We start from the raw sequence: 115,343 nt of genomic DNA on the forward strand, positions 1-115,343 counted from the left end.
GTTCCAGCGCGGAACACATTTCAGCATACCCAAGCAGTATTGAGCATGGGCCGAAGATGTTGTGGCCTTGTAGGATTTTCGCTGGACTGGCTTTGATTTCGACAGATGGCGGTACGTTAGGAGAACCATTGTTGAACTTGATAGCGACACCAGTAAAGCTAGTTGGTATCGAGTCGTAAGGGATGTATTCACCACTCACTGATGAGATTGTCATATCAGCATTGCGCTGTAACGTCCTAACCCCTGTTGTTATACCCAGTTCAGAAGATACTTTTCTAACGTCTAGTTCAAAGTGATACGCTTGATTTGCAGACGAGCGATTCTCAAGCTGAAAGCAATATTCAGCCTTAAAAGGAATCATAACTCGTAATAAATCTAGCACTCTAAAAACCTGTCAAGAAGTATATTGGGACATTTTTATGTACCATACACAAAAGAAAAATTACTAGCAAGCAGATGTGGTAGAAAAGTGAGTGTATGATAAAACTAAAATGTACCAAGTGAGTAAAATTATGATTGGTGATGTACTAAAGGAAGCTAGAGCAAACACTAATCTGTCCCAATACGATATGGCAGATAAACTAGGTGTAACCAAGCAGACCTACATGAAGTGGGAGAACGGGATAACCGAACCTAAAGCAACGCAGGTCAGCCAACTAGCGAAGATATTGAAGATTACAGAAGCAGAGATTTGTCGAGGTAAGCTAAACACTCGCTATAGTCTGGAAGATTTCATTTACAGGCTTAACTCAGAGAGGCCATCACCTGAGATGCAGATTCTTAAATTATGGGAAACTGTTGAAGATCATGAAAAGTTCTTTAAGAGCCTAAAGCCAAAGACAGAACAACAGTACTACGAAATGCAAGCAGATGAAGAGTACGTGAATAAGATAAGAGTCTAAATATTGGACTAGAGTAGACTATTAAAGGGAGTCTACTCCCCGTTTTGGCGATAGACGTCACACGGACAATGAAACAGTTTCATATTAAAAATAATGTTCTTCATGCCTCGCCGCCCGCTGCTCCGGCGTCCTCGGGACGAGAACATCCGGATTCAGCACGCTGGCGAGCGCCTATCACCTTCCTCCTCCTCCTTCGCTCAGCCTCGCTTCGTCGTTCGTCGTTCGTCGTCGGCGATAGAAAGAAATGCTTAGCAGGGCGCGAAGTGAATTTCACGAGAGATATAAGGGCAAGGAACGCGGGAAAAGTTCTGGTGAAAGCTGGGAGACCGCAACGCTTTTGCATCGGCTTTGAGTTATGAGGATATGCAGTAGCATACGTCCAGTTGGTGTTGGGGCTAACGTTCGGCCTAGCCCCTTCGGGTCGGTTTCAGTGAGTATGTCATTTTTTGACATACCAACTCGATGCGGTATGTCATGTGCTCGTTAAGTTCGACATTATGCAAATTATGTTACGGGCTTCCACTTCAAAGCGATTCTCTCGCCTAGCATGTACGCAGCGAGCTGCGACAATGAGCAAGTTCTTCGCCCACCCTTTGCGCGCGTCAGGCCAAAGGCAAACCCTCAACATAATTCAGACCCATAATGCGCACTTAGATTGTAGGCGCAAAGTTGCAATGTCCGGTTTGAGCGATTTTAAAATGTCCTCCTAAAACTAACAACATTGTTTGCTTTCGAGGCTTGTCGGCCTTTGATTAGATGCTAACAATGAGAGAATATCTTAATGAGTACGGCAAGCCCGTCGCGTTCTACTGCGATAAGCATTCGATTTTTCGCGTGAATCAGGAAAAGCAAAAACAACTAGCCATGTTTTAAGAGATGTACTGCCGAGTAACTCAAAAGCCGAGCATCAGGTATGAAGCTCGGCTTTTTCGAGGAGCCAGGTTGGATATGCCCTGACACAAGAAATGTAACCAAATCACTTCGATGAGTAAAACGTTAATAATGAGCTTTAGACGTAACTCAAGATAATCTGCCAATTATTACCAAATCGATTCAATTCTTCACGACTCAACTCACACTAGCCCATTTGATCAACTTTGATCAATTCACTCCCGTTCTCAAAACAGCATTGTTTTATTAATCATTTCGGACACTCGTTAAATTTTCAATGTGTAGCAACTCGAATCTCTAATTATAAAGGGACTAATTAAGAGTAAGTACTTACAGTGTAACTAAGTTCATTCCTCAACATTTTATGCTACGCCAATTGCCTACTACAAATTTAACCTGAAATTAAATTACAAGCTAGAAGTTACGCCGTATGAATTCAGCAAGATAAACCAATGTAAGCAATTGATAAGAAGGGAAATATATAACTACAGACCTGATCAGTGGCCAACTAACCCCCTTTTGGAAGATTGAGGTAAACATAATTTGGTAAAAGTTTTACTTGTTTTTTAATGCCAAAAAAAAGCAGAACCTTTTGGTTCTGCTTTGATTCATTAGGTGCTGTCGAGAAAGTAGATACTTACTCTGCACTTTGAGCTTTGTGCTCTGCCCTTATCTTTTCTGCGATGATTTTTATCGCTTGAGCAGTACTCATCCCTTCAGCCATTAGCTTCTGGATTTCTTCTACTGCTCTTTGTTGTTCTTGATGAGATAGCGGTGGGAGATCGTCAAACATAAAAAATCGGCTCCTTTGTTTAGGAGCCGACTATAACGAGATGCTTAATAGGTGGCAAGAAAATTGATGGATGCCCCCATCGCGTTTTCATTTGTATATCTGGCGGAGATATCCACTTCAAATAAATTAAGGGGCGAAAGGCCAATACCGGCTGTAATTGTATCATCCACATCTCGTGCCATGTTTTTCATGTAACCACCACGAATCTGCAGTTGTCTTAAAACATCAATTTCAAAACCCGCTCTCAACATTTGGCTATTATCATCAAATGATGAAAACTTTTTCTCTTCATTAAGATCGTAGTCGACTGATAAGGTAAAGTAATCAGCAACGATCCCTGCCCCCACAGTATAAAGAGGTCTCATACTGTAGCCATAGGATTGAATGCTAGTACCATTAAAATCATAAGCTTTAGTTTGGATATCTCGTCCAATAAGATTCTTTGCAGCCATACCAATTCGAAATGGGCCATAAAACCACAAAGCACCAGCGTCTAAATTGAAAATTGTTTCGCCGGTTTCGTTTTCTCTCACATCTCCAAGATCAAAATTGGCAAATGTTGAAGCAAAAGAGTGGGTATAAACTCGTTGAAGTTTTGGTGTGACACCAAAAGCCATATGTTGGTAAAGAAAGGTTTGATATTTGGCCAGTGAAACCCCTACTTCAGTTACTGATACAGAAACTGCCTGTACATAACTTTTATTGGGATCCAGTCCAGCATCAACAGTCGGTGTTACAAATGATTCAGTGTACAACTTTCCATAAATACTCGCTGAAAGAAATCTATTTGGAATACCAAAGGCAACGGCACCACCTAGTTCGAAATCGAGCTGATCTCCGTCTATCGCAGTTAAAGCAGCGCCAATATCAGGACTACCAGCTGCAATTAGTTTTCCTAAATTGTCTACTTGATCCACAAGATCGTGCGGATCATTATAAGTGATACCAAAGCTAGGAATAAGCATGCCAGCATCATCATTACGTCGGTAGACAGCAGCAAGAGCTGGGTTAAAAAAGGGCGCTGTGAGATAAGTGGCGGAAACTGTACCTACTCCACCCATAGCGTCGCTTCGTGCTTCGATTGAATAATTAGCGGCATTTGCTGTGCCACAAAAAAGTATCGTTGCGTATAAATATCTATTGTTTAATTTCATCCGAAGACAACCCTTAGATTCCTTTTCTAGTAATATCGGCAGGATTAAAGATTTTTCAAGTTTTTATTCTTGTGTAATGTCATATGTACGACTGATGGTTTGTGATTGCTCTACCAGAATTTGTCCCTGCCAACGCTTGGTGTTCATACTTACAGCTAGAACGTAGCGTTCGTTGGGGATACCATCGAGCTCTAAACTGGTAGGATAATCAGATTCGTAGGTTTGGTTCCAAACTCGTTGGTACTGCCCATCAACAAAATCATAGAGACCAACATTCATCTCAGGAAGTGGACAATAAGGGTTGTTTAACGCCACCTTTTCCACCGTCCAATTTTCTTTTGAAGACCAACGTACGTATTGTGGCGCTATAGGTTCACCAAGTATGACCCAACCACTCCAAACATCTTGGTCTGACGGTTGTATAACAAGCTGATACAAACCCGCGTCGAGTTTACCACTGAGGTTATATCGTTTTTGATATTGTCTTTCATCAGCTTTTTTTGTGACAACGTCACCAGAAACTTGAGTGAAGACACTGTCAGAAGAAACACTTCGGTCGACCCATTTGCGCATCGCAAGGCTTTTAACCTCTGAAGTGGTTCTAATATCAATGACCAAACTATATATGTCTCTGCCTGGGCTTTGATTCGTGTGACGTATCACTTTTACGCCTGATAGCCAGTTTGGCAACGTATTTCTCGTCAATGATTTGCCACAATCCCGATTCAACGACTGCATTAAGAGACTGTTGAGATGATCTTTGATCCGTTCTTTAGGTTGCGATTGCCAAACCTCGACAAGAGAGTTGAACATTCTTGGAAGATCATCATCAAGAAGATGCTGGTGTGCTTGAGTTAGCGGGGTATTCGCTTCAAACCAGTCTATCGCATAGACTGGTTGAGTGATTGTTAATGTTAAGATTGGAACCAAAAGTGACTTACGCATTAACCTTTCATCTTATAGCCAACACCGCGAAGCGTTTCAATTTCGAGCCCTGCTAGTTTTTGTCTTAACTGCAATACATGCGTATCAACTGTTCGCGTAGTTGGAAAATGGTTATATCCCCACACATGATCAAGTAACTCGTCACGTGTAAACACACGACCTAAGTTACTTGCTAAGAACAGTAATAGGTCAAATTCTGTTCTTGTCAGCGTTATCTGCTCCCCTTTGAAAAATACTTCACGTGTAGACTTATCAATAATTAGATTTTCAGTTTCAACTTTGTCAGTATTCCCCTGCTCAGAAGATTCTGGAGAACGTAGCTGCGCGCGAATACGTGCAAAAAGCTCAGCTTCTGCAAAAGGTTTGGTTAGATAATCATTTGCTCCCGAATCTAGGCCAGCAACCTTGTCTTTGACCGTCACAAGCGCTGTTAATAGAATCACAGGGATATTCTTCAATTTTTTCCAACTAGGCAAATGTGTAACGGAATCGCCATCTGGTAGCTGGCGATCCAAAATAACCAAATCGGCTTGTTGCCATAGCGCTTCCACTTCAGAAATACGCTCAGCGTGCAAACACTCGTATCCTGCCTGTTCTAGGCTAACGAGAAGGCCATCTGCCAAGTTCTTATCATCTTCAACGAGAAGCAACGTCTGTTTCACAAGGTATCTCCAAAATAAACGTAGTCGGTGGCCCGATAAGCTTCATTTTTCCGCCCATTCGCCCCACCATAGATTCAACAATTGTTAAGCCAAGTCCCAAGCCACTTTTGCTTACAAATGGCTTTCGTAAATTTGACCAGTCTCGGCTGGTGAGTTTGCCATTATCGGTGACTCGGATTGTTAATTTACTGTCACCCGTTTGTACGTCCAATGTCACGGGGGCGACGCCGTATTTGACTGCGTTGCGGATCAAATTGTCGACACAAGTACCTAACCAATAAACGTTAATTTTTGCAGAAACATCTTGGTTGATCTTGAACGCCACGCCTTCAGGAAATTCATCTTCGATTTTAAACAGCAGCCACTCTTCAACTGATGGGATCCAATCGGTAGCAAGCTGTTGATTATCCGACTGTAAATAATCTTTGCTCGCTTCAGCTAACTGCCTAAGTCTTCTTGTATCTTCACATAATCGTCGAAACTCATCATAAACTGTTTCTGGTAAGTGCTCAAACTCTCTGCGAAAACCTTCAACCGTGAGTGATAGGCTCGCAATTGGTGTGCGCAATTCGTGCGTTAGTATTTGCAAAACAAGCATTCTGCTACGCATCTCTTGCCGTTTGCTGTTCCAGCGATAAACCGCCCAACCAGCAACGAGCATAATGTTGGCAATCACTAGGACGATCATGGAGAAGCGTAAGATTTGCGAATGATCTTCAACGTCCCAACATATATTGCCTCGCTGAACGAAACAGCTCGCGCTGTCTGAACGAATGCTTAATGACAGTCCAGCTTTTTCAACGTTGTTTGACCAAACGCTTTTATCAAACACATGATAGTAGTCGCCTCGTCTCAACCAAAGCTGTTCTCTATCCATGAACATTATTGAGCCAGCAATTAACGAGCTAATGGTTTCATCATCCATTTGTTGAAGCGTCGTTAACAACTCATCTCCCACTTCATCTGTTCGCTCTTTGATGTGCATGAATTTCTTTAATGTTTCATGTTCTTCTGGAAACTTTTGAATATAGCGAGCGGCGTAAGTCCCACCACCCGGGTGGATCAATGCTGAACGAGAAAACCAGCGAGTATTAAGCTTCACCCCTTTACAAACTGAACGAGTGAAAACTAACGGTTCCGTGATCAATGGGCTAAGTGGTAGCTTGCCATTACAGGTTTTGGACAGTTGATACAGTTGTTGTATGTCTTTCAGTGGGTAGTTTGCCGTTTGCGGCAGCATTGAGTCGGGCGAAAGAAGTTTGGTCGGGAATGACGACTGTAAATCGCGGATATCGTATGTTTTGCTTGCGGAAGCATAATCAAATAACTCCGTGAAAAAATCAATGCGCTCCGGCAAAGAGTCTGCCAGAGCACTAGGCACTAGGTTCACAGAAAGCAGCAATGATAAGCAGAGTTTTTTAATCAAAACATTGTACGACGTCGTTATTATTGGCCCCAATATACAACATATTCATGAAAGTTTACATTTGTGGGATTCGGTATTTGATTGGTTCGATTAGAAAAACAACAAAAAAGGCCAGCTTTTCAGCTGGCCTTCGTCTTTAACGTAAATTATAACGCTTTTGAAATCGCATCCACGCTATCTTTAGCATCGCCAAAGAGCATTGATGTGTTTTCTTTGAAGAACAATGGGTTCTGAACTCCAGCATAGCCAGTATTCATTGAACGTTTGAAAACAATGACGTTTTTCGCATGCCAAACTTCCAATACTGGCATGCCAGCGATTGGGCTGTTTGGATCTTCTAGCGCAGCTGGGTTAACGGTGTCATTCGCACCAATAACCAACACAGTATCCGTGTCTGAGAAGTCGTCGTTGATCTCATCCATTTCCAAAACGATGTCATAAGGCACTTTTGCTTCGGCGAGCAGCACGTTCATGTGACCCGGTAAACGACCCGCTACTGGGTGAATACCGAAACGAACATTCACACCTTGCGCACGCAGTTTTTCTGTGATCTCGTGAACTGGGTATTGAGCTTGTGCTACTGCCATGCCATATCCTGGAGTGATGATGACTGATTTGGAGTTTTTCAGCATATCCGCGACATCTTCTGCGTTGATTTCGCGATGCTCACCATACTCTTCATCACCAGAAATCACGACTTCCTGGCCAAAGCCACCGGCGATAACACTGATAAACGAGCGGTTCATCGCTTTACACATGATGTATGAAAGTATTGCACCTGAAGAACCAACGAGAGCACCTGTCACGATCAACAGATCGTTTGCTAGCATGAAACCTGCCGCGGCTGCTGCCCAACCTGAATAAGAGTTCAGCATAGAGACCACTACGGGCATGTCCGCACCGCCGATCGACGCCACCAAGTGATAACCAAATGCGAAAGCAATCAGTGTCATCACGATTAAGGCAAACATACTGCCGTCGGCGTTAACAAAGTGAATCATAAGCAGAGTTGAAATAACGATAGCTGCGAGATTCATCTTGTGTTTATGAGGCAAGTTAAGTGGCGATGAGGAAATGATACCGCGTAACTTTCCGAACGCGACAATCGATCCCGTAAAGGTTACCGCACCAATGAATACGCCCAAAAATACTTCAACTAAGTGAATGACGTGTTCTGCGTGCATTCCCGCTGGGTCAAGAGAGACTGGCGCCGGTGGTTCAAGATAGCTGTTGTAACCAACCAAAACAGCCGCCATACCCACAAAACTGTGTAGAATGGCCACTAACTCTGGCATTTCTGTCATTTCAACTTTCTTAGCGTAGTGGATACCAATACCACCACCAATTACCATGGCCACAATGACCCAAGCAAACCCTTCGGCAGTAGGACTGAAGATGGTTGCAAGTAGCGCAATTGCCATACCGGCAATGCCGTAGTAGTTCCCTGATCTTGCTGATTCTTGCTTAGATAGACCAGCAAGGCTCAGAATAAAAAATAGTGCAGCAACGATATAGGCCGCCTGTACTAATCCTGCAGACATTGGTTACTCCCTATTATTTATCTTTGCGGAACATTTCGAGCATGCGTTTGGTTACTGTAAAGCCACCAAAAATATTAATGCTCGCGATCAACACAGCAATGAACGCCAAAAACGTTACTGCCCCATTTCCTTGGCCAATCTGTAACAATGCACCGACAACGATGATTCCTGAAATTGCATTGGTTACCGACATGAGTGGAGTGTGAAGTGCGTGTGTGACATTCCATACCACGTAGTAGCCCACAACACATGCCAAAACGAACACCGTAAAATGTGCGAGGAACGCGGCTGGCGCAACGGATGCAATCCATGCAAATGCACCGACAGCCACTGCAAGTCCGGCCAGTTTTTTCACTGGAGAAACGGGTTCTTGTACTTTTGGTGCTGGCTTTTCAACCGCTTTTGGTTTGGCTTGAGGCTGTGCAGAAACTTGAATTGGTGGCGCAGGCCAGGTGATTTCACCATCTTTAACCACAGTGACACCACGTAGTACAACATCTTCGAAATCGATATTGATGTTGCCATCTTTTTCTTTACACAACAGTTTGAAAAGGTTGACTAAGTTTGTTGCATAAAGTTGTGAAGATTGAGTGGGCAAACGACCAACCATGTCGGTGTAACCGATCACTTTTACGCCGTTAGCTGTCGTGATAACTTGGTTTGCGACTGTGTATTCGCAGTTACCACCGTTAGCGGCAGCAAGGTCAACAATCACACTACCCGCTTTCATGCTATCGACCATTTCCTTGGTAATCAGCTTAGGCGCGGGCTTACCAGGAATCAGTGCGGTTGTGATAATGATGTCAACATCTTTCGCCTGTGCAGCATACAGCTCCGCAGCTTTTTTGTTGAAGTCATCAGACATCTCTTTCGCATAACCGTCACCAGAACCAGCAGCTTCCTGGTAATCAACAGAAAGGAACTCTGCCCCCATGGATTCCACTTGTTCTTTAACTTCTGGACGTACGTCAAAAGCACGAACAATCGCACCTAGGCTACCAGCAGCACCGATAGCAGCCAAACCAGCAACACCCGCACCGGCGACAAACACTTTCGCTGGTGGTACCTTACCAGCTGCAGTAATCTGCCCTGTAAAGAAACGCCCAAACTCATGCGCCGCTTCAACAACCGCTCGATAACCGGCGATGTTTGCCATAGAGGACAATGCATCCAGTGCCTGAGCACGTGAGATACGTGGCACGGCATCCATCGCAAGCACATTGATGTTCTTACTAGAGAGTTGTTCCATCAACTGAGGGTTTTGAGCTGGCCAAATAAAGCTAACCAAGGTCGCGCCTTCTTTGATCAACGCGATCTCGTCAATGCTTTTCTCTTCATCGATAATTGGCGCATTGACTTTAAGGATCAGCTCAGAATTCCAAGCTTCTTCTTTAGAAACCATTTTCGCACCAGCTGACTCATACGCTGAATCATCAAAGCTGGCTAACGCCCCCGCTTGGGTTTCGACAACAACATCAAACCCCAATTTAATTAGCTGCTCTACCGAACTTGGCGAAGCAGCGACTCGCGTTTCTCCCGCGAGTAGTTCTCTTGGTACACCAATTTGCATAGCTATTCCTTGACTATTGGCCTTGTTAATCATCTTTTTGTATCTAACGCAGGATGCGACTTCAAGTGTTTTGTAGTTAAAATACAAATTTTCATTACATATAACCCTATGTAATGAAGGAACTCTACGCACCCCACGAAATAAAACAACGACATATCAACAAGACAGAGGTCCAACCAGACCTATAATTATTGGTTATTTTACAACCACATAGATTAAATTTTTGCGTAACAAACAAAAAGAGCCACCAGCATAAACACTAATGGCTCTTGTGATGATGACAGGAATCAAAACCCGAGAAACTTTTAGCTAAATATCTCGCCTCTCATCTGGTCAATGAACATTTGCGCCTTTTTGACCATCAACTCGTTTGCATCTGCTTCAGAGGCCAGAACATCCGATCGGATGAATCGATGACTTTTTAGTTCGCCCTTTACCTCTTTTGTAATTCTACCAGCGACGCGGTATTGACCGCCTTCTTGTAAGCTCTCGGCATAGATAAGAAAGCCTTTATGCTCAATTGGCTCAACTTCTTTCTTTGCTTCACTGTGTTTTGAAGACCCAAACAGGCGTGAAAATAACCCCATTATTCCTCACTCGTGTGGTTTGTTGAATTTCAATATCGGTTTTTCAAACCATTCAAGCGGCGCATTGTCATCGTAATTCACATGAGAGAAAACCACAGGAACATCGTCTGAACGATGTTGCCTTCTATCTTCTACGATCATGCTTTCGGCATTTTTAACGGCAACTTCACTGTTGTGTTTGAACTGAACCAACCTCTCTTCAGGCAGTGCAGATAAAAAATCGATATCAAAGCGGATATAAACAGGTTTGAGTTGCACAAGCGCTAAACACGCTAAATCGGCCAATTGTTCCGACGTGTACTGACTCACATACTCATCCTGAGCGAGAACCTGACCAACCAGAGTTTCCATGTAATTATGAACATCGACACTGATTTGCATTAAAGCATCTCCTTGTTTTTATTATGCTCGGTACATCAACAGTATACGCAGCGACTTTTCGAAACCAAGCTTTGTCATTCACTTTTACTGTCATTATCAATAAATCACTACTTAAGTTTAGCAAAAGGCTTGGAAAATCCAGAAATAATCGTATTCTACTAGGTTCTTCATACCCATTCGTTAGTGTTATAGGAAGTCAGCGGTTAATGACGTCTCCGGTAGTTAGTAGTGCTCAGTTTAAAATCTTCTTTCCCGTTGGTTTACTCGGGATTGTGGCAATGGGGATGGATAACATCATCGTCATGACACAGGCAAACTGGGGGTTAGCTGCAAACTTGCCTTATATCCTGCTTGGGACCGTTTTTTTACTCTGTAGTGTATTCAAACAAGGCCGTATTGCGATGATCGCAATGGCAATGATCATTACCTATTTTGTTATTCAAAACCGCCTGCAAATTCCGTTAAGCAGTGGGAGTGTGTTGCTCGAGCTCTCTTTACTTGCCTTCCTATTACCCGTGGCTTGTTTTGTCGTCTATCTGTTTAACGCCTCAGGCATGCACAGCAAATCAATTGCCACTTACGGATTGGTCCTTGGCGTGTTGACAGTTTGGTCTTTCATCTTCCTTAGCTACTTTCAAGAAGCCGGTTTTGAGCATTGGAATAATGGATTGCTCTTCTCTGTCGCTGCAATTTCAAAATTGCCTCTTTTGCTGGTGGCCTATTGCACTGCCATCGTTTTGGCTACAGCGATTTTGGTGCTGAAGCACAATCGCCCTATCGAAGTGTCGATTTATACGTGTTTACTCTTAGCTTCTACCACCTTTACGTTTTTTGATGTGAAGTTCATCTCCAGTACCATGTTCACCTTGGCTGGAATTTTGCTGATTATGCATGTGGTCCAGGCCAGTCATGAGCTGGCATTTATTGATGTGCTGACACAGTTACCAAGCCGCCGCGCGTTAGAAATGGACGTTAAACACTTAGGTCGACGTTTTTCTATCGCCATGATCGATGTGGATCATTTTAAGAAATTTAACGACACCTATGGACATGACACTGGCGATGACGTTTTGAAACTCGTTGGCTCTCGCTTGCTCTTAATTAAGGGTGGAGCAAAGGTTTATCGTTATGGCGGAGAAGAATTTACCGTGGTGTTTAAAGGGAAAACCTCGAAAGAAGTACAAGGTTACCTAGACGACATTCGAGAAGATATTGCGTACTACGATCTCGTTTTGAGGAATGACACAACACGCCCAAATAAAGCGAGTGAAGGAAAAAAACGTCGTGGCACTCAAGAGAATAAAATGAACACGGTCAATGTAACGGTCAGTATTGGTGTATCAGACAGCCGCTCTTCGAAAGATCCAGATATCATTCGTAGCTTAGCAGACGAAGCCTTATATAAAGCGAAGAAAGCAGGTAGAAACCAAGTCATGACGAAGGTTGAGTAAAAACCGATTGTCTGGCTATTTCCCTTGCCAAATAGTTGGGCTTGATGGCGTCAATCTTGGTTAAAGAAAAGCACTAAACTCCCGCCTTTCAGGGCACTGCCATAATTGAGGCTTAAGCCGATACCAACATTGTCTACCCACTGCGTTTTGAAAGGCGGTGTCATTAACCATCCGACACTCGCTTCATAATAGTGACGCGTACCCAACGACTCGGAAGTATCGCCTCCAACATCAACCCGATTAAAACTCGTGTAAACAGATTGAACTGCACGTCCCCACTTTTCGAAGTCATAAAACATTTTGACACCGTTAACCCAATACCAACCTTCTGGGTTACCAACCTGCCCTCTGTTTGCTTCGCCCCAACCTTGGCCATAAAAATAATGCGCCGAGCTCCAGTAATACCACTTTCCCCAAGGCTTCATTTGTAAATATTTGGCTTGAACATTAGGCTCAGCGACCAAAGCCCAAGCATCGGTATTAACCAAATAACCATCGATGACACTTTTATAATCCGCCAATGCATCGCTGCGATAGGTATAGTCACTACGGTAATACATTAAATGCGCCCCAATGGAGGCATCAAAAGTCCAGTTTTCGCTCAGTTGTCGTGAGTTTGTGTACTCAAGAAACGCGCCAAGCACATACTCGCGATGGCTATCGGACACCCCAGCATCTGCGATGGAAACGTCTTGTTCAATACCTAGAGCAGATAAACGACCTTGCAGACTGTGTTTTACTTGGCTGTCGGGATCCTCATACAAGGCAAACTCAAAGGGGAGCGTTGATACACCAATTTTTTTGCGCAAATTGACAGAATCGGCACTTCCCAGCTCTTCATTATCGAGATTTAGCCATTCATTCGGGTCAAAGTCGTGAAAGCCAACAGTAAAAACATCACTGTCAGTGAGAACAATGGCCGTTGCAAAGTTTCGTTCCAGCTCTTTTTGGATTAGGTCGTTGAGCTCTTGGGCAGACAATGCAAAAGAAGGTGCCAAGATTATGGCAAACACTGAGGTACTAAAGGCAGAAGGAAAACGTAGCATAATTAAGATGCTCTGAAAGTCACGTAACGGTTTTTGCCTTCTAACTTGGCTTGATAAAGCGCTTTATCAGCGAACTGATAAATTGTCTGCAGTTCTTCCCTACCATTAGGGATAAAAGTGTAGACACCTTGTGACAAGGTAACAATGTCAGATACAGCAGAAAACGCATGTGGGTAACTGAGGTCCGCAACCGCTTTATGAATTCTTTCCGCCGCTTTAACGGCTTGCTCAGCGTCACTACCACCAAGTAACACGACAAACTCTTCACCGCCGTAGCGACCAACACAGTCAGCATTACGTTGAAACAGACTCTTAATTGTATTTGCCGTGGCCTGAAGACATTTGTCCCCTTCAATATGGCCATAGTTGTCGTTAAACAATTTGAAGTTATCGATATCCAAAAGGATGACACTGATTGGTAAACGGTGCCGCCCGTACCAGCCTAACATTTGCCCCAACTGCTCATCGATATAACGGCGATTATAAATCTTCGTTAGGCCATCTTCGTTTGCCTGCTGTTGCAATAACGCATTTAACTCAGCCAGTTTCGCGGTTTTCTTTTTAAGCTCTCGACGCATGTGCGCAATGCGCTGCATCGCGATCAGCTTAGAGCTGAGCACCAATTTATCGACTGGCTTGATTAAGTAGTCGTCCCCCCCGGCTTCTATTGCTTTTGCGATCACTTCAGGTTCTTCATGACTACTGAGGAATATAATGGGTACCCATTCTTCAAACTGAGTACGAATCGCTTTGGAAACATCAAAGCCATCCATTTCTGGCATACTGATATCAAGCAAAACCAGCTCAGGGTCGAACTCTTCGTACAAACGCAATGCATCTCTGCCACTCGAAACTGCCTCGACAATATGCCCAAGTTGTTTCAAGCGAATGGCGAGTTGCATTCTATCGAGTTGCACGTCATCGACCAGCATAATGCGCATGGATGAGCCAGTTGATATCATCGTTTCCTCTATCGGACTTCACATCTGTTACTAAAGGTATATCATATCAACTTGCTGGTTTCATCCAGCTTATACCGTAATACGTTGACTTTTTTGAAGATCACCTTACTATTCCGCTTTTTTAAATGAGAGACGTGTCATGTCAGAAGCAAATACTCCAGAAAAACAACCCATCGACCTAGCAACGATTTCACCTGAATTACGTCAGGTTATCGAGTTTGATCAGGTTCCAGAAGCAATGTTTGAGATGGTAACGTCTATCCATGAAGTTTCTGAAGAAGCCGTCCGTGAAGCTTGGGATTCACTGCCTGCAAGCGCACAAAACGTTCTAGACAATTTTGAACAATTTCACGCACTGATCTCTGTAAGCCAAGCATTCGCTGGCGTTAACGTGATGGAAGAGTTCCCTACAATGAATCTTCCAGAAGGCATGAGTGAAGAAGAGAAAGATGCTTACCGCGCTCAACTGCTAGACCACGTACTCTTTAATTGTGTTAAAGATATGGTCAAACAACTTAAGAAAGCACGCCGCGACCCTATTCTGAAACGCGATTTCCGCGACGTGTTCGCTAAGTAATGTAAAAAGCTGCTCACATGAGCAGCTTTTTTATCTTATTCTAACTGCCCCAACCACTCTTTAAGCACAGCATTCAAAGCTTGCTTCTGAGGCTTTGAAAGATTCTTTAATAGCGCATGTTGAATCGCGACATGCTCTTCTATCAGCTTATTCACTGTCGCCAAACCATGCTCTGTAAGCTCAACTGTAACGCTGCGTCGATCTTCCTTGCTGTGTTGGCGTAAAATCAGACCTTTTTGCTCAAGCTTATCTAAGCGGTTGGTCATAGCCCCAGAGGTCAGCATCAAAGACCCCAATAGCTCCGATGGCGTCAAACGATATGGCGCGCCACTTCTACGCAGAGTTGCAACCACGTCAAACTCGCCCATCTTGAGATCGTAACGTTTGTGCACCTCACCCACTGCACTTTCCAAGTATTTGGTGATACGGAATATGCGCCCCATGATAGCCATAGGTTCGGTATCTAACTCAGGGCGCTCTCTGTCCCACTGCTCTACTACACGATCAATTGCATCCATCATCTTATCTCAATCATTAGCTTGCGAGATATCTTAATATAAAGATACTTTACTTTCATCAAAAATAGGCATACATTGAACTCAATTATCTCAATATAAAGATATTTAATATGAACATACTTATCGCTATGATACCTGCCTTTTTTTGGGGAACGACCTACGCTGCGACACAAGCAACGTTGGCTGACTGGCCACCGTTGTTACTTGGTGCATTAAGAGCGTTACCCGCAGGGTTACTTTTACTATTGGTTAAACCCATGTTGCCGAATCGTCGCCAAGTCGTCACCTTGATTAAGCTTGGAACCATCAACATTGCGGCCTTTTTTGCACTTATTTTCGTGATGGCGTTGACGCTACCATCTGCAATCTCTGGTGTAGGCATGATATCAGTGCCTGTTTTCGCGATGCTTTTTCATTGGGTTGTCGCCAAACAAGCGCCGAGTAAAGTTCAAGCTTTATGCGGTTTCGGATTGATTAGTTTTGCTTGGTTCTTGTTTGATCCTAGCCACTTGGCCCTCAATCCCATCGGATTGTTGGCCATGTTGTCTGCGATTTTCTGCATTATTATTGGCAGTCGTATAACCAAATCACTCGGAACAGAGATGCACTGGTGGCTTATCCTAACCTGGCAGTTGATCTTTGGTGGCATCGTATTGTCGCTTGCATCGTTCGCTCAGTTCGTTGCTGAGCCCACTCCGTACTATCAAGCATGGGAACAGCTAGACGGCCAAAATTTGATTGGCCTCGGTTGGATAATTTTAATGAATACAGCGCTAGGATACGGCTTATACGTTTGGCTATTACAACGCATGTCTGTGGTCGATTTTACATTCGGCGGGATTGCAAATCCTGTTGCCGGTATCGTATGTGGGGTTCTACTGGTTGGTGAGTCTTATACTTTACATCAGTTTTCCCTGATGGCCGGGATGATATTAATGTCACTTCTGCCGCAAATTGTTGGGTTGCTTTCTTCTAAAAAGCGTCAGAAGCGACAAGAGGTGACATTGTCACTAAGCGATTCATAACACCAATAAACTAATGCGTGAGTGCGATATCTCTTTGGGTCACACTCACCCCTTTGATCTGTGCAAACACACGGTCACCCTGTTTCAGATTGAGATCGTCCAACGCCCACGGGGTAATGGTCGCCCATAGAAAACAATCCTGTGTTAACGCCAGTTTAACCGCAATGCTCTCTTTATCTTCCGCTGGGTGTCTTTTCTCAATGCGCTCGACCTTGGCCTCAATGATATTACGAATAGAGGTTTTTTTCGGTTGAACGAGCGTAATGGACACATCATTCGCTCGCACCTGCAGACGAATATCACTGCCAAGGGGCGCATCAATCTTTTGCACCCACAGCGACGCTGATGACGAAAGCATGACACGTGTCAAAGCGTATTGAGGGTGCTGCTCTGCAATGTTGGCATTAAACAAAGTGCTTTGTTCGGAGAACGATTGCCACGGGCGCATTGCTTGCGAAGACCACACTTCAGACAACAAACCGGAAGCGACAATCTGACCTCGATCCAACACCGTGAGGTGATCCGCTAATTGCAAAATCTCTTGCAGACTATGGGTGACATACACAATGGGAATTTCGAAACTTTCTGAGAGCTTTTCAAGAAAAGGAAGCACCTCTTTTTTCCGCGGCATATCAAGCGAGGCCAGCGGCTCATCCATCAATAGGATCCTTGGTGATGATAACAGCGCGCGGCCAATCGCAACGCGTTGTTTTTCACCGCCAGACAGAGAAGCAGGATAGCGTTTTAGTAACGGTTGTAGCGCGAGGAGCGTCACCACTTTGCCAAACATCTCTGCGTCGTACTGTTTGATGCCATACTTCAAATTACCTTCAACATGATAGTGAGGAAATAAGCGAGAATCTTGGAATACATAACCAATATTCCGTTGGTGTACGGGGACATTAATGCCTAAAGCAGAATCAAACAGTACTTCCGAGTTAAGTGCTATACGCCCTTGTTCGGGCTGAGTTAGTCCGCTGATCACATTGATAATTGACGTTTTACCTGCACCAGAACGACCAAAAATCGCACTAACACCTTTAGCCGGAAGTTGTAATTCGATGTCGAAAACAACGTGGCCCAAAGTTTGTTTGAACGCAACTTGAAGCCCCTTCATCACTTCGCTCCCAATCGTTGTTTGGCTTTTCTGTTCAGCCATTCTGACACCAGTAAAGTCGACAGCGCGATAGCAATTGAAATGGCACACAGCCTTGCCGCTTGCGCTTCTGCACCCGGTGTCTCAATAAAATTAAACATGGCAAGAGGCAAAGTTTGAGTTGCGCCGGGAATATTGGAAACAAAACTGATGGTCGCCCCAAACTCTCCGAGACTGCGCGCAAACGCCAACATCGATCCCGAAATGATCCCGGGCAGCATCAGAGGTAATGTGATGGTGAGAAAGACTTTTGTTGGTGATGCACCAAGCGTCGCCGCTGCTTGTTCTAGTTTGCTGTCGACACTTTCTAAACTGATTCGAATAGAACGTACCATCAAAGGTAGCGCAACGACCCAACACGCCAATACCGCCCCTTTCCAGTTAAAGGCAAAAGAAATCCCAAACATCTCATATAACCAGCGCCCCAGCACGCCTTGGCGCCCCATAGCGATAAGCAACAAATAACCAATCACAACCGGAGGAAGAACCAAAGGAAGATGTATTGCGCTATCAAGTAGGGTTTTGCCCGGAAAGCATTTTCGCGCCAATAGCCAAGCGAAAAACACGCCAAATGGCAGTAACCAGATCACCGTATAAAAACCCACTTTTAGGCTAAGTATTAGCGCTTGGTATTCGAGTTCGCTCACGGTTTCTCCAACGTTGTAAAGCCATGCTTTTGAAATATGGCAGTGGCTTCTTGGCCCATAAGATAATTGAAAAACGCCTTAGCGGATTCGGATTGACTGATCAATCCAGCAGGATAAGTAATGGGATCATAAAGCGCTTGTTCAGGCGTCACTAGTATCTTCACTTTCTGCGACATTCGCGCATCGGTTTGGTAAACGACGCCAAGCTTTGCTTCATCTCGCTCTACTAACGCCAGGGCCAAACGAACGTTTTTACTCGGCGCCACATGGCTCGACACTACATTCCACACATCGGCATTTTGCAACATTTGCTTGGCGTACATACCAGCAGGTACGGAGTTGGTATCTCCTAGGGCGAGCCAATTGCCTGTGAGTAGTCTCTGCCACTGTGCTTTGGATGAAACATCAAGAGTTATACTGTTGTTTTTATTGGTAATAACAACCAAATTATTGGACAGCAAATTAGTGACACTGTCGCTTTTGATAACCCCATGTTGAACTAGATAGTCCATCCATTGGCTATTGGCAGAGATAAAAATGTCGCCCGGTGCACCGCTGAGCAACTGCCTTGAGAGGGATGAGGAGCCACCGTAAATTGCCTGTACTTTTTGATGACTCTGACGTTCGTAACTCTCAATGACATCATTGATGGCATTCGTCAGTGACGATGCGGCATAAACGCGCGTTGTTTGTTGAGCACTTACCACAGGCGCTAGCAGTAGCAGCAGTAAACTCAGCCATTTTTTCATCATACTTCGCTCTCTATATGCCCAATAGACTCAGATCCAAATGTTCTTCAATGGCATCAGCGATCCGGTCTATCGCCTGCTCCTTTAGTTGTTCGTGATTCTGTGCCTTGATTTGCACACCATTGACCCACTCACAAATCAGCTCTAATGCGGCTTCAGAGTCTAAGAAACCATGTAAATAACTGCCCATGATCTGCCCGCATTCGCTTAGGGCGCCTTCAAGTTGGCCATCATCTTTGGTGATCGGTTGATGTTCATTCACTTGCGAGCGCCCAACGTGAATCTCATAGCCTGTCACGTTAACGTGTTTTCCGTTTAGTGATAACTGCCCTTTAGTGTTAATCAAACACTTATCTTGGGTTAGTTCTGTGCGTGTTTTTAAGAGGCCTAGCCCGACACTTTCACCGGGTTCACCTTCAACGCCAAACGGATCGCTAATCGACTCCCCTAACATTTGGTAGCCACCACAGATCCCTAGCACTTTACCACCGAAGCGCAAATGTCTCAGAATATCCTTGTCCCATCCTTGTTCTCGAAGGTATTTAAGGTCATCGCGCACTGATTTGGAACCAGGCAAAATGATCAAATCTGCGCGCTCTAATCGCTCTCCTTTGCCTACGTAACGCAAGTCAATTTGGGGATGCAGTCTGAGCACATCGAAATCCGTATGGTTGCTAATCCTCGTCAGCACCGGAACCACGACTTTTAGCTTAACCTCACCCGACAACTCTTGTTGTGAGGTAATCGCATCTTCGGCCTCGAGGTTCAACCCATGAAGAAATGGTAGAACGCCAATGACGGGCTTACCTGTTTTCTCTTCGAGCCAATCAAGGCCCGATTCAAGCAACTTAATGTCACCGCGAAAACGGTTGATAACGAATCCCTTCACTCGCGCTTGTTCAGATGGCGAGAGCAATGCCAATGTGCCATAAAGGTGGGCGAAAACGCCTCCACGATCGATATCAGCGACGATAATCACTGGGACATCGGCTTCTTCTGCAAAACCCATGTTGGCAATGTCATTCTGACGCAAATTGATTTCGGCAGGGCTGCCGGCTCCTTCGATCATGATGGCTTGATATTCATCTATTAAACGAGCGAAGGAGTCCATTACCGTATCCATCGCCACTTTTTTGTAATTGTGGAAGCCATAGGCATCCATATTGGTTAATGCCTTACCTTGCAAAATGATCTGAGCACCAGTATCGCTGTTGGGTTTGATCAAAACAGGATTCATGTGAACGCTCGGTTCAATGCGACATGCTTGCGCTTGAACCGCCTGTGCTCGACCTATTTCACCACCTTCTTTCGTCACCGCACTATTGAGGGCCATATTTTGTGGTTTGAAAGGAGCAACGTTTACGCCTTTACGAGCCAATACGCGGCAGAGACCTGCCACCAATACGCTTTTTCCCGCATCAGAGGTAGTGCCTTGCACCATGAGCGTGGTTACTTTTGCTTCCATTTTTTATCGTCGCTATTCAAGGGAGGCCTATTTTAGCCTTTTTTGACACTTTAGAAAATGAATCCAATATGAATCAAGCGCTAAGCAACCATTCAAATCCGCTTTGTTCTAATACCCCTATCGAAACAAACTCGGTTAAACATAGGAAAAGAACATGAACAAAACACTTATTATCGCAATCGCTGCTTTGACTACCACACCAGCCATCGCGCTCGCCAACAACTCTTCAACAGCACAAGGTATCAGTTTTGATGGCCCGGTGAATGTATCGGTCGTATCCGAACTACTGAAAGATTCAAATATGTTTACGGAGAAAGATGTCGTCGTTGAAGGCACTTTGGTCCGCCAGCTCAATAAAGATACCTATATTTTCACCGATGGCAGCGCCGAGATTCAAGTAGAGCTCGATGACGATATTCGTTTTACGCAAACCATTAACAGCAATACGCGCCTGCGCTTATTTGGTGAGTTTGAAGGCGGCAATACCCCAGAAATTGAAGTCGATAGTTTGACGCTGCTTTAACATACGAAATAGCCAGAGTGGTACGAGTACAATAGCTTTTCGCTTAATACACTCATTTACGTCATATTATTTTAAGTTTGGCCTGCTATTTGCAGGCTTTTTTTGTAAAATACGGGCGTTAATTTTTTGGCTTTGGAGATCTCATGCTAGGTAAAGCTCTCAAAACAACCTTGTTGGGTGTATGTACTTTGCTCCCAATAACAGCAAGTGCAAACAACTTCAACTACAACATGTTTGAGGTGCGAATGGGGTCAAGCCCAGGCACTTTCGGTGCGGAGTTCAACACTTACTTCACGGAAAATACACACTTTATCGGACGCTTCGACAGTGAATTTAGTGGGGACTGGGATCTTGCTGGTGGTATTGGTTTTAATGGTCCTATGGGGCAGTTTGCCGATATTTACGGCCAAATGCTGGTTCACAACATTAAAAACAAATCGAGCGATAAAATTGGTGATGAATGGAAAACCGAAGTCAATATTGGTGCTCGTGTTTGGTTGATGCAAAATGTCGAAGTTCATGGACGATTGGGGCAATTGATCTCCAATGACAGCAGCAACTCTATTGTAGGTATCGGCGCCCGATTCCATTCAACTCAACAACTTTCTATTGGGGCAGACCTTCGTAATAACGGCACTTATGGGCATCAGATCCTAATGTCGGTCAACTTTATGTTCTAACTCCCTAGCTTCTTGTTTCTTCTAGTCTCTTTTTAGAAGCCACACACAACAAGCGTTGAACAAAAACAAAGGGCCAAATTGGCCCTTTGTTCGTAGTACTTATCGTGTTCGCTTTTCGTTACTTCGTTGTCGGCTTATCTTGCACGTATTTCTGTGAAACATCGACAATTGCAACGTCTTTGAAGAAGCTACGCCCTAACAATACAGGGAAAGTTAAATGCGTTCTGTCAGTTAGCGTGAACTCGGTTTTTTCTTTGAGATCGCCAATTTGAATCCAAGCTAGCACGACAGCGCGCTTTTGCGTTCCTTCCGCACTGGATTGGCGAATGTGAACCCAGCGCTCAACAGGCAACGCTATTTCGTTACTGTTGATGCCATCATGCTCGATTTTGAACTTAACCCAATCTTTGCCATCACGTTCAAACTCAACCAAGTCAACCGCACTAATGGATGAAGTTGTTGCTCCAGTATCAATTCGAGACTTAAACACCTCATTTAACCCCGGAACATATACCCACTCTTCTTCACCAAGGATCAACTTTCCATCGGATGTTTTGTGGGCTTTAAGCTCGAGCACTGGTCGCTCTGGCTTGGGTTGAGGTTTTGTCTGCTTTACTGGTTCTTCTTTAATTTCCGACTTATTTTCTGCTGAAGAATCTACCGTTGCGGGTGTCACTGCACAAGCAGTTAAGCCGCCGCTAAGTAGTAATGGCAAAATAAGTTTCAAATTCTTCATCCAATCACCTGCATTAACGTTGTGAGACTTTGACTATCGCGTCTGCCACGTATGGAATGTGAGCTTCGGTAAGACCAGCGATGTTAATTCGCCCGTCTCCTACACCATAAATTCCATATTCATCTCGTAGCGTTCCCATTTGCTCAGGTGTAAAGCCTAGCACAGTAAACATACCCTTGTGGCTTTCAATGAAGTCGAATTGTGACGTATTGTGTTGATTTCTCAATTCATTACATAAAGTTTGACGCAGGTTTAACAAACGTTGCTGCATTTCACACAATTCTTGCTTCCAAGTGGTTGTAAGTTCAACATTTTGTAGAATTGTTTTGACCAATGCAGCACCGTGATCAGGCGGCATGGTGTAAGTTGAGCGCGCTAGTGTCAGCAACTTACCTTTCGCGTTAGATGACTCTTTTGCGTTTTTGCCAATCACAATTGCCGCACCAGTACGTTCACGATAAAGGCCAAAATTTTTCGAACATGAAGTGGTAATCAGCATCTCTTCAACACGGTCAGCCATGAACTGCAGACCTTTTGCGTCTTCTTCCAGGCCATCACCAAAGCCTTGGTAGGCAATATCAACAAATGGTGTGAAACCATTCTTCACTGCCAAATCAGTGATGGCTTGCCAAGCAGCAAAATCGATGTCCGCACCCGTTGGGTTGTGACAACAACCATGAAGCAGTACGACATCCTTTGGACCGGCAGTAGCAAGATCATCTAACATCTGACCGATGTCGACTTGCTTGGTTTCTGGGCTGAAGTAGCGGTAATAACGCACTTTCAACCCTGCTGCTTCCATCACAGGCTTATGGTTCACATAACTAGGATTAGAGATCCAAACGGTGGTGTCTGGCTGCGCTACTTTCATCAAATCTCCAAGCATACGCAGTGCGCCACTGGCTCCCGGTGTTTGAATCGCACTCACTCGGTCAAGTACGGAAGTGCCCGCAAGCAATAAATTCACCATCGATTGGTTAAACTCTTCACATCCTGCAAGGCCGACGTACGACTTGGTTGTCTGTGTATCAGCAACGATTTTTTGCGCTTGGGACACCGCACGCATGATTGGCGTTTCGCCTTTGTTGTTTTTGTATACGCCAATGCCAAGGTCTACTTTTTGGTCACGGGGATCGTTACGAAAAGCAACGGTAAGAGAAAGAATAGGATCTAAAGCTGGTGTTGGTAATTGAGAGAACATGAAAGTCACAACCCTTTGAAATTCAAGTTACGGAGTTATCTCCAGATAGTGCGATAAAACTTAACATCAAAGCGTCTAACTTCGAAACATATTTTTTCTGACGACGGTAATTAAAGAATAAAACGCTAACAGCAAGCGCACCTTTGTCACCTAGGCACTCACCGGTAGCGTTTTATTCCGTGTCGAACTCTTTCCCTGCAGAAGGCATTTCTAAAAACGGAATTTCGACATTTCCTGACTCAACCCTTTGGCTTCATCAGCAAGTTGACGCGACACATCATCCACCTGAGTCACTTTTTCATTGACGGAAACCGAAGCATCCGCGATCGAGGTAATACTGCTGCTGATGTCTTCTGTGACCGCTCGTTGCTCCTCAGTTGCCGCCGCAATTTGGATGTTCATCTCGTTCATTTCTTCTAACATTGAGACAAGCTGTTCGATCATCTCGGTGTTTGTTTTACAGGTTGAAACCCCACGCGAGACGGTTTTGTTGGCATTATCGATACAGTGCGACACGCTATTTGTTTCACGTTGTAATGCATCGATTTTTTGACGGATTTCTTCTGTCGAAGATTGAGTCCGACCAGCCAACGAACGCACTTCATCAGCGACGACGGCAAAACCTCGCCCTTGTTCACCCGCTCTCGCCGCTTCAATTGCTGCATTCAGAGCCAGCAAGTTGGTTTGCTCAGCAATACCCTGAATCACATCGAGCACCTCTGCAATAGAAGCACTTTCATTTCTTAATCGACCAATGGCTTCGACGGCTACCTGCATCTCATCATGCAATTTACCGATCTCTTCACCCAAGTTGTTGCCAACCTGTACGCCTTTCACGCCTTGCTCGTTCGCCCCTTTAACATAATCGGCGGCGCGATTAGCAAACTGTGCCACTTCTGCGATCGACGCACTCATTTCGTTGACTGCGGTAGCTACCGAATCGGTTTTCGTATTTTGCTCGGCAACGGCTTTACGCGTTGCTTGCATATTGTTAGTTATGTTGAGGGAGTTGTCGCTCAACGTATCCGTTGCAGTGGAAAACTGGCCGATCATTTGCTGTAGGTGCGAGAACAAATGGTTGAGTGACGCGGAGAGCTCAGTGACCTCGTCTTTGCCTTGGACATCAAGTCGTTCAGTTAAGTCGTTATTACCACAAATGCGCTCAACCTTTTCACACGCAAGGCGAATGGGCCGAGAGATGCTGTTACCTAACACATATGAAAGTAACACTGAAACGACAATGATCCCGACGATACTCATTAAAACGGTGTTTCTCACCGAGTCTTCCAGTTGCGTTAAATCCATGAGTGCTTCGTCATAGTCAATTTCCGTCAATATTGCCCATTTCAAACCGGCAACCGTAACCGGACTATACGCAGACATGACTTGCACCCCGCGGTAGTCGTTGATGATCTCAAATCCCGCTCTGCCCATTAACGCGTTACGTGCAGCATTGCTGTCGATTTCTTGTCGGCCGATGGTTGAGCCTTTGCTGGCAATCTGTGCCAGAAGTTGCGACGAGACACCCGCCGATTTCATCACAGCCAAATAATCGTCAGGCGCTTCCAACAGAAAGCGAGACTGGCTACGCATTTTTTTGTCCGGGCCAATGAGATAGCTTTCACCACTCTCACCCAAACCCGATGCAGCCCAATTTCCCTTGAAGGTCATGATGTTGTTGATTACATCCACTGGCATTTGGAAAATCAGCACACCCAAGCGCGAATTACCTTCCATTATTGGCGTAGCGATAAATGAGGCGGCCGCTTCATACGAGGGATAATACGGTTTGAAGTCATCAAGATAGTATTGACCTTTGCTCAAAGCCGTCGCTTTTCTGTAGGCTTCTGCAATGCCCGTGTTCGAATAAGGCCCTTGCTTTAGATTGGTGGCAAAATCCAACTCTTTAAAGACGGTATAAACCACATTGCCCTCGTTCTCGACGAAAAAGATGTCGTAATAACCAAAAGCTTCCAAAAAGTGTTTGATGGATGGGTGATATTTAGCGTGAATTTGATCGTAAGTAGTGCCTAGCGTATCACTGAGATATTGGTGTTTTTCGCCAAGGGGATTCGGATTGACCGCAATGTATCGAGCTTGAAGCGCTTTGCCCACCTCACCAATTTGTTCAAGCATACTGATTTCATTGGCAGCTGCCCCCTCATTAAGCTCTCGGTACTTTTGCCCAAACTGGTTGCTGTAGTAATTACGCAAAGCATTGACGTCTTGCGATGTGATCTGTTGAGAAGGATACGTTTGAAACGCTTGAGTAAAGGCTTTCATTGCGTCTTTAGTCGCAATGTCATCCGCTAAGGTTTCGACTTGATAGTGAATTTGTTCAAAGTAGCTTTCAATTTCACTTTTCTTAATTTCGCGTACGGAAACCAATTGTTGCGACGCTCTTGTGATAAGTGCTTGTTCAGAAAGGGCTGCAGATTTTAAACCAACTATGGCACCAGTAAAAATGACGCCCAGTGCGCACAACGCTGTTGAGACCAAGATAATCTTATTAGCAATTTTCATATTCAAACCTGACCGCAACAGCGGCTCCTGAGTAAATGCATCCCCAAAGAGCCAACTGAGCGAAAATGTTTGAATTAATATACGTAGAGTGTAGTCAGCGATATAAGTGAGCGCGAATAGAAATTAAAGTCATAACGAATTCCCACCCTCAAGAGTCAGCCTAAACCGCAGAGGTGGTTGAATCTTAACACTTAGTTGACTGGTTAGACCTAACTTACAGCTTGAAGCAATGAATGATTTGATTCGCGCTTCCCCGCCATTCCAAGCTTGGATCCGCTTTGTCTTGCTCAAACTTGCCGTCTATCAATGTGTCGATGTATGGCAGTATTTGTCGTTGAGCTTCGTCAAGCTCATCAAGGGTGTATCCCGTCCAAACCCAGATATCTTTCTCCGGGCATTCCTGTTTGACGCGCTTTACCAAACACAAAATATCGGCCACATTTGCTGGATGCAATGGATCCCCGCCAGAGAGTGATAAGCCACGGCGTTTGATACGAGTGTCATTAAGATCCGCGATGATTTTATCTTCCGCTTCTTGCGTAAACGGCACACCAGAATCTAAACGCTGCGTCGATTGATTGTAGCAACCACGACATTGATGAACACAGCCTGAAACAAACAGCGTGCATCGCGTACCTGGTCCATTAACCACATCGACGGGATAATACTGGTGATAATTCATATTGACCTCTGGAAAAAATGAACCAACCGGATGGGGTTGGCTCATTGAATAACGGATGAAACCTAATGCGTTATTTACAGGTGTTTTACGCGACGTTTCACTTCTTCTTGTTTACCAAAGTTAAATGGGCGCGCATCTGGACTGCCTAAGTAACCGCAAACGCGACGAGTGACCGATACCTTGGATGAGTCATGGTTGCCACATTTCGGACAGGTAAACCCTTTACTCGTACAATCAAACTCTCCGGTATAACCACACTCATAGCATTCATCAATCGGTGTATTGGTACCGTAGTAAGGCACTTTGCTGTAACTGTAATCCCACACATTTTCTAACGCTTCGACGTTCTTTTGCATGTTAGGGAATTCACCATAACAGATAAAACCACCGCTCGAAATTTCAGGGTACGGCATCTCAAAGTCGATCTTGTCGTATGGGTTTACTTTCTTTTCAACATCCAAATGGAAGCTGTTGGTGTAGTAACCTTTGTCTGTCACGCCTTCAATCACACCAAATTCTTTGGTGTCGATTCGGCAGAAGCGGCTACAGAGGTTCTCACTTGGCGTGCCGTACAAGCTAAAGCCATAACCCGTTTCTTCCGTCCACGCTTCGACAGCGTTCTTCATGTGTTTAACAATGTTCAACGCTTTTTCACGCAGTTCGTTGTCATCATAAACATGAGTTTGATTACCAAACAGCGCGTTAATGGTTTCATGAATACCGATGTAACCTAACGAAATGGACGAACGCCCATGTTTGAAGATGTCTGCGATAGGTTGATCGGCTTTCAGACGCACACCACAAGCCCCTTCCATGTACAGAATTGGTGCTACACGAGCTTTAACATTCTCTAAACGGCTAATGCGCGTTTCGAGCGCTCGACGAGCTAGCTTCAGTTTTTCATCCAATAGCGCATAGAACTTCTCTTCATCGCCATCTGCTTTTAGTGCAATTCTTGGCAAGTTAAGGCTTACCACACCAAGGTTGTTACGACCTTCGTGAATCAGTTCGCCATTCTCCTCGTAGGTGCCTAGGAAGCTACGGCAGCCCATCGGCGTTTTGAATGATCCGGTGATCTCAACCACTTTGTCGTAGTTCAAGATATCTGGGTACATACGCTTAGAAGCACACTCTAACGCCAGTTGTTTGATGTCGTAGTTTGGATCGGTTGGTTTATGATTCAGACCATCTTTAATGGCGAATACCAGTTTCGGGAACACCGCTGTTTTGCGGTTTTTGCCTAGACCCGCAATACGGTTTTTCAAAATGGATTGTTGAATCAATTTCGATGCCCAACTTGTACCCAAACCAAAACCAAACGTCACAAACGGTGTTTGCCCATTTGCAGTGTGCAGCGTATTCACTTCGTACTCCAAAGATTGGAATGCGTCGTAACACTCTTTCTCAGTTCGTGCGATGGCAAAACCTTCTGGATTATGGATATCCCACTCTTGGGCAATTTTTAAGTGCTTTTCGTAACTCGCGTTAACATACGGCTCAAGGATCTCATCAATGCGATTGATGGTGGTACCACCATAAATGTGGCTCGCCACTTGCGCAATAATTTGCGCAGTCACCGCAGTTGCGGTTGAAATTGACTTAGGCGTGTCAATTTCCGCATTACCCATTTTAAAACCATGAGTCAGCATGCCTTTCAGGTCAATCAGCATGCAGTTAAACATTGGGAAAAACGGCGCGTAATCGAGATCGTGATAGTGAATATCACCTTCATCATGCGCTTGAACCACATCACGTGGCAAAATGTGCGTTTTCGCGTAGTGTTTAGCTACAATGCCCGCAAGCAAATCACGTTGAGTCGGGATCACTTTGCCATCTTTATTGGCATTTTCGTTGATTAAGTCAACGTTGCTTTCTTCGATTAAGCCTTCGATTTCGCGTGTTAAAGTGCTTTGTTTCTCACGTGCAATATCGCGGTCATGACGATATTCAATGTACGCACGAGCTAAAGACTTGTATGGACCTTGCATCAACTCGTTTTCAACACGGGTTTGGATTTCGTGGATATGAACTTCATCGTGATCTTTTAGCTGTAGCTCAACTGCCAGCGCCACATTGAGCGCATAAATAGCAATTTCTTTATCAACGTTTTCCGCGGCGGCTTCAACTGCTGCCTGAATGCGATCCCTGCTAAACGGAGCCCTTGAGCCATCACGCTTGATTACGATTGGTTTCACTTTATTCTCCTTACCCTAAGCATACTCACAGAGTTATCCACAAACACACTATATAGGGTTATTTTTTATCCGACTGGCACTATATGTTGTGGCGTATTAAACGAAAAGCACTAGGCAAAAGTATTGATTTCGATCAACAAAATAAGATGATGGATTAAGATCAAATCGATCTTATTGGCTGAGATCTCAGATATAAAGAAAACCATGAAAATTGCAAAAATGTGGCGATTTCTACTTGAAATTTTTGAAGGTCTTGTATGATAAAGGCTGCCTAAAAACACAGGGAATATTTACTTATGCTGAAGCACGCGCTTGGTCTCTTTTTCACCGGCTTGGTTTATTTACTCTTGCCAACGCCCCTTTTGGCCGCTCAACCAATCATCTTCACCAGTTGGAACATGGAATGGCTTTCGTCCACAGCTTCAGCACGAGTCAAAGAAAGTCACCGTAATAACGAGGATTTTGCCAAATTGGCAATGTACTTCCAAAAAACCAACAGCGATGTTTTGGCCTTTCAGGAGGTCAACGACTTGGCCGCGATTAAAAAAGTCGTCGGAACCAACTATCAGATCCTGTTTTCGGATCGCTCTAATCCGCGCTATCAGCGTTTTCAATTCGATGACATCAATCAATACACAGGATTTGCCATCAAGAAAGGCATTCCTTTTCGCGACGTCGGTGACATCCAACTCAACAAAGGCAACAGTAAGCTGCGCTTTGCCTCATACGTCATTATTGGTAACGCCTCAAATGAGGTGCATGTGTTAAACGTTCACCTCAAGGCGGGGTGTAGCGGAGCGTATAAAGGCAATGATGCTTGTCGAACACTCCGACTTGAAAGCCAAGCACTTGGCCAATGGATTAGCCAAAGGCATAACAACAAGCAAACCTATCTTGTGCTTGGAGACTTCAACCATAACCTTGCTTATCGTAATGACTGGCTGATGAATGAACTCACCAGTGCCGGAAAAATTCATTTGTTGACGGAAGACACCAAAGCAAACTGCAAGGTTCGCTCCAAAAAACACCCCAATAAGGTTCATTCTTTTCGTTCACTCATTGACCACATCATCGTCAGCGAAGGTTTAAGTGCCTCACAAGGAGAGCAGAGGTTGTTTACCAGCAACGATGTGTTGAAGTATCAATTGAGCGATCACTGCCCGGTCTCAACCACAGTGACCTTACCTTAACGCATCGTCATGATAAGCAAGAGAAAGAAATAGAGAAAAATTTAGAGTTAAAGAAATTAGAGATAAAGAAATTAAAAATATAGATACGAGCCCCTACGTCGGGGCTCTTGTTAATTGATTACTTAGGTCTGTTGTACTTCAATGGTTAGATTTGTTCGCACGCCAATACCTAGACGAAGCGTTTTTTCATTGCCGCGTAATAGAGCACTGGAATCACAATCAAGGTAAGAATCGTCGAGACGAAGATACCAAAGATTAAGCTGATTGCCAGACCATTAAAAATGGGGTCATCAAGGATAAACACTGCTCCAATCATCGCAGCCAATGCGGTAAGCATAATCGGTTTTGCCCTAACCGCTGCCGATTGCATTACCGCTTCTGCAAACTCAACCCCTTCTTCCACTTGCTGGTTAATAAAATCCACCAGCAAAATGGAATTTCGCACGATAATCCCTGCAAGTGCAATCATGCCGATCATCGAGGTTGCGGTAAATTGCGCGCCCAACAAAGCATGCCCTGGCATCACACCAATAATGGTCAGTGGAATGGGGGCCATGATGATCAATGGCACTAAATAGGATTTAAACTGCGCCACCACCAGCAAGTAGATAAGCACCATGCCCACTGCGTAAGCGATCCCCATATCACGGAACGTTTCATAAGTGATGGTCCACTCGCCATCCCACATGATGGAAATCCCCTGCAGACCATCTGGCTGATGAATGAAGTATTGCTCTAGCGGCATGCGCTCAGACAAGGTTCCTGATAAAGCCGCCATACCGTAGAGTGGACTGTCCGTTTCCCCAGTCATATCCGCCACCACCATGACCATAGGCACAAGGTTTTTGTGCACAATATAGTCTTCCATCTTAGTTTGACGAATGCTCACGAGCTCAGACAATGGGTATCGGTTGCCCGTTTGACTGACGACCTGCATGTTTAACACTTGCTCCAGGCGCACTTTCGCACTTTCATTTGCTTGAATCATCACGGGGATTGGATACTTGCTGTGTTCAGCGTGCAAATAAGTTACTGGCTTACCACCCACTGCCGTCGCCAAAGCATCAACGATGTCACTGTAGGGCACCATTAGATTGGCTGATTTACTTCGGTCGATCACCACTTGCCATTTTTGGTGAATCTCAGGCAAGTACATATCGACATCGACGATATCTTGCATTTCTCTGAAAATGTCTCTAACTTGGCGCGCTGCCGCTGCGCGCAATTCGGCGGTAGGCGCATACACCTCAGCCAAAATTGGCGACCAAACGGGAGGCCCCGGCGGCACTTCCACTACTTTGACTTTGCCGCCAAATTGGCTGGCAATCTGGTTAAGCATCGGGCGTACTGAACTGGCAATCTCGTGGCTGTCTCTCTCTCGCTCACGACGATCCAACAAATTCACTTGGATATCCCCCTGATGAGCTTGATTGCGTAAGAAGTAGTGGCGAACCAAACCGTTAAAGTTGATTGGCGCAGCGCTACCGACGTAAATCTGATAGTCGCTCACCTCTGGCACTTCGTTAAGCGATTGTGCCATTTCAAAAAGCACTCTCTGAGTCTTTTCAAGTGAACTCCCTTCTGGCATATCGAGCACCACTTGGAACTCAGACTTATTGTCAAAAGGCAGCATTTTCAACACCACCGCCTGCATCACTGGCAACGCCACCGATGCAGCAATCAGCCCAACAATACCGAGTAATAACAAGAAGCGATTGCGCCCTTGCGCTCTGGCGGTAATAAACGGCGACATGATTTTATGGAAGATAGAATCGGCTTTGTGTGACTCTTCGTGGTGTCCTGACTTCAGCAACTTACCCGACAGCCAAGGAGAAACCACAAAAGCCACGGCTAACGAAATGAGCATCCCCATTGAAGCATTAATCGGAATTGGGCTCATGTAGGGCCCCATTAGGCCAGAAACGAACGCCATCGGCAGCAACGCAGCGATAACTGTTAGTGTTGCCAGTATCGTTGGCCCACCCACTTCGTCCACTGCTACAGGGATTAGCTCTGCCAGTTTTTTCTTACCCATCGACATATGACGGTGAATATTTTCAACCACCACAATGGCGTCATCCACAAGAATGCCGATGGAGAAGATCAGGGCAAATAAAGAGACGCGATTGAGTGTAAATCCCCAAGCCCAAGAGGCAAAGAGTGTGATCATTAAGGTCACAACGATGGCAATACCCACAACCAGAGCCTCACGCCACCCCATCGTCAGCAGTACCAACAACACCACGGCCGTAGTTGCAAAAGCGAGTTTGCCTATCAGCGTGTTGCTTTTATCCGCTGCGGTTTTTCCGTAATCACGTGTGATGGCGATATCAACGTCATGCGGAATCAACTGATTTTTTAAGACCTCTAGGCGATCTTCTATCGTTTGCGCGACATCAACCGCATTCTCACCGCCCTTTTTCGCGATCGCCAAAGTCACGGCTGGGTAAAGGCCCTGCTTATCACTGGTCCACACATTTTGCGTTGGCGTGTTTACCCCAAGTTCAACATCAGCAATATCCGAGAAATAGACTGGCGCACCATTCGCCACACCCACCACCAGTTGCTTGATCTGGTCAACATGAGTGAGAAACTCACCAATCTGTAACGGTACTTGCTGATTATCATGAGTTAAACTCAACATCGATGAACGGCGATTCGCTGATGGCAACACTTGGTTTAGTTGACTAATACTAATGCCGTAAGCGTTCATTTTTACAGGGTCTAGACGCACATCCACAATAGTGGAATGCGCGCCCACAGTGTAGATATCGCGAGTTCCCTCTATTCTTTTCAGCTCTGTTTCAAGCCCGTGGGCAATTTGCGTGAGTTGTTGGCCAGTATAATGTCCTGATTTATCAGACAAGGTCACAGTGACAATGGGCACATCCTCGATGCCGCGAGGTTTGATCACGGGTTCGCCGACACCAACGCCTTGTGGCATCCAGTCTTTGTTTGAATAGAGTTTGTTGTAGATGCGCACAACGGCATCATTACGCGTGACCCCAACATCAAAGATCGCCACGATCATCGCACCATCAGGCTGAGAAAAGGAGTAGATCTTATCGATGCCTTGAATTTCAGAGATCACCTGCTCTGCAGGCGTCGTCACCAAACTGGCCACTTCTTGAGGAGATGCGCCCGGAAACGGGATATACACGTCAGCAAAAGTCACATCTATTTGTGGTTCTTCCTCTTTGGGTGTAACGATTACAGCAAATAACCCCATCAATAGCCCCACCAAAGCGAGCAAAGGTGTCATGGCTGAATGTTGAAAGGCCGCGGCAATGCGACCCGAAATTCCGAGTCGTGTATCCATACTATTCACCTTTGACGTTGATGAGATCCGTGGTAATTCGATCACCGATTTCTAGGCCGGAAAGCACTTCATAGCTATCCTCAAACTCTTGTCCTAAACGAATCGGATTCAAGATGGGTTTATTGTTGTCATCAAGCCGATAGACCACACTCAGTTCTGCGCGACGGATCACCGCTTGCTTAGGCACTAACAAGAGGGCTCTTTGCCCATAAGTAAAACGAGTTTTAACCCAAGAGCCAGGAACGAAATTTGCCTGATTTTCCGGTAGATTTAAGCGAATTGGAAAGCTATGAGAAGCCGAGTCTGCGTATTGGAAAAGATTGAAAGAGCGCGGTGAAACCTGTTCACCAGCCCCGTTATCAATCACAAACTGAGTCGGTTCTTTAACATAAGCGCGATAATTCTGCGGGATCTGCGTTTCGACACGCAGTTGTTGTAACGAGAACCCACTGAGTAAAGGCATCCCCGGAGCCACTGTTTCACCTAACTCAACTAAACGCTTAGTCACGACGCCATCATAAGGTGCAGTGACACTTGTGTAACCGAGAGATTCTTTCGCTTGCGCAACGGCGGCTTCTGCAGATTTGACCGCAGCCGCACTACTTCTGGCGCGAGATTCCGCTGCATCCATTTGATCTTGGGAGATGGCACCTTTTGGCATCAACTGGCGAAAGCGCTTTACTTGAGCTTGAGCTTCCGAATTTTGCGCTTTGGCACTCGACAACTGAGCTAAAGCAGAATCAAGCGCCGCCGACTGCTGCACCGCACTGATTTCCAGCAACACCGTACCTTGCTTGACGAAGTCGTTTACATCCACATTCAACGCCACGACTGTACCCGACGTTTGCGCTGCCACAGTACCTTGATTGACGGGCTGGACAACGCCATCAAAGACAACGAATTGCTCGACAGTCTTCAGTTCTGTAATGTAGGTTTCGGCGTGCACCATAGCAGGCACAGCAGAAAGCAATCCGATTGCGAGTGCTGAGTGTTTAAACCATTGCATAGATAATCTCCCTTGATCTTTACGCCAGCATAGTCTTGTTATGCAAGTTCTGTTTTGACTTCTCGCGCATTTTTGAAACAAATCAGTAAGTTGGTAACACCTAATCCGACCATCATGGCGGCAAAGAAAAGCACAATTTGAATGTTACCAAGCCCCAAACTTGCCACAGCAGGGCCAGGGCAAATTCCAGCCAAGCCCCAACCAATACCAAAGATCGTTGCGCCCGCGACCAAACGTTTATCGATGGTTTGCTGACTGGCTAAGCAAAATGTTTCGGCATTGAGCGGTTTCTGTTGTTTTCGTATTAGCAAGAAGTAACCTGGCATGAACACCGCCAATGCACCGCCCATCACAAACATGAGGCTTGGGTCCCAATGACCTGCGATATCGAGAAAACCAATCACTTTATTGGGGTCCGTCATGCCTGAAATCGCCATCCCCAAACCAAACAAAATACCCGCCATCAACGACGTCAATCGAAAGACAAAATTATTCATTTTATTCATGCCCTAGCTTAAGAAATCCAGTGAAGTCGAACAAAAACCGTCATGGCAGCTACCGCCATAAAAATCGCCGTTGCGACGATAGAGCGTTTTGATAAACGGCCAATGCCACAGATCCCGTGACCACTAGTGCATCCATTTCCTAAACGTGTGCCGATGCCCACTAACAACCCAGCTGCAGCGATTAATACGCCTGATGTGGGTAACGCGACCGATGCGCTCGCCGCACCGAAAGTCACGGCCAAAACACCACCACTCACCATGCCGATAACGAACATCAAACGCCACGCAAAATCTCTCGATTTAGGGGTGAGTAATCCCGTCAAAATACCGCTAATCCCTGCCACTTTGCCGTTGACCAACAACATGGTTAAGGCAGAAATGCCAAGTAAAATGCCTCCTGCCAACGACTCCCAAGGTACTACAAACGTCATATCTTCCTCGCAAAATTAGGAACAAAAAATAAACTGTAAACTGCCGATCAGCTTTTCAATTCGGGGATCAGCTAAAGAATAAAAAACTTGCTGAGACGCTTTGCGCGCTTTAACTAAACCATGTTTCCGTAAGACGGTGAGATGCTGTGAAAACGCGGATTGGCTCAAGGTTGAGCTTTGTTGAAGCTCACCAACACCGATTTCACCTTTTGTTAGCTGGCACAACACCATCAATCGCTCAGGATGCGCGACTATTTTTAACAGCTCAGAAACGCTTTCCGCGCTCTCTCTCATCTGCTCTAAATCAATTACTTTGTCATTGCTCATCACAACCACCTCCCCTGCATTGGTTTAAATCTTACGCAAACACAAACATTAGTCAACTCTAATTTAGATATATTGTATTTAGATTTATTTTTATTAGACATTTCTAATTTACGTGTGTATGGTATGCCTATCAACAACGAGGAGTGCTTGTTATGACGATTGAAAACGGAGTTCGCATTTTGGCCGGTAGCATGGTGTTGCTATCTCTAGTTCTTACCCAATACGTTCACGAAAATTTTGTTTGGTTGACCGTATTTGTAGGCCTGAATTTGATTCAAAGTGCCTTTACGGGCTTTTGCCCAGCCGTCTTTTTCCTTAAAAAGCTCGGCCTTAAGTAATTCGTTTTATTTGACCGAGTTGTCAGAGTTGTTTGCCTTTTCGCTCTACAATTCGGTCCAATCCTAAAATCAGAGGTTGAATATTATGACTAAAATCGTGATCGTTGGTGGCGTCGCAGGTGGTGCTTCAGCAGCAGCTAGAGCACGTCGTTTGAGTGAAGATGCACAGATAATCATGTTTGAACGTGGTCCTTTTGTCTCTTTTGCGAATTGCGGCTTGCCTTACCACATTGGTGGCGATATCAAAGAACGCAGCAAGCTACTTCTGCAAACACCAGAGAGCTTTCTCGCACGATTTAATGTTGACGTACGTGTCATGAACGAGATTACTGCGATCAATCGTCACGAAAAAACGGTCACCGTCAAAAACTTAATCGATGGTAGCGAATACGCTGAAAGTTATGATTTCCTATTATTGAGCCCCGGAGCAGGGCCTGTTGTGCCACCGATTCCTGGTATCGATAACCCTCTTACCCATTCTTTGCGTAACATCCCTGATATGGATCGCATCATTCAAACGATTCAAACCAATAATGTCGAGCATGCTACGGTGGTTGGGGGTGGATTTATCGGCTTAGAAATGATGGAGGCCTTCCATCAATTAGGCATTAAGACCACGTTACTCGAATTGGCGGATCAAGTGATGACACCAGTTGATCGCGAGATGGCCGGTTTTGCGCATGCTGAAATTCGCGCCAAAGGCATCGATTTACGTTTAGGTACTGCTTTAACCAGCGTTGAATACATCGCCAATGATCATGTTGCGAGCGAAAATGCGGGTGAAGATATCCAACATCAGCATATCTCTGGCCATCTAGCGCTGAGCCTGAGTACAGGGGATACGTTAAACACTGATGTTCTGATTATGGCAATTGGTGTCCGTCCAGAAACCAAACTGGCTCAGCACGCAGGCCTGCAAATTGGTGAGCTCGGCGGCATCTACACCAACGACATGATGCAAACCAGTGATCCTTCAATCTATGCCGTTGGCGATGCAGTAGAAGAAAAAGACTTTGTGACTGGAAAACAAACACTTGTTCCCCTAGCTGGCCCGGCAAACCGTCAAGGTCGAATGGCAGCTGACAACATGCTTGGCCGCAGTGAGCGCTACCAAGGCACTCAAGGCACCGCGATTTGTAAGATCTTCGATTTGGCCGTTGCGTCCACCGGTAAAAACGAGAAACAACTCAAACGAGATGGTGTCGAGTACGAAAAAGTCTACGTCCATACCGCAAGCCACGCGAGTTACTATCCAGGCGCTGAAATCGTGTCATTTAAAATGTTGTTTGATCCGAAAACTGGCAAAATTTTTGGCGCTCAAGCCGTCGGAAAAGACGGTGTCGACAAACGTATCGATGTCATGGCCGTCGCTCAACGTGCGGGTATGACGGTTGAGCAACTTCAACATCTTGAACTGACCTATGCGCCTCCTTACGGCAGTGCAAAAGATGTCATCAACCAAGCGGCATTTGTCGCCAACAACTTAATCAAAGGCGACGCAAAGGCGATTCATTTTGATGAGATTGAACACCTGAACGACGACCAATTACTGCTCGATGTGCGCAACCCTGGAGAGCTGCAAGCAGGCGGTTATTTGCCTGGCGCAATGAATATTCCGGTGGACCAACTTCGCCAACGAATGGATGAATTACCAAAAGACAAAGAGATCATCATCTACTGCCAAGTTGGCTTGCGCGGTAACGTCGCCTATCGACAACTGGTGAATAACGGCTATAAAGCCCGCAATTTACTGGGTGGTTATCGAACTTATATGTTCGCTAAATGTTAATTTCATTAGTGCATTAAATAAGGGAAGCATCGCTTCCCTTATTTTTTATTACATTCTTAGTAAGCTCAAAAAATATAACGAAATTTGGTACTTTCGTACGATTGCTATCACTACTTATGTCGACTCTAATACCATCAATAGCCACCAGCATTTAATCGAAGATTTAACACTCCATAAAAAACAATAAGATAGATATCACCACTTTATTTTTTACAAAAAATTGCACTGCGTTCTGTTTATCGCTCTATAATTTTGGAGAAGCGCTTCCAATGATTAGTAGTTTATTTTACAGCTCACAGAGCTAAAAACCACGCTACCATTTTTGGATGGTAAGAGAGTCAATTATGAGACAACGTCAGAACATTAATATTAGAAATGCTCTGCTGTTAGGTATTTTATTTTTAATTTCTATACCTGTCGTAATAGCCGGTGAGAACAATAATCTTACCAAGCAACAACAATATCAATTTTTATATCAAACCACCTTTGGACCAACACCACAAACTCAGCAACAGCTAGATTCTTTGGGCATTACAGCATGGCTTGAATATCAATTTTCACTGCCATTTACCTCACATCAAACCCTGTACTTAACGCCATTCCCGAAAGGAGAACAGGCCAATCGTGAAAACGCTTGGTATCAAATTTCGATACAAGCGGAAGATCAATTACGTCAACGCATGGCTTTTGCTTTAAGCCAAATTGTTGTGGTATCCCGTTATGGCGGGCAATTTGGTTCAAGAGCTCAAGCACTTAGCCAGTATTATGACCAACTGGGTGAGCATGCATTTGGTAATTATCGAGAGTTATTAAAAGAGATCGCCATTAGTCCAGTCATGGGTAGCTATCTATCAATGATGGGCAGTAAAAAAGAAAATGCCTCTACCGGTGCTCTGCCCGACGAAAATTTCGCTCGCGAACTCATGCAATTGTTCACTCTTGGCTTGTATCAGATCAATATGGACGGTTCATTCAAAACCACCAACGGTAAGCGACTCGCCACCTATCATCAGCACGATATTCAGGAGTTGGCGCGCTCGCTGACTGGCTGGTCGAGGTCGGACTACAGTTACCTGCTGCCAATGAAGGCCAATGCACGTACGCACGATAGTGGTGAAAAGTTGTTTTTAGGTCACACCATTCCTTCAGGCATGCAACCAGAAGCTGAACTTGATTTAGTGCTGGATATTATCTTTCAGCACCCTAACGTAGCTCCCTTTATATCGAGACTTTTGATTCAGCGGTTTACCACTTCAAACCCGAGTCCCGAGTACATCGAGCGCGTTGCCAATGTGTTTGCCAATAATGGTGCTGGGGTTCGTGGGGATCTCAAAGCGGTGCTTTCCGCCATCCTGACCGATCCGCAAGCCCAAGCCGGCGTGAGCAAAATCAAAGAGCCGATTTTAGTGTTAACACAATTTCACCGTGCCTTTGACCTCACCCCTACCAGCGACAGGCTTATTAATGCGGTAACCTTTTTGAATGTAGCCAATCAAGGTGGCTTACGTGCGCCTTCCGTATTCAACTTTTATTCGCCAGACTTCGCACCTCAAGGAGAGTTTGAGCAAAATGGCTTAGTCGCGCCAGAGTTTGAGCTTCTAGATTGGAACGTCTACACCCAAGTCGTGAACTACATGTACTACGCCATTAAGAGTAACAACGATCCAACCATGAGCATGAACCTAGCTCCTTATTATGAGCGTTTGGATCAGCATCAAGCTTTAGTCGATCTTATTAATGAGCGTTTATTTGGTGATGCAATGTCAGATGCCCTAGAAAGCCTATTGCTGAACACGCTAAATGACTATCCAGAAAGCTATGTCGCCAAGACCAAACTTTCACAGATTCTATTCCTCGCCCTATCGAGCGAAGAATTCTTTATCCAAAAGTGAGGATAAGAAAATGAAACTTTCACGCAGACATTTTTTACACGCTTCAGCAACGCTTAGTTTTGCTGGCACTTTTGGCTTTTCACTCCCGGCTCATGCTGGGTCGGATTTCAAAGCATTGGTTTGTATCTACCTTGCTGGTGGCAATGATGCGATTAATACCGTATTAGCGAAAGACAACGAGCACTACCTGCAATATAAAAATGTTCGTGGCAACCTTGCGCTAAGCCAATCACAGATCATTCCTCTGTCGCTCAAAGCGCAAGACAACCAAGGCAAACCCGTCACATTGGGATTGCATCCTGCGATGAGTAAGCTTGCTAGCGTGTTTAACCAAGGTGACGCCAATGTGGTGCTTAATTCCGGGATCTTGTGTCAACCCACAACAAAGCAGCAAATTCTCGATGGCACCGCCATGCTGCCAGAGCAACTGTTTTCCCACAATTCGCAATCTGATGAGTGGATGCGAGGTGCCGCCAACTCAGGCATAAACCTGGGTTGGGCAGGCCGATTATTGGACGCGCTGTCTTGCCAAAGCAGTGTGACACCGCTTTACAGTGTACACGGGGATTCGTTGTGGCTACGCGCCTCTGAATATCAGCAAGTGGTGCTTCGTAAAGATCGTGCTGTAGAGTTAAATGGCCTCGCCGATTCTGGGCTTAGCGATCTTTATGACGAGATGCTGGCTTTTGAGAGTGAGTCACCGTTCCAACGTCAGTTCCGACGTATGGTCAATCACTCACGAGCGGTGAGCCATACTTTAAGCCAAACGCTCGACTCAGTGCCCGATAACCCGATGTTTACTTCGTCTGATCTCGGTAAGCAGCTCAATACTGTGTTTAAGCTTATCAGCCAACATCAAGCATTGGGACAAAGTCGCCAAATCTACTTTGTAAAACAGACTGGCTACGATGTGCACGACACTCAATTGACTCAACACCCAGCTCTACTGGAAGACCTTAGCGACAATATGTACGCTTTGCACCAGGCATTGGGGGAACATCAAATGAGTGACAGCGTCACCACATTTACTATGTCAGATTTTGGGCGTCGCATGGCGAGCAATGGTAACGGAACCGATCATGGTTGGGGAGGACACCAAATCATTATGGGGAAAGGTGTACTCAGTGAAAATGCCATTGGCCACTGGCCAACGTTGAAAATTGATGGCGAGGATGATTATTCGAAAGGTCGCTTAATTCCGCGCATCGCTGCCGATCAGGTACATGGGACGTTGGCAAAATGGATGGGGGTTCACGATGAGCAACTGATGCGTTATGTCCTTCCTAATCTCGCTAATTTTCCAGACGGTGATCTCGGTTTTTTATAAAGCACGACCATTTATAGAGAATAAAAATAGGGAATCAAAATGGTTCCCTATTTATTTTTAATCAGAGAGTTACTTATCTCTGCGAGCGTTACATAGCTCAATCGCGTTTTTCAATAGATCTAGTGCACTCTTGTCGCACTCAGGCAAGACAGCATCACTTTCACTGATTGCCTCGACGCGTTGACCCCATTTCACTAAGCCAGCACCCCACGTCAAACCCGCACCAAATGCCGCTAACAAAATGTTGTCACCCGCTTTGATGTAACCTTGTTCTACCGCTTCACACAATGCGATAGGGACAGTGGCCGCAGAGGTGTTGCCATATTTCTGAATGTTCACAAACGCTTTGCTTTGATCAATACCAGAAAGGTCACACAAGGTTTGAATAATACGGATGTTCGCTTGGTGTGGGATCACCACATTAATGTCATCTTTGCTCATCCCTGCGTGTGCAAGAACATGAGCCGCAGCGCTTCCCATGCCTTTTACCGCACGTTTGAAGATTTCCTTACCGACAAAGTTGAAATCCCAGTAACCGTTGTCTGCAGCAAAACGATCCATAGAAGTACCAAACTTAGGCACAGAAAGAATGTCACGGCCTTGTGCATCACAACCAATTTTGGCGTTTTGCAAGCCAACCGCTTCTTCAGTGCGAGACAGCACCACGGCACCAGCACCATCGCCAAACAATACCGCGGTATCGCGCATTGCCCAGTCAATGTAAAACGACAGTCTTTCTGCACCAATAATCAATGCATGACGGTATGCGCCAGATTGGATTAAACGCGTGCCTGTTTCCAAACCGTACACGAAGCCTGTACATGCCGCGTTAAGATCAAACGCCGCGGCCGCTTCAATTTCAAGGTTCTTTTGCACCATTGATGCAATGTTAGGGATCAGAGAATCTGGCGAGCAAGTCGCAACAATAATTAAATCGATATCTTGAGCCGTAATGCCTGCACGCGCCAACGCCTGTTTTGCTGCTACGGTGGCTAAGTCAGAAGTATTTACATGACTGATACGGCGATTTTCAATACCAGTACGAGTTCGGATCCACTCGTCCGACGTATCAAGGAAGGTACTCAGATCGTCATTTGACAAGACAGCTGGTGGCAAACATTTCCCCCAACCGGTAATTTCCGCGTAATAATTTGTCATCTTAGACCTATTTATTGTTGTTTTGGAATTTAATAACCTGACATCAGGTCATGTGGTATCGGCAAGTATACGCTTTATCGAAGGAGCTGGTAAGTCCAGTTTTGATTCCCTCATTGAACTTGGCACTTGTCACCCATATATATACCTAAACAACTTGCTGTGGCCAGTCAGTGGCAAAAATGGCGCTATGTGCATGGTGAAACGCCTTGCTCTGAAACGAGCCATAGCGACCAATACTGCCTTCACTTCAAGTCAGCAGGATATAAAAAGTTAAATCAGTAAAGGAAGTAAAGTATGTCCACCTTTCATTCACGTTGCCCATCATGTGGTGGTATGAACCGTTTACCCGTCGAGCGTGTATCAGATAATCCGAACTGTGGTAAATGCAAAGCCGATCTCCTCGACGGCGCGCCTATCGAAGGGACCAACGACAATTTCACCCATTTGCTTCAAAGCGATCAACCTGTCGTGGTCGATTTCTGGGCACCATGGTGCAATCCTTGTGTGGGTTTCGCTCCTGTTTTCCAAGATGTCGCTGCAGAGCGTAAAGGCAAAGTCCGTTTCATTAAGATCAACACCGAAATCGAACAACAACTCGCAGCACAATTCCAAATTCGCAGCATTCCAACCGTGATGGTTTTCAAAAACGGTCAACGTGTGGATGTGATTAACGGTGCCCTCCCTAAAAGCCAGTTCGATCAATGGCTAAATCAAGCGTTAATTAAGTAATCGCAATGCCAGGCGAGCGCTGTTTTCGCCTGGCATGCATTCACCCTATCGATATCTTTCACCTAAACATTCAGTCAGCACATCAATAAAATTTCACATCCCTGACGACAAATATCTCTGATTTTACATGTCTGTTTTTTAGTCGCATAGTCGCGCCACTTTCATTAACAATCATGTGAAATTTGGAGATGACAACGCGTGAACCAACACAGTGACAAATCATTCGGTATTGCTATACCAATCATTGCTTTAACGCTCTACTCTATTGCGTCTGGGTATTTGATGAGTTTGATCCCACTGGTCACGAGTGAATATCAGCTTCCTGTTTCATTAGCCAGTTGGCTCGCTAGTGCGTTTTACGCTGGCCTATTATTGGGTTCTGTGTTTTTTGAGCCTTTGGTTCAACGCATCGGCCACAAGTTTGCCTTTGTGAGCTGCCTAGTTATCTTTATTGCCACGATCGTTGTTTTGCCTTTCTTTGCTTCTAGCCCTGTTTGGCTGGCGGCCCGCTTTATTGCAGGCATTGCCGTAGCGGGTATCTTCGTTGTCGTGGAATCATGGCTGCTAGATGGCGACGAGCGCTCGCGTGCCAAACGCTTGAGCTTTTATATGATCTCTCTCTACGGTGGTACGGCGTTTGGGCAAATCGGTATCACCTTCCTTGGTACCCAAGGTTTACTGCCTTTTGCTACTGTTTGCGTGACATTGTCACTGGCCGTCATTACGTTGATCTGTTTTAGAACCACTCAACCAAATAGCGCCGTGTCGGAAAGCCTGTCGTTTAAACAGATCATCAACCTTAACCATGCTGCGGTGATTGGTTGTATTGTTTCCGGCCTCACTTTGGGCGCTATTTACGGTTTGATGCCGCTAGAGCTGGCAAATCGTGATATCTCTCATAGCGAGATCGGCAGCCTAATGGCGCTGGTTATCCTCGGCGGAATGGTGGTTCAACCTACGGTGACATTACTCAGCAAGTGGACGGGTAAAACGCTGCTGATGGCGTTTTATTGCTTAGTGGGTGTCTTTACCATCGGTATGACTTTGCTTACCAACTCAACGATTGTCCTCGCGGTGTCGCTGTTTATTTTGGGCATGGCGGTGTTTGCTTTGTATCCTGTTGCGATTACGCTTGGCTGCCAACAGTTGGACAACAAGTTCATTGTTTCCGCCACTCAAGTGATGCTGTTCAGTTACAGCGTTGGTTCAGTGGTGGGCCCTGCTCTGGCGGGTAGATTCATGACTCAGCCTCATGGCTTGCTTGGCTACCTTTTTGCCATTCTAGTGCCCACAACGATCTACATGCTGTTTGCCGCACTGAAAACACGCAAAGTGGTGTCTCTCGGCGAATAACGCGTTTACTGCTGATTTTTACGAAAGTGAGTTGGCGATATACCAAAGTATTTCTTAAACCTGTGGGTGAAGTTGTAAGGGTCTTTATATCCCAAACGATGAGAAATCATGGTTATCGTCCACTCTTTGTAACGTAAGAGATCGGCTGCCTTTTCCATTCTCAGTTGTATAAGCCGCGTGCGCGGAGAAACACCAAATAATTGCTTAGTCAGGCGATTAAACTGCTCCTCGCTGATAAAACAGCGTGACGCCATATCCGCAACGCTCCATGGCAAATGCAGCTGACTCTCCACCTCATTGAATAGTGTTTGCACTCGTGAGAGAGAGGTTGAAATCGTAGGTTCAATAACCAGCAACATACGTGCAGCCTCACTAACCAACATTCTGCGATAGCTCGGCCTTCCACCTATCTCGCCGTACAACAAACACATTAACGACCAGATTAACTCCGTTTCATGAAAACTGACCACCGTTTGTCCCATACGCTCTATGTGTTGCCACTTTTCCGTTGGTTTAGGTAGCAGCCAAATCATATCCCAATGGCCTAATCGGGGGTTCATTTCAAAACGAAACGGTGTATGGGCAGGCAGAATCGTTAAGCTGTAAGGGGCGATTTCCCACACTCGATCTTTGGTGATCAACACGCCGCCCCCTTTCAAGGTAAAAAGCAAGGTATGCACGCCAACGCCATAACGCTCAACGTAGTAGCCATCTCTTAGCTCTGCGATACCCGCCATAAAAATCTCGGCGCTTTGCCATTCAGGAATTTCGGTCTGTGTCAGAAAGCGCTCTTTGCATCGATCGGCCAGATAAACCTCATCAATCCACTCTTGCTTGGGCAAATAGCCATCAATGACGGATTCGCACAGGTTTTGTGATTTTTCAAACATGTTAACTCCTCAGCAATCCCGTTATATTCCCACCGCAACAGAGGAGAGAAAATGAACGCACTTCACTCAGAGACAAATAATCCAAAAACCTTACCAGAAGGTCTATTGAAAACCATTACCAAGCTGGGTTTCCCCGTTGCCATTCAAAGTGCATTGGTGGCTATCTTGGCTTTAGCCGATGTGCTTATGGTAAGCGACTTTGGTAAAGAAGCAACTGCCGCTGTGGGAATTGCCTCAAAATGGCACTTTATCGCCATCATGATTATGGCGGGTTTAGCGTCAGCCAATGGCACGCTAGTGGCGCAGTATTGGGGCAAAGATGATGCACGAAGTGCAAAAGCGGTGTCTCTCATTGCGCTAAACTTTGGCTTAAAAGTCCTGATCCCGGTGACACTGCTGATCACATTAGGTTCGCAGTTCATTATGATGCTGCAAACCAATGACCAAACTGTTATTGGTCTTGGATCCGTGTATCTGTGGTATGCGTTCCCAGTGCTGTTGTTAACCCACATCGTGATTGTGATTGAATCAAGCATGCGCTCATCCGGCGACACCGTCACCCCACTTATCATCGGTTCATTGACTATTGTGGTTAACATTGCGTTGAACTATTGGTTGATTAAGGGTGGGTTTGGTGTACCCGCGATGGGCGTAGCAGGTGCAGCATTAGCGACCTCGATTTCACGTGCAATCCAAGTCTTTTTGATGCTGACTTTGATGAAATCAAAGCAACATTGGTTGTTAACAACCGAAGCCTCCTCGGAAAGACCTTCTTTATGGCTTTCCTATCGACGATTAGCCCTTCCTGTCACGTTAGGCGCAGTGTTGTGGGGCATTGGTACCATGTCCTACCAAATTATCTTTGGCCACATGGGAACGACTGAACTGGCCGTGTTTAGCATGTTGGGGCCGTTTGAATCTCTTTGCTATGCGATTTTCTTCGGATTGTCCGTTGCCTGCTCTGTGCTGATTGGCCAATCCTTAGGGCGAAATGAGTTCGAACGCGCTCAAGCCATGGCGGCGTACTTTATCAAAGTGGTGTTTATTGTTGGTTTATCCGTTGGTGCGTTCATGCTGTTGAATCGCGAATGGATTCTTGCTGGCCTCAATTTGAATACTGAGGAGTTACGCCCACTTGCTGCACCGGCTGTAATTATCCTCTGCTGCGGCATTTGGATTCGTATGCTGAACATGACCATCATCAACGGCATCATCCGCGCGGGCGGCGACAACGTCTTCTGTTTGAGAATGGACTTTATCGCCATGTGGATGACAGGTATTCCCCTATGCGCTTTTGCTGCGTTCATCGCAGGCATGGAGTTTAAAGTGGTTTACTCACTGATGTTAGCGGAAGAAGTGGTCAAGCTGGCGCTTTGTTATCGTCGCTACACACAGAAATTCTGGATCAAGAACCTGACTGTGGTGACGACTTGCTAGCCAACCGTTTGTGTCGATTTGAACTCTCCGGTGCCGGCTTCTCTGGCACCGCCTTTTTTTCATGCAGTAAGTGCCTCACGGCCAGTATGGGGTGAACGAGTAACATACGTGGGCCTGCGTAACGCATCACCAAACGCATCTGTTCTTTTTGCGCTTTCTTATAACAGTGAATGGGACACTTATTGCAGGTTGGCTTATTTTCACCATAGGGGCATCTATCCAAGCGCACCTCAGCGTACTCCATCAACGCGTGGCATTCATCGCACAGCCCTTCGCTTTGGTGATGATCTTTGCAATAAATCTTGATCATCGCAGAGACTGTTTTAAATTCTGTCGCCAGGGCGCCCATCAGCATGTTTGAAGTCATCGTACTTCCAATTCTTATCAATAACATTGTCAATTTTAGGTCTGTCCGAGAATTGTTTTCATTTATCTAAATCAAACTCGCTTGTACTTTTCAGCACAAATGATTATTCTCTGCCACCTTTAACGGGGGCAAACATGAACCGCAAAAAGAAAATCAATCAAATCTTAAAATCTAAGCAGAAAAAGCAAAACGCCAAACTGCACAAAAGCAACAAGCCTCGCTATATTTCCAAAGCAGAGCGCGCCAAGCTAGACGAGAGCGAAAAGTTAGACGCAATGGAAAATGGCGCTGATGCAGAGAACTCAGCCGAGGCTGAAACGCTTAACGCAACAGAATAGCAAAACCGCTCAAATTGAGCGGTTTTTCTTTCGTTCTCTTTTTCGTTCGTCCTTTCATTTCAGAGTAACTTTGAACAGGTTTACACCTTAAAGTAACGCAGTTGGTCATTTAAAATTTCAGCTGCGGCGGCCATCGACTGGCTTTCTTGAGCAAGCAACTGAGATGATTGCATCACTTCATTGGCAGCTAAGTGAATACTGGTGACATTTTCCGTCATTTCATTCGCGACCAAGCCTTGTTGCTCAGAGGCTGCTGCAATTTGCGCCACCATATCATTGGATTTCACCAACTCTTCAACCATTAGAGACAACTGCTTTTGTGTTTCAATCGTAATTGTCACACTTTGCTCAACTTTGCTGTTACTGCGCTCCATCGCTTTGACTGTGCGTGCGGTACGTTCGGTCAACTGATCGATGGTTTGCTGTACTTCCGTGGTGGATTGCTGAGTCCGTGAGGCCAAGTTACGCACTTCATCCGCCACCACCGCAAACCCACGCCCTTGCTCACCAGCACGCGCCGCTTCAATCGCTGCGTTGAGCGCGAGCAAATTTGTCTGCTCAGAGACCTCACGAATTACGCTAACAACGGCACTGATCTCTTGTACGCCAAGTTTCAGCTCCGTCACCAGTTGATCGGCGGCAGAAATTTCCTGAGAGACGTGCGAGATCGTCTCTGCCGTTTTGCTCATCGATTCCCCACTCTGTTCTGCATGCGTCGTCACCACACCCGTCGTATGCGCGGTGTTTTCCGCGTTGTTGGCGACATCAGATATCGTGGTGCTCATCTCTGTCATCGCCGCGGAAAGCAGTTCTAACTGAGCATGCTGACTGCCAACACTGGTTGCCGCTTCTTCACTTGCCTGAGCAATATTTTGTGCCATCGACGCCGATTGTGCGGAAGCTTCATGAGCGGCGATTAAGGTGTACTGCAGTTTCTCCAGCATTCGATCGATTTCATTACTCATCACACCAAGTTCGTCTTTGCGTTTTGCATTCAAACGAACACGAAGATCGCCATCAGCAATTTTATTGGTGTTCTCAATCAATCGATTAAGAGGCAGGACGATGTTGGAAGAAATTACATACCCCATCGCGAGTAGAACCACCGCCATCAAACCCGCCACCAGTGCCGCCTTAGCCATTTGTAGGTAAAACGCTTCATGAATATCGGCAACCAAAATACCCGAGCCAATGATCCAGTTCCATTCAGGCACCAGCGTGACATAAGAGATTTTTTCTTTTAGCTCACCTTGAGGACTTTTCCATTGATAGTCGAGAAAACCTCGCCCTTGCGTGGATGTGACGCTTGCCATCTCTCGCCAATGAAATTTACCCGCGCCATCTTTAAAATCCCGAGCACTCTTCCCATTGAGTTCTGGTTTAACAGGGTGCACAACAACCTGAAGTTGCGGTGTGGTGATCCAAAAATAATTATCCCCATCGTAGCGCAACTGATTCACCGCCTCTTTCGCTTGCGCCTGCGCTTCATCCAAACCAATTTCTTTGGATAAAGTGCGATAATGCTCTATCAGACTCGCTACCGTTTCGACTTGAGCGCTGAGTTTGCTTTCCCGTTCAGCGAGGGATGTTTTTCGCTGTTCATTGAGGTTATAGAGTGAAGTGACCGCGATTAACAACGCCGCGAGTAAGACAAGCGATAGAAGTTTGTACTTAACAGACAAATTACTTAATTTCATTTAAGCATCCATTTTTATAAATAAAGCCAACTGAGTCATGTTTTTCTGAAACGCTGATTCTTACCTGTTTAATTGAATAGACAAAGGATGCATATCACGATTTTAACCACATGTTATCTATGGGTTTCATAAAGTCAGTTTCAATCACGTTCTTATGCAAATTAGTAATCAAAACCGTTAGCTTTAATGGCAATTTGCAGCACAAATCACTAAACAAAAAGAAAAATACGGGCCACATGTTACAAAAAGTAAACACGCAACTCAGTGATTGTATAAAACATCGCGCGAACACAAATTCACCATTGTTAACTCTATCTGTTTAATCTCTCAATTATCCATTAACAGCTTCCTTACCTGACCTTTACGAACGCCCGATTTTCCGTGAGTTAACACCGAGAAATTGCATTCCAAATTTGCATAAAAGTGTTATGTGAACCGCGTTTACTATTTTTTTTGTATAACGCGCGAGAATGACATCACCAATATTTCGTTAAGGATAAACAATATGTTGTATTTGGAATTCCTGTTCCTTTTGCTGATGCTATACATCGGCTCTCGATACGGCGGTATCGGTCTCGGGGTCGTTTCCGGCATCGGTTTGGTGATTGAAGTTTTTGTTTTCAAAATGCCTCCAACGTCCCCGCCTGTCACGGTAATGCTGATCATTTTGGCGGTCGTGACCTGTGCGTCTATTTTGGAAGCGGCGGGCGGCTTGAAGTACATGCTGCAAGTGGCTGAAAGAATGCTGCGCAAAAACCCGAAACGCGTTACCCTCATTGCTCCTTTTGTCACCTACACCATGACATTCATGTTGGGTACTGGCCACGCGGTTTACTCAATCATGCCAATCATCGGTGACGTTGCACTGAAAAATGGTATTCGACCTGAGCGCCCGATGGCAGCCGCATCCGTTGCGTCACAAATCGCGATTACGGCCTCGCCAATCTCAGCGGCTGTGGTTTACTACCTTGCACAGCTTTCTGATATCAATCATGAGATTACGCTCCTTTCTATTCTGCTTGTGACTGTGCCAGCAACACTGTTTGGTACTTTGTTGATGTCACTCTACAGCATGAAACGCGGCAAGGAGTTGGAAGATGATCCTGAATATCAAGCACGTTTGAAAGATCCTGTTTGGCGCGAGAAGATCCTCAACACCACCGCGACGTCGTTGGATGAGCATCTACCTGCAGCAGCACGTAACTCGGTTCTACTGTTCATTTTGTCGATTTTGACCATTGTGGTTATCGCGATGATTCCTGAAGTTCGTATCATCGGCGAAGGCACTAAACCCATCAGTATGGCCGTGGTCATTCAAATGATGATGCTCTGTTTCGGCGGTATCATTTTGTTGGCAACCAAGACCGACCCGCGCAGCGTGCCAAATGGCGTTGTATTCAAATCGGGCATGGTTGCGGCAATTGCCATCTTCGGTATTGCGTGGATGTCTGACACCTACTTCCAATACGCGATGCCGCAATTCAAATCTGGCATTGTGGAGATGGTAAACAACTACCCATGGACATTCGCACTGGCGCTGTTCATTGTATCGGTCGTGGTGAACTCTCAAGCCGCTGTAGCGCGCATGATGCTTCCCGTCGGTCTTGGTCTGGGTTTGGAACCAGCCTTGCTGGTTGGCTTAATGCCTGCCCTATACGGCTACTTCTTTATTCCAAACTACCCGTCAGATATCGCGACTGTGAACTTTGATAACACGGGCACCACCAAAATTGGTAAGTGGTATTTCAACCACTCCTTTATGTCGGTTGGTTTGATTGGCGTGATTGGCGCGTGCTGTTTAGGCTATCTGCTAGGACAGATGATCATCGGTTAACCACCGTGTTGTAACCTATAACCCATAACGACAAAGAGCGGATATCAAGCCTGAAATGATACCGCTCTTTTTTTATTTCAGCTAAACAGTGAGACGTCAGCTAGGAACGTGAATCGGCGCTTTTGTCGGCGACCGCATTAGTTTGTTGAGTAAGATGCTCGCTTTCGCTTACGTGCTCTCTCTTCGCCTTATTGAGTTTAGATTCAGTGCTTTTCAGTTTGTGACTCAAAAACTTCAACCAAGTTTGCGTCTGCTTTGTGGAACGTAAAGCATCCGCTTTTTTTGCTTGAGCGTACGCCTGATCAATTCTTTCGAGTCGATAGAGCGCATTTATCTTTAGCAACTGCGCGTCGTACTGACGCTGTGGATTGTCCATTTCAGCCAAAGAAATCAGCACTTGTTGATAGCGCTGCAGCTGATTTTCCAATATCGCCACTTCCCACTGGTACTGACTCTCTTGTTTTGCTAGCCGTTGCCAAAATTTGAGCGCTTGCTGCCAATCTTTTGCCGCTTGCCAATACTGGGCTTGCAACTTAATGAGCTTAGGATCTTGTTGTGAGTTCTCGATTCTGGCCAAGGTTTGTGCTGCTTTTTGATAGATACCTTGCGCTGCATACAAATAGGCCAATGATTTCGTTTCCGCCTCGTTGAGTTCAAGCCCTTGTAACTCGATGAGTGTCAGCATATCGAGCGCGGATTTCTCCTGCCCTAGGTTTAAGTAAGCGTTGTAGGCTTGTAGCCACCAGTTTTTATTCGACGGCTCAAGAGCGATGAGCTGCTTGGCCAACGGAATCACGGACTTCCATTGCTCTAACTGAACATGAGCGGCAAGCGCTAGCGAGAGAATCGTTGTATCTGGTTTTTTCTCAACCCGCTGAAACCCTTTTGTCGCAGCAATGGTCTCACGCCAGTTTTCAACACTGTATTGAGCTTGTGCGAGATAACGCCAAATTTCCGCAGCACTCTCGTTTTCAGGCACCTGTTTGAGCAGTTTGTTGAGCTGAGGAATCGCCTTTTTATAATCACCTTGCGTCAGATAGAGTTGCGTCAACATGCGTCGCGTGACCCACTCTTCTTCAAACGTGAATAATTCGAACGATAGCGCTTTCTCTAACGAAGCAATCGAACGCGTGAATTGCTCCGCTTGCCAATAGTAGATCCCCAACAATTTTGACAGCGCTGCGACATCATCCGGTCGAGAGACCTCTGCACTATTGAGCTTAGCGATGGCATCCGCGAGCGCATTATTGTCTGCAAGCTGTTGTGCATTTTGCATCACACGAGCGGTGTACTGGCTGACATTGGTGCCAGAGGCCGCCAGAGCACCGGGTTGCCATAACCATTGGGTGAGCAGTAATGTCAGTATCCGTTTTTTCATCACTGTGCCATCTTAAATTCTATCTTAGTGGTATAGCCGTAAATGGTTTGAGCTTGTCCATCCACAATCTGTGGCTGGTAGCGCCAACGCTTAATTGCATCCATCGCATTTCTCTCAAAAAAACGCACTGGCTGCGCTTCCACCACTTCAATGTTTTTGGTTCGCCCTGTTTCATCAATATCAAATTTGAGTATGACATAGCCTTCAATACGGCGTTTTTTCGCCTTAGCCGGATACACCGCCTCTACCCGGCTCAATGGCATCAACTGTTTGGTGGTATTGGTGGCGTTTTTCGTCGGTGCACTGACCGTCGCAGGGATAGAAACGGCCAAACCACTAACATTAAAGCGCATGTCAATATTAGGCGTCGCAACCTGTGTCGACGTCACTTGCATCGGCGTTTGCGCCATTTTCGGTGTTTCCGGTTGTGGCAGCTCAGGGATCTCGGGCGGCGGCGGTACACTACGCTGCCGTCTCGTGACTTCGGTATCCTGCTCTACCATCACCATGTTGAAACTCAGTGAAGGCGTCTGATTGATCGCTTGCTTTTTGCCGCTATTAACGAGCAACGCCATGGCGGAAAACAAGGCAAAGACCAGCGCTAACGCCACGGGAAATGCGATCGCAAGACGCATCATTACGATTTCTCCGCCGCTAACGCGATGTTTTTCACCCCAGCCGCTTTGGCTGCGTCCATCACTTTCACGACGACGCCATTGTAGGCGTATTCATCCGCTTGAATCACTAGAGAAGCGTCAGGCTGCTCGAGCAACAGGCGTTCAATGCTCGCTTGTACGCGCTCGACGTCCACCATACGTTTATCGATATAGATATCGTTGGCGGCGGTGATCGCAACGAAAATACCCGCATCTTTCTGCGCCGAAACATTAGACGCTTGAGGGCGATTCACTTCAACACCAGACTCACGCACAAATGAACTCGTGACAATAAAGAAAATCAGCATGATAAACACAATATCGAGCATTGAAGTTAGGTCAATTTGTGCTTCGTCGCTTTTACTTTGACGTCTGCCTAATCTCATGCGTCACTCCTCAAAGACTGCTCTAGTTTCACTTCTCGGTTTTGGCACAGTTTTACCAAGCGAGCGTGAACAAACATACCTACTAACGCTGCCACCATGCCCGCCATCGTTGGCAAGGTGGCCAATGAAATACCAGAAGCCATGAGCTTCGGGTTGCTGCTGCCTTGTGTGGCCATCACATCAAACACGGAGATCATGCCTGTCACGGTGCCAAGTAAGCCTAGCATCGGGCAAATGGCCACCAATACTTTGATAAAGGCCAAGTGTTTGAATAACTGTTGATGCGCATCATCTAACCAGGCTTCTCTTTGCGAACGCGCAAACCATGAAAGGTGATCGTGCCGCATTTGCCATTTTTGCAATGTTTCTGCACGTAAACGAGGGTACGCACAGTAGATAAACAGCAATTTTTCGATGGTCAGCAGCCAAAAGGTCACCGCGACCGCCGCTAACCACCAGAGCACTTCTCCGCCTTGTTGCATAAAGGAATAGAGCGCATTCCACCACGAGGATGAAGTCAGTAGTTCTGGCCAAATGTCGGAATGAAGGTCCATGATGATCACGCCGCGTTGCCGACTTTATCCATCGCGGACGTGACGGAAGGTAGCTGCTGCTCTGCTTGTTGTGCCACCAAACCAATGCCTTGCTTTTCGAGGATGCTGCGAATTTCTTCCGCCCAACCGCTGAGCACGTTATGTGCTAGCAATAACGGCATCGCCGCCACTAAGCCGAGCACGGTGGTGACCAAAGCCATCGAGATGCCGCTGGCCATGACTTTGGGATCCCCGTTACCAAATTGGGTGATGACTTGAAAGGTTTCGATCATACCAATCACGGTACCAAGCAGCCCCAACATCGGTGCCAACGCTGCCAACAGTTTGAGCATCGAAAGCCCTTTTTCCAGCCCGGTTTGCTCATCCACTATGGTCTCTAACAAGCGCAGCTCTAGAGCTTCGACACTGCGTGGCTTGTCTTTGTCATACACCGCCAGAACACGGCCTAGCGGATTGTTACCTAACTGGTTCGGCTGTTTGAGTTGAAGACGAATTTTGCTCTTGGTGGTCAGCAGCAAAATACCACGATACAAGGCAATAATGAGCCCCACCGCAAGCAAGGCAAAGATCACTTTGCCAACCACGCCACCCGCAGCGAAGCGATCGGCAAGGCTTGGCGAATGTGCGTATTGCTCGAGCAGCCCCCCGCGAGTGGGATCAATCAACACAGGTACCATTGAAATCGCGTGCTGTGAACGAAGCGTGTCGAGTGTCGGCGTGCCTTCAGGCAGTTTGGCATAAGGAATCGCGAAACCTTTGTCGCTCTTCCAGTTGACGTAACCTTGCGGTGCAAGCAAAGCGAAATTCCCTAACGCTATAACGTCAGTGGGTTCAACCGCACCTTCAGTATTGATAAGGTTAACTTGAAGCGCTCGCATTTCACCGCTTGCCACAATTTGTTGCTGCATCACATGCCAAAGCGTTTTAAGTTGTGCGATATCGGGCAGCGATTGTGCCACGACAATTTGATCGACCGTTCCAACTTGCTCTGTTTGTCCAATCGCGGTGACTGCGTCATTGAGATCGGCTTTTAGTTCTTTCGCATGCTGTCGAACAACACCAAATAACTCGCCAAGCGAACCCGTTTCGACACGAAGCTCTTCCTCTAAGTGTGACAAGGTCACTTCGTTATCACTGAACTGGCTAGAAAGCTGCGCGTTTTTCTCTTCCAACGTCGATTTTTGCTGTTCGAGTTGGCGCTTTAACTCAGCCAATTGCTGCTCTTGGCTGAGAAACGCATTTTCACGCTGTTGGTTTTCTGCCTGTTGTTGGCGGCTTTCTTGCGTTGCTTTTGGCACTAGTTGTGTTTGAGCAAATGATGGGAGGCTCAACGAAACGAGTAAAGCGAGTGAGAGTAATCGACATTTGTTCATTTACTTAGCCTCCGCTGTCGCTAAAGCAACGGGCATATTCAACATCGCGGGCGCGACTTTTTGAGCGGCAATGTCAAACGCACGATTGATATCCGTGCTAGGAATGGTCGTTAGCGATAACCAGTGACGTTGGGTTTGATCCCAATACCAGAACTGATTGGCATTGAGAGTGCGAGCAATAAGCGACACGCGCCCCAGATGCAGTTGCTCCACCTCTATCTGCTTACCATCGGCGAGCGTAATAGGAGCTTGGTAGGCAGACAACTTGCTGCCGTAATCCAGTTCAATTTGATACGCCTCTAGAATGCGGCGAAACTTCTCTGCATCCGCCACATCAGCGCGAACCATCATCTGTTCCAGTTTTTCAATACGCTCTTGGCGTTGCTGCCATTTGATCGGCATGTCTTGATTGATGTCTGTTTTGAGCGTGTCCAGCATGTCATACATTAGCGGTACAATGCCCTGACGAGTCACTTGAATGTCTTGAATCTGTTTTGCTAGGCTGCTCTTTTCTTGTTCTTGATTGGCAATCATGCTGGTCAAGTGACGCTGATAGAGCTCTAGGTTACGAACTTCTTCCTTTAGGATTTCAATCTCTGCTTGCAGTAACTGACTTTTATCGGCGCTCGCGTTAATGACGCTTTGGCTCTTACTGGCCGCGGTATGAGTACGATTTTGAATTTTCTGTGCTTGTTCAAGGTCGTTACTCATCGCGCCAGAACTTACGACCCAAAGAAGTAACGCAGCACCTGCTTTATATCCAGACATAGACGTTTTTGTTACCTAAAGTGACTACCAAAACAATAAATGATATTTATTCGTATTATCAATGCGCCGCATTGTAACGGAATTTTCTCGCAATACCAAATCGTATGAATAGTAAATCTGTGTTTATTTTGCCATCGCCTGAGCATGGTCGGCTGATCGGCTTTAGCAGCGTGAGTGACGCGAAAACAGTGCCGCGCTAATCCTGGAAAAGCAGTATCAAAAAACAGCCGCTACAAACCTGACCTAAAAGTGGCTTGTCCCTATTTTAAGGCAAAAGTAACTCATCTTCGATTGGGATATATCTGTCCACGACCGCTTGGAGGTTTTGCGCTGTTAAGCCCGGCACGCCATAAACCGTGACCTTTTTTCCAAACTTTTGCTGAATGCGCTCAACAAGGATTTCGAAATCGCCGTCGCCAGATAATAAAATGACCTCATCCACCATTGGCGCATACTCAAAAGCGTCCAACGCGAGGCCCACATCCCAATCCCCTTTTGCACTGCCATCCCAGCGTTGAATAAAAGGCTTCAGTTTTACGTCAAAACCAATACCCCGCAAAATATGGTGAAACTGACGTTGACCCGGATCCTTACTTGAAATCGCATAAGCATGAGCGACCACAACTTGTTTATCCTGAGTAGCCGACTGCCAAAAACGGTTGTAATCGAAATGTTTGCGGTACTTTTCTTTGCAGGTGTAATAAATATTTTGAACGTCGACAAAAATCGCCACTTTACTGGTCATAACACGCATTTACTCTCTAAAAAATGTAGCCCTAACCCTATTCGATAGCCGGTGAAAAAGCGAGGCGAAAAACGAAATTAATCCATTTAGCTATGCTTACGTATAGTAAGTAAAACATCTTACGAGGGAGCGGTATGCGTTATTGGTCGATCGTCTTCATTTTATTCAGTGCTCTGGCTCATTCGTATCCGGCTGATTCCGAAAAATGGCAGCACAGGAGCATTCTGTTTTTCGCACCGTCTCATGATCAGTATGTTCAACAATTTTTGCTGGAAACACTGATGGAGGAGTGCGCCTTGCAAGAGCGCGACATCGTTACCTTGGTCATCAAAGAAGATGGCAGCACTGTCCCCACTTGGGCACAAGACGCCTTTGATTTCGGTGTACTCAATGCGTTTTATGATATCCCGAAAGGTCAACACACGGGGGTATTGGTCGGCAAAGATGGACGGGAGAAGTTGCGTTGGGGCGAAAAGACAGATTGGACCTTGTTGAAAAAGGTGATTGACCAAATGCCTCTTCGCCAGCAAGAAATGCAGCGGAACCCAAGCCGCTGTGCAATATAAATGGGGTTAAAACCACTTGAGTTTGTCGTGCAGCGAAGTCACGCTGCCAACCACGATCAAAGCGGGACTGATTGCTTGAGTTGCCAATTCAGGGAGTTGTGTTAGGCTGCCCGTCAATACACGCTGTTCGCGACGGGTGCCATTTTCAATAATCGCGCACGACGTTGACGCATCCAAACCGTTTTCAAGCAGTTTCTCCGCGATATAACGGCACTGCTTTAACCCCATATAAAACACCAAAGTGTTGTTGGCTTGCGCCAATGATGGCCACTCTATCTCTTTGCCATCTTTTTGGATGTGCCCAGTAATAAACTGCACACTTTGCGCGTGATCTCTGTGGGTAAGCGGAATGCCAGCATAAGCCGTTGCCCCCGCTGCCGCCGTGATGCCCGGTACCACTTCAAAACGCACACCATGTTCCGCTAACTCTTCAAGCTCTTCCCCACCACGGCCGAAGATGAACGAGTCGCCCCCTTTCAAGCGAACCACGCGTTTTCCTTCCAATGCTTTTGTCACCAAAATTTGGTTGATCTCTTCTTGCGGAACACAATGAAAATCGAGTTTTTTGCCTACGTAGATCATTTCCGCCTTTTCGTTGGCTAACGCGAGAATTTCCGGTGAAACCAAACGGTCGTATACCACCACTTCCGCTTGTTGAATCACTCGGTAACCCTTGACCGTGAGCAAATCCGGATCGCCAGGGCCCGCGCCGACAAGAGAAACAAAACCTTGATTTTGCAATGAGGATAAAGAAGTTAGCGTCATGGTTGAGCCTATTGAATAAATTTGATGATAAAGAGTACCACTCAGCGCCTCTCTGTGAGGGAAATGTTTACTTTTTATCAGCAAAACGAGTGAATGATGGTTGCTGTGTTCGAGATTTTCGCAGTGCTGAATCAGGTGAATCGTCGCCCTGAGGGAACACCTCAGGGCGAAATAGATTATTTGATGCTCAGTGCAGGTTCTGCATTGATTTCAGTTTGCTTTTCAGTCACATCAATTGCTGGGGCTGTTTTCGCATGAGTCAGGTACAGAGGAATACAAGTGAACAGCAAGCCACCTACGATGTTACCAAGAATGGTTGGGATCAGGTTGAAGTTCAACCAAGTCGCGATACCAAAATCCGCACCCAGCATCATACCTAGCGGGAACAGGAACATGTTCACCACCGCGTGCTCGAAAACCAACGCAAAGAAGATAAAGATAGGTAGCCACATTGCCGCAATTTTACCTGCAACAGTACGTGCAGAAAGGTTGCCAATCACGCCTAGACACACCATCAAGTTACACAGAATACCGCGCACAAAACAGGTGATCCAACCATCAGCACCAAGGTTTTCAAAACCGACTGTACGAGCAGTCGCTGCCTTGATAAAGGTTTGACCGACAGCATTTGGCTCAACACTGAAGTTCATGGTTAGCGACAGCGCAATTAAACCCGCAACAAGCAGTGAACCAATCAAGTTACCCAGACCAACAAGGCCCCAACAACGTAAAATACGGCCCCAAGTAATACCCGGACGGTTTTCAAATTTCGCTAACGGTGCAAGGCCAAAAACACCTGTCACCAAGTCGTAACCCATCAGGCTCAGGATACAGAAACCCACAGGGAACACTAACGCGCCCACAATGCCAATGCCTGTTTGCGTAATGGCTGTAATCGCCACCACAACCGCCAACGACAGAATGATGCCTGCCATCATACCGCGTAAAACCAAATCGCGGGTCGAGGTTTTTACTTTCGCTTCACCAACATCAATCATGGTTTGTACGAATTCTGCAGGTCTTAAGTCAGACATAATGCGTCCCTTTATAAAAGTTAAAATTAAAAGTGAAAGATTGAATAGAGAAAGGCTTCCTGTTCTATATCGTCTTTTCCCTACAAAAATCCGTTAAGGGAACAAGAAACCTTTGTACTATTGAATCTCGTATCAGCTTACCTAACGCCTAGCTAAGCCGAGATTTCGACAATGCCGTTATTGACGCGTGCTTGATACGCTTTGATGTTAAAGCGTTCATCTTCCATACACGCACCGGTTGCCAAGTTAAAGCGCTGCTTTTTCAGTGGACTCGCTACCCAAAGTTCACCTTTGTGCTCAGCAATCAAACCACGAGACAGCACGTTTGAGCGTGCGAATGGGTCCATGTTACTGATCGCAAACACCTGCTCTTCTTCACTTGGTCTGAACAGCGCAATTTGCTGCCCATTGACCAAGGCACAAACGCCGGTACCAGGAATAATGTCGTTAATGTCGCATACTTGTTCAAAAGCCATGTTTGCTTCTCCTATTATTCCGTTACCGCTACGTGCAAGATGTCACCTTTCAACTCTGGGTGTTTCTCTGCAAACGTTGCTGGGCGATGTTGTTGACGCTCTGAAACAAACACGACGTTTTCATCACGCTTGTCTGAGTTAATAAAGTGCGCAAAGCGTGTTAGCTGAGCTTCGTCGTTAATGGTTTCATTCCATTCACAGCGATACGCTTCCACCAATTTCGCGATGTCCGCTTCCAACTGTGCATTGATGCCTAATTTGTCTTCAACAATCACTTGGCGTAGGTAGTCCACACCACCTTCCATGTTGCCTAGCCACACAGAGGTGCGTTGCAGTGGCGCAGAAGTGCGGATGTAGAACATCATGAAACGGTCGATGTATTTGATCAGCGTTTCTTGGTCTAGATCGCTAGCCAGCAAATCGGCGTGACGAGGCTTCATACCGCCATTGCCACACACGTACATGTTCCAGCCTGCATCTGTGGCGATAATACCGAGGTCTTTACCCTGTGCTTCAGCACATTCACGCGTACAGCCTGATACGCCAAATTTCATCTTGTGCGGAGTGCGGATGCCTTTGTAACGGTTCTCAATAAACACGCCAAGACCGACTGAATCTTGAACACCGTAACGACACCAGGTTGAACCAACACAGGTCTTCGCCATACGCAGTGCTTTGGCATACGCTTGACCAGTTTCATAGCCAGCGGCAATCAGTTTTTTCCAGATAGCTGGAAGGTCATCTTTTTGCGCACCAAACAGACCAATACGTTGTGCACCCGTTACTTTGGTGTAGAGATTGTATTCCGCCGCCACTTCAGCCAACACTTTTAGTGCCTGTGGCGTCACTTCACCACCCGCCATACGTGGGATCACCGAATATGTGCCGTCTTTTTGCATGTTGCCAAGGAAGTTATCGTTGGTGTCGTGCAGCTTCACTAACTGAGGCTTCAGGATGTGCTCACCCCAGCATGACGCCAAAATTGACCCCACCGCCGGCTTACACACTTCACAGCCATAGCCTTTGCCATGTTTTGCCAACAGTTCATCAAAGGTTTTGATCTCTTCGATGCGAATGAGGTGGAACAGCTCTTGGCGAGAGTATGCGAAGTGCTCACAGATATCGCTTTTCACTTCAACGCCCGCTTTTGCAAGCTCAGCGTTTAGTACTGACGTGACCAGCGGAATACAACCGCCACAGCCAGTGCCTGCACCGGTCACTGCTTTGATGTCGCCGATGGTGTGATGGCCGTCAGCCACCGCTTGCGCGATTTTGCCTTTAGTCACATCGAAACACGAACAGATCACCGCAGAATCTGGCAATGAATCTGCGCCGAGTTTTGGCTTCTCGGCACCAGCGTGCGCTGGCAGGATCAAAGTATCTGGATGCTGTGGTAGCTCAATTTCATTCAACATCAGTTGCAGTAAGTCACCGTAATCCGACGTGTCACCTACCATTACTGCGCCAAGTAGTTTCTTGTTGTCTGCTGAAACGATCAAACGTTTGTAGACTTCAAGCTCTTCGTTTTGATAAACGTAGCTCTTACAACCAGGTGTACGACCATTCGCATCGCCAATCGACCCTACTTTGACACCCAGCAGTTTGAGCTTGGCAGACATATCCGCCCCTTCAAACTTGCTGTCAACGTTGCCTAGCAGGTGATCCACGGCAACGGTGGCCATTTTATAGCCCGGCGCAACCAGTCCATAGAACATCTTATTCCATGACGCACATTCACCAATGGCGTAGATATTGCTGTCTGTGGTTTGGCAGTGGTCGTTAATTTCAATACCGCCACGAGGTGCGATACCCAGACCCATTTGGCGAGCCAATTTGTCTTGAGGACGGATACCCGCAGAGAACACGATGAAGTCAGTCTCAAGCTCAGTGTCATCGGCAAAGCGCATCACATTGCGTGCTTGTTCGCCTTCTGCTGCGATTTCCAAGGTGTTTTTGCTGGTATGAACTTTCACGCCCATACGTTCGATTTTTTGACGAAGTTGATCACCACCCGCTTGATCAAGCTGTTCAGCCATCAGTTTAGAGGCAAACTCGACAACGTGTGTTTCCATTCCGAGTGCTTTCAGCGCACCAGCCGCTTCCAAACCAAGCAAACCGCCGCCAATCACCACACCACTTTTACTCTTCTTCGCACATGCTTCGATGGCTTTAAGATCTTCGATGGTACGGTAAACAAAGCAATCTTTGCTCTCATTACCTTTGATTGGTGGAACAAATGGGAAAGAACCTGTTGCAAGAATCAGCTTATCGTATTGAATTTCACGGCCCGAACTCGAATACACCGTTTGTTTTTCACGGTTAATATTGATCGCGCGCTCACCTAACAACACTTTGATCGCGTGCTTTTCATAAAAGCCGGTTTTCACCAATAAGAGTTCATCTGCAGTGTGATGTGAGAAATAAGAAGAGAGATGGACGCGATCGTACGCGACGCGTGGCTCTTCACAAAATACGGTGATGTCGTATTGAGAAACATCCGTTTTATCAACCAGATCTTCGATATAACGGTGGCCGACCATCCCGTTACCAACAATCACTAGCTTCAACTTGCTCATAATACTTCCTAAGGGTTAGGTTCTTATCTGAGCGCATTGTTAATTATGAAAGAAAATGAAAATATGATGTAAATCAATTACGAAATTAAACTACTCTAAAGGGGTAGACACTTTAGGGTTAGATGAATAAACCCTTGAAAATGTAGGGTCGGACGCTTTTTATACCAAAATGTACAACGATATTTAGAAAAGAAGATCGTATTAAAGCAAATTTTGTGTAATATTTTTTCACACTTTATCCCATCTTATTGGCCGCCAATGATCAAAAGCGAACAATTGATACGATCGACATCACGATACTAATGTAACAATTTGTTTCAAGTGTTCTATTTTTCACACCGAGTTGAAGCGAATCACCTTTTAATAATCATTTTGTTAATATCTCTAAAGCTTTGATTCAGGTCATAAATACAACGATTATTCGAGCTGTATCATATGCACTGGTGTATTCATAAGCACCTTTCCACGACTTGCTCTATCACACATTCTAAGAGAAATAATAATCAAAATGACCACCCAATCTACGCTCAACAAACGCTATTCAGAACGTGCCAATTTGATCTCAACCACCAACCCAGACAGCATCATTACTTACGCTAACGACGAGTTTTGTGATATTGCCGGGTTCTCACAGCAGGAGTTAGTTGGCAATCCTCATAACATGGTCCGTCACCCTGATATGCCAAAGCAAGCTTTTGCTCAGTTGTGGCAATACTTACGCTCTGGAAAAAGCTGGATGGGGTTAGTGAAAAACCAATGCAGTGATGACAAACATTACTGGGTTTCAGCATTCGTTACACCGATCAAAAGTGCAGATGGCGACATCATTGAATTTCAATCCGTCCGTTCTAAACCAAGCGCAGAACAAGTGGAACGAGCACAGGCGCTTTACGATCAGCTACGAGCGAATAAACATCGTGCAAAACCAAGGCTCACTTTCCACCACCTTTCTACGCTTGGTTCCTTTGCGACTGCGGGCTTAATTTTTGCTGGCACACTCACCGCTTCTAACGTCTTGCTCACTCTAAGCGGGGGTTGTGCTTTACTGTTGGGGGCTAACGCTCTCTACCAAGCGAAACGATTTGGCAATCTTCAAACCCTAGCTCACGACGCCTATCATAATCCCCTCATGGAGAAGCCTTATACCAATCACTTTGACGATTACTCACAAATCGAGTTGGCGTTAATGATGAAAAAGGCGGAACTGCGCGCGGTGACGGCTCGTGCCACTGAAACTTCCGGCGGAATTCTGATCTCAGCAGAAGAGGAGTTTGCCACCATTCAGTCCATCGGTGCCAGCTTGGATCAACAATGCCATGAAACGCAGCAAGTGGCCGCCGCCGTTGAGGAACTGACTCATTCAATCAATGAGGTCGCGAATGCGGCGTCTGCCGCGTCCATGCTCACGGAAGAAGCTAATGAGGCGTCTCAAACGGGCTTGGAGAGCATTGGAACCACCATACGAGTGGTGGATGCCATGGCCAAAGAACTGGAACACTCTAAAGCCGTGATTGAGCAGTTATCGAACCATACACAGAAAATCGACAGTATTTTAGAAGTGATCACCACCATCTCTGAACAGACTAATTTGCTGGCATTAAATGCTGCGATTGAAGCCGCACGCGCTGGAGAGGCAGGCCGTGGCTTTGCCGTAGTCGCCGATGAAGTCCGAAATTTGGCCTCTAAAACGGGCAGCAGTGCCAATGAGATCCATGCAATGATCAATCAGCTTCAAACAACGGCCAAACAGGCAGTGGAAGCGATGAATACGGGGTTTGATTTGTCTCAGGATTGTAAGAAACAAGCCGATGCAACAGGCGATGTTCTTTCCGTTATTCGTGATAAGTTGGACGCGGTAACAGACAGCAGTCATCAAATCGCCACTGCAGTAGAGCAACAAGCCAGCGTAACGCAAGAGATCAATCGCAACATCGTCAACATTAAGCAGCTCGCCGACGATACGTCTCAGTCGTCCCACAGCTCTGTGCAACGCACTAGCCACTTAGTGGACAGCATTGAAGACTTACAGCGTTTAATGAAACAGTTTGTCTAACCTTTTTGGTGCAAGAGCAAACAAGGCAGCGTAACGCTGCCTTGTTTATTGGTTCTAGTGGCGATTTAAAACTGCCCCGCCACCGAGAAGAAGAACTGATCTTTACCCAGTTCCGAATCAAAGCCATGAGCATATCCTAAGGTGATCGGTAGCACGAGATTGTATCCCAGACGCGTTTCAACCGTGACTGACAAACCCGCTCCACTCAGCTGATTTCGACTTGTTTGTTCACTCCAAGCCGTCCCTGAGTCGGCGAACACCGAAGCTGAAATATCACCCAAACCAATTGGGTAAAGCCCCCAGTTGCGCTCAACGCGTGCTAACCACGTGGTTGCCGTGAGTCGCTGTGTGAAATAACGATCGCCTCGTTGAACGTTTTCATCATAACCTCTTAGAGACTGTGACTCGCGGCCAAACAGAGCATGTTCGTCACTTTGATCAGAGCCACCCAAACGGAAAGGCTTGGCTTTTTCGTCCGCATAGCCACCCGCAAGGCGAAGTGACAGCGTGCTTCTTCCCGGCAAATCGAATGTCATTTGCCACTGCGCCTGAAATTTCTCCCCTCGGTAGTCACTGCTTAACCAGTCGTTAGTTTCCACAACCGCATCGAGGTAATGCCCCCAACCTACTCCTGGCACATTAAGATAGCTTTCGCGATTATCAAAAGTAACGGCCAAACCCACCAAGCTTTCTTCTTGATCTCGATACGGAGTGATCGCACCAAAAGATGGCGCTTTTGCTTCTGAGTCTTTATCCCAATAAACACCTGCGGCAACACTGAGTTGGTCTTCAAAAGCCGTAAAGATGTGATTGCGTTGGAGCAACGCACTGTCACTTTGTTCTATTCGATAGGTCTCTGCCGAACCTTGCTTGAACGTGGTGAAATCGTGTGTACGCGATGCTTGAACGAGCCAACGCGAATCATACAAATAGCCCAGATTGAACTGTGCAAGATCGTTTTCAAAATCCCATGACAAACCCAATTGATATTGATGACGACTTAATGCATCAGCACCGTTAATGATGAAACCAGCTAATTTTTGATTCTCATCTTGTGCAGCAATCGGCAACCACGTTCTTGGGCGCAAGCTGGACCAAGGAGAGTAGTCACTGATCTCGCTTTTTTCCGCTACCTGCTCAACAGGATCGGCATAATGATATTGGCCATCTTTGTCGGCAACCGTGAAAGTGGTCACTGCAACCCTGTCTGATTTTTCTTTCAAGGTATAGCCGTCGGCATCATACGATTGATAAACAAAACCTGAATCACGGTGAGTTTGTGGTGTAAATGCGCCACCAACTTCACGAGTCAACTGCTTTATTTCGCCAGATTCTATGTCGAGCGAGTAGATGTTAAACACCCCATCATAGTCGGCACTAAACAGCACTTCACCTTCTGGGGTAAACGCCGGTGAATTTTCGACAGCACGGGATTGCGTTAGCGGAGTCCATTGCAACGCGGTTAAGTCAAATTTTTCAAGGTTCCAACCTTCACTCGATCGTTTAACACTCGCCACGATAAAACGACCATCATGAGACACTGCAAATCCACCCAATACGTCACCAATCGTGCCTTGCCAAATTTGCTGACCGCTTTCTGCTTGTCGTGCAGTCATTAACCACAGTTCACTGAGACCATTCACCTTACGTGTAGCTAAGTAACGCTGGCCATCAGGGAGCCATTTAGCGCTGCGAAAACGCTGCTTCTCTGTCAACGCTTGCCAACGATCATCTTGATAAAGATAAACATCGCTCAGCACTCGGCCATCGGCATAAGCGATAGAACGCGTCGCCAGCACCCCACTTTGAGGATGGAAATCGAGCGAGTTGATGTTTTTCGTTTTAGTCAGTGAGGCTCCCACGCGCTCATCACTGCCATCGTCCAACAACCTCAGTTCACTCGCATCCTCACCATTGTCGACGTTAACCAAAACACCATTGTCCGTTGCGGTAAACACTTGCATAAATGGGGCGGTGTATTTCCCCTCACCAATGACGGCTTGCTCCATCATGGTGGCAAGATCGCCTTGGTATTTCTCATAAATATGAGCTTGGAAATCAGACCAAAGCTGTTCAAAATCCTTCCCAAAGGTTTTTCTCGCCGTGCTGTTGAGCAAAAAGAACGGGATAAGCTTGCGGCTGTAACCCTGCAAAAACTCTTGCACCTTCGCATCACCATAGGTATCAGCTAGGTATTGTACGAAATAGGCTCCGTACAAATAGTTATAGCCTAGCGGCCATTCTCTTGCCGCCACGGCAACTTGGTTGAGATCTTTCACGTCACCAGAGGCGACTTCCATTCTCATTTCCATGTCATAACCAGAGCCTTGCAAGCGTCCATAGCCAGCTTGTTCATTGGTTTCCAGATAAACCGCCAGCCCTTCCAGCATAAAAGAAGGCGTCATGAGATGAGGATAAAGAAATGGGTTGCGACCAAATATTTTACGAAAAACGTTGACCGCGCCGCCGCCCATTTCCATGTGCATGATATGCGCGTACTCATGCTTAATGAGTAGATGCATCCACTCATCGTTATTTTCCAAGCCATTTGCTTCATCTGGTGGACTCATAATCAAACGAATTTGTGGATATGGCACCACCGTCGCCCAACCGTTTGAATAGTCCACCTCATCGACCAACACCAATTCTGTTTTTTCTTTCGGCTCGTAACCAAAGTATGGCACCAACTCTTTATGTGATTGTTCGGCGAGATCAAGCGCTCTTGCGGCTTGCTTTTCATGACCATTTCTAAAGTGGATAACAAAATGATCTGTCGATTGAGTTAACCATGTCTCGTTTGCTTGATCCCAAGCGACAGATTGAGCATAAGCTTGCGAAGGAGTCCCTACCCCAAAAGCGAATAGCGCGGCAAGTGAAAGTGCGAGCGGCGTATATTTCATAGATAATTTTCCATCAGTGCACATAGATAAAATGAATAGAACCAAGTTAATGTACACTGTTTTATTGATTATTCACGTCCCTATTTGTATGGGAATGTATAGAGCAATCAAAAAGATGACAACGTGCGAGCCCCTAAGAGTAGAGCAAACTCTCATGAATCACTGGAAAAAAGAAAAAGATGAAAAGTGCTGAAATGCAAAAAGCCGACACTCAGTGTCGGCTTTTCTAAATAATGGAGGCGCGTCCCGGAGTCGAACCGAGGTCCACGGATTTGCAATCCGCTGCATAGCCCCTCTGCCAACGCGCCTTACTGTGTTGCCCGCGCTTGTCTCGGGAACGGGGTGCACTTTAACGTATTCTCATGAGAGATCAACTAATAATTTCGTTTCTTTGTGTTGATTGGACAATATCGGATCGATTTGTTGCTTTGTCATACAAAGTGGTTTTTAAGCAGACAGCTCTCTCTTATCTAGTCTCTAGTCTCTAGTCTCTAGTCTCTAGTCTCTAGTAATCATGATTTTCCTCCATTCCATCCGAAGTTCATCACTTCGATTGCCAACGATCTAAAAAATATTTTCCGTAAACCACTTCCGTTTGCATGTGAAAAAACAGCAACGCGCCCACCACGACCAGAAATCCCCAATTGAAATAGCGATTCACTTTCGCTCTCACCCGTATATCGAACACGGCCAATTGTATGCCCACAAGTATGAAAGGGTAACTTAGGATCAACAGTAGCAACCATCCCAGGTGGGACGAAATGGCCATGGGTTCCAAACCGATCATATGTACTCCTTGATATAAGTCACTGCTTTGGAGCGTATCAGTTTGAAATTTGGAAATTTTGTAACTTGCAGGCAGTTACGAACAAAGACTGAGTAAAAAACGCACTAATTTAATGCATTCTCAGTATGGGGACATCAGGTTGACGTAACGAGAAATCGGAAGCCAAGAAAAACGGCAACAAAAAAGAGCGCTTTGAGCGCTCTTTATAGAATCGAAAGAACCAAAGATTTAAAAATGGAGCTGAATAACGGAAACCACAACGGCAGCAGGACGACGAACACCTTCGATCTCCACTTTGATTTCCCGCTCTATCTCTAACCCTTTTTTAATTGGGGTCACTTTGGTTAGCGTGCTTGAAGCGCGTAAGTTATTACCCGATTTCACCGGGTATGGGAAACGCACTTGGTTCAAGCCAATATTCACAACCATCTTCGCCGTCGGGAAGAGGTTATTGTCAGGATTAACTGAATCGGTCAACTTCGGCAATAGAGCTAATGTTAAAAAGCCATGAGCGATGGTGGTTTTGAATGGCGACTCTACTGCTGCACGCTCAGGATCCGTATGAATCCATTGCATGTCTTCTGTCACCAATCCAAATTGATTGATTCGCTCTTGATCAACATGAATCCAATCACCAACATGAATCACTTGACCTATTTTTTCACTTAACTCGTTGTAAACAAGCTGCGCTTCTGGTTTGAGTACGATCGGCTCAGGCAATGACACTTCTTCATTCACCGCAGGCTGCTGATGATCGCGTACTTTCGAGAAAAGAAAACTTCCTTGCGCCTTTCCTAGAAAATCACCCCAGTACTCACGAAGAGTTGGAGACATCCAATTAATAAACTCAGAATGATGCGCAGAGAATGCGTCGACTTTGTCTTTAAATAGATTTGTGACTTTCATAAAAACCTTGGTTCATAATCTTCAAACTGGCTATACCAGTTAATTTTGAATTACTTCACATAACCTTGCAAATACTTTCGGGCGCACAACTGTTATCTCAAAGTCAAATAATCCATTAAAAACATAATGATACAAATAAAACGCCATTTTATTGCTATTAGGCAATACGAGTAAAAACTCTAGTTTTATTTACTATTTTGCGTATTTTTGTGCGGTCACAAGTATGCCAAGCCCCTTTCATCACCAAATAATTGCCTTCAAATAACGTGCCAATCAGCGAGCGGGCTGCTTTCATCCTGTAAACAAGGTAAAAACCGCTTTGATTAACCCAATATTACTCGCACATTCGAGTTCACATATTGAGAATTTTATCAAGTAGTTATTGATTTGAGATACAGAAAACCAGATCCTTATCAAGCCTCGTTGCATGCGTAATTGAACGGATGTCCAAGATAATAGAAACTTGTTGTATAACAGTAATTATAGTGATGTTGAAATGATTAGCTTTGCGGACTTACGTATTCGTCCTAAATTGATTGCCCTCTTAATAATTTTTGGCATTTTACCCATGGTTTGCGTCACCCTTTTCAGTGGCCGCATGGCATCGGAAGCCCTGATAAAAAAATCCTTCCAAGAGCTGCTTGCCATTCAGACACTAAGAAGCGCCTCGATTGATACCTTTTTTGAAAAACGATTACTCGATATTGGTACGTTGGCTGGCACAGACGAGCTGCGCGATTTCGCTACGGGGTTAACAACAGGCGTTAGCGTCAACTACTCGATTGAAGAAGTCGAAGACTCTGTGATCAGCTCTTTCACCAGCGCCTACGATTACAATGACTTTTTCTTACTCTCTCCAGACAAAGGAAAGATCCTCTACGCTCTGCACGATAAGAGCCGCATCAACGCAAACAGCTTAAGCTACGAAAACACCGATCCGTCACTGGCGAAAGTGTGGGCCAAAACCGTGGCAAAGAGCACAACGTATTTTACTGATTTTGTAAAAAGCAAAGCGGCACAAGGGCAATATGTTGCCTACTTTTCTGCCCCAATCCTCGATCACGACGGCAATTTGATTGCCATTGCAGCCATGCAAGTTTCCCCACAGTTGGTGACGAAAATTGTCGACTCACGAGTCGGTATGGGTGAAACGGGCGAATCGTACCTTTTGGGTCTCGACGCCACCAGCAATCAATTTACCCTGCGCTCTGACATCGTTACCATGGGCAATGGCCGCTATGTGGTCGGCTTTAGACTTGGCTACGATCTCGACTATTGGACAGATGCGCGTTCAGCAGGTGACACTGGAGGCCAAGGCACATACATCGACAGTGCTGGCCGCCCTGTTTTGGTCACATTTAACCGCATTCAAGTACCTGGTTACGATTGGTATTTGATCTCAAAGATTAACCAAGATGAAGTCACCACGCCGATTACTCGCATCTATCAAGCGCTGACTATTATTACTGCGATGATTTTTGTACTGATCTGCTTTGTTGCGATCAAATTCTCCAACTCCGTGACTTCACCCTTGTTGGCCAGTATGGATTTCGCGCAGCACATTGCCAAAGGAAAGCTCGACGCCTCGCTGACCATTGATAGAAAAGATGAACTCGGTGAGTTAGGTCGCTCACTTAATAACATGGCCTCACAGTTGCGTGATCTTGATTGGCTGAAATCAGGGAAAGAAACGCTAGATAATGAACTTCGTGGCGATATTGAATTGAGCGAGCTTTCTAACCGATTTATTCGTTTTTTCACACGTCATCTAAATGCACAATTGGGTGCCTTCTATCTCTTCGAGAACGGGCAGCTTGAGTTGAATGCTTCTTACGCGTTTTCTGATCGCTCCGGTAACTTCAATCGCATTCAACTTGGCGAAGGAATGGTTGGCCAAGCCAGCTTAGAGCAACAAGTGATTGCGTTTAACCACGTTACAGACGAGGCACCCGTTTACAACTTCGCAGCAGGCGATAGCGTGCCAACGCATTTCTTGGCCATTCCACTGTGTGTGGATAAGCAGCTGATCGGTACAGTCTTACTCGGCGCTTTCCATGAATTCTCCCCTATTCAGAGACGCTTTATTAATGAAGTCGTAGGCAATTTGGCTATCGTTTTCAACGCCACAAAAGCGCGTTTGGTGATTAAATCCCTGCTTGAAGAGACACAGCAGCAAAAAGCACATCTCAGCAAAGCGAATGAAGATCTCGAAGCGCAAACACAGGCACTGCGCGTCTCAGAAGAAGAACTGCAAGCGCAGCAAGAAGAACTTCGCGTCACCAACGAAGAGCTAGAAGAGCAAACCAAAGTTCTGCGCGCCTCTGAAGCAGAGCTGCAAGCGCAACAAGAAGAACTGCGTGTGACCAACGAAGAGTTGGAAGAGCGCACTAAAGCGCTAGAATCACAACAAGTAGAAATGAAGGAGAAAAACGAGGCTCTGCATCAGGCGCAACTTGTTGTCGAAGAGAAAGCCAAAGAGTTGGAAATTGCCAGCAAATATAAGTCTGAGTTTTTGGCCAACATGTCCCATGAACTTCGTACTCCGTTAAACAGCATCCTTATTTTGTCTCAGTTGTTTGCCAATAACAAAGACGGCAACTTAACAGCGAAGCAGATTGAATCGGCCAAAGCCATTAACTCATCAGGCTCAGACCTTCTCTCGCTAATCAATGAAATTCTTGACCTATCAAAGGTCGAGGCTGGCAAGATCGATCTGCACATTGAAGATGTGCCCCTACAAACGGTGGAACAAGATCTTCTGAGACTTTATCAAGACATCGCCGATGATAAAGGTTTGGACTTCCAAGTGATTTGTGCACCAAACTTGCCCCAAACGCTCGAAACAGATGCCCAGCGTTTACAACAAATCTTGCGTAACTTACTGACTAACGCCTTCAAATTCACACACGAAGGTGCCGTGACATTGAATATGGCTTTGCCTTCTCCTGAACAAGCGAAACTGCTCGATAAACCTCGTGAAGCGTTGATCGCGTTCTCTGTCAAAGACGACGGCATTGGCATTAAACAAGAGCAGCAGTTGGCTATCTTCCAAGCCTTCCAGCAAGCCGATGGCAGTACTAGTCGTAAATATGGCGGTACAGGGCTAGGTCTGTCGATTTCGAAAGAGTTGACGCATTTACTTGGCGGACGTATTCACCTCAAGAGCGAAGAAGGAAAAGGCAGCATCTTTACGGTGATCTTCCCTACGCGTTATGAAGTCAAAGAGCCTGAATCGCAACCGAGCCTATCGCCGATTAGCTTAGCCCCAATGGAGCCAATGGACGTTGTTGAACGTCAAGAGCCAACGCCTCCCGCTCAAGATGTTCCCTCTGTTGAAAAAGAGCCCATTCCCCAATTGAATGGATTCAAAAAGGTGGACAGCATCAAACAGGACAACGATAGCTATGTCGAAGATGACCGACAAACCGTGGTGCCAGAAGATCGTACTTTGTTGATCATTGAAGATGATCGCGCCTTCGCCAGCGTTATGCGTGATTTTGGCCGCGAGCGTGGCTTCAAATGCATAGTGGCAGAAACCGGAGAAACAGGCTTGCACTTTGCTCAGTACTACAAGCCCAGCGCCATCATTCTTGATATTGGCCTTCCCGGCATCGATGGCTGGACCGTCATGGAGCGACTCAAAGAAAACCCTGAGACGCGCCATATCCCGGTTCATTTTATGTCTGCCAATGACGCAAACCTCGATGCGCTGCGCATGGGAGCAATTGGCTACCTAACCAAACCAGTCGATATGAAAAAGCTCGAAAAAGCGTTTGGCAATATCGAAGATATTCTCTCTAAACCCGTAAAACGTTTGTTGGTGGTTGAAGATGACGCCATCCAACAAGAGTCTATTCGCCAGCTAATCGGTGAAGACGACATTCATATCGTGGCGGTTCCAACCGGGGAAAAAGCACTCGAAGAATTGGAGTCCAATCGCTATGACTGCATGGTGTTGGATCTGGGCTTGGAAGACATGACCGGATTTGAGCTACTTGAACGTATTCGTCGAAGTGAAACCGCGGCTCGAGTACCGATTATCGTCTACACCGGACGCGAACTAAGTAAAGAAGAAGAGCGCGAACTCAATCGCTATGCAGAGAGCATTATTATCAAAGGAGTGAAGTCGCCAGAGCGTCTTTTGGATGAGTCAGCCCTCTTCCTGCACCGCGTAGAAGCTAACTTGCCTAGTGAGCAACGCGGTATTTTAAGAGCCGTGCACAACAAAGAGTCCGTCTTAACGGGCAAGAAAGTCTTGCTGGTGGACGATGATATGAGAAACGTCTTCGCGCTATCGAGCATTCTTGAAGACAAAGGAATGGACATCGTCATTGCACGCGATGGCATAGAGAGCCTAGACAAGCTCAAAGAAAATCCTGACATCGATGTGGTGCTCATGGACATCATGATGCCGAAGATGGACGGTTACGAAGCAATGGAAGAGATCCGCAAACAAAAAGTGTATGAAAAGCTGCCTGTCATTGCTTTAACGGCGAAAGCCATGAAAGGCGACAGAAGCAAGTGCATCGAAGCGGGCGCAAGTGATTATTTAGCGAAACCGGTAAATACCGATAAGTTACTTTCAATGTTAAGAGTTTGGTTGTACTGATATGGAAAGCGTCACTGAATTGTCAAACGAACAACTGGAAATTCAGTTGTTACTTGAAGCGATATACCGCAAATATGGCTACGATTTTCGTGAGTATTCGCTGGCCCATACCAAGCGTCGATTAGAGTATCGACGCGCCATCGAGGGCATGTCGAATTATTCTCAAATGCAACACAAAGTGATCAATGAGCCGCGGTTCTTCGACCAAATGCTGTTGGACTTATCCATCAACGTCACCGAAATGTTCCGAGACCCTTGGTTCTATCGACGTGTGCGTGAGGTGATCATCCCGCACTTGCAAACCTACCCTTTTGTCAAAGTGTGGCATGCCGGCTGCTCTGCTGGGCAAGAAGTGTACTCCATGGGCATTTTGTTGGAAGAAGAAGGCATGAAGGATCGCGCGCAAGTCTACGCGACCGATTTCAACGAAGCGATTTTAGAGAAAGCCAAGCAAGGCATTTACCCGATGGACCTGATTCGTCAGTACACAGCCAACTACCAAGCTGCCGGGGGAAGCGCTTCGTTTTCCGACTACTACACGGCTGATTACGACAGCGTAATCATGAAGACAGCCCTGAGAGAGAAAACTTTGTTTACCCCTCACAATTTGGCGACCGATGGCGTTTTTGGGGAAATGAATGTTATATTCTGCCGAAATGTATTGATCTACTTTAATCGTGAGCTTCAAGACCGAGTTTTTCGTCTGTTTTACGACAGTTTGATGCCGGGGGGCTTCTTATGTCTTGGCTCTAAAGAATCGATGCGTTTTTCTTCGATCGCGGACAAGTTTGATCTGGTCTCCGAAAAAGAAAAGATCTATCGCAAGAAACGGATAAGGTAAGCATGGATTGTTGCAGGCACAAATATGAAGCTGTTGTAATCGGGGCATCCGCTGGAGGATTGGCAGCCGTTGCAACGGTATTACAGCAACTTAAGGATTCATTTTGTATCCCTATTTTGTTGGTTCAGCATATCAGTGCCTCTCCTGAGAGTTACATTGCCGCCCACTTTGATAGCAAGAGCCATTTGTCGGTCCATGAAGCAGAAGACAAGCAGCCAATCAAAAATGGCAACATGTACATCGCACCACCCAATTACCATATGATGATTGAGACCGATGGTTGTATCGCACTGTCGGTCGATCCGCCCGTCAATTTTTCACGACCCTCCATCGACGTGCTGTTCGAAACGGCGGCTGATTACTATAGAAACGCGTTGATCGGTATCGTACTGACGGGGGCCAATTCCGACGGTGCCTTAGGTCTCAAAAAAATCAAAACACTGGGTGGACTAACCCTAGTCCAATCCATTGATAGTGCAGAAGCGAAAGCCATGCCTGCCGCGGCCATGGCTGCCGTTGATGTCGACCACGTCCTTTCTTTGGAAGAGATTGGTCATTACTTAAATACTTTATGTGATTGCTGAACATGCCTGATAAACCAACCCTACTCATCGTTGATGACAAAATCGAAAACCTACTGACTTTAGAAGGTTTACTAGAATGCTTTGATGTCAATTTGGTGCGTGCCACGTCAGGCGAAGAAGCGCTTGCCCACACCTTAGATCACGACTTTGCCCTGGTCTTGCTTGATGTACAAATGCCAAACATGAATGGCTTTGAAGTCGCCGAGTTAATGCGTGGGAATCGTAAGACGCGCAATATCCCAATTATCTTTGTCACTGCGGCATCCAAAGCCGATGAACACATTTTTAAAGGGTATGAGCATGGCGCTGTCGATTACTTATTAAAACCGCTGAACACACTGGTGTTTCAAAGTAAGGTGCGTGTTTTTCTCGAGCTTTACGAGCAGCGACATGCACTTAAGAAAAAAACCTTAGAGTTCGATCAGAAATTGGCCGAATTGGAAGAGTTGCAGCAGCAACTCGAAGAGACCAACGAACAACTATTGTTGCTGTCAACCACTGACAGTTTGACCGGCCTGAATAACCGTCGTCGTTTTGAAGAAATATTCCAAGACGAATGGCACCGCTCACAACGTTCAAGTGTCCCTATTTCGATGATCATTTTTGACATAGACCACTTTAAGAAATACAACGACACCTTTGGTCATCAACAAGGCGATGAGTGCTTACGTATGATTGCTGAAGCCATTCGTAGCATGAAGCTTCGCTGCCTCGACAAAATCGCGCGTATTGGTGGTGAAGAGTTTGCCGTTATATTGCCTGAAACAGAAATGGAAGGCGCAAAACACGTTGCCAACCGCATTCGCACCACGATAGAAGAGTTAAGTATCACCCATAGCCATCATGCAACATTGCCATACGTAACGGCGAGTCTCGGCGTTTGCTCCATCGTGCCAGAAATAGACACCAACCCAAGGTTGCTTCTGAAGAAAGCCGACGAAGCGTTATATCGCGCCAAACGTACTGGCCGAAATCGCATTGCCGAAGCGCAGTTTGACGAGTTGTACGAGCAGATCTAACTCGCGTTTTCAACGGTGTACATTAGGGGCTGCGGCCCCTTTTCTATGTTTCTTTCTCTTCTCATTTCTTTGTCTATCCATCGCAACTCTGGTCACTCCCGCTTTTTACCTTAACTTACTTCCTTATAATAAATTCTCACCATTCGAGAAAAAGATAGATTTATTTCATTCCTTTTCCTATCTAATAAGAATTATATTTGTGTTATAGATTTGTACACGATAAAAAATGATGAAAGACAACAAGATGAACGCCAATCAGGTTAATGAGAAAACCCTACAACTGCTGATGCAGGTCGCGGTGAACGACGAGCCCATTTCAGCCAAGACCTTAAGTGAACAGCTTGCTGTTCCGCTCAGCAGCTTGTATCGCCATTTAAAGCTCCTAAAAGAGTGGAACCTGATTGAAGAAAGTGCCCATGAAAAAACCTTTATCGTGGGACCCGCCGCGTTACTTTTGATGCGTAGTTACCAAACGTCTCAGCACAGTCTTGAATCTGTCGAGACAATTTTGGCGCGTTTGCAGCATCAAACCGGCGAGTTGGCGGCGTACATGGTGCCCGTGGGTTATCGCGCTTTGTGCGTTCGTCAAAAAGAGAGTATGCAGGCGCTACGCTGTAGCTACGTCCAGGGTCAAAGTCAACCTCTACTGCGTGGCGCCTCATCGAAAGTCATGTTGGCCTTCATGCCACCTGAACGATGTGAAAGGATTTTACGCTACTTCGGTCAAGAAGCTCGTTTAAATCAGTGGCAAACCGAATTAGAGATAATTCGTAAAAACGGTTATGCCGTCAGCACATCAGAAATCGATCCCGGCGTGTCTGGCATCAGCGCCCCGGTAATGAAAGGAAGTAAATTGATCGGAGCGGTTTCCGTCATGGCTCCAGCTCATCGAGTTGAAGCGGATAAGCAGCGTATCATTTTACATGTTTTGCAGGCAGCGAGAGCGCTTCCACCAGAAAGGTAATGCAGTCATGTTAGGCTTTTTCAAACGCAATCAAAAGAACCATACTGTTCAACATCATCACTATCCGTACTCGTTTATCACCGTCAGCGAGTACATCAAACCGATGACAGTAGTAGAGTTTGAATCTGCCCAACAGAGCTTAGAAAACGCAAGCGAATGGCTTTATCAGAGTCATCAAAAGCGCAATATTGCGTTGTGCGCACATTTTAGCCATCACGATATTGAAAACGGTCATTATCAAGAAACGTTGAGCCAAATGGTCTCACGCCATGCGATCCCTGTCGTGTTGACCAATTGCCATGAAACCCTGCTCTCTGCCCTACCCGTCGTACTGGCAGGACATGAAGAGGTTGGTTTAATGGACATCAACCACAATATGGGACTGAAATCGACGCTGAATGTGAAGTTAGGTTCCGCCTACCATTTTGCGCTCACTCGCTATCCAAACAGCCGGGCGTTTTTTGTTGGCGTCAGTCAAGAATCAACCGCAAACGAGCTGTTTGAGTACGCGGAAGATCTTGGGTCCAATTGGCTTACGGAAAAAGAGTTTTCGTTCCGTCATCGTTATGATGTAAAAGAGCAAATTGGTAACTTTATCGACCATTGTGACAAGCTCGTTCTTTCTATCGATTTGGCTTCTCTTGTCACCAAAGCCAATATCGATAATCACCATACTCTTGATATTCAAATGGTACTGAGAACGCTGCGCCAATGTATTGTATCTGGCAAAGTGTCACTCATTCAGTTGATTGGCTCTCGCGATGGCTTGATTTTCTCAAGAGAGTGCAAAGCGATCTTAGAAGAGTTGGAGCAACTTACCGAGTTTGCCCATCATGCAGCCTAAAAAAAATCACCCTCGCGGGTGATTTTTTATTTCTGTTCTCTCATCAGTTACGACGAGCTTTGATTCGCTTCATCATCGCTAAGCGACGTTCCGCTGCCGCTTGATCCGTTGGCTCATTCGCGTTGTTACGACGGCCTTGGCGATTCTTAAATGAAGGTTTGCTGTTGAGCTTATCAATGTAAGCTTCACGGCTCTTAGGCTCGTAACCCGCCAATTCAATACGGCGAATACGTTGTTGAATCAGATTTTCAACTTGAACCACCGTTAGCTCTTCTTCACGATTGACAAAAGAGACCGCATGACCTTGTTTTCCAGCACGACCAGTACGACCAATGCGGTGAACGTAGTCTTCTGCCAAAAACGGCATGTCATAGTTGACCACGTGTGGTAGATCTTCAATATCCAAACCGCGTGCCGCCACGTCGGTCGCAACCATCACACGAACTTTTCCTTCTTTGAACTCTTCAAGCGCACGGCGACGCGCACTCTGCGCTTTATCACCATGACACACATTTGCTTTGATGCCGTCGAGCTTCAACTCTTTGACAATGTCGTTCGCCGTTTCTTTGTAGTTAACAAAGACCAACACTTGTTGCCAGTTTTTACGACCGATCAACTCAGAAAGCAGTTCTGTTTTACGTTCTTGATCAACAGGATACAACACGTGCGCTACCGTATGCGCCGTAGTGTTTTCGCGCTCGACCGCAATACGTTTTGGCTTGCGCAGAATGTCTTTGGACAGTTCATTCAATTGGCTTGAAGTCGTTGCTGAGAACATCATGATTTGTGGGTTGGTTTCAACATCCAACATGATCTTACGCACCGCGTTGATGAAGCCCATATCGAGAATACGGTCAGCTTCATCAAAGACAAGGAACTCGATGTTCGCCACTGACACGTTGCCTGACTCGATGTGCTCTTCTAGACGGCCAGGCGTCGCAACGAGAATATCGACGCCATTCTCAAGCATACGCTCTTGGCTCGACATTTTTCGACCACCGAAGATCGCCGCTACAGAGAGACTCGTGTACTTGGTATAGGCTTTGATGTTATCCGCTATCTGCTCTGCCAGTTCTCGAGTTGGCGCAAAAATCAGTGCTCTCGCCGTTTTACGCGAAGCAGACTTTCCGCTATCGAGCAATTGTTGGATCAGTGGAAGAGAAAAAGCCGCTGTTTTACCCGTTCCTGTTTGGGCGGTAGCAAAAATATCGTGCCCGCGACGTGCAACAGGAATGGCTTTTTGCTGAATTGGGGTTAGCTTTTCGTAACCGCACTCTTCGAGCGCTTTCACGACTTCCGGAGCAAAACCTTGAGATGCAAATGACATTGAGCGTTTCCTTAAACAGACAATAATGGTTCGCCGATACAAATGGCCGCACATTCTACATGAAAATGAGTGATATATCTCAATCTAGTGAAAATATTTTAGGATTTTGAAAAATACTCTTCCCTGATTCTAAATGGTTGCGCGGCAAATGGGTCAAATTTAGCGCAATTCACCACCGTAGACACATTCTTCAACAATTAATCGCTGCAAAAGCACAGAACACCAAACGGTATGGTATTGATTATTGGTCTGACCTCATGGTTAAATTCGGCCCATAAAAGCAATACAAAACACAAAATATAAAAACTCTTTTTCGCTTACTGCCATTGTTTCCATTAAGTTTGTAGGAAATTTTAGATGTCCAAATGGCATTTACTTGCGTTGTCTATCTCACTGCCTTTTACCAGCGATGCGCTCGAGTATGATCTTTATAATGCAGAACACTTTAACCAACTGTGTAACCAAAGTACTTCACAAACAGGAGATACCTTCCGCTGTAATGGTGCATTTTCTTTGCCAGCAGGCGCAAAACTTGTCGCTTCAAACGCACCTAACCAAGGCGTCAAGCTTTCTGCTCATAGTGGCATCAAGCTTCATGGCAATAACCAAGTCGGAAGTCCGGATAGGCGCATTTCGTTAGAGGCGTTGTCGACCGGTATTTCGATTTTGCAGCCCAATGGCGGACTTCCACCTTCGACGTATCATCGCAGCCAGATATTCGGTGATCTAACTTCACAAAACTTCATTCACATGCACAACGCTGAGGTGGATGGTGATGTCACAACAATAGGTCTGGAGGTTATGGCGGAAGGTGACCATAACATCATCAATGGCAATGTTTTTGGCCACCACAAAGTGTTTTTGAGAAACACCAACGTCTGCGGCAATGTTGAGTCTCAAGGTCATGAAATTCAACTCATGTCGAACAAAGCTACCCACTACGTTGTCGGAAACATCACGTCGCTAAACAAGCTTGATCTAAGAAACGTCGATGTTTATGGTCAAATACACTCTCCGGGAGCCAGCGGCCGACTCGATCTTTCTGGCAGCGCAGTTTATGCCCAAAAAGTTGCCTTGAAACTGCACCAAGATGGCACGGTAAAAAACGGCGTTGTTTGTGGCGAGATCACCGCCCATCAATCCAATATTCGTAATGTGAAAAACTACTGTGGTATCGGCGATCTCGGTTGTGATTATTCCAACCAAGGGGCTAACACGGCGTGCCCTGTGCCAGAAAACATCCCATTGTGTGAGATCAAGCCCCCGGTTGATCACGATTACGAGTTTGTCATTAGCCCAGATAACGACATGGCGCTGATGTGTGGAGAAAACCTTCCTCAGTTCAATATAACAACCTCCAATAATGGAGAGTTAGCCAGCGTCAGCATGTTTGCAGAGGTCTCTGATCCCGCATTATTTGATGTCGTGATCGCCAATGGCATCGGTTCCGGCGCTTACCCGAATTTTGTTTCCTCCAGTCAGGGGCAACTTCGCCTTGTCGTGCGACCTAAAAACATCAGCACGATCAAGTTGGATCGGCATTACACCTTAAGCGTGTACCCAAATGGTGAGCCCCAAAAACGTAAGACCGTGCGCTTCTTGTTCACGCCTTATATGTTTGAAACGTATGATCCTAGTTCTGGCCAAGCCATCAATGAGCTCGCTCTGGTTGCAGCAAAACCCGAGCCTTTAGGCGTTCGACTGTTGGCCTGCAATGACAAAGGGAACCCTGTTGTTGCGAGCAGCTATCACGGCAGCCCGACCATCACTCACACCGTGACTACGCCTTCAAAACAACAAGGAGGTCGTGATGGTGAACGCGTCTATCAACCTATATTTACCAGCGGCATAAGTGAAAGTACGATTTCACTTTCTGAGTCTGGGCTATTTGCGTTAAACATCCACGATACTTTTGACTGTGCAGGCTTCGACCAATGCCCGCCATCTGGAAAAAACAAAGTGTCTGGCCGCTTATCACTCAAAGTTCGCCCTTGGACCCTCGCTATTTGCGAAGGTGATCGCCCCCTAGAGTCTGGCGATGCGTTAGGTGGTTCGCCTTTTCTTGCCGCTGGCGAACGTTTTTCTCTCAATCTCATGCCTATTCAATGGGTCGCTAACGGTAGTATTACTCAGGCAGTCAACACGCAAGCGCTCTGCTCTACACCAGTAACGCACAACTTTTATCTGTCCAGCGCCCCTGCGGCGAGGGTAAAACTAAGCAGTCAGCAGGCAACGCCTGTCGAAACGGCGACAATGCAGACTCAACGGCTGGAAAGTGACTCTGGAATGGAGAGAGCGCATGATGACGTCACCAATGGTGCGTATTGGTTTGATGGATTGCGATGGCGAGAAGTTGGCAGCCTCAGAGTGCAATCCGACCTCGTTGATCCTTATCTTGGTATGCAGGTAAACCAAGGTTATCGCCACATTGGGCGTTTCTATCCCAAGTTTTTTAAGGTACACAACCAGCAGTGGGATTATCCCAATAGCCAAACCTTTGCTTATATGAATCAGCCATTTGATCAGGTAATCGTCGATATCGACGCGTTAAATAGCCTTAAAGAACCCGTCGCCAACTACCATTATTTCTCAACCACGGCGCACTTTGAACTGGCAGAACTCGGCGATCACCTAGAACGGTTTGTCACGCCTTCTCTTGCGCCTACTCAATGGCGCGAGGAGCAAGGCAGCAGCGTAGGCCGCATTCACATCATGAAGCAGGATCATTGCGCCAACAGCGCCTGTTGGCTGAAGGACGAGATTGGCCAAAATTACCCTGATGGGCCTTTTAACACCTACTCTGACTCTGCAGTAAGCAAAATTGGCCTCGTCTATCTTGAAAACGCGGACCCTGTGGCTTTTTACGACGACACGCATATTTTGCCCGTTCAACCCGATGTACGATTTGGCCGACTCAATTTTGAAGATGTGGGTGGATATCAGGGACAAACCATCGTCGTACCTTTGGATGTGGAATATTGGCGATCGGGTGAGTTTGTTAACAACAAACATGACCATTTCACTCTCGCTGATGGCGCAAAACACTACCAACAACCCATTTGGTCACACAGCCTTGAGAACAATGCCTATCTCGCTGGTATCGGCAAGATGCAGTACGGAAGTACTGAAGGCATCAAAGCAACACAAAAAGTCCCTGCTCGCGAACAGATTCGCTTTTGGTTGGATTTGACTGCCAATCAAAACAATCTACCTTGGCTGCAATACGATTGGGATAAAACAAGTGATGGAGAAGAAGATCCTTCAACCGTTGTCACTTTCGGCACTCATCGTGGTCACGACAAAATCATCTTCCGTGGTGAGCCGAGTTTGACGGGTGTTCTCTAGCCATTAAAAAAGCCAGTGATGAAAATCACTGGCTTTTCGCACGATTCATTCACTTTCTATCCGTGAATATTCGCCAATTTCAGCAGGATCGTTTCAAGCTCATCCCATGGCATTAGCTGTGAATCGATAACTTCGATTCTGGATTCGAATCCTTCCAAGCTCATTTGATTCACCGACACAACACCATTAGCGACGTTAAAGGCGTAACAGCCTTGATCTGTGTTCACTACCGCTTTCACTCGCTCTGCAGTTAATGCTGAGAACATTGAAAAAAGCGCCTCAAACTCAAAGCGATATTCAGCACCAATTAGCCAACCACAACTGTAATACCCTTGGCCTTTATTCTCTTTGCGCACAAAAGCACGACCAGGTGGCAATTCAAACTGTGGCTCCATCTCCGCATGATGGTGGTGATGCGGTTCAATATGCGTTGAAGCACTGCCGTAAACACGTTCAATATCCAGCACTTCTACCGGCAACTGACCATCATGAATCAACTTACTAAAGACTTTGGAAGGCGATTGGTCTGTCACCCAATCATTGAAAACATCAATGTCATGCGAAGTACAAAGGTCCACTTTACTGCCAATCACCACATCTGCACTGTCGAGTTGATCGTTAAAGTTCTGGTTGTTCAGGTACTTTTCATCGCTGAGGTTGCGTGGGTCCACCAGCGCAATGGTCGCTTTGAGATCGACATACGGTTCATATTGCGCAGACGTCAATGTGGCAATCACTTGTTTCGGGTGACCAAGCCCTGTGGGTTCGATAAGCAGACGATCGGGCTTTTGACGCAACAATGTGTTGATGCCAACACTCATCGGCACGCCTGCGGTACAGCACATACAGCCGCCCGGTACTTCTTTGATCAGCGCGCCGCTGTCGGTCATCATTGCACCGTCAATGCCAATCTCGCCAAACTCATTCACCAAAACCGCCCACTTTTCATTGGCTGGCTTTTCTTTCAGTAAATTTAGAATGGTGGTGGTTTTTCCTACACCGAGAAAACCCGTAATGATATTCGCCGGAACCTTGTTGTTCATCGTTATCTCCGCTCTGCGATGGCTACTTGCTGTCTGTATTGTACTTTGCCATGACTAAAGCTCAACTGGCATTGCGATTTCTCTTCGTCTCTTTCTAAAATCATTTTACAATCCGCGTCCCAACGATTAAGCAGCACACTGGAGAGCCCATTTGAAACTGAGCAAACGCATTCAAGCTATCGCGGAAATGGTGAACCAAGAGTACCAGCATATTTGGGATTGCTGTTGTGATCATGGCTACCTTGGTTTTGAACTGCTACGACGCTCTCCAAACACTACCGTGCATTTCGTTGACATCGTTCCTACACTTACCGACAAAATCTCTCACACTCTTGCGAAATTTGGCGATGTACAGGCCGTGAATTGGCAAGTGCACTGCATGGACGTGGGCGATCTGCCTCTCGCCAAGCACACTGGTAAACATTTGATCATCATAGCAGGCGTTGGTGGGGATCTGGCTTTAGATCTGGTTAAGCGTATTCAGGATAACCACCCACACTCAGAGTTGGAGTTTCTGCTCTGCCCTGTCCATCACCTTTACACCTTGCGAGACGCATTGCACGGTATGAACTTCCGGCTTATCGCGGAGCGACTGGTCGAAGACAATCGACGCTGCTACGAAATCTTACACATCAGTAATGCTCCGGCTGTTACCACACCAATCAGTATCACTGGTGAACAGTTATGGCATGAGGCCGATTCGCGCTTGGCATTACGCTACCAACAGAAAACCATTGCTCATTACGAACGATTAAAGCGTGGCCACGGCAAAGAGGTTGAGCGCATCATTCAGGCGTATCAACAAGTTAAACTTGCCGAGCTCGATTAGGCCCAAAGAGAGCGCGTCGCGATTTGTTGCGCTCACTTAATTTGTTCAGGTGTAATCGCGCGATCACGTCCCAAACTTTTCGCTTGGTAAAGACACATATCTGCGGTAACAAAAGCGTCAGAGCTGTTTTTCAACTCATTGAGGCCGCACGGTTCACTCGCCCCTACTGAAATAGTGATGTTGTAACTTTTTCCTTTCAATTGATAAGCGGAAGTACGAATCGACTCCACCAGCTTTTGCAAACGTAAAGGAAGATCATCGTCATTTTTGAGTACCAGAAGAAATTCTTCACCACCCCAACGCACAAACAACTCATCGGATGCCAACTGTTGTTTGATGCGTTTGGCGGTTTCGACGAGGACAAAATCCCCAATCTCATGGCCATGCGTATCGTTGATCGATTTAAACCAGTCTAGATCAACAAGAACAATTCGATAGAGATGGGCTCGATTGAGCAGATTTGGTGTTTCAATTTCACTTTGGAAGAAACGTCTATTGTTGGCTCCTGTCAGCGGGTCCACATAAGACAGCGTTTGCAAATGAAGGTTGTGCTTGCGAATAATGGCCATTCTGCGCACTCCCAAAAGCAAGAGTAGCCCGACAATCACAATCCAAATCATTAGAATACGCTGACGCTGCTCATTCAAACTACGCTCTAATTCGCGCAGCTGACTTTGCGCTTCGTATAGATCGCGCTCTTTCGCGACTTCTTGTACTTCAAAGGAGGTTTGTAGAGCGTGAACTTCGCCAATAATTTGCTGTTTCTCTTGGGCGTAATACTTCTTATAGAGGCTTAACGCTTCTGCATGTTGCCCTTTTGCTTCGAGAATGTTGGCTCGTAATAAATGGGCACGAATGGTCCAACGAGCATGTTGTAAATGTTCAAATGTGGCGATAGCACTATCCACTGCACTTTGCGCCGCATCCAACTGTTTACCCCCTAGATACCCTTCCGCCTGAATATAAGTGCAAATGCCATTTTGCAAAGGATAGGTATTGTTTGCATCGAGCTTGACACAGGCGACGGCGACATCAATTGCACGTTTGAAATCTTCATCAAGCAAATACAGCCGAGCCTCACTTTTGAGTTTCAAAATCCGATAATACGTCGAGGTGTTCTCGCCAAAATAACGTAAGGCCCTATGATACGCAGCTTTGGCTCGCTCCTTTTGTTTAAGCTCTTGGTAAACAAACGACTGATTAAGCAATATCACCAGTTGGCGATTGGGCTGAGTCACACCGATCGATTCATAGAATGTTTCGGCCCGTTGGAGAAAATCCAATGCCTTATCCCACTGTTCTAAATGAACATAAAGCAGCCCCAAGTTGTTAAAATAACGGCCAATAAACGCGCTCTTAGGAAACCTTTCACTTAACTCTAACCCTTGATAAAACGCCAATTGTGAGCGCTTTAGTTGATTGGTGGCATTGTACAAGATACCCAAGGTGTTAAAACCTTCCAGTAACAGGAAATCGGCACCGTTTTCATTTGCCATCGCCATACCGAGCTCGACGTGCTTTAACCCCTCATCAAACTGACCTTGCTTCAACTCTCGTCCCGCTTTTTCGATAATCAACTGGGCACTCAACCAAGCAATTTTTCGTTGAGACGCAAACTGCTCTAACTGGCCAGTTAACTGGTCAACTCGCTCTTGAGATTGTTGTGTTTTGGCGATTTCACGTTTAATCAGCAAGGTATAAATATGCTCTAGATCCGCTCTTGCACTTTGATGCTGAGTTTCCCACTTTGTCCCCTTCTCCCATTCAGCGAGTAACGCTTGCGCTTTATTGGGTTCTATCTGAACCAATGGCATGATGGCGAGTAATGGATGATGAGCAGAAAAGGTTTTGAGCTGCTCTTCGGGAGAGGCTAACGTTTTTATCGAGCGGGTTTGGGGATATGAAGCCGTATCTTGATCAACAAACACGTCCCAAGTCACGATAGACAAAGCTAGAAGAAGTAAAATTAATAGAGAAAAAGCGAGCTTTTTGTGCATACCAATGTCGACTCTCTTTGTCGGTCCAGCGCAACAACCTCGATTTGTTTTTCATCAGATCGAATGGCGTAGATTCATTTCCCTAAAACTTCAAACACTTATCATATTCATTCAGGAAAACGATATCGTGGTTGCTGAAAATTACGGCGAAAGTAGCATACATTTAGTGATAAATCTCAAACTTTTGCCTAAATTGGTTACCCGATCAAAATAAACCAATGATTGACTTATCAATCATTTACTAAAAAAGCAAAGACTCAAATAAAGCCATAACCCACTGTTTTAAAATACATTTAATTTCAAAAACCCCAAGTCACCTCTCATACTTTCTAAGCCATTTTGGGTTTGACGCCTTCCAAAAGCATTCCTACGGTTTATATGGCTAAACAGTAAAGCTAAGGGTGGCTTATGAATAAAAACAAAATCGTTATGGCACTAGGACTCAGTGTCAGCGTTAGCCTATTGGGCTGTGGCGGAGGAAGCTCAAGCTCCTCTGGAGGAAGCTCTTCCAGCTCCTACTCCGTAACAGCAATCGATGGCTACTTACAAAATGCACAGGTTTGGTTGGACTTAAACAAGAACTTCATTTGGGATACCGGTGAACCAAAAGCGACCACTGGCGCCGGAGGTAAGGCAACCCTAGATGTTACAGGAATAGATAACCCTGAAAGCTACCCGATCGTGGTAAAAGCAATCAAAGGGAAAACCGTAGACGAAGACACCGGTAACACGATCGCTACAGATTACGTCATGTCTGCCCCAGCTGGTGAACAAGATATTACCCCTCTTTCTACAATGGTTCACGTTCTTCTCGAACGAGATACAAACCTCAGTAAAGAAGATGCAGTACAGACCGTCGCCACTCAACTTGGCATCACGAGCGATGAAGTACTTGGTGACTATATTGAGGATAACGATGTCGAAGCCGCGTTTGGCGCGAAAACATTGGTTTCTTCTGGCGTATTACCGGAAACCCCAGAGGAGCTTGCATCAGAAGCAGATGAAGAGACCACAACCACAAGTACGTTTCTAACAGAAGCGCAAACCGTCAACTCCGAAACAAAAGACCACATTGAAACCGAGAAATCAGCACTGGGCGAAGGTGAAGAGCTCAACCTCAATGACAAAGTGGGCACTTTTGACCCAGAAACGGGCACGGTCACATTCGAAGAGGATAGCGATGGTGACGGCGTTGCCAACAGTCAAGACTGGGCACCAGACAATAGCGAAGAATGGTTAGACAGTGATGGTGATACTATTGGCGATAACGCCGACACCGATGACGATAACGATGGCACACTCGATACGGATGACGATTTTCCATTCAATCCAAACGAAACAAAAGACACTGATGAAGATGGTATTGGTAACAATGCCGATACCGACGATGATAACGATGGCACCCTCGATGCTGACGATGCGTTCCCGTTAGACCCCGAAGAAACTCTCGACACCGATAAAGATGGCATTGGTAATAACGCCGATACTGACGATGATAACGACGGTGCACTTGATGGTGACGACGCGTTCCCGCTCAACCCTGAGGAAACGACCGATACAGATAAAGATGGCATCGGTAATAATGCGGACACCGACGATGACAACGACGGTATCTTGGACGTCGATGATAGCAACCCAACCGTGCCTGATCTCAACCCAATAGAACAAGTTATTCAGTTTATGCAAAACAATTCTATGTTCTATGCACTATGGGCTGATCATGAGTACAACGATGCTACTGGCACTGAAAGCGTTGAAATTTATGTAGAAAAATTCACCTTATCCAACAACATAGGTACGGTAACAGAAGCATATCAAATGCTGCCTGATGGTCGTAAAGTGGCCGACGAGCCTGATGCCAACGATGAAGACGATATTGTATTGGGTCCAGATGGATGGCAAACATTCAACGACACTTACGCTATCGCCATCAACAGTGATGCGGTTTCGGTGTATCCGGAAGAGGTTCCAAGCCTAACAAACACTGCTTATGGTTACGTTAAAGACCTAAGTGGCCTCAACATGGCTGAGCACTCTGGTGAACTCGGTGATTACGTAGACGCAGACGCTGTGTTCCCAGAAGGAGCGGAAGGGGGCATCGTTAAACTCACTGCTGACGTTGACCAATATTTCCTCTGGTTCAAACCTTGGTTCTGGCGAGCATCCGGCAACACAAGTGACGATGGTCATAACGCCACCAACCTAACGGAAATTCAAGTCGCACCAGCGGACATTTCTCAAACGGGTGACGATGTACATACCGCGAAAGGCATTTCAATTGGCATGCACGTTGGTGTCCAGTTTGTGACTGATGGTACGACGCGTTTTATGACGCTTGATTGGTGGAACGAAAGTACCCAACAACCCGGAACGGTCACCATTAACGGCACTGGCACGTGGAGTCAAGTGGTTGTCAACGGTGAAACCATCATTCGCTATAGCGTGCCGGATAGTGTGGTTGAAGCATGGGGCGACGTTTGGGATAACGACTCACAACAACTCATTCTCTCTGTGTACGGTGGGATTGTTCATAGCGGCGACTATCTACTTGCCGGACAAAGTGAAGACGATGATGAGGGCTACCTACTGAACGAAACTGCGAAAGAAGCCTTGCTTGGTGCGGTTAATCTACCCGGTTGGTGTCCAATCACCGAAGTCGCCTCTGGTGCAACCCTTGCAGATTTCCAAGCGCAAATCGCCGACTGTCAGTTACCCGTGATGGATCCTGAAGGTGCGGTACTTTATCGCGTCAATAGCAGTGGGGAAACGCGAGTCCAAGCGTATGCCGCCAACAACGAAGCATTACGCTTCAAAAATGGTACGCCAAGCACGAAATATTGGATGGTAAACCAAGAAGGCACGCTTGAGTTTGGCGACGACGCTCAGAATATCTGGGATTACAAACGCGCTATCATGGATGTGGATGAAGATGGCATTCTCTCCATGGCAACGTTTGATCCAGAAACGGGTGAAATCTCACTTGGTCTCTATCAAGAAGTGGATCTCAGCCAACCATTTACCTATTGCGAAACCTCCAATAGTGACTGGGATGATGTGAACGAAGTGCCAACCACCTTCTACTCCTTTGACACCTACGCTGATGCGCTGAAAGGTTGTGTGGATGATACCGCCTATCGCGCGGCTAAATTCACCTCCACTTTCATTGGTGAACAATTGGTGATGAAAGATGAAGATGGCACACTCACGTTCTTAGCCAATAACACAGGTACGTTTGTCAGCACGGATGAAAATATCCAGTTTACTTGGACAGAACATGACGCTGAAAAAGGCATCATAGCCTTGAGCTACTCCTTCGTTGACGATAACCAAGTGACGCAAAACAGTACTACCTACATGGGCTTTGCCTACAGCAATGGTATTCAGTTTAACGTCAAAGGTTTTACTGTCTCGACAGAATGGAATGGCAACACCATTGATTCTCAAGGTGAGATTTGGGATGGGCTCTTTATCCACCCTGAATCTGAGCAAGCCTTGATTGACTACGGTTTTATTGAGGCTCCAACACCGTAGTTGAACGTTGTACAGCAGATATAAACCAAGGCCAAGTTTTCACTTGGCCTTTTTATTGTCTTTTTTTGTTGTCTTTTTAGACCGCTCGAGCACTAGCCTAGAACGTAAACCGCGTCGTTTTCCACCAGCACTGGCCATGTCGTTAACTTGACCGATTCATCTTCAAAGCACTTACCTGTTTTTAAGCAAAAATGCTGTTTATACAGCGGAGAGGCAACGCAGAGTGCCCCTTGGATATCCCCGACAATGCCGCGGCTCAACACAAAGGCTTTGCCAATCGGGTCCCAGTTTTGTATCGCAAACACCCCTTCCTTAGGCACATAAAACATCGCCAGTTGCTCATCATTCAATAACACAGGATGGCCATGGTCACTTTTCAGTTCATTGAGATGGCAGATAAATTGTTTACTTTGCATCGCTTAATCCTCCAGTTTGACAGGGATACGTTGGCCACGCTCACGTTGGTAGCCCAATAGCGTGCTCTGCTGGGTTGAGTTTATGAATGGCCTGAAACGCATTAATTTCTCAGGATTGGTTAAGGTTTGCTTCCACTCACAGTGATAGGTGTTCACAACATGCGCCATTTGCTGCTCAAGTTGCTCGCACAGATGGAGCGAATCGTCCAGAACGACACTTTTGAGATAATCCAATCCACCATCAAGATTTTCCAACCACACGGAGGTGCGTTGCAGACGATCCGCCGTGCGCACGTAAAACATCAACACACGGTCGATCAACGTAATCAGTTGAGCTTTACTCAAATCAGCCGCTAGCAGATCGGCATGTCTTGGGCGCATGCCTCCGTTGCCACACACATACAAGTTCCAGCCTTTTTCTGTCGCGATCACGCCAATGTCTTTGCTTTGCGCTTCAGCACATTCACGAGTACATCCTGATACGGCAAACTTCAGTTTATGCGGCGCTCGCAGTCCTTTGTAACGATTCTCAAGTTCAATGGCCAAACCCACTGAGTCATCCACGCCATAACGACACCAAGTGGAACCGACACAAGATTTCACGGTACGCACGGATTTACCGTAAGCATGGCCGGTTTCAAATCCGGCATCGATCAGGGTTTGCCAAATCTCCGGCAACTGCTCCACCTGAGCACCAAACAGGTCAACGCGTTGACCTCCGGTGATTTTGGTGTAGAGATCGTACTGGCGAGCCACCTCCCCTAACACGATAAGCTTCTCTGGGGTGATCTCGCCGCCAGGGATGCGGGGAACAATAGAGTAAGAACCGTCTTTTTGCAGATTGGCCATAAACGCATCGTTGGAATCCTGCAAAGGTGAATGTTCCGGCTCCATGATGTGCTCATTCCATAATGACGAAAAAATCGACCCTGCGGTGGGCTTGCATATGTCGCAACCATGCCCCTTACCGTGCTTCGCCAACAAACTATCGAAATCGCGAATTTTCTCCACTTGGCATATGTGATAAAGCGCCTGCCGCGTTTGGCTAAAGTGCTCACAAAGCTGGGTATTCACTTCTAAGCCCATGACGCTCAGTTGCTGATCAAGCACCGATTTGACCATGGCACTGCACCCGCCACACCCGCTACCGGCTTTGGTCTTCGCTTTTAACTCGCCAAGCTCATGCGCTCCCACCTGAATCGCGCTGATCAGATCACCTTTGGTGACGTTGTGGCATGAACAGATCACGGTGTTGTCACTGACATCCCCTTTCAGCGCACTGGTGTCAAACAGCAAACTGACCGCAGGCTGCGGCAGTGGGGTTTTGTTCAAGTAGCTTTGCAGCAGCACATCATAGTCTTGGTTGTCGCCGATTAAGATCGCCCCCAGCAAGGTGGTGCCGCTTTGATCCACCACCAATTTTTTGTAGATGCCCGCAGCCGCATCGTGCAGTACCATTTCCGTCGCCTTCAGTGTCGCTTTATGCGCATCACCTATCGACGCAACATCCACCCCCAATAATTTGAGTTTGGTGCTCATGTCTGCACCGCTAAACTCGGCCTCGCTGCCCCCTCTCAATTGCTGCGCCACTACTCGCGCCATCGCATATCCGGGTGCCACCAAGCCGAAGATTTTTCCTTGCCACAGCGCACACTCACCAATGGCGTAAATCGCGGTATCGCTGGTTTGGCAAGCGTTGTTGACCACAATGCCACCGCGCTCACCCAGTTCAAGGCCACAATCGCGAGCCAGTTGATCTCGTGGTCGAATGCCTGCCGAGAACACAATCACATCCACCTCCAGCGGCGGAGCGTCTTTAAACACCATGCGATGGTAAGCGGTTTCACCGTCAATGATTTTTTCGGTGGCGGTTGAGGTATGCACCGTTAAGCCAAGTTGCTCGATTTTGCTTTTCAGCACCTCGCCTGCACCCTCATCAAGTTGGACTGGCATTAAGCGTGGCGCAAATTCGACGACGTGCGTTTCTAAACCAAGCAGCCTTAAAGCATTCGCCGCTTCCAAACCGAGTAACCCTCCGCCAATCACGGCACCTTTCTTCGCACCGAGACACGCTTGTTTAATCTGCGACAAATCATCCAAGGTTCGATAGACAAACACCTTGCTGCGCTCACTCCCTGCCATTGGGGGCACAAATGGGTAAGAGCCGGTGGCAAACACCAATTGGTCATAACTCAGTTGGCTTTCATCTTCCAATGTGACTCTTTTGCTTTGTCGGTCAATGCCCACCACCGCAGCGCCCAATATCAGTTCAATGCCATGCTTCTGATACCACTCTTCACTGCTGAGTAATAAGTCGTGGTGGCTTTGTCCTGAAAACATCGCCGAGAGGTGAACACGGTCATAGGCGACGAATCGCTCTTCGCCAATCACGATAATTCTTTTTTCTAAATGGCTGCCACTGGCGACAAGCTGTTCCACCAGTTGATGACCTACCATGCCATTGCCAATGATCACTATGCTTTCCATGCGTTTTCCCTCAGGCTGTTTTTATCGGTTTTGCTTGCGAGTGTTGAACGGTGCGCGCCGTTGCCGCTTCGCCTTTACTTTGCTTCTCGTATAAGAATCTCAACACGGCTTGGCGATAGTGTTGGTATTGCGGGTCGTCCGCCAAGGCGACGCGCTCACGTGGTCTTGGTAGCTCAATCGGGAGAATTTCGCCAATCGTCGCCGCGGGTCCATTGGTCATCATGACAATTTTGTCGGAAAGCAAAACCGCTTCATCGACATCGTGCGTAATCATGATCACCGTGTTGTTGAGCTCGGCTTGAATGCCCATCAGTGCATCTTGCAAACGCGCGCGAGTCAACGCATCCAAAGCACCAAACGGCTCATCCATCAGCAGCACTTTAGGTTGTAAGGCCAACGCTCGAGCAATGCCCACCCGCTGCTTCATACCGCCTGAGATTTCATCCGGTTTTTTATCGGCGGCGTGGGCCATTTGAATCAAATCCAAATAGTGGCGCACTTGCTCCTTCACCCACGCTTTGCTCTGGCCTTGGGCAATCTGCTTAACGGCCAACTCTACGTTTTGATAAACGGTTAACCAAGGCAGCAGCGAATGGTTTTGGAACACCACCGCACGCTCTGGCCCTGGGCCACTGACTTCTCTACCATCGACAATGACACCACCATCGGTCGGCAGATGCAGCCCAGCGACTAAGTTCAACACGGTCGATTTTCCGCAGCCTGAATGGCCAATCAGTGAAATGAACTCGCCTTTTTGGATCTGCATATCGACGTTTTTCAAGGCGATAAACTCCCCTTGAGGGGTGGGAAAACGCATTCCAAGTTGCGTCAATTCTAAAAACGATTTTGACATAGTGCCGGCTCCTATCTTAACGACATCTGTTTGTTCCACGACAACCAACGCTGGCATTGCAACATACCGCGATCGAGCAGAAGGCCAATCAAGCCAATCACAAGCACCGCCACCATGATGCGGCCAAGTGAATCAGAGCTGCCGTTTTGAAACTCATCCCAAACAAACTTTCCTAGCCCTGGGTTTTGCGCCAACATTTCTGCGGCGATCAACACCATCCACGCAATGCCCAACGAAAGGCGTAATCCGGTAAACATCATCGGAATTGCCGACGGAAGCACGATGATGCGAATGTGTCGCCACCATGACAGCCTCAATACTTTGCTCACGTTGAGGAGATCTTTATCGACGCTGGTCACACCCACTGCAGTGTTGATCAAGGTTGGCCACACGCTGCATAACGCCACGGTAAACAGCGAGTTGACAAAAGACTTGGCAAAAAGCGGGTCATCACTGACGTAGGTTGCACTGACCACCATGGTGACAATCGGCAACCATGCCAAGGGCGAAACCGGCTTTAACAATTGGATAATCGGGTTGAACGCCATGTAGAGCCCTTGGTTGAGCCCAAGAACAATGCCAAGTGGAATAGCAATAAGACTGGCCAACATAAACCCGCAAGCCACCGTCACCAAACTGGTGATGATTTGGTCGAAAAAGGTCTGCTTGCCGGTATATGGGCGAATTTTCACCTCGGCTGTAGGATCTTGTGCCAGCTTGGCTGCGTTGCGTTGCTCCTGTCGCTCAATGAAGCGCTGCTCCTTTTCGCGCTCATTGTGGTGCTCTGTGAGCAAATTAGAAAACTGTTGAAAGGTATCCACCGGACCTGGCAATGTGCCCAGCGACGTTTCAACTTGGCGTGCACTTAAGTGCCACGCCAACAAAAACACCAGTAAGCCAATCATGGGCAGTAGAATCAGCCGGGTTTTGTCCGCCACTGCCTGTGAACTGGGAATAAGTGAAATAACATTTCCTGACATAACGACTCCTTGTTATTCATTGATGCGTTAAAGTGACTCAGAGCCTTTCAGGCCAATAGCGAACTGCTGCAGATACGCATTGGGGCTACGGCCGTCATAGCGGATCTGATCAATAAAGTGGGTTTGCGGTGGGCGAAAACCGCTTTCTTGGGCAAAGTCAGGAAAATCGCTGGCACTCAATGTCCCTTCTTCGATTAGCGCTTCTGCGGCACGTTGATAAATCTCTGGGCGATACACCTGCTTGGCGATGTCCATGTACCATGAGTCCGGTTTCTGGTTTTCGATTTGTCCCCAACGGCGCATTTGTGTGAGATACCAAATGGCATCGCTGTAGTAGGGATAGGTGGCGTTGTAGCGGAAGAACACATTAAAATCAGGCACTTGTCGCTTATCGCCTTTTTCGTATTCAAACGTGCCAGTCATGGAATTGGCGATCACTTCCGCATCAGCGCCGACGTACTCGCTGCGTGAAAGCAACTTCACGGCTTCGGCGCGATTGCGGTTATCATTTTCATCTAACCAATGCGCCGCACGGATCAGTGCTTTAACCACGCGGATATGGGTATTGGGGTACTTTTCCGCCCAATCTTGTGCAACGCCAAAGACCTTCTCGGGGTTGTTTTTCCAGACCTCATAGTCGGTCACCACGGGCACGCCAATGCCCTTGAACACGGCTTGCTGGTTCCAAGGTTCGCCAACGCAATAGCCTTTGATGGTGCCCGCTTCCATGGTGGCTGGCATTTGCGGTGGCGGCGTGACGCTAAGCAGCACCTCGGCATTAATTTGGCCACTATTATCGCCTTTATGCGGCGCATAGTAACCTGGATGAATCCCCCCAGCTGCGAGCCAGTAGCGCAGTTCATAGTTGTGAGTGGATACTGGAAACACCATGCCCATATTAAACGCTTTGCCTTGGTCGCGATAGCTTGTTACGACAGGCTTAAGCGCATCAGCTTTGATTGGGTGAACGGGTTTACCGTCACTGCCTTTGGCCAAATTGGGCTTCATTTGCTGCCAAACATCGTTCGACACGGTGATCGCGTTACCATTGAGATCCATACTGAATGCAGTGATCACTTTGGCTTGCGTGCCGATACCGATGGTAGCACCCAGCGGTTGGCCTGCCAGCATGTGCGCGCCATCCAGTTCACCATCAATCACGCGATCGAGCAGCACCTTCCAGTTGGCCTGCGCTTCTAACGTCACATACAACCCTTCATCCTCAAAAAATCCTTTTTCATAAGCGATCGCCAACGGTGCCATGTCGGTCAATTTGATAAAGCCAAACTTTAAGTCCTCTTTTTCAGCCTCGCCAACGTCTGCGAGTACAACCGGTGGAGCAAACGCCAACCAACTTGTTAATACGCCAACTGTCCATCTCTTTTTCATCGATTTTCTCCAAAAAAAAGCGCTACGACTCCAAGGAGTCGTAGCGCCGTTGCTTTCTCTGCAATTACCGCCGTTGATAATTGAGATTCGCCATTCAACAATGTGTCTAACTAAAAATGTGTCTAACTAAAACTATTCCATTAGAACTATTCAATTAGTGTGCCAACGAAATACTCACCATAAATCAGCATGTTATCGTTGTATTCTTGGCGACTTACCACAATGCTGCTTTCATTTAGTGCACCTCGCACCAATTGCACTTTTTTCTCTTACCCCCAAAGTAGTAGAACAACCTTACAGTGTGCTTAACGTCGCAATCACGTTCTTCGCAACTTGCAACATGGGTTGGCTGGTTTGCATCGCGGAACGACGCATCGCTTGATAGGCGGTTTCTTCATCCACTTGCTGAAATTTCATCAGTAGACCTTTCGCTTTTTCAATCACTTTTCGCTCTTGCAATTTGTCATTTAAAAGCGCCACTTTCTCCTCCACCAGTAAGTAACTTTCTCTCAGTTGCGCGGCGTAGTCGATCCAAGGCGCTAAGGGCAAGGTGCTTTCTTCTGGTAAAAACACACAGTCGTGGCAATCTTTTAACTGATTGAATTGTTGAGCAAAAACTTGGCGAAACAAGACCAACACCGGCCGCTTTTGTTGACGGCAATACTCAATGATCAACCGCACTTCGGCGCAAGGGGCGGACCACCCGACGACAACGCAGCTTTCAGGTTCTCGCCGCAGGATGTGTTCCAATTGCCCAAGCTGACACCCCAGTACTTGGTCATACTCTTTTGCCAATCGCTCGGCTAAATGCGCTTGTTGTGTTAATGAATCGCAGCAAACAATCATCGTCCTTTGATAAGGCTTTTTCGTCATAGACATTCCTTGTCGTTTTCGTTATTTCACTATGACATAACAAGGAATGTGCCACCTTGGGGAACGGGCCCATCGATAGCGCACAAATAGCGCAAAAAGAACAGCCAAGGCAGACTGACCTTGGCTGTAAGGATTAATGGGTTCGTGGAAATGCGCTATTAGGATTTGAGCTCGCGACGGAAAAACTCCACGCTTCTTTGCCAAGCCAACTCAGCCTCTTCTGGCGCATAACGGGCGGTGGAGTCGTTATGAAAGCCATGATTGACCTTCGGATAGAGGAAAGCGTTGTAGCGAGCATTCATGGCTTTTAAGTCTTGCTCATAGTCAGGCCAAGTCGCATTCACTCGTTGGTCGAGTTCGGCGAAATGGAGTTGAAGGGGCGCTTTTATGTCCGCTCGTAACGACTTTTCTGCGGGTGTGCCATAAAACGGTACCCCAGCATTGAGCTGTTCACCCATGACGGCCGCCAGCATATTCACCACATAGCCGCCAAAGCAAAAACCCACCGCTCCTAGCTTGCCATTGCTCAAAGTATGCGTTTTGAGATATTGCGCTGCCGCGATGAAATCTTGCTCTATTTTTGCTCTATCGAGGTTCTTTTGCAGCTCACGGCCTTGGTCGTCATTACCCGGATAACCGCCAACAGGCGCTAATGCATCCGGTGCAAAAGCGACAAAACCCTGCTTGGCTAAGCGGCGTGCGACATCTTGGATGTAAGGGTTGAGACCACGATTCTCATGCACCACGAGCACGACTGGCAGCGGCGCGGTCAGTTGCGTTGGCACCACTAAATAGCCTTTGCCTTCGCCATGGCCTTTTGGTGAGGGGAAGGTTTGATAACTGGCTTTGATATCGGGATCATTAAACGACACTTGCTCCGCCTTTGCGTAATCCGGCAGCAGTGCCTCAGTTAACGTTGCAACGCTAAAGCCAAGCACCGCCAACCCGGCTAGGCGATTTAAAAACTCTCGGCGGTCAATCTTGCCGTGTGCATACTCGTCATACCAATCAAAGGCTTCTTGTGGGATGGGGTGCTTTGTTGCTGAATTCGATGTTTTGCCAACCATGGTGTTCACTCCTAAAAATAGAAAAGCCAAACGGGTGAAATAGGCACACGTTTGGCTTTAAAGATAGTTAACACCTTTGTGTTCGACAAATATCCCCGCGCGGTAAGTTGCCGCGAACTAGGCTGCGATACTAGGCCGAGATATTGACCGCCGCGCAGTATTGACGCCAGAAGTCATGCGCCTTTTCCAGTGCCGCTTCTCGATCTTGCAGTTCGGTAAACAGCAGCGCGGCTAAGGTTGCCACGATGGTGTTGGCCATCAGGTTCTTCTCTTCGTCCGGCGTTGCAAACGGACAGTTCTGCACAATCGCGATGTCTGAACACATTTGCTCAGTCCAATAATGGGAGGTGACCCCTTCCGGACCACTGAACCACACGGTTTGGCTCACTTTGGGATTAAACTCCGACTCTCCCGACTGGCCTTTAAATGAGATCACGCCATGCTCGGTATAGCCGATTTCATCTTCCACTTCCGCGTGCAACTGCTGGAAACCAGGGTGGAAACTGCCACGCAGGCCGATTTTCGCCCCGCCTGGGTTAAGCGCGCGAACGACAGTGTTGATCGGAGTTCTCAGACCATAACGACTTTTCCAACCAATCATTTTCTCCGCCATTGGCGCAAAATTGCGCAGTGGCAGATAAACGATGCCATCTTGCTCAAGCACAGTTTGGGCTTCTTGCGTAGAGCCCGCCTCACTCAAGCCTAATGCCGCTAAATAATGCTCTGCATGTTCACGCCCAGCGGGTTTGTCGTTGTATCCGTGGAGCAGAACTTTGTAGCCATTATCGGCAAAAATTTTTGCCGCAAGAAGATGCCAAGGCTTACCCGCAGAGGCACGTTTTCCCGCATAACAAGGCCAATCAATGTCTGCGCCAAGGTTAGGTACTCGACTTTGGAAAGCTTTAACAAATCCCGCGATCTCTTGACGGGTCTCATTTTGCACTCGGATCAGCATCAGCAGCATCGCCATTTGATCATCACCCACTTGACCATCGAGATACTCATCCATAACTTGATAGGCTTGTTCAAACGTCAGGGGTTTACGCCCACGCTCACCGCGTCCAACCGTGCGGATACATTCCAAAATTGTGCTCATACTTCCTCGTTGTTCTTTTGCTGCTTAGCTTCGGTCGTCCTTCTGGCTGGTGTGATCATTCATCAACCTCTCATTAATCACTCGTCAACAAATGAGGCGTTAGCCATGGGCGCGACTGCCGCAAGGGTGGTCTTTAATCTATCCCGCAGTTTGACGACTTCCCCCATAATGATCAATGCCGGACTCACCCCTTTTAGCGCTACTGCTGTTTTTTCCAACGTGGCCAAGGTTGTCACGTACGTTTTCTGATCAGGTGTCGAACCTTGCGTCACGATCGCGACGGGAAAATCTGCACGAACCCCCTCCCCGAGCAAGCCTTGCTCGATCGCGCGTGCCGATTCCAACCCCATGTAAAGCACCAATGTTTGCCCCGCGTCAACAATAGCAGACCAAGCAGGAAGTGACCCCGTCACCACGGTGCCAGTCACAAGCGTGACACTGCGAGCAACTTCTCGGTGCGTGAGCGGAATAGCGCAGCTCGCCGCACAGCCTATGGCGGCTGTGATGCCGGGAACCACACAGTAACGTATGTTGTGCTCTACCAGCGCTAACGCCTCTTCGCCGCCACGGCCAAAGATGAAGGGATCGCCCCCTTTGAGCCGAACGATTTTGCGCCCAAGTTGCGCAAAGCTGACGAGGATCTGATTGATCTCCTCTTGCTTTAGACTCGGCTCGCCACAGCGTTTGCCCACATAAATTTTGTCAACGTGCTCTGGCACCAGTGCCAGAATTTCTTTGCTGACCAAGCGGTCATAAACCAACAGATCGCACTGTTGCAGAGCGTTGACCGCCTTTACTGTCAGCAGTTCTGGATCGCCCGGCCCTGCGCCGACTAAGTAGACAAAACCTGATGCCGCTGCCCCAGTTGACGTTGGCCGATTCTTGGCTTGCAAACCGCGTGATGAATGGTAACAAATCGCATGTTCGCTATAGCTGCGATCACGTAATTGAGTGCTGATGCTTGTATCCATAATGCTTTCCTTAGTAGCCGAGTGGATTAACGGCTTGGCTGCGCGATGGCAGAGGCAAAATATTGTTTGAGTTGCGGAATGCACGACCCGCAATTGGTTCCACACTGGAGCTGGTTTTGCAATTGCGCCAGCGTGGTCACGCCCTTTTGCTCAATCGCTTGTTCTATTTGGGTGTCCGTTACACGTAGACAGCTGCACACAAGCTGGCTCACACGTGTGGCAAAGCCCGCTTGCATCAGTGCTTGCCAGTTGATGGGTTCACCAATGAGCTTTTGTAACTGTTGATAGTCCGCTCTGAGTGGTTGTGACGAGGCGATGAAGATCGCTTGTAACTTGGCTTGGCTTACCTCATGTGTGTGACTTTGCAGTTGTAGCGTGATCCAACCGAGTTCATGCTGCCAACTCACGCGGCGAACCTTGCTGGCCGCCGGTAGATTTCTCTCCGCCAGTTGCTGTGGAGGCAGGGTTAAGCTTGCATTGCGCCATACTCCGGACTGCTCTTGATGTTGGTACGCGCAATAGTCTGTCGCTATCGCAGGCGAGAACTTGCTGATCATCACGCCAAAGCTGGCGACCGGTGCTTTTTCTACCTTAACAAAGCCGGATTTAAACGCAGGCTGGCCCGATATAGGGTCGCCCATGGCGCTGACTACTGCGTTAACTTGGCTCTGACCGCCATAGCGTCCAGCCCAATGCATGGACATAAACAGTTCACCAAACGCCATCGCCTCATCGATGACCACCTTAGCTAACAGAGATTGCAGCGTGTCGGGGTTGGTGATGTTTGCCAGCTCTCCTGCTTGCAGCTCAAGCCTTTCAGCCGACAGACTATTCAAATAGACGGAAGGCTCAAGCTCACTTGCGGCCAGTTTCTCAATGTGACCCGTGCGCGTCATGGTATGCCATTGATCACGCTGGCGTCCGCTATTTAAGCGCCAGAGCCCTCTGCCTATAGGCTCATCGCTGCTGTTTGCTAGCTCCGTCACGGCGACGAATCTGGCTTTGCCATCGGGATGAGAGAAACGACGATCTGCATAGGGTGACTCTCCTCCCCATTGCGTTGGTCGCCACTGCTCGTAGGCTTCGTCACTGAGGTTCTGATACTGAGAGAGATCCAACTTGTAGTGACTGTCGCTATTAATGGCCGTGAGCCTTGCAAACTCACGAAAAATCGCCGCTTCAGATTCAAAGTCGAAGCCATTTTTCACCTGCAACTTTTGCGATAAACGCGCGCCCACTTCACAGATGGCTTGCCAATCAGGTTTGGCTTCTCCAGGAGGGGAGATAAATCGACGCTGACGCGACATTCGCCGCTCAGAATTGGTGACCATTCCTTGCTTTTCTCCCCATCCAGCGGCGGGTAGCAACAAATCAGCGTAGTGTGCAACATCTGAATCGGCGGTGATGTCTGACACAATCACACACGGGCATCGTTCAAGCGCTTGGCGTATCCATCGGTTATCAGGCATTGAAACCACCGGATTGGTGGCCATGATCCACAACACTTTGATCTCCCCGATCTCGACGGCCTTAAACAGATCCAGCGCTTTTAAACCGGGTTGTTCTGCAATGCGAGGCGATTGCCAAACCCGCTGCACAGCACGGATGGAATCAGGATCAAAACCTCGGTGAGCCGCCAACTGATTCGCTAGCCCACCCACTTCTCTGCCGCCCATGGCATTGGGCTGACCCGTCAACGAAAACGGCCCTGCGCCGCGCTTACCAATTTGCCCAGTGGCGAGATGTGCATTGATGATGGCATTGGCTTTATCGACCCCGTTTTGCGCTTGATTGACCCCTTGGCAAAACAGCGTCATCGTCGCGTTGCTGCGTGAAAACCATTGATAGAAAGTGCGCAGCGCTTGAACGTCGATGCCACAGTGAAACGCCACTTGCTCCAATTGATACGCCCCACTCGAGATCAACGCCTGTAGTGCAGCAAACCCTTGGGTGTGTTGCTCAATAAACTCGGTATCGACGCCCTTGTCACTGCCTTGCTGCTCGATCAAATATGCAAGCAAACCATTAAACAAGCTGACATCGCTGTCATTGGCGATGGGCAAATGCAGGTCCGCTTGCTCGGCGGTGACGGTTTTGCGTGGATCAATCACCACCAACTTGACGTTTGGATTGCTGTCACGGATTTGCTGAATGCGGCGAAACAACACGGGATGGGTCCACACCGTGTTGGCACCACTGATCACGATCAGCTCCGCATGTTCGAGATCGTCATAACTCACGGGGACGACATCTTCGCCAAAAGCTCGCACATGAGCAGCAACCGCCGAGGACATACATAAGCGCGAGTTGGTGTCGATGTTTGCGCTGCCCACATAGCCCTTCATCAACTTATTGGCGACGTAGTAATCTTCGGTAAGCAGTTGCCCCGACACATACATTGCCACTGATTCTGGTCCGTATTGTTCCATCGCCTGATGAATTCGCTGCGCAATCCAATCGCTCGCCTGCTCCCAACTGACTTGCTCATCGGCAAGCTTGGGATAAAGCAAACGGCTCGGCATGTTTAAACTCTCCGCCAACGCCGCGCCTTTGACGCACAATGCGCCATGATTGGCAGGATGTTCTTTGTCTCCTACCAGCCCACCTGGCTTTGCCTCCACACCACAACCGACCCCACAGTAAGGACACGTTGTTTTGCTGCATCCATGCATAGATAACTCCTTTAAAATGAAAAAAGCCCCTTCTGTTTCCAGAAGAGGCTTCGTTGCCGTGACGTTGCTTAGTTTGTTTTATAGTTCAGCGCGAGTGACTGTAAAAAGTAATAGCAAAGCAAGTGCCAAACCAAACAGTGCAATAATTTCAATCAATTAGCTTACTGTTCTCGCCATGCCCATACTGATAATGCACAATGGCGGTGCACAATGTTGCCTTATTGTGCACCTGTAAAGGCAGGGTTAAACGCAGTACGACACATCACCAAACGGCTTTCACCATCATCAAAATAGTTCTCTTCCTCGGTGAGGATTTCAAAGCCACAGGATTGATAGATGGCGCGCGCTGGCAGGTTGTCTGGCGCAACCGTCAAATAGATTTTTTGGTAATGCGACTGACGCGCCAGCGCATACTTCACCAATTGTTTGGCAATTCCTTGCCCTTGGTAAGCTGGCGATACTGCCAACGACAGCATCCAAGCTTCATTGCTGTTGTCTGCCTTAGGAACAATCAGCACATACCCCACAATCTGATGCCCACACTCAGCTACCATAAAACCACTACGCCAGCAATCATAAGCTTGGCGTAAAAAGAACGCCGGATAACCGTGTTGAGCGAATAACTGTTTTTCCATTGCCTCTATATCGGGCAACTGTGAACGTTGGATATTTGAAAAAGAAAGACTCATCTCGTTCGCCTAGAAAGGGTTAATGGCCGTAACCTTAACCGAGAGCGCAAGCGATGACTAGCCCTAGATGCATACAAAAAGTGATGTTAATCAATTCGTTTAAATACAACAACTTGCACTAAAATAAATTGTACATTTGGCAAAGCGTGCAAAATAAATTCAAGCGCACAATTTTATAAATCCCACCCCTACACACTGTGATTTACCTTCCGCCCCCCCATTAATGACATTCATATTATTGATGGTTTTTTTATGATTGATGTCGCCAAGCGGCTAAGAGTGGTGCTTAACGTCATTCCGTTAAAGCGACAACGCTTCACGCAGGCAAACCCTTTTGAAGTCATACCGATAATAAGAGACATACCCTATGAAACCGTCAAAATTCGTTTTTCTCTCTGCTGCCATCGCTTGTAGCCTCTCCAGTACCGCCAACGCTGACGCCATTTTGCATGCGTTTAACTGGAAGTACTCCGACGTCACACAAAACGCCTCGCAAATCGCGGCGGCGGGTTATAAAAAAGTGCTGATTTCTCCAGCCCTGAAATCAAGTGGCAATGAATGGTGGGCACGTTATCAACCGCAAGATCTGCGCGTCATCGATTCGCCACTTGGCAACAAAAGTGACTTAAAATCCATGATTGATGCGCTGAAGGCGGTCGGCGTTGATGTGTATGCCGATGTGGTACTGAACCATATGGCTAATGAAACATGGAAGCGTGAAGACTTAAATTACCCTGGCAGTGAAGTGCTGCAACAATACGCTGCTAACGCCAGCTATTACGCGGACCAAACGCTTTTTGGCAATTTAACGGAAAACCTATTCTCGGGCTTTGACTTCCACCCAGAAGGTTGTATTAGCGACTGGAATGATGCCGGCAATGTGCAATACTGGCGTCTTTGTGGCGGCGCAGGTGACCGAGGGCTGCCAGACTTAGACCCTAACAACTGGGTGGTGTCGCAACAACGTTTGTATTTGAATGCGCTAAAAGGTTTAGGTGTAAAAGGCTTCCGCATTGATGCGGTTAAACACATGAGCCAATATCAAATCGACCAGATTTTCACTCCAGAGATTACCGCCGGAATGCACGTATTTGGTGAAGTGATCACCAGCGGTGGCAAAGGCGACTCCAGCTATGAGAACTTCTTAGCGCCTTATCTCAACGCCACCAACCATTCGGCTTACGATTTCCCACTGTTTGCCTCTATTCGCAACGCCTTCTCCTACAGCGTTGGCATGAACATGCTTCATGATCCACAAGCCTATGGCCAAGGGCTTGAAAACGCACGTTCAATTACCTTTACCATCACGCACGACATCCCAACGAACGACGGTTTCCGTTATCAAATCATGGATCCGAAAGATGAAGAGTTGGCTTACGCTTATATCCTCGGTAAAGATGGCGGCACACCTCTGATTTACAGCGACAACTTACCTGATAACGAAGATCGTGATAATCGCCGTTGGGAAGGCGTTTGGAACCGTGACCTGATGAAGAACATGTTGCGCTTCCATAACCAAATGCAAGGGCAAGAGATGACGATGCTATACAGCGATCAGTGTCTGCTGATGTTTAAGCGTGGTAAACAAGGGGTGGTCGGCATTAATAAATGTGGTGAAGAGCGTTCTCATACCGTTGACACCTATCAGCATGAGTTCAACTGGTATCAGCCTTACACCGATACACTCACTGGCGCGAATGAAACCGTGAGTTCGCGTTACCACACCTTCCGAATTCCAGCTCGCAGTGCGCGCATGTACATGCTCTAAAAAGCAAGTATGACACCAAAAAAATCGGCACCTGAGGTGCCGATTTTATGAGTACTGTACCAATCAATGGTTCTAGAAGCTCGACGTTACAACTTAAAGCGAGAAATCTCTCTATCCAAGTCGCCCGCAAGCGCATGCAGACGTTTGGCTTGTTCAACCGCGTCGATGGCGTCGTGTGCGAGTCGATCACTCACTTCACGCACCGATTCCGTATTACCATTGATATCGGCGGTCACCAGCGATTGCTCTTCAGCCGCCGACGCAATTTGCGTGGCCATATCGCTGATGGTTTGAATCGCTTCACCAATCGCAGTCAAACTCTCGCCCGTTAGATTCACATCCGCAACACTGGTCTCGGCTAATTGATGGCTTTGCTTCATCACAGACACCGCATCGTTTGTGGCTTTTTGCAGCCCTTGAATCTTACTTTGGATCTCTTCTGTTGAAGCATGAGTACGTTGAGACAGAACACGAACTTCATCCGCAACCACCGCAAAACCGCGGCCTTGTTCACCGGCACGCGCGGCTTCAATTGCTGCATTCAACGCCAGTAAGTTGGTTTGTTCAGCAATGTCTCTAATCGTTGCGAGAATGGTCGATATTTGCTGACCATGCGCTTCCAGCTCACCAATAATTTCTACGGCATTGTTGAGCTCACTCGCCAGCGAATGAATAGAGTCTTGGCTCTTGGTCATTTGTTGGAAACCATGCTGACTCAGCTCCACCGACTGGTTGGCATTCTTCGCTGTGTTGTCAGCGTTGCCTGCAATTTCTGCCGTCGCTGACGCCATTTCCGTTACCGCGGTGGCCACCATCGTAATTTCATCTTGCTGCTGGCGAATGCTGTTGCTGCGCTGGGTTGCAGTACGCGCTGCTTCGTCAGCTCCGAGGTTCAATGCGCCAGAAACGTCGCGCACATTTTTCACCATCACATGTAAGCGGTCGACGAACTTGTTGAACTTCTCAGCCAGTTGGCCCACTTCGTCTTGGCTGGTCACTTGCAAACGGCGGGTTAAGTCGCCATCACCTTCGGCAATATCCGCCAACGCTTCGCTAACACGGCCCAGTTCGATTAACTGTCTTGCAACAAACCATGAGGTTGCAGCGGCCATGATCACCAAGACCAACAAACCGATTAACGCCTGACTAAACAGCATGTCCGTAATCGGTTCTTCAAGTGTGGCTTTGTCCATCTCCATCACAAGTAACCAGTCGGTGTACTCGATCGGTTGCGCCATGATCACTTTCTCAGCCCCATTTACCGTCGCGTAGATGGCGGTATCGCTGTCTGCCGCTTGAATCAGTTGGGTAATATTCAGCTCAGAAGCGATCTCATGGATGGGTTTCAGCAGCACATCTTTATTTGGGTGTGCCACGATAGCCCCTTTACGGTTGACCAGAATGGCTTGACCATTCCCTGGCACTTGAATCGCTAAAACGTCTTTGATCAGTTTATCCAACGCAAGATTGGATGCCGCAACACCAATTAACTTGCCGTTTTGACGCACTGGATCCGTTAAAGTCACCACCAAGGTTTGCATGGTCACACTGACATAAGGCGCAGTGGTAATCGCGCGATCTTCCGCTTTGGCTTCTTTGTACCAGCCACGAGCACGCGGGTCGTAACCGGGTTTGTTTAGTGAAGGATCATGACGGAACATGTCACCTTGCTCGTTACCGTAATAGCTTAAGCCAAAGCCACCAGCAATAAGGGTTTGACGCAGGTGAGGCACAATGTCGAGATCAGGGTTACGTTCAATCTCTTCTCTTAACCCCTTCACCGCCAATTGCTTATCATGAAACCAATCGGCAATGCCTTTGGCATGCGCTTCAAGCGTGTTGCGACTCTCACTTTCAATCGCACGCCAGCTGTGAGTGTTAAACGTTTTGTATCCGACGAACAGTAAAGTGGCAGATGTGATTGCAATAGCCAAAACAACCGAGGAAACCATCTTCCTCTTCAAACTAAATTGCATAGTTGACTCTCATTGTAGTTATAAACATTGTTGAATAACTGAGAATATACGTTTCGCTTTACAAATTTCTGGGTTTTAACTCTAAATTTATACTCAACCAGTTTGATTGATTTATCACTGTGTGATCTTGCTTCAAAACAACGGCGTCCGAAGACGCCGTTTTATTTCTTAAACATACTCTTTTAAGAACAAATAGTTATGACAACTTAAACGTGGCCACTTTCGCGCTGAGTTCCTCTGCTTGCTCTTTTAGCTGGTTCGACTCCACGGAGCTGTCTTGTGAGCTGACCACCAACTGATCGGCCACATCTTTGATCGACGTGATGTTTTGGGTGATCTCGCTGGTCACATGGGTTTGCTCTTCAGCTGCTGTGGCGATTTGCGTCGCCATGTCGCTAATGAGTGTCACCGCTGTGTTGATTTCTTCCAATGCTTGCGTCGCTTTATCCGCATCAGCAACCGAGTTGCCAGCTAACTTCGAGCTGTTTTCCATCAAGTTCACCGCACGATGCGTAATTTGTTGTAAGGCATCGATGGTGGATTTGATCTCTTCTGTCGAAGAGTGAGTACGCTGTGACAACACACGCACTTCATCCGCCACAACCGCAAAGCCACGCCCTTGCTCCCCAGCGCGAGCCGCTTCAATCGCCGCGTTCAATGCCAACAAGTTGGTTTGTTCCGCAATGCCTTGAATAGTAGCAAGTACGGTCGAAATTTCTTGAGCATGACGATTAAGATCCGAAATCACGTTGCTCGCTTGGTCCAGTTCGCTTGCAAGGCTATTGATCGAAGACTTGGTATGAAGCACCAAGGCATGACCATCGTTGGTGCTGGCAGCAGAATCCTGTGCTGCGCGGGCGGTTTGCTCCGCATGCGATGCGATTTCTTGCGTGGCACTGGCCAGTTCAGTTACCGCCGTCGCAACCATGGTGATTTCTTGTTGTTGGTGATGAATTTCATTCACTGCACTGTTCGCGCGGTAAGTACTTTTATCCGACTGTTGAGTAAGTTGATGAGACTGCTCTCGAATGTGACCGATCAGTTGCTGCAGACTCGCGACAAATGTATTGAAATTGTGAGCCAATTTACCCACTTCATCATCGCTTTCAACCACAATGCGTTGCCTCAAATCACCACTGCCGTTTGCAATCTGTTCAAGCGCCACAGACACGTTATTTAGCGGACGGAACAGCAAGTTACATAACATATTGAACAGTAGCGTACACACAATCACCACCACCGCGGTGACCAGAATTTGGCCGATGACAGCATCAAACAACGGCTCAACCAGGGAGTTGTAATTGATAACACTCACGGTCGTCAGTTGCGTGCCTTCTATCGCTTTTGCATACACCACGGATTTTTCACCAAAGACATCCACATAGATATCTTTGCCGTCTCGCGCAGCTTGGGTGATGTCATTAAACTTCAAGCCAAGTTGACTGACCGGTTGATTCAGCAACTTGGTGTCAGAGTGGGTAAACACATTGCCTTGCTGGTTGGCAATAAACATATAACCTTCACCGGGTAAGATTACCTTAGCCATACTGTTGAGAATGTCGGTGATTTCGACATCCGCCCCCAACACCACTTGCTGGCCATGCAACGAAAGAGCTTTACCCAATGAGACCACGTTTGCCCCGGTCGCCGCGGCGACAGTTGGGTTATCCATAAAGACTTTAGCTGGATTCGCCATGGCGTTTTTATACCAACCCCATTGGCGAGGATCATCGTTCCCCGGCGGTAAAACCACACCATTCGCGTTGTCTTGAGCACCATCTGGGTAGGCGAGAAAGACATTGTCAAAACTGGCCGAATCTTTCACCTGTTTTAAATGAGTCACAATGGACTGTTTGTCGACTTCAGAGGATAGCGCCGTTAACGCTCGCTCTTTTGAAAGTAACCAGTCCGTAACATATTGATTGTATGATGCGGTGGTACTGGTCAGGCGCTGTTGCACCTCGACTTCCAACCGATTTAGCGAAGCGTTAAATGATAGCGCTTCAACCAAAAGTCCCCCGACAATAATGGCAGCGCTCGCTGAAACAGCGAGTTTGTTTTTTAAAGAAAGTTTTCTAAGCATTGTAATCCTGCTCTTTTGTTATTGATTTAGCTCAACACCTGTCACCGCCCTCACACAAAAGTGCTTGGGCATCCTCGATGCCAGTGTTCCCGCACATTATAAATTCGAAGCTAAAAATAAATCATGACCAAGCTCTTAACTTTCAACATCCAACGTTCAGTATCTAATCACTAAAACCGTGAATTTTTCCTGAGGACTTAAGAGAGTTAAAACATACCAAAAATAGCGAAATCACAATCAAAACCTATTTCGCTTTTTCATTGAATAAAAACAAACTTATTTTAGAGCAATAATTCTAAAAATGAATTTCTGCATTAAATAATTTAGTGATGTCAAATATGAATAAATAGATTTCATTTTTATCAATTTCAAAATCCAACCCAATAATTAAGAAATGATTAAATTAAAGCCAACTAATTAACCGACCTCTTTTTTAGTTAATTCTTACGAATTAAAAGGCAAAACAAAAACCACTTAAAAACAACAATTTAAAATAACAACACCAACATTAATCAAGAAGTTAAATTTAGAAAACACTTATATTAGATCACTTTTAAAACAATAATAGATCAGATATTAATCTGTTGATCTTGTGATAATGAGCCAAAAAATACTTTTATTTTATTTATATGAAATATTTTCAGGATTATTAATAAATAGCCAACAGGATTTTGGTGCATATCTATTCTCAAGGACGAACCAAACAATCTCCATAAAAATATTAATGTTATGGAGAAAATAACAATAATAACCCTTACTCGTAATGAGGAATCTATGCTTAATAACAAAAATAGAAATGTAGGACGCCTTACCCTACTCTGCTGTTTGTTTGCGGCGAATGCTTTTGCTGATGTTCAAATTTTGGGCAGCGAAAGTGAGCTTTCACAAACCATTGCCGAGCAGTACCAACAAAATGTCACTCTGTTTAACGGCCAGTTAAACAGTAATGATGTGTTGTATGTCAATGTAGGAACAGCAACAGATGATGAAATCACTCAAGCAAAAAGTCATATCATCTCCGGTAGCACCGTGGTGATTGATTTGACTCAAATTGCAGGTGACGACGCAAGGCTTGATTGGAGCCAGAAACTCACTGGTTTAGGACTGTCAGCACCCGTTGTTGTCACTGGGGTTTATCAAGGCGACGCCTTAGTCAATGCGATCGTCAGTGATGTCACCGACGAGAATGATAATCCCATCAACGATCCCCAAGCCGAGTTAGAGAGCGTTAAACTTTCTCTTACTCATGCCCTAGACCGCTTCCAATCTGAGGGAAAATAAGATGAAAAAAATAACTCTGTTTACCCTTTCTCTTTTAGCTACCGCGGTACAGGTTGGCGCACAAGAATATGTGCCGATTGTTGAGAAACCTATTTATATCACCAGCTCAAAAATTAAGTGCGTGCTACACACAAGTGGTGATTTCAACGCCACACGAGACTGGTGTAATGCGAGCGCGTCCATCGATGTTCGCGTCAATGTGGCACAGATGCGCTCGGTGCAATCGGCAACGTCAGATGGTTTTACTCCTGACGCCAAAATTGTCCGCTTTACCGTCGATGCCGACAAGCCTGGCACGGGTATCCATTTGGTTAACGAGCTACAGCAAGATCACAGTTGGTTCCAGAGTTGGGCAAACCGCCGCACTTACATTGGCCCATTCGCCAGCAGTTATGACCTTTGGGTGAAACCGGTTTCGGGTTACACACCGAAAAAAGCGCGTGACCTACCGCAGAATGAGAACAAAAACTACCAACACCGTGATACTTACGGTTACTCCATAGGTATTAACGGTAAAGTAGGCGCGGAAGTGAACAAAGACGGCCCGAAAGTAGGTGGCGAAGTCAGTGGCTCATTTACTTACAACTACTCGAAAACCTTGGTGTTTGATACAAAAGACTATCGCATCAACAACCGCTCATCACTGAGTGATTTTGATATTTCATTCGAGCGTGAGTTTGGTGAGTGTGATGAACTGCGCCGCCAAGAGCTTGGATGCTATTTCACCGCCGCTCACTGGGGCAGTGGCTGGGTATTTGATAAGACGAAGTTCAACCCAATCTCTTATTCCAACTTCAAACCGAACTATGACGTTTTGTACGAAGCGCCTGTGTCTGAAACCGGCGTAACGGATTTCGAGATGGGCGTGAAACTCAACTATCGTGCACGCTTTGGTACGGTAATCCCTTCAGCACTTTTCTCAGTTTATGGTTCTGCGGGCTCGTCAACCAACAGCAGTACCGTGAAACAACGTATTCGCATCGACTGGAATCATCCACTGTTTGAAGCGGAAGCACACGTTACACTACAGTCACTGAGCAACAACGATCTCTGCCTAGATGTTTATGGTGAGAACGGTGACAAAACGGTTGCGGGTGGTTCGGTTAACGGCTGGAGCTGTCACGGCAGTTGGAACCAAGTTTGGGGCCTAGATAAAGAAGAACGTTACCGTAGCCGAGTGGCATCCGATCGTTGTTTGACCGTAAACGCAGACAAAACGCTCACAGTCGAACAGTGTGGTGCGAACTTAGCACAGAAATGGTATTGGGAAGGCGATAAGCTCATCAGCCGCTATGTTGATGGCAACAATACTCGCTACCTTCTAAACATTGTCGGTGGCCGTAATGTTCAAGTAACCCCTGAAAATGAAGCAACTCAGGCGCGTTGGAAACCCACATTACAACAAGTCAAACTCTAGGGTTTATTGACCTTAGCGACACCCAAACGCTCCCAGTGTATTCGGGAGCGTTTTTCTTTACTCGCCATCTATTCGTCATCGACTTTCCTTCTTTTTATCCCGAGCCACGTGATTGAGTTTGTTTCCTTCTCTAAGGTCTTGTCAGTGACCTTTTACTTTCGTTTGCTCATTTATCAATCGATTCGCCTCTTTTTTGGATTTTCGAACTTTGTTGAAAGTGAGATCAGCAATCCATAACCTTAAGTTAATACTCTATTTTGTAAATTAATTAATTGAAATGTAACATTTCTCACAGAAATTACTTTCATAGAATACGAAAATTCCCACGCTTTCGAACGAAACCGTTTGCTCGTTCGCACACTAACGAAATGAGTTCCTGATTACCCTACACCTTACTTCGGACTCTTTTCGATACCATCGCAAAATACAATAAGAGGCTTTCCATGTTTGGTATATTCAAACCTAAGGCGCATATCGATCGCGTATCCAGCGACTCGCTCGACAGCACCTACTCCCGTCTACGCTGGCAATTGTTCATCGGTATTTTCGTCGGCTACGCTGGCTACTACCTTGTCCGCAAGAACTTCAGTTTGGCAATGCCCTACCTGATTGAACAAGGCTTTAGCCGTGGCGATCTTGGCGTGGCTTTGGCCGCCGTCTCCATTGCTTATGGCCTGTCTAAGTTTTTAATGGGCAGCGTCTCTGACCGTTCTGATCCTCGCTATTTCTTAAGTGCGGGTTTGGTGATGTCCTCCCTGGTCATGTTCTGCTTCGGTTTTATGCCATGGGCAACTGGCAGCATCACGGCAATGTTTATCTTGCTGTTCCTCAACGGATGGTTCCAAGGTATGGGTTGGCCTGCGTGTGGGCGCACCATGGTGCATTGGTGGTCACGTAAAGAACGTGGTGAGATCGTGTCAGTTTGGAACGTGGCACACAACGTCGGTGGTGGCTTGATTGGTCCTATCTTCCTATTTGGTTTGTGGATGTTTAATGATGATTGGCGCACCGCGTTTTATGTGCCTGCATTTTTCGCCATGATAGTCGCGTTATTCATCTGGTTCACCGTGCGTGATACCCCACAATCCTGTGGCCTACCGCCAATTGAAGAGTACAAAAACGACTACCCAGATGATTACAACACATCTCATGAAACAGAGATGACCGCAAAAGAAATTTTCTTTAAGTATGTATTTTCAAACAAACTTTTGTGGTCAATAGCTATTGCTAATGCTTTCGTCTATTTGATTCGTTACGGCGTGTTGGACTGGGCGCCTGTGTACTTAAAAGAAGCGAAAGAGTTCACGGTAGATAAATCATCTTGGGCTTACTTCCTATACGAATGGGCGGGTATTCCGGGCACGCTATTGTGTGGTTGGATTTCAGATAAACTGTTCAAAGGCCGCCGCGCACCAGCTGGCATCCTATTTATGTTCCTTGTCACTCTGGCGGTTCTTGTTTACTGGTTCAACCCAGCGGGTAATCCAGGTGTTGATATGGCGGCGCTGGTAGCAATCGGCTTCCTGATCTACGGTCCTGTAATGCTTATCGGCCTTTATGCGCTTGAGCTTGCTCCGAAGAAAGCGGCAGGTACAGCAGCAGGTTTGACTGGTCTATTTGGTTACCTAGGTGGTGCCGTGGCAGCCAACGCGGTATTAGGTTACACCGTAGACCATTTCGGCTGGGATGGTGGCTTCATTATTCTGGTTGGTTCTTGTATCACTTCTATCGTTTGTTTGACTTACGCATTACTGGGAGAAAAAGCCCATCATGATGCCAAACAAAAAGAGAAGGAAAAAGAACAAGAAGCCATCGCGTAACTGAACTTCCTCAGGCCCATCTTTTTGCTTAGTCGAACTGATGGGCCATTTTTTATGTCCAGACTACTCGGAGTGACAGGTAGGTGGAAAGTGAGTGACGCCCACGAGCGTAAGCAAACCAAAACCTCAACCTCTTCTAGTAGAAAAGAAATAAGCGCGAGTGTCATGGAGCATTCATATTCCTCCGTCACCATAAGCGCCTCTGATATATACCCAACCAAAATATCGCTATCAGAACAAGGAACTCATCATGAAACTTACCCCCCTTTTTCTTTCCCTTGCTGGCCTGTTAACCACTTCTGTTTTTGCCGAACCTCTTGTTATTGCTCATCGTGGTGCCTCTGGCTATTTGCCTGAGCACACACTGGAAGCGAAAACCTTGGCTTATGCCATGAAGCCCGATTACATCGAGCAAGATGTCGTCATGACCAAAGACGACCAACTGGTTGTATTGCACGACCACTACCTGGATCGCGTGACCGATGTAGCTGAGAAATTCCCCAATCGCGCACGTGCAGATGGCCGCTACTACGCCATCGACTTTACTTTGGCTGAGATCAAAACGCTGAAAGTGACCGAAGGCTTCAACATCGATGATAAAGGCAACAAAGTTCAGGGCTACCCGACTCGCTTTCCCATGTGGAAGTCTGATTTCACTGTCCCAACACTGGCTGAAGAAATTGAGCTGATTCAAGGCTTAAACAAAACCCTAGGCTATGACATCGGCATTTATCCTGAGATCAAAGCACCTTGGTTCCATCGTCACGAAGGTAAAGACATCAGTAAAGCGGTTCTTAATACGTTGAAAGCGTATGGCTATACCGATAAGAACAGCAAAGTCTATTTGCAATGTTTCGATCCCATTGAACTAAAACGCATTAACGATGAGTTAATGCCAGCAATGAAAATGGACCTAAAATTGGTTCAGCTCATGGCCTACACGGATTGGAACGAAACCATGGTGTACAACGGTAACCAAGCAACACCTTATGACTACGATTGGATGTTTAAACCCGGTGCGATGCAAGAAGTGGCGACATACGCAGAAGGCATTGGCCCTTGGAAACCGATGCTGGTCGATGACAAATCCACGAAAGAGAACATCATTGTATTACCACTGATGAATGAGGCTAAACAAGCGGGATTAGCGGTTCATCCTTACACCTTCCGTGCCGATCCTGGTCGAATTGCCCCTTATGCGACCGATTTCGAGGGCATGCTCGACGTCTTTTACAACCAAGTCAAAGTGGATGGCTTGTTCACCGACTTTCCAGATAAAGCGGTTGCTTTCCTAGAAAAGCAGCAGTAATTCCCCTACAGTCTATAATGACTTAATCCTTTAAGGCTGGCATTTTGCCAGCCTTTATTTTTTTAGGATGCTGTTTTGCCGAGCTTTTTTCTTACTAATCGTCACTTTATGGCGTAAGATCCAGATCGCATTAGAGTAAAACACTCAGCTTCAGGACAAAAATACTTTAATAAAATGTTAAGATTCTCTGGCAGATTGACTACGCTGAAGTCAAAACATTATTTGCTCCGGAGAAATGACATTCCGGATAATCTAGCAAGGAGATTTCATGCTTAACCCCGTTACCGCGAAAGCGGTTATTGATCATGCCCTATTTCTAGGGGCCGACTTTGCGGAGTTGTTTGTCGAACATCATCAGACAAACAGCATTCAATTCAACTCTCAGGAAGTCGACAAAATAAACTCTGGTATCGATTTTGGTATT

The 115,343-nt window shown here is 46.6% G+C and carries 93 protein-coding genes, 1 tRNA gene and 1 pseudogene (1 of these 95 running past the window's edge); 33 read left to right on the top strand and 62 right to left on the bottom strand.

Going from position 1 to position 115,343, the window contains the following annotated elements; all coding sequences use genetic code 11:
* The coding region (locus CIK04_RS07635; RefSeq protein ID WP_325205704.1) for a phage/plasmid replication protein, II/X family at positions 1-361 on the bottom strand (361 nt) is incomplete at its 3' end.
* A gap of 112 nt (positions 362-473) precedes the next feature.
* On the opposite strand from CIK04_RS07635, the gene CIK04_RS07640 reads away from it, so the two are divergent.
* Complete coding sequence (locus tag CIK04_RS07640; RefSeq protein WP_325205702.1) at positions 474-902, top strand: helix-turn-helix domain-containing protein; 429 nt, start codon at positions 474-476, stop codon at positions 900-902.
* A 1,528-nt stretch (positions 903-2,430) separates the two neighbouring features.
* On the opposite strand, the gene CIK04_RS07645 is transcribed toward CIK04_RS07640, so the two are convergent.
* The 9 genes from CIK04_RS07645 to CIK04_RS07685 all read right to left on the bottom strand — a co-directional run bounded on the left by CIK04_RS07645 (position 2,431) and on the right by CIK04_RS07685 (position 10,852).
* Complete coding sequence (locus tag CIK04_RS07645) at positions 2,431-2,586, bottom strand: YoaH family protein (RefSeq protein ID WP_011152125.1); 156 nt, start codon at positions 2,584-2,586, stop codon at positions 2,431-2,433.
* Between the two features lie 44 nt (positions 2,587-2,630).
* Positions 2,631-3,740, bottom strand: a complete 1,110-nt coding sequence (locus CIK04_RS07650; RefSeq protein ID WP_097352388.1) for a conjugal transfer protein TraF — start codon at positions 3,738-3,740, stop codon at positions 2,631-2,633.
* Between the two features lie 63 nt (positions 3,741-3,803).
* Positions 3,804-4,685: a DUF2861 family protein gene (locus CIK04_RS07655; RefSeq protein WP_045589191.1), complete on the bottom strand. Its 882-nt coding sequence runs from the start codon at positions 4,683-4,685 to the stop codon at positions 3,804-3,806.
* Positions 4,685-5,347, bottom strand: coding sequence for a response regulator transcription factor VxrB (gene vxrB / locus CIK04_RS07660; RefSeq protein WP_017422829.1), 663 nt, complete (start codon positions 5,345-5,347; stop codon positions 4,685-4,687). Before vxrB ends, CIK04_RS07655 begins: the two co-directional genes overlap by 1 nt.
* Complete coding sequence (gene vxrA, locus CIK04_RS07665; RefSeq protein WP_301280454.1) at positions 5,322-6,794, bottom strand: sensor histidine kinase VxrA; 1,473 nt, start codon at positions 6,792-6,794, stop codon at positions 5,322-5,324. Before vxrA ends, vxrB begins: the two co-directional genes overlap by 26 nt.
* Before the next feature lie 125 nt (positions 6,795-6,919).
* Positions 6,920-8,314 (bottom strand): Re/Si-specific NAD(P)(+) transhydrogenase subunit beta, encoded by a 1,395-nt coding sequence (pntB, locus tag CIK04_RS07670; RefSeq protein ID WP_017422827.1) that lies wholly within the window; start codon positions 8,312-8,314, stop codon positions 6,920-6,922.
* Positions 8,315-8,327: 13 nt separating this feature from the next.
* Complete coding sequence (locus tag CIK04_RS07675) at positions 8,328-9,884, bottom strand: Re/Si-specific NAD(P)(+) transhydrogenase subunit alpha (RefSeq protein ID WP_026050840.1); 1,557 nt, start codon at positions 9,882-9,884, stop codon at positions 8,328-8,330.
* Positions 9,885-10,189: 305 nt separating this feature from the next.
* A complete protein-coding gene (locus CIK04_RS07680) occupies positions 10,190-10,471 on the bottom strand; it encodes an HlyU family transcriptional regulator (RefSeq protein WP_038963409.1) in 282 nt (93 codons plus the stop codon).
* A 6-nt stretch (positions 10,472-10,477) separates the two neighbouring features.
* Positions 10,478-10,852: a late competence development ComFB family protein gene (locus tag CIK04_RS07685; protein WP_017422824.1), complete on the bottom strand. Its 375-nt coding sequence runs from the start codon at positions 10,850-10,852 to the stop codon at positions 10,478-10,480.
* A gap of 206 nt (positions 10,853-11,058) precedes the next feature.
* On the opposite strand from CIK04_RS07685, the gene CIK04_RS07690 reads away from it, so the two are divergent.
* Entirely contained in the window at positions 11,059-12,303 is a 1,245-nt protein-coding gene (locus CIK04_RS07690; RefSeq protein WP_097352387.1) for a GGDEF domain-containing protein, read from the top strand.
* A 50-nt stretch (positions 12,304-12,353) separates the two neighbouring features.
* Here CIK04_RS07690 and CIK04_RS07695 read toward each other — a convergent pair whose 3' ends face one another.
* Together CIK04_RS07695 and CIK04_RS07700 are read right to left on the bottom strand one after the other, a co-directional pair.
* Positions 12,354-13,349 (bottom strand): Solitary outer membrane autotransporter beta-barrel domain, encoded by a 996-nt coding sequence (locus CIK04_RS07695; protein WP_017422822.1) that lies wholly within the window; start codon positions 13,347-13,349, stop codon positions 12,354-12,356.
* Between the two features lie 2 nt (positions 13,350-13,351).
* Positions 13,352-14,311, bottom strand: a complete 960-nt coding sequence (locus CIK04_RS07700) for a diguanylate cyclase (protein ID WP_045589196.1) — start codon at positions 14,309-14,311, stop codon at positions 13,352-13,354.
* A 139-nt stretch (positions 14,312-14,450) separates the two neighbouring features.
* Between CIK04_RS07700 and CIK04_RS07705 the strand changes: the two genes are divergently transcribed.
* Positions 14,451-14,888, top strand: a complete 438-nt coding sequence (locus CIK04_RS07705) for a DUF3069 domain-containing protein (RefSeq protein WP_011081285.1) — start codon at positions 14,451-14,453, stop codon at positions 14,886-14,888.
* Between the two features lie 35 nt (positions 14,889-14,923).
* On the opposite strand, the gene CIK04_RS07710 is transcribed toward CIK04_RS07705, so the two are convergent.
* Entirely contained in the window at positions 14,924-15,406 is a 483-nt protein-coding gene (locus CIK04_RS07710; RefSeq protein ID WP_165387666.1) for a MarR family winged helix-turn-helix transcriptional regulator, read from the bottom strand.
* A 110-nt stretch (positions 15,407-15,516) separates the two neighbouring features.
* Between CIK04_RS07710 and CIK04_RS07715 the strand changes: the two genes are divergently transcribed.
* A complete protein-coding gene (locus tag CIK04_RS07715) occupies positions 15,517-16,431 on the top strand; it encodes a DMT family transporter (RefSeq protein WP_097352385.1) in 915 nt (304 codons plus the stop codon).
* 10 nt (positions 16,432-16,441) lie between these two features.
* Here the strand turns inward: CIK04_RS07715 and modC are convergent, their stop codons facing one another.
* From modC to CIK04_RS07735, 4 genes are read right to left on the bottom strand one after another with little or no spacing between them, the layout of a single operon-like run.
* Positions 16,442-17,548: a molybdenum ABC transporter ATP-binding protein ModC gene (modC, locus tag CIK04_RS07720; protein WP_097352384.1), complete on the bottom strand. Its 1,107-nt coding sequence runs from the start codon at positions 17,546-17,548 to the stop codon at positions 16,442-16,444.
* Positions 17,548-18,234, bottom strand: a complete 687-nt coding sequence (gene modB / locus CIK04_RS07725; RefSeq protein WP_038941062.1) for a molybdate ABC transporter permease subunit — start codon at positions 18,232-18,234, stop codon at positions 17,548-17,550. Before modB ends, modC begins: the two co-directional genes overlap by 1 nt.
* The gene (gene modA / locus CIK04_RS07730; protein WP_017422817.1) at positions 18,231-18,986 is read right to left on the bottom strand and encodes a molybdate ABC transporter substrate-binding protein; all 756 of its coding nucleotides are present in this window, start codon (positions 18,984-18,986) and stop codon (positions 18,231-18,233) included. Before modA ends, modB begins: the two co-directional genes overlap by 4 nt.
* A gap of 10 nt (positions 18,987-18,996) precedes the next feature.
* Positions 18,997-20,448, bottom strand: coding sequence for a cobyric acid synthase (locus tag CIK04_RS07735; RefSeq protein ID WP_097352383.1), 1,452 nt, complete (start codon positions 20,446-20,448; stop codon positions 18,997-18,999).
* Between the two features lie 154 nt (positions 20,449-20,602).
* On the opposite strand from CIK04_RS07735, the gene CIK04_RS07740 reads away from it, so the two are divergent.
* Positions 20,603-20,971: a YgiW/YdeI family stress tolerance OB fold protein gene (locus CIK04_RS07740; protein ID WP_017422815.1), complete on the top strand. Its 369-nt coding sequence runs from the start codon at positions 20,603-20,605 to the stop codon at positions 20,969-20,971.
* A 143-nt stretch (positions 20,972-21,114) separates the two neighbouring features.
* A complete protein-coding gene (locus CIK04_RS07745) occupies positions 21,115-21,651 on the top strand; it encodes a hypothetical protein (RefSeq protein ID WP_038941065.1) in 537 nt (178 codons plus the stop codon).
* Positions 21,652-21,769: 118 nt separating this feature from the next.
* Here CIK04_RS07745 and CIK04_RS07750 read toward each other — a convergent pair whose 3' ends face one another.
* The 5 genes from CIK04_RS07750 to nrdD all read right to left on the bottom strand — a co-directional run bounded on the left by CIK04_RS07750 (position 21,770) and on the right by nrdD (position 28,988).
* A complete protein-coding gene (locus CIK04_RS07750; RefSeq protein ID WP_038963415.1) occupies positions 21,770-22,387 on the bottom strand; it encodes an ATP-dependent zinc protease in 618 nt (205 codons plus the stop codon).
* 13 nt (positions 22,388-22,400) lie between these two features.
* Positions 22,401-23,588, bottom strand: coding sequence for an amino acid aminotransferase (locus tag CIK04_RS07755; protein WP_011152202.1), 1,188 nt, complete (start codon positions 23,586-23,588; stop codon positions 22,401-22,403).
* A 210-nt stretch (positions 23,589-23,798) separates the two neighbouring features.
* Positions 23,799-26,111 (bottom strand): methyl-accepting chemotaxis protein, encoded by a 2,313-nt coding sequence (locus tag CIK04_RS07760; RefSeq protein ID WP_097352382.1) that lies wholly within the window; start codon positions 26,109-26,111, stop codon positions 23,799-23,801.
* A gap of 214 nt (positions 26,112-26,325) precedes the next feature.
* Positions 26,326-26,793 (bottom strand): anaerobic ribonucleoside-triphosphate reductase-activating protein, encoded by a 468-nt coding sequence (gene nrdG, locus CIK04_RS07765; protein WP_097352381.1) that lies wholly within the window; start codon positions 26,791-26,793, stop codon positions 26,326-26,328.
* Positions 26,794-26,867: 74 nt separating this feature from the next.
* Positions 26,868-28,988, bottom strand: a complete 2,121-nt coding sequence (gene nrdD, locus CIK04_RS07770; protein ID WP_045628103.1) for an anaerobic ribonucleoside-triphosphate reductase — start codon at positions 28,986-28,988, stop codon at positions 26,868-26,870.
* Between the two features lie 296 nt (positions 28,989-29,284).
* Here nrdD and CIK04_RS07775 point away from each other — a divergent pair, with 296 nt between their 5' ends.
* Positions 29,285-30,178, top strand: coding sequence for an endonuclease/exonuclease/phosphatase family protein (locus tag CIK04_RS07775; RefSeq protein ID WP_039537835.1), 894 nt, complete (start codon positions 29,285-29,287; stop codon positions 30,176-30,178).
* A 169-nt stretch (positions 30,179-30,347) separates the two neighbouring features.
* Here the strand turns inward: CIK04_RS07775 and CIK04_RS07780 are convergent, their stop codons facing one another.
* The 5 genes from CIK04_RS07780 to CIK04_RS07800 form a co-directional block, all read right to left on the bottom strand.
* Entirely contained in the window at positions 30,348-33,497 is a 3,150-nt protein-coding gene (locus tag CIK04_RS07780; RefSeq protein WP_097352380.1) for an efflux RND transporter permease subunit, read from the bottom strand.
* A 1-nt stretch (position 33,498) separates the two neighbouring features.
* Entirely contained in the window at positions 33,499-34,446 is a 948-nt protein-coding gene (locus CIK04_RS07785; RefSeq protein ID WP_232708626.1) for an efflux RND transporter periplasmic adaptor subunit, read from the bottom strand.
* A gap of 95 nt (positions 34,447-34,541) precedes the next feature.
* A complete protein-coding gene (locus tag CIK04_RS07790) occupies positions 34,542-35,009 on the bottom strand; it encodes a YeeE/YedE family protein (protein WP_038963419.1) in 468 nt (155 codons plus the stop codon).
* Positions 35,010-35,017: 8 nt separating this feature from the next.
* Positions 35,018-35,440 (bottom strand): YeeE/YedE family protein, encoded by a 423-nt coding sequence (locus CIK04_RS07795; protein WP_017422805.1) that lies wholly within the window; start codon positions 35,438-35,440, stop codon positions 35,018-35,020.
* Positions 35,441-35,455: 15 nt separating this feature from the next.
* Positions 35,456-35,767, bottom strand: coding sequence for a metalloregulator ArsR/SmtB family transcription factor (locus tag CIK04_RS07800; RefSeq protein WP_038941075.1), 312 nt, complete (start codon positions 35,765-35,767; stop codon positions 35,456-35,458).
* A gap of 152 nt (positions 35,768-35,919) precedes the next feature.
* On the opposite strand from CIK04_RS07800, the gene CIK04_RS07805 reads away from it, so the two are divergent.
* The 4 genes from CIK04_RS07805 (at position 35,920) to CIK04_RS07820 (ending at position 41,113) form a co-directional block, all read left to right on the top strand.
* Positions 35,920-36,105, top strand: coding sequence for a DUF2892 domain-containing protein (locus CIK04_RS07805; RefSeq protein WP_011081305.1), 186 nt, complete (start codon positions 35,920-35,922; stop codon positions 36,103-36,105).
* A gap of 85 nt (positions 36,106-36,190) precedes the next feature.
* The gene (locus tag CIK04_RS07810) at positions 36,191-37,894 is read left to right on the top strand and encodes an FAD-dependent oxidoreductase (protein WP_045594684.1); all 1,704 of its coding nucleotides are present in this window, start codon (positions 36,191-36,193) and stop codon (positions 37,892-37,894) included.
* 326 nt (positions 37,895-38,220) lie between these two features.
* Positions 38,221-39,786: a DUF1800 family protein gene (locus CIK04_RS07815; RefSeq protein WP_097352379.1), complete on the top strand. Its 1,566-nt coding sequence runs from the start codon at positions 38,221-38,223 to the stop codon at positions 39,784-39,786.
* Positions 39,787-39,796: 10 nt separating this feature from the next.
* Positions 39,797-41,113 carry a DUF1501 domain-containing protein gene (locus tag CIK04_RS07820; protein ID WP_017422801.1) on the top strand — a complete coding sequence of 439 codons (1,317 nt, stop codon included), beginning with the start codon at positions 39,797-39,799 and terminating at the stop codon, positions 41,111-41,113.
* 69 nt (positions 41,114-41,182) lie between these two features.
* Here CIK04_RS07820 and CIK04_RS07825 read toward each other — a convergent pair whose 3' ends face one another.
* Positions 41,183-42,271 (bottom strand): ketoacyl-ACP synthase III, encoded by a 1,089-nt coding sequence (locus tag CIK04_RS07825; RefSeq protein ID WP_039446772.1) that lies wholly within the window; start codon positions 42,269-42,271, stop codon positions 41,183-41,185.
* A gap of 294 nt (positions 42,272-42,565) precedes the next feature.
* Here CIK04_RS07825 and trxC point away from each other — a divergent pair, with 294 nt between their 5' ends.
* Positions 42,566-43,000 (top strand): thioredoxin TrxC, encoded by a 435-nt coding sequence (gene trxC / locus CIK04_RS07830; protein WP_038964543.1) that lies wholly within the window; start codon positions 42,566-42,568, stop codon positions 42,998-43,000.
* A gap of 198 nt (positions 43,001-43,198) precedes the next feature.
* A complete protein-coding gene (locus tag CIK04_RS07835) occupies positions 43,199-44,353 on the top strand; it encodes an MFS transporter (protein ID WP_097352378.1) in 1,155 nt (384 codons plus the stop codon).
* 5 nt (positions 44,354-44,358) lie between these two features.
* Here CIK04_RS07835 and CIK04_RS07840 read toward each other — a convergent pair whose 3' ends face one another.
* Positions 44,359-45,243: an AraC family transcriptional regulator gene (locus tag CIK04_RS07840; protein WP_026050834.1), complete on the bottom strand. Its 885-nt coding sequence runs from the start codon at positions 45,241-45,243 to the stop codon at positions 44,359-44,361.
* 51 nt (positions 45,244-45,294) lie between these two features.
* On the opposite strand from CIK04_RS07840, the gene CIK04_RS07845 reads away from it, so the two are divergent.
* A complete protein-coding gene (locus CIK04_RS07845) occupies positions 45,295-46,680 on the top strand; it encodes an MATE family efflux transporter (protein ID WP_097352377.1) in 1,386 nt (461 codons plus the stop codon).
* On the opposite strand, the gene CIK04_RS07850 is transcribed toward CIK04_RS07845, so the two are convergent.
* Positions 46,649-47,074 carry a nitrous oxide-stimulated promoter family protein gene (locus CIK04_RS07850; RefSeq protein ID WP_038941083.1) on the bottom strand — a complete coding sequence of 142 codons (426 nt, stop codon included), beginning with the start codon at positions 47,072-47,074 and terminating at the stop codon, positions 46,649-46,651. The genes CIK04_RS07845 and CIK04_RS07850 overlap by 32 nt on opposite strands.
* 107 nt (positions 47,075-47,181) lie before the next feature.
* Between CIK04_RS07850 and CIK04_RS07855 the strand changes: the two genes are divergently transcribed.
* Positions 47,182-47,385, top strand: a complete 204-nt coding sequence (locus tag CIK04_RS07855) for a DUF2986 domain-containing protein (protein ID WP_017789168.1) — start codon at positions 47,182-47,184, stop codon at positions 47,383-47,385.
* Positions 47,386-47,465: 80 nt separating this feature from the next.
* On the opposite strand, the gene CIK04_RS07860 is transcribed toward CIK04_RS07855, so the two are convergent.
* Positions 47,466-49,082 carry a methyl-accepting chemotaxis protein gene (locus CIK04_RS07860; protein ID WP_097352376.1) on the bottom strand — a complete coding sequence of 539 codons (1,617 nt, stop codon included), beginning with the start codon at positions 49,080-49,082 and terminating at the stop codon, positions 47,466-47,468.
* A gap of 505 nt (positions 49,083-49,587) precedes the next feature.
* Here CIK04_RS07860 and CIK04_RS07865 point away from each other — a divergent pair.
* A complete protein-coding gene (locus CIK04_RS07865) occupies positions 49,588-50,916 on the top strand; it encodes an anaerobic C4-dicarboxylate transporter (RefSeq protein ID WP_026050833.1) in 1,329 nt (442 codons plus the stop codon).
* Between the two features lie 100 nt (positions 50,917-51,016).
* Here CIK04_RS07865 and CIK04_RS07870 read toward each other — a convergent pair whose 3' ends face one another.
* The 7 genes from CIK04_RS07870 to CIK04_RS07900 all read right to left on the bottom strand — a co-directional run bounded on the left by CIK04_RS07870 (position 51,017) and on the right by CIK04_RS07900 (position 56,785).
* On the bottom strand, positions 51,017-52,294 hold the full coding sequence (locus CIK04_RS07870; protein WP_097352375.1) for a tetratricopeptide repeat protein: 1,278 nt from the start codon (positions 52,292-52,294) through the stop codon (positions 51,017-51,019).
* Positions 52,294-52,932, bottom strand: coding sequence for an energy transducer TonB (locus CIK04_RS07875; protein ID WP_097352374.1), 639 nt, complete (start codon positions 52,930-52,932; stop codon positions 52,294-52,296). Before CIK04_RS07875 ends, CIK04_RS07870 begins: the two co-directional genes overlap by 1 nt.
* Complete coding sequence (locus tag CIK04_RS07880; protein ID WP_017422790.1) at positions 52,932-53,336, bottom strand: biopolymer transporter ExbD; 405 nt, start codon at positions 53,334-53,336, stop codon at positions 52,932-52,934. Before CIK04_RS07880 ends, CIK04_RS07875 begins: the two co-directional genes overlap by 1 nt.
* Positions 53,333-53,890, bottom strand: coding sequence for a MotA/TolQ/ExbB proton channel family protein (locus CIK04_RS07885; RefSeq protein ID WP_097352395.1), 558 nt, complete (start codon positions 53,888-53,890; stop codon positions 53,333-53,335). The genes CIK04_RS07880 and CIK04_RS07885 overlap by 4 nt, the downstream gene beginning before the upstream one ends.
* A 5-nt stretch (positions 53,891-53,895) precedes the next feature.
* Positions 53,896-55,263, bottom strand: coding sequence for a MotA/TolQ/ExbB proton channel family protein (locus tag CIK04_RS07890; RefSeq protein ID WP_097352373.1), 1,368 nt, complete (start codon positions 55,261-55,263; stop codon positions 53,896-53,898).
* Positions 55,264-56,031 carry a DUF3450 domain-containing protein gene (locus tag CIK04_RS07895; RefSeq protein WP_097352372.1) on the bottom strand — a complete coding sequence of 256 codons (768 nt, stop codon included), beginning with the start codon at positions 56,029-56,031 and terminating at the stop codon, positions 55,264-55,266.
* A gap of 265 nt (positions 56,032-56,296) precedes the next feature.
* On the bottom strand, positions 56,297-56,785 hold the full coding sequence (locus CIK04_RS07900; protein ID WP_038941090.1) for an NYN domain-containing protein: 489 nt from the start codon (positions 56,783-56,785) through the stop codon (positions 56,297-56,299).
* Between the two features lie 125 nt (positions 56,786-56,910).
* Between CIK04_RS07900 and CIK04_RS07905 the strand changes: the two genes are divergently transcribed.
* Positions 56,911-57,342, top strand: a complete 432-nt coding sequence (locus tag CIK04_RS07905) for a DUF4174 domain-containing protein (RefSeq protein ID WP_038964548.1) — start codon at positions 56,911-56,913, stop codon at positions 57,340-57,342.
* 6 nt (positions 57,343-57,348) lie between these two features.
* Here CIK04_RS07905 and cobA (CIK04_RS07910) read toward each other — a convergent pair whose 3' ends face one another.
* The 4 genes from cobA (CIK04_RS07910) to nirB (CIK04_RS07925) form a co-directional block, all read right to left on the bottom strand.
* Positions 57,349-58,107: a uroporphyrinogen-III C-methyltransferase gene (gene cobA, locus CIK04_RS07910; RefSeq protein ID WP_026050831.1), complete on the bottom strand. Its 759-nt coding sequence runs from the start codon at positions 58,105-58,107 to the stop codon at positions 57,349-57,351.
* Positions 58,108-58,283: 176 nt separating this feature from the next.
* Positions 58,284-59,141 (bottom strand): formate/nitrite transporter family protein, encoded by an 858-nt coding sequence (locus CIK04_RS07915; RefSeq protein WP_039537784.1) that lies wholly within the window; start codon positions 59,139-59,141, stop codon positions 58,284-58,286.
* A 152-nt stretch (positions 59,142-59,293) separates the two neighbouring features.
* Positions 59,294-59,617, bottom strand: coding sequence for a nitrite reductase small subunit NirD (gene nirD / locus CIK04_RS07920; protein WP_011081328.1), 324 nt, complete (start codon positions 59,615-59,617; stop codon positions 59,294-59,296).
* 14 nt (positions 59,618-59,631) lie between these two features.
* Positions 59,632-62,193, bottom strand: a complete 2,562-nt coding sequence (gene nirB, locus CIK04_RS07925; RefSeq protein ID WP_097352371.1) for a nitrite reductase large subunit NirB — start codon at positions 62,191-62,193, stop codon at positions 59,632-59,634.
* A 508-nt stretch (positions 62,194-62,701) separates the two neighbouring features.
* Here nirB (CIK04_RS07925) and CIK04_RS07930 point away from each other — a divergent pair.
* The gene (locus CIK04_RS07930; RefSeq protein ID WP_097352370.1) at positions 62,702-64,246 is read left to right on the top strand and encodes a PAS domain-containing methyl-accepting chemotaxis protein; all 1,545 of its coding nucleotides are present in this window, start codon (positions 62,702-62,704) and stop codon (positions 64,244-64,246) included.
* A gap of 65 nt (positions 64,247-64,311) precedes the next feature.
* Here the strand turns inward: CIK04_RS07930 and CIK04_RS07935 are convergent, their stop codons facing one another.
* The 4 genes from CIK04_RS07935 to CIK04_RS07950 form a co-directional block, all read right to left on the bottom strand.
* Positions 64,312-67,146, bottom strand: coding sequence for a hypothetical protein (locus tag CIK04_RS07935; RefSeq protein WP_045594672.1), 2,835 nt, complete (start codon positions 67,144-67,146; stop codon positions 64,312-64,314).
* 234 nt (positions 67,147-67,380) lie between these two features.
* Positions 67,381-67,454 (bottom strand) — tRNA-Cys (locus CIK04_RS07940).
* A 236-nt stretch (positions 67,455-67,690) separates the two neighbouring features.
* The gene (locus CIK04_RS07945) at positions 67,691-67,933 is read right to left on the bottom strand and encodes a hypothetical protein (RefSeq protein ID WP_017422778.1); all 243 of its coding nucleotides are present in this window, start codon (positions 67,931-67,933) and stop codon (positions 67,691-67,693) included.
* Positions 67,934-68,161: 228 nt separating this feature from the next.
* Positions 68,162-68,839 carry a MaoC family dehydratase gene (locus CIK04_RS07950; RefSeq protein WP_017422777.1) on the bottom strand — a complete coding sequence of 226 codons (678 nt, stop codon included), beginning with the start codon at positions 68,837-68,839 and terminating at the stop codon, positions 68,162-68,164.
* A 496-nt stretch (positions 68,840-69,335) separates the two neighbouring features.
* Here CIK04_RS07950 and CIK04_RS07955 point away from each other — a divergent pair, with 496 nt between their 5' ends.
* The 6 genes from CIK04_RS07955 to CIK04_RS07980 all read left to right on the top strand — a co-directional run bounded on the left by CIK04_RS07955 (position 69,336) and on the right by CIK04_RS07980 (position 77,700).
* Positions 69,336-73,448, top strand: coding sequence for a response regulator (locus CIK04_RS07955; RefSeq protein ID WP_097352368.1), 4,113 nt, complete (start codon positions 69,336-69,338; stop codon positions 73,446-73,448).
* A 1-nt stretch (position 73,449) separates the two neighbouring features.
* A complete protein-coding gene (locus CIK04_RS07960; protein WP_011081335.1) occupies positions 73,450-74,289 on the top strand; it encodes a protein-glutamate O-methyltransferase CheR in 840 nt (279 codons plus the stop codon).
* 2 nt (positions 74,290-74,291) lie between these two features.
* Positions 74,292-74,873, top strand: coding sequence for a chemotaxis protein CheB (locus CIK04_RS07965; protein ID WP_017422775.1), 582 nt, complete (start codon positions 74,292-74,294; stop codon positions 74,871-74,873).
* A gap of 2 nt (positions 74,874-74,875) precedes the next feature.
* Positions 74,876-75,892: a diguanylate cyclase gene (locus CIK04_RS07970; RefSeq protein ID WP_011081337.1), complete on the top strand. Its 1,017-nt coding sequence runs from the start codon at positions 74,876-74,878 to the stop codon at positions 75,890-75,892.
* 229 nt (positions 75,893-76,121) lie between these two features.
* Complete coding sequence (locus tag CIK04_RS07975) at positions 76,122-76,856, top strand: IclR family transcriptional regulator (RefSeq protein WP_097352394.1); 735 nt, start codon at positions 76,122-76,124, stop codon at positions 76,854-76,856.
* A gap of 7 nt (positions 76,857-76,863) precedes the next feature.
* Positions 76,864-77,700 (top strand): arginase, encoded by an 837-nt coding sequence (locus CIK04_RS07980; protein WP_176463301.1) that lies wholly within the window; start codon positions 76,864-76,866, stop codon positions 77,698-77,700.
* A 43-nt stretch (positions 77,701-77,743) separates the two neighbouring features.
* Here CIK04_RS07980 and CIK04_RS07985 read toward each other — a convergent pair whose 3' ends face one another.
* On the bottom strand, positions 77,744-79,027 hold the full coding sequence (locus CIK04_RS07985; protein WP_026130874.1) for a DEAD/DEAH box helicase: 1,284 nt from the start codon (positions 79,025-79,027) through the stop codon (positions 77,744-77,746).
* Positions 79,028-79,384: 357 nt separating this feature from the next.
* On the opposite strand from CIK04_RS07985, the gene CIK04_RS07990 reads away from it, so the two are divergent.
* Entirely contained in the window at positions 79,385-82,372 is a 2,988-nt protein-coding gene (locus CIK04_RS07990) for a DUF6701 domain-containing protein (protein ID WP_097352366.1), read from the top strand.
* Between the two features lie 56 nt (positions 82,373-82,428).
* Here the strand turns inward: CIK04_RS07990 and CIK04_RS07995 are convergent, their stop codons facing one another.
* Positions 82,429-83,415, bottom strand: coding sequence for a GTP-binding protein (locus tag CIK04_RS07995; protein WP_011152241.1), 987 nt, complete (start codon positions 83,413-83,415; stop codon positions 82,429-82,431).
* Positions 83,416-83,566: 151 nt separating this feature from the next.
* On the opposite strand from CIK04_RS07995, the gene CIK04_RS08000 reads away from it, so the two are divergent.
* Positions 83,567-84,244, top strand: coding sequence for a tRNA (adenine(22)-N(1))-methyltransferase TrmK (locus tag CIK04_RS08000; RefSeq protein WP_097352365.1), 678 nt, complete (start codon positions 83,567-83,569; stop codon positions 84,242-84,244).
* A 32-nt stretch (positions 84,245-84,276) separates the two neighbouring features.
* Here CIK04_RS08000 and CIK04_RS08005 read toward each other — a convergent pair whose 3' ends face one another.
* Positions 84,277-86,241: a tetratricopeptide repeat-containing diguanylate cyclase gene (locus tag CIK04_RS08005; protein WP_097352364.1), complete on the bottom strand. Its 1,965-nt coding sequence runs from the start codon at positions 86,239-86,241 to the stop codon at positions 84,277-84,279.
* A gap of 408 nt (positions 86,242-86,649) precedes the next feature.
* Here CIK04_RS08005 and CIK04_RS08010 point away from each other — a divergent pair, with 408 nt between their 5' ends.
* Positions 86,650-89,772, top strand: a complete 3,123-nt coding sequence (locus CIK04_RS08010; RefSeq protein ID WP_097352362.1) for a thrombospondin type 3 repeat-containing protein — start codon at positions 86,650-86,652, stop codon at positions 89,770-89,772.
* A gap of 92 nt (positions 89,773-89,864) precedes the next feature.
* Here CIK04_RS08010 and nirD (CIK04_RS08015) read toward each other — a convergent pair whose 3' ends face one another.
* The 11 genes and pseudogenes from nirD (CIK04_RS08015) to CIK04_RS08070 form a co-directional block, all read right to left on the bottom strand.
* Positions 89,865-90,188 (bottom strand): nitrite reductase small subunit NirD, encoded by a 324-nt coding sequence (gene nirD, locus CIK04_RS08015; protein WP_038941106.1) that lies wholly within the window; start codon positions 90,186-90,188, stop codon positions 89,865-89,867.
* A gap of 3 nt (positions 90,189-90,191) precedes the next feature.
* Complete coding sequence (gene nirB / locus CIK04_RS08020; RefSeq protein WP_097352361.1) at positions 90,192-92,675, bottom strand: nitrite reductase large subunit NirB; 2,484 nt, start codon at positions 92,673-92,675, stop codon at positions 90,192-90,194.
* A 10-nt stretch (positions 92,676-92,685) separates the two neighbouring features.
* Entirely contained in the window at positions 92,686-93,528 is an 843-nt protein-coding gene (locus CIK04_RS08025; RefSeq protein ID WP_039537748.1) for an ABC transporter ATP-binding protein, read from the bottom strand.
* 11 nt (positions 93,529-93,539) lie between these two features.
* On the bottom strand, positions 93,540-94,508 hold the full coding sequence (locus CIK04_RS08030) for an ABC transporter permease (RefSeq protein ID WP_097352360.1): 969 nt from the start codon (positions 94,506-94,508) through the stop codon (positions 93,540-93,542).
* A gap of 27 nt (positions 94,509-94,535) precedes the next feature.
* A complete protein-coding gene (locus tag CIK04_RS08035) occupies positions 94,536-95,897 on the bottom strand; it encodes a CmpA/NrtA family ABC transporter substrate-binding protein (RefSeq protein ID WP_232708621.1) in 1,362 nt (453 codons plus the stop codon).
* Between the two features lie 294 nt (positions 95,898-96,191).
* The gene (locus CIK04_RS08045; protein WP_026050825.1) at positions 96,192-96,770 is read right to left on the bottom strand and encodes an ANTAR domain-containing response regulator; all 579 of its coding nucleotides are present in this window, start codon (positions 96,768-96,770) and stop codon (positions 96,192-96,194) included.
* Positions 96,771-96,928: 158 nt separating this feature from the next.
* Positions 96,929-97,837 (bottom strand): dienelactone hydrolase family protein, encoded by a 909-nt coding sequence (locus CIK04_RS08050; protein WP_045628139.1) that lies wholly within the window; start codon positions 97,835-97,837, stop codon positions 96,929-96,931.
* A 130-nt stretch (positions 97,838-97,967) separates the two neighbouring features.
* Positions 97,968-98,936, bottom strand: a pseudogene (locus CIK04_RS08055) (glycosyl transferase family protein); the annotation flags it as partial.
* Positions 98,937-99,010: 74 nt separating this feature from the next.
* Positions 99,011-99,904 carry a uroporphyrinogen-III C-methyltransferase gene (gene cobA / locus CIK04_RS08060; protein WP_097352358.1) on the bottom strand — a complete coding sequence of 298 codons (894 nt, stop codon included), beginning with the start codon at positions 99,902-99,904 and terminating at the stop codon, positions 99,011-99,013.
* Between the two features lie 26 nt (positions 99,905-99,930).
* Positions 99,931-102,576, bottom strand: a complete 2,646-nt coding sequence (locus tag CIK04_RS08065) for a nitrate reductase (RefSeq protein ID WP_097352357.1) — start codon at positions 102,574-102,576, stop codon at positions 99,931-99,933.
* A gap of 218 nt (positions 102,577-102,794) precedes the next feature.
* The gene (locus CIK04_RS08070) at positions 102,795-103,265 is read right to left on the bottom strand and encodes an N-acetyltransferase (RefSeq protein WP_097352356.1); all 471 of its coding nucleotides are present in this window, start codon (positions 103,263-103,265) and stop codon (positions 102,795-102,797) included.
* Positions 103,266-103,632: 367 nt separating this feature from the next.
* On the opposite strand from CIK04_RS08070, the gene CIK04_RS08075 reads away from it, so the two are divergent.
* The gene (locus CIK04_RS08075) at positions 103,633-105,033 is read left to right on the top strand and encodes an alpha-amylase family protein (protein WP_097352355.1); all 1,401 of its coding nucleotides are present in this window, start codon (positions 103,633-103,635) and stop codon (positions 105,031-105,033) included.
* Positions 105,034-105,119: 86 nt separating this feature from the next.
* Here the strand turns inward: CIK04_RS08075 and CIK04_RS08080 are convergent, their stop codons facing one another.
* Positions 105,120-107,009, bottom strand: coding sequence for a methyl-accepting chemotaxis protein (locus tag CIK04_RS08080; protein WP_017422755.1), 1,890 nt, complete (start codon positions 107,007-107,009; stop codon positions 105,120-105,122).
* A gap of 196 nt (positions 107,010-107,205) precedes the next feature.
* On the bottom strand, positions 107,206-109,092 hold the full coding sequence (locus CIK04_RS08085) for a methyl-accepting chemotaxis protein (RefSeq protein WP_097352354.1): 1,887 nt from the start codon (positions 109,090-109,092) through the stop codon (positions 107,206-107,208).
* Positions 109,093-109,821: 729 nt separating this feature from the next.
* Here CIK04_RS08085 and CIK04_RS08090 point away from each other — a divergent pair.
* From CIK04_RS08090 to CIK04_RS08110, 5 genes are all read left to right on the top strand, one after another.
* Complete coding sequence (locus CIK04_RS08090; protein WP_017422754.1) at positions 109,822-110,373, top strand: hypothetical protein; 552 nt, start codon at positions 109,822-109,824, stop codon at positions 110,371-110,373.
* A 1-nt stretch (position 110,374) separates the two neighbouring features.
* Positions 110,375-111,790 (top strand): leukocidin family pore-forming toxin, encoded by a 1,416-nt coding sequence (locus tag CIK04_RS08095; protein ID WP_045613524.1) that lies wholly within the window; start codon positions 110,375-110,377, stop codon positions 111,788-111,790.
* 443 nt (positions 111,791-112,233) lie between these two features.
* The gene (gene glpT, locus CIK04_RS08100; protein WP_097352353.1) at positions 112,234-113,610 is read left to right on the top strand and encodes a glycerol-3-phosphate transporter; all 1,377 of its coding nucleotides are present in this window, start codon (positions 112,234-112,236) and stop codon (positions 113,608-113,610) included.
* 250 nt (positions 113,611-113,860) lie between these two features.
* The gene (gene glpQ / locus CIK04_RS08105; RefSeq protein ID WP_017422751.1) at positions 113,861-114,919 is read left to right on the top strand and encodes a glycerophosphodiester phosphodiesterase; all 1,059 of its coding nucleotides are present in this window, start codon (positions 113,861-113,863) and stop codon (positions 114,917-114,919) included.
* A 268-nt stretch (positions 114,920-115,187) separates the two neighbouring features.
* Positions 115,188-115,343, top strand: the 5' end (the start) of a protein-coding gene (locus tag CIK04_RS08110) for a TldD/PmbA family protein (protein WP_080533865.1). Its footprint extends 1,230 nt past the window's final position; the window shows 156 of its 1,386 coding nt (coding positions 1-156); it begins with the start codon at positions 115,188-115,190; the stop codon falls past the right edge of the window.

This window comes from Vibrio sp. 03_296, assembly GCF_002265885.1.

Excerpts from the sequence above, each read along its gene's own strand:
- CIK04_RS07965 (WP_017422775.1), top strand. The coding sequence starts at position 74,292 with ATGGATTGTTGCAGGCACAAATATGAAGCTGTTGTAATCGGGGCATCC.
- cobA (WP_026050831.1), bottom strand. The coding sequence starts at position 58,107 with ATGACGCTAACTTCTTTATCCTCATTGCAAAATCAAGGTTTTGTTTCT.
- CIK04_RS07685 (WP_017422824.1), bottom strand. The coding sequence starts at position 10,852 with ATGCAAATCAGTGTCGATGTTCATAATTACATGGAAACTCTGGTTGGT.
- CIK04_RS07955 (WP_097352368.1), top strand. The coding sequence starts at position 69,336 with ATGATTAGCTTTGCGGACTTACGTATTCGTCCTAAATTGATTGCCCTC.
- CIK04_RS07820 (WP_017422801.1), top strand. The coding sequence starts at position 39,797 with ATGAAACTTTCACGCAGACATTTTTTACACGCTTCAGCAACGCTTAGT.
- nirD (WP_011081328.1), bottom strand. The coding sequence starts at position 59,617 with ATGGCTTTTGAACAAGTATGCGACATTAACGACATTATTCCTGGTACC.
- CIK04_RS08005 (WP_097352364.1), bottom strand. The coding sequence starts at position 86,241 with ATGCACAAAAAGCTCGCTTTTTCTCTATTAATTTTACTTCTTCTAGCT.
- CIK04_RS07915 (WP_039537784.1), bottom strand. The coding sequence starts at position 59,141 with ATGTCTGACTTAAGACCTGCAGAATTCGTACAAACCATGATTGATGTT.
- nirB (WP_097352371.1), bottom strand. The coding sequence starts at position 62,193 with ATGAGCAAGTTGAAGCTAGTGATTGTTGGTAACGGGATGGTCGGCCAC.
- CIK04_RS08065 (WP_097352357.1), bottom strand. The coding sequence starts at position 102,576 with ATGCATGGATGCAGCAAAACAACGTGTCCTTACTGTGGGGTCGGTTGT.
- CIK04_RS07985 (WP_026130874.1), bottom strand. The coding sequence starts at position 79,027 with ATGTCATTTGCATCTCAAGGTTTTGCTCCGGAAGTCGTGAAAGCGCTC.
- glpT (WP_097352353.1), top strand. The coding sequence starts at position 112,234 with ATGTTTGGTATATTCAAACCTAAGGCGCATATCGATCGCGTATCCAGC.
- CIK04_RS07785 (WP_232708626.1), bottom strand. The coding sequence starts at position 34,446 with ATGGTGCACGCCGAAACCTACATTACAGAACTGAAGACTGTCGAGCAA.
- CIK04_RS07995 (WP_011152241.1), bottom strand. The coding sequence starts at position 83,415 with ATGAACAACAAGGTTCCGGCGAATATCATTACGGGTTTTCTCGGTGTA.
- modA (WP_017422817.1), bottom strand. The coding sequence starts at position 18,986 with ATGATGAAAAAATGGCTGAGTTTACTGCTGCTACTGCTAGCGCCTGTG.
- CIK04_RS07825 (WP_039446772.1), bottom strand. The coding sequence starts at position 42,271 with ATGACAAATTATTACGCGGAAATTACCGGTTGGGGGAAATGTTTGCCA.
- CIK04_RS07815 (WP_097352379.1), top strand. The coding sequence starts at position 38,221 with ATGGTAAGAGAGTCAATTATGAGACAACGTCAGAACATTAATATTAGA.
- CIK04_RS08080 (WP_017422755.1), bottom strand. The coding sequence starts at position 107,009 with ATGCAATTTAGTTTGAAGAGGAAGATGGTTTCCTCGGTTGTTTTGGCT.
- CIK04_RS07775 (WP_039537835.1), top strand. The coding sequence starts at position 29,285 with ATGCTGAAGCACGCGCTTGGTCTCTTTTTCACCGGCTTGGTTTATTTA.
- CIK04_RS07750 (WP_038963415.1), bottom strand. The coding sequence starts at position 22,387 with ATGAAGAATTTGAAACTTATTTTGCCATTACTACTTAGCGGCGGCTTA.
- CIK04_RS07865 (WP_026050833.1), top strand. The coding sequence starts at position 49,588 with ATGTTGTATTTGGAATTCCTGTTCCTTTTGCTGATGCTATACATCGGC.
- CIK04_RS07675 (WP_026050840.1), bottom strand. The coding sequence starts at position 9,884 with ATGCAAATTGGTGTACCAAGAGAACTACTCGCGGGAGAAACGCGAGTC.
- CIK04_RS07855 (WP_017789168.1), top strand. The coding sequence starts at position 47,182 with ATGAACCGCAAAAAGAAAATCAATCAAATCTTAAAATCTAAGCAGAAA.
- CIK04_RS07895 (WP_097352372.1), bottom strand. The coding sequence starts at position 56,031 with ATGTCTGGATATAAAGCAGGTGCTGCGTTACTTCTTTGGGTCGTAAGT.
- CIK04_RS07850 (WP_038941083.1), bottom strand. The coding sequence starts at position 47,074 with ATGTTATTGATAAGAATTGGAAGTACGATGACTTCAAACATGCTGATG.
- CIK04_RS07745 (WP_038941065.1), top strand. The coding sequence starts at position 21,115 with ATGCTAGGTAAAGCTCTCAAAACAACCTTGTTGGGTGTATGTACTTTG.
- CIK04_RS08095 (WP_045613524.1), top strand. The coding sequence starts at position 110,375 with ATGAAAAAAATAACTCTGTTTACCCTTTCTCTTTTAGCTACCGCGGTA.
- CIK04_RS07860 (WP_097352376.1), bottom strand. The coding sequence starts at position 49,082 with ATGAAATTAAGTAATTTGTCTGTTAAGTACAAACTTCTATCGCTTGTC.
- nirD (WP_038941106.1), bottom strand. The coding sequence starts at position 90,188 with ATGCAAAGTAAACAATTTATCTGCCATCTCAATGAACTGAAAAGTGAC.
- CIK04_RS07810 (WP_045594684.1), top strand. The coding sequence starts at position 36,191 with ATGACTAAAATCGTGATCGTTGGTGGCGTCGCAGGTGGTGCTTCAGCA.
- CIK04_RS08050 (WP_045628139.1), bottom strand. The coding sequence starts at position 97,837 with ATGGTTGGCAAAACATCGAATTCAGCAACAAAGCACCCCATCCCACAA.
- CIK04_RS07695 (WP_017422822.1), bottom strand. The coding sequence starts at position 13,349 with ATGCTACGTTTTCCTTCTGCCTTTAGTACCTCAGTGTTTGCCATAATC.
- CIK04_RS07975 (WP_097352394.1), top strand. The coding sequence starts at position 76,122 with ATGAAAGACAACAAGATGAACGCCAATCAGGTTAATGAGAAAACCCTA.
- CIK04_RS08035 (WP_232708621.1), bottom strand. The coding sequence starts at position 95,897 with ATGAAAAAGAGATGGACAGTTGGCGTATTAACAAGTTGGTTGGCGTTT.
- CIK04_RS07680 (WP_038963409.1), bottom strand. The coding sequence starts at position 10,471 with ATGGGGTTATTTTCACGCCTGTTTGGGTCTTCAAAACACAGTGAAGCA.
- CIK04_RS07800 (WP_038941075.1), bottom strand. The coding sequence starts at position 35,767 with ATGAGCAATGACAAAGTAATTGATTTAGAGCAGATGAGAGAGAGCGCG.
- CIK04_RS07935 (WP_045594672.1), bottom strand. The coding sequence starts at position 67,146 with ATGAAATATACGCCGCTCGCACTTTCACTTGCCGCGCTATTCGCTTTT.
- CIK04_RS07690 (WP_097352387.1), top strand. The coding sequence starts at position 11,059 with ATGACGTCTCCGGTAGTTAGTAGTGCTCAGTTTAAAATCTTCTTTCCC.
- CIK04_RS07645 (WP_011152125.1), bottom strand. The coding sequence starts at position 2,586 with ATGTTTGACGATCTCCCACCGCTATCTCATCAAGAACAACAAAGAGCA.
- CIK04_RS07700 (WP_045589196.1), bottom strand. The coding sequence starts at position 14,311 with ATGATATCAACTGGCTCATCCATGCGCATTATGCTGGTCGATGACGTG.
- CIK04_RS07790 (WP_038963419.1), bottom strand. The coding sequence starts at position 35,009 with ATGAATAAAATGAATAATTTTGTCTTTCGATTGACGTCGTTGATGGCG.
- CIK04_RS08030 (WP_097352360.1), bottom strand. The coding sequence starts at position 94,508 with ATGTCAGGAAATGTTATTTCACTTATTCCCAGTTCACAGGCAGTGGCG.
- CIK04_RS07715 (WP_097352385.1), top strand. The coding sequence starts at position 15,517 with ATGAACATACTTATCGCTATGATACCTGCCTTTTTTTGGGGAACGACC.
- CIK04_RS07650 (WP_097352388.1), bottom strand. The coding sequence starts at position 3,740 with ATGAAATTAAACAATAGATATTTATACGCAACGATACTTTTTTGTGGC.
- CIK04_RS07755 (WP_011152202.1), bottom strand. The coding sequence starts at position 23,588 with ATGTTCTCTCAATTACCAACACCAGCTTTAGATCCTATTCTTTCTCTT.
- CIK04_RS08070 (WP_097352356.1), bottom strand. The coding sequence starts at position 103,265 with ATGAGTCTTTCTTTTTCAAATATCCAACGTTCACAGTTGCCCGATATA.
- CIK04_RS07845 (WP_097352377.1), top strand. The coding sequence starts at position 45,295 with ATGAACGCACTTCACTCAGAGACAAATAATCCAAAAACCTTACCAGAA.
- CIK04_RS07710 (WP_165387666.1), bottom strand. The coding sequence starts at position 15,406 with ATGGATGCAATTGATCGTGTAGTAGAGCAGTGGGACAGAGAGCGCCCT.
- CIK04_RS07950 (WP_017422777.1), bottom strand. The coding sequence starts at position 68,839 with ATGAAAGTCACAAATCTATTTAAAGACAAAGTCGACGCATTCTCTGCG.
- CIK04_RS07945 (WP_017422778.1), bottom strand. The coding sequence starts at position 67,933 with ATGATCGGTTTGGAACCCATGGCCATTTCGTCCCACCTGGGATGGTTG.
- CIK04_RS07870 (WP_097352375.1), bottom strand. The coding sequence starts at position 52,294 with ATGAAAAAACGGATACTGACATTACTGCTCACCCAATGGTTATGGCAA.
- CIK04_RS07990 (WP_097352366.1), top strand. The coding sequence starts at position 79,385 with ATGTCCAAATGGCATTTACTTGCGTTGTCTATCTCACTGCCTTTTACC.
- CIK04_RS08010 (WP_097352362.1), top strand. The coding sequence starts at position 86,650 with ATGAATAAAAACAAAATCGTTATGGCACTAGGACTCAGTGTCAGCGTT.
- modC (WP_097352384.1), bottom strand. The coding sequence starts at position 17,548 with ATGAAGGGGCTTCAAGTTGCGTTCAAACAAACTTTGGGCCACGTTGTT.
- CIK04_RS07980 (WP_176463301.1), top strand. The coding sequence starts at position 76,864 with ATGTTAGGCTTTTTCAAACGCAATCAAAAGAACCATACTGTTCAACAT.
- CIK04_RS07780 (WP_097352380.1), bottom strand. The coding sequence starts at position 33,497 with ATGGATACACGACTCGGAATTTCGGGTCGCATTGCCGCGGCCTTTCAA.
- glpQ (WP_017422751.1), top strand. The coding sequence starts at position 113,861 with ATGAAACTTACCCCCCTTTTTCTTTCCCTTGCTGGCCTGTTAACCACT.
- CIK04_RS07760 (WP_097352382.1), bottom strand. The coding sequence starts at position 26,111 with ATGAAAATTGCTAATAAGATTATCTTGGTCTCAACAGCGTTGTGCGCA.
- CIK04_RS07875 (WP_097352374.1), bottom strand. The coding sequence starts at position 52,932 with ATGATGCGTCTTGCGATCGCATTTCCCGTGGCGTTAGCGCTGGTCTTT.
- CIK04_RS08090 (WP_017422754.1), top strand. The coding sequence starts at position 109,822 with ATGGAGAAAATAACAATAATAACCCTTACTCGTAATGAGGAATCTATG.
- CIK04_RS07905 (WP_038964548.1), top strand. The coding sequence starts at position 56,911 with ATGCGTTATTGGTCGATCGTCTTCATTTTATTCAGTGCTCTGGCTCAT.
- CIK04_RS07705 (WP_011081285.1), top strand. The coding sequence starts at position 14,451 with ATGTCAGAAGCAAATACTCCAGAAAAACAACCCATCGACCTAGCAACG.
- CIK04_RS07805 (WP_011081305.1), top strand. The coding sequence starts at position 35,920 with ATGACGATTGAAAACGGAGTTCGCATTTTGGCCGGTAGCATGGTGTTG.
- CIK04_RS07885 (WP_097352395.1), bottom strand. The coding sequence starts at position 53,890 with ATGGACCTTCATTCCGACATTTGGCCAGAACTACTGACTTCATCCTCG.
- CIK04_RS08085 (WP_097352354.1), bottom strand. The coding sequence starts at position 109,092 with ATGCTTAGAAAACTTTCTTTAAAAAACAAACTCGCTGTTTCAGCGAGC.
- CIK04_RS07880 (WP_017422790.1), bottom strand. The coding sequence starts at position 53,336 with ATGAGATTAGGCAGACGTCAAAGTAAAAGCGACGAAGCACAAATTGAC.
- nirB (WP_097352361.1), bottom strand. The coding sequence starts at position 92,675 with ATGGAAAGCATAGTGATCATTGGCAATGGCATGGTAGGTCATCAACTG.
- CIK04_RS08075 (WP_097352355.1), top strand. The coding sequence starts at position 103,633 with ATGAAACCGTCAAAATTCGTTTTTCTCTCTGCTGCCATCGCTTGTAGC.
- nrdG (WP_097352381.1), bottom strand. The coding sequence starts at position 26,793 with ATGAATTATCACCAGTATTATCCCGTCGATGTGGTTAATGGACCAGGT.
- CIK04_RS08045 (WP_026050825.1), bottom strand. The coding sequence starts at position 96,770 with ATGACGAAAAAGCCTTATCAAAGGACGATGATTGTTTGCTGCGATTCA.
- CIK04_RS07795 (WP_017422805.1), bottom strand. The coding sequence starts at position 35,440 with ATGACGTTTGTAGTACCTTGGGAGTCGTTGGCAGGAGGCATTTTACTT.
- CIK04_RS08025 (WP_039537748.1), bottom strand. The coding sequence starts at position 93,528 with ATGTCAAAATCGTTTTTAGAATTGACGCAACTTGGAATGCGTTTTCCC.
- CIK04_RS07970 (WP_011081337.1), top strand. The coding sequence starts at position 74,876 with ATGCCTGATAAACCAACCCTACTCATCGTTGATGACAAAATCGAAAAC.
- CIK04_RS07735 (WP_097352383.1), bottom strand. The coding sequence starts at position 20,448 with ATGGAAGCAAAAGTAACCACGCTCATGGTGCAAGGCACTACCTCTGAT.
- CIK04_RS07840 (WP_026050834.1), bottom strand. The coding sequence starts at position 45,243 with ATGTTTGAAAAATCACAAAACCTGTGCGAATCCGTCATTGATGGCTAT.
- CIK04_RS07740 (WP_017422815.1), top strand. The coding sequence starts at position 20,603 with ATGAACAAAACACTTATTATCGCAATCGCTGCTTTGACTACCACACCA.
- pntB (WP_017422827.1), bottom strand. The coding sequence starts at position 8,314 with ATGTCTGCAGGATTAGTACAGGCGGCCTATATCGTTGCTGCACTATTT.
- CIK04_RS07960 (WP_011081335.1), top strand. The coding sequence starts at position 73,450 with ATGGAAAGCGTCACTGAATTGTCAAACGAACAACTGGAAATTCAGTTG.
- CIK04_RS07655 (WP_045589191.1), bottom strand. The coding sequence starts at position 4,685 with ATGCGTAAGTCACTTTTGGTTCCAATCTTAACATTAACAATCACTCAA.
- CIK04_RS07890 (WP_097352373.1), bottom strand. The coding sequence starts at position 55,263 with ATGAACAAATGTCGATTACTCTCACTCGCTTTACTCGTTTCGTTGAGC.
- trxC (WP_038964543.1), top strand. The coding sequence starts at position 42,566 with ATGTCCACCTTTCATTCACGTTGCCCATCATGTGGTGGTATGAACCGT.
- CIK04_RS07900 (WP_038941090.1), bottom strand. The coding sequence starts at position 56,785 with ATGCGTGTTATGACCAGTAAAGTGGCGATTTTTGTCGACGTTCAAAAT.
- cobA (WP_097352358.1), bottom strand. The coding sequence starts at position 99,904 with ATGGATACAAGCATCAGCACTCAATTACGTGATCGCAGCTATAGCGAA.
- CIK04_RS07930 (WP_097352370.1), top strand. The coding sequence starts at position 62,702 with ATGACCACCCAATCTACGCTCAACAAACGCTATTCAGAACGTGCCAAT.